The sequence below is a fragment of the Pseudarthrobacter sp. J1738 genome, from assembly GCF_050490315.1.
Classification (GTDB): domain Bacteria; phylum Actinomycetota; class Actinomycetes; order Actinomycetales; family Micrococcaceae; genus JBNPEO01.
Genome location: NZ_JBNPEO010000006.1, coordinates 57672 through 150734, shown reverse-complemented (window position 1 = coordinate 150734; position 93063 = coordinate 57672). Strand labels below are relative to the sequence as shown.

At 58.8% G+C, this 93063-nt stretch carries 91 protein-coding genes and 1 tRNA gene (1 of these 92 cut by a window edge); 44 read left to right on the top strand and 48 right to left on the bottom strand.

What is annotated here, in order from left to right; translation table 11 throughout:
* Positions 1–44: 44 nt before the first annotated feature.
* From ACQR35_RS10075 to lysS, 5 genes are all read right to left on the bottom strand, one after another.
* Entirely contained in the window at positions 45–1334 is a 1290-nt protein-coding gene (locus ACQR35_RS10075) for an ISL3 family transposase (protein ID WP_430268232.1), read from the bottom strand.
* A gap of 254 nt (positions 1335–1588) precedes the next feature.
* The gene (locus tag ACQR35_RS10070; protein WP_430267700.1) at positions 1589–4081 is read right to left on the bottom strand and encodes an ATP-dependent Clp protease ATP-binding subunit; all 2493 of its coding nucleotides are present in this window, start codon (positions 4079–4081) and stop codon (positions 1589–1591) included.
* Between the two features lie 109 nt (positions 4082–4190).
* Positions 4191–4523, bottom strand: coding sequence for a histone-like nucleoid-structuring protein Lsr2 (locus ACQR35_RS10065; protein ID WP_430267699.1), 333 nt, complete (start codon positions 4521–4523; stop codon positions 4191–4193).
* A 112-nt stretch (positions 4524–4635) separates the two neighbouring features.
* Complete coding sequence (locus tag ACQR35_RS10060) at positions 4636–4851, bottom strand: hypothetical protein (RefSeq protein WP_430269948.1); 216 nt, start codon at positions 4849–4851, stop codon at positions 4636–4638.
* A 2-nt stretch (positions 4852–4853) separates the two neighbouring features.
* Complete coding sequence (lysS, locus tag ACQR35_RS10055) at positions 4854–6374, bottom strand: lysine--tRNA ligase (protein WP_430267697.1); 1521 nt, start codon at positions 6372–6374, stop codon at positions 4854–4856.
* A gap of 54 nt (positions 6375–6428) precedes the next feature.
* Between lysS and ACQR35_RS10050 the strand changes: the two genes are divergently transcribed.
* From ACQR35_RS10050 to ACQR35_RS10040, 3 genes are read left to right on the top strand one after another with little or no spacing between them, the layout of a single operon-like run.
* Entirely contained in the window at positions 6429–7298 is an 870-nt protein-coding gene (locus ACQR35_RS10050) for an alpha/beta fold hydrolase (protein ID WP_430269947.1), read from the top strand.
* A gap of 9 nt (positions 7299–7307) precedes the next feature.
* A complete protein-coding gene (locus ACQR35_RS10045; protein WP_430269946.1) occupies positions 7308–8180 on the top strand; it encodes an alpha/beta hydrolase in 873 nt (290 codons plus the stop codon).
* A 47-nt stretch (positions 8181–8227) separates the two neighbouring features.
* The gene (locus ACQR35_RS10040; RefSeq protein WP_430269945.1) at positions 8228–9061 is read left to right on the top strand and encodes an alpha/beta fold hydrolase; all 834 of its coding nucleotides are present in this window, start codon (positions 8228–8230) and stop codon (positions 9059–9061) included.
* Positions 9062–9204: 143 nt separating this feature from the next.
* On the opposite strand, the gene ACQR35_RS10035 is transcribed toward ACQR35_RS10040, so the two are convergent.
* The 11 genes from ACQR35_RS10035 to ftsH form a co-directional block, all read right to left on the bottom strand.
* A complete protein-coding gene (locus ACQR35_RS10035) occupies positions 9205–10689 on the bottom strand; it encodes an MDR family MFS transporter (protein ID WP_430269944.1) in 1485 nt (494 codons plus the stop codon).
* A 165-nt stretch (positions 10690–10854) separates the two neighbouring features.
* The gene (panC, locus tag ACQR35_RS10030) at positions 10855–11736 is read right to left on the bottom strand and encodes a pantoate--beta-alanine ligase (RefSeq protein ID WP_430269943.1); all 882 of its coding nucleotides are present in this window, start codon (positions 11734–11736) and stop codon (positions 10855–10857) included.
* The gene (locus ACQR35_RS10025) at positions 11726–12652 is read right to left on the bottom strand and encodes a Rossmann-like and DUF2520 domain-containing protein (protein WP_430269942.1); all 927 of its coding nucleotides are present in this window, start codon (positions 12650–12652) and stop codon (positions 11726–11728) included. The genes panC and ACQR35_RS10025 overlap by 11 nt, the downstream gene beginning before the upstream one ends.
* Complete coding sequence (locus ACQR35_RS10020) at positions 12645–14252, bottom strand: PH domain-containing protein (RefSeq protein WP_430269941.1); 1608 nt, start codon at positions 14250–14252, stop codon at positions 12645–12647. The genes ACQR35_RS10025 and ACQR35_RS10020 overlap by 8 nt, the downstream gene beginning before the upstream one ends.
* Positions 14249–14761: a PH domain-containing protein gene (locus ACQR35_RS10015; protein WP_430269940.1), complete on the bottom strand. Its 513-nt coding sequence runs from the start codon at positions 14759–14761 to the stop codon at positions 14249–14251. The genes ACQR35_RS10020 and ACQR35_RS10015 overlap by 4 nt, the downstream gene beginning before the upstream one ends.
* Positions 14742–15272 (bottom strand): DUF3180 domain-containing protein, encoded by a 531-nt coding sequence (locus tag ACQR35_RS10010; protein ID WP_430269939.1) that lies wholly within the window; start codon positions 15270–15272, stop codon positions 14742–14744. The genes ACQR35_RS10015 and ACQR35_RS10010 overlap by 20 nt, the downstream gene beginning before the upstream one ends.
* Before the next feature lie 27 nt (positions 15273–15299).
* On the bottom strand, positions 15300–15824 hold the full coding sequence (gene folK / locus ACQR35_RS10005) for a 2-amino-4-hydroxy-6-hydroxymethyldihydropteridine diphosphokinase (protein WP_430269938.1): 525 nt from the start codon (positions 15822–15824) through the stop codon (positions 15300–15302).
* Positions 15821–16225, bottom strand: coding sequence for a dihydroneopterin aldolase (gene folB / locus ACQR35_RS10000; protein WP_430269937.1), 405 nt, complete (start codon positions 16223–16225; stop codon positions 15821–15823). The genes folK and folB overlap by 4 nt, the downstream gene beginning before the upstream one ends.
* Before the next feature lie 105 nt (positions 16226–16330).
* Positions 16331–17236 (bottom strand): dihydropteroate synthase, encoded by a 906-nt coding sequence (gene folP / locus ACQR35_RS09995; RefSeq protein ID WP_430269936.1) that lies wholly within the window; start codon positions 17234–17236, stop codon positions 16331–16333.
* Positions 17237–17244: 8 nt separating this feature from the next.
* Entirely contained in the window at positions 17245–17880 is a 636-nt protein-coding gene (folE, locus tag ACQR35_RS09990) for a GTP cyclohydrolase I FolE (RefSeq protein ID WP_430269935.1), read from the bottom strand.
* Between the two features lie 10 nt (positions 17881–17890).
* On the bottom strand, positions 17891–20005 hold the full coding sequence (ftsH, locus tag ACQR35_RS09985) for an ATP-dependent zinc metalloprotease FtsH (RefSeq protein WP_430267684.1): 2115 nt from the start codon (positions 20003–20005) through the stop codon (positions 17891–17893).
* A 353-nt stretch (positions 20006–20358) separates the two neighbouring features.
* Here ftsH and ACQR35_RS09980 point away from each other — a divergent pair, with 353 nt between their 5' ends.
* Positions 20359–21186 carry a DUF559 domain-containing protein gene (locus tag ACQR35_RS09980; RefSeq protein ID WP_430269934.1) on the top strand — a complete coding sequence of 276 codons (828 nt, stop codon included), beginning with the start codon at positions 20359–20361 and terminating at the stop codon, positions 21184–21186.
* A gap of 164 nt (positions 21187–21350) precedes the next feature.
* Here ACQR35_RS09980 and hpt read toward each other — a convergent pair whose 3' ends face one another.
* The 4 genes from hpt to dacB all read right to left on the bottom strand — a co-directional run bounded on the left by hpt (position 21351) and on the right by dacB (position 25661).
* Positions 21351–21902, bottom strand: a complete 552-nt coding sequence (hpt, locus tag ACQR35_RS09975) for a hypoxanthine phosphoribosyltransferase (protein ID WP_430267682.1) — start codon at positions 21900–21902, stop codon at positions 21351–21353.
* A gap of 48 nt (positions 21903–21950) precedes the next feature.
* On the bottom strand, positions 21951–23030 hold the full coding sequence (gene tilS, locus ACQR35_RS09970; RefSeq protein WP_430269933.1) for a tRNA lysidine(34) synthetase TilS: 1080 nt from the start codon (positions 23028–23030) through the stop codon (positions 21951–21953).
* Between the two features lie 5 nt (positions 23031–23035).
* A complete protein-coding gene (locus tag ACQR35_RS09965) occupies positions 23036–24151 on the bottom strand; it encodes a zinc-dependent metalloprotease (protein ID WP_430269932.1) in 1116 nt (371 codons plus the stop codon).
* 85 nt (positions 24152–24236) lie between these two features.
* Positions 24237–25661, bottom strand: coding sequence for a D-alanyl-D-alanine carboxypeptidase/D-alanyl-D-alanine endopeptidase (dacB, locus tag ACQR35_RS09960; protein ID WP_430269931.1), 1425 nt, complete (start codon positions 25659–25661; stop codon positions 24237–24239).
* 191 nt (positions 25662–25852) lie between these two features.
* Here dacB and ACQR35_RS09955 point away from each other — a divergent pair, with 191 nt between their 5' ends.
* From ACQR35_RS09955 to ACQR35_RS09935, 5 genes are all read left to right on the top strand, one after another.
* Positions 25853–26338, top strand: coding sequence for an inorganic diphosphatase (locus ACQR35_RS09955; RefSeq protein WP_430267678.1), 486 nt, complete (start codon positions 25853–25855; stop codon positions 26336–26338).
* 281 nt (positions 26339–26619) lie between these two features.
* Positions 26620–27450 (top strand): hypothetical protein, encoded by an 831-nt coding sequence (locus tag ACQR35_RS09950; protein ID WP_430269930.1) that lies wholly within the window; start codon positions 26620–26622, stop codon positions 27448–27450.
* On the top strand, positions 27447–28283 hold the full coding sequence (locus ACQR35_RS09945) for a hypothetical protein (RefSeq protein WP_430269929.1): 837 nt from the start codon (positions 27447–27449) through the stop codon (positions 28281–28283). The genes ACQR35_RS09950 and ACQR35_RS09945 overlap by 4 nt, the downstream gene beginning before the upstream one ends.
* Positions 28284–28288: 5 nt before the next feature.
* Positions 28289–28801 (top strand): hypothetical protein, encoded by a 513-nt coding sequence (locus tag ACQR35_RS09940; RefSeq protein WP_430267675.1) that lies wholly within the window; start codon positions 28289–28291, stop codon positions 28799–28801.
* Between the two features lie 62 nt (positions 28802–28863).
* Positions 28864–29463 (top strand): hypothetical protein, encoded by a 600-nt coding sequence (locus tag ACQR35_RS09935; RefSeq protein ID WP_430269928.1) that lies wholly within the window; start codon positions 28864–28866, stop codon positions 29461–29463.
* Positions 29464–29490: 27 nt separating this feature from the next.
* Here ACQR35_RS09935 and ACQR35_RS09930 read toward each other — a convergent pair whose 3' ends face one another.
* Positions 29491–30336 (bottom strand): HAD family hydrolase, encoded by an 846-nt coding sequence (locus ACQR35_RS09930; protein ID WP_430269927.1) that lies wholly within the window; start codon positions 30334–30336, stop codon positions 29491–29493.
* Between the two features lie 207 nt (positions 30337–30543).
* On the opposite strand from ACQR35_RS09930, the gene ACQR35_RS09925 reads away from it, so the two are divergent.
* The gene (locus ACQR35_RS09925; protein WP_430267672.1) at positions 30544–31536 is read left to right on the top strand and encodes a hypothetical protein; all 993 of its coding nucleotides are present in this window, start codon (positions 30544–30546) and stop codon (positions 31534–31536) included.
* A gap of 52 nt (positions 31537–31588) precedes the next feature.
* On the opposite strand, the gene serS is transcribed toward ACQR35_RS09925, so the two are convergent.
* Positions 31589–32869, bottom strand: coding sequence for a serine--tRNA ligase (gene serS, locus ACQR35_RS09920; protein WP_430267671.1), 1281 nt, complete (start codon positions 32867–32869; stop codon positions 31589–31591).
* 98 nt (positions 32870–32967) lie between these two features.
* Here serS and ACQR35_RS09915 point away from each other — a divergent pair, with 98 nt between their 5' ends.
* The gene (locus ACQR35_RS09915) at positions 32968–34041 is read left to right on the top strand and encodes a diacylglycerol/lipid kinase family protein (RefSeq protein WP_430269926.1); all 1074 of its coding nucleotides are present in this window, start codon (positions 32968–32970) and stop codon (positions 34039–34041) included.
* Here the strand turns inward: ACQR35_RS09915 and ACQR35_RS09910 are convergent.
* The 4 genes from ACQR35_RS09910 to ACQR35_RS09895 form a co-directional block, all read right to left on the bottom strand.
* The gene (locus tag ACQR35_RS09910) at positions 34038–34256 is read right to left on the bottom strand and encodes a hypothetical protein (protein WP_430269925.1); all 219 of its coding nucleotides are present in this window, start codon (positions 34254–34256) and stop codon (positions 34038–34040) included. The genes ACQR35_RS09915 and ACQR35_RS09910 overlap by 4 nt on opposite strands.
* A gap of 181 nt (positions 34257–34437) precedes the next feature.
* A complete protein-coding gene (gene pheA / locus ACQR35_RS09905) occupies positions 34438–35430 on the bottom strand; it encodes a prephenate dehydratase (protein ID WP_430267668.1) in 993 nt (330 codons plus the stop codon).
* A gap of 91 nt (positions 35431–35521) precedes the next feature.
* Positions 35522–35848, bottom strand: a complete 327-nt coding sequence (locus tag ACQR35_RS09900; RefSeq protein WP_430267667.1) for a rhodanese-like domain-containing protein — start codon at positions 35846–35848, stop codon at positions 35522–35524.
* A gap of 97 nt (positions 35849–35945) precedes the next feature.
* Entirely contained in the window at positions 35946–36104 is a 159-nt protein-coding gene (locus ACQR35_RS09895) for a hypothetical protein (protein ID WP_430267666.1), read from the bottom strand.
* A 360-nt stretch (positions 36105–36464) separates the two neighbouring features.
* On the opposite strand from ACQR35_RS09895, the gene ACQR35_RS09890 reads away from it, so the two are divergent.
* Positions 36465–37934 carry a peptide MFS transporter gene (locus ACQR35_RS09890; protein WP_430269924.1) on the top strand — a complete coding sequence of 490 codons (1470 nt, stop codon included), beginning with the start codon at positions 36465–36467 and terminating at the stop codon, positions 37932–37934.
* A 122-nt stretch (positions 37935–38056) separates the two neighbouring features.
* On the opposite strand, the gene ACQR35_RS09885 is transcribed toward ACQR35_RS09890, so the two are convergent.
* The gene (locus ACQR35_RS09885; protein ID WP_430269923.1) at positions 38057–38647 is read right to left on the bottom strand and encodes a DUF4190 domain-containing protein; all 591 of its coding nucleotides are present in this window, start codon (positions 38645–38647) and stop codon (positions 38057–38059) included.
* Between the two features lie 147 nt (positions 38648–38794).
* Between ACQR35_RS09885 and pgm the strand changes: the two genes are divergently transcribed.
* Complete coding sequence (gene pgm / locus ACQR35_RS09880) at positions 38795–40462, top strand: phosphoglucomutase (alpha-D-glucose-1,6-bisphosphate-dependent) (protein ID WP_430267663.1); 1668 nt, start codon at positions 38795–38797, stop codon at positions 40460–40462.
* 180 nt (positions 40463–40642) lie between these two features.
* On the opposite strand, the gene ACQR35_RS09875 is transcribed toward pgm, so the two are convergent.
* Positions 40643–41248 (bottom strand): malonic semialdehyde reductase, encoded by a 606-nt coding sequence (locus ACQR35_RS09875; RefSeq protein ID WP_430267662.1) that lies wholly within the window; start codon positions 41246–41248, stop codon positions 40643–40645.
* A gap of 219 nt (positions 41249–41467) precedes the next feature.
* Between ACQR35_RS09875 and ACQR35_RS09870 the strand changes: the two genes are divergently transcribed.
* Together ACQR35_RS09870 and ACQR35_RS09865 are read left to right on the top strand one after the other, a co-directional pair.
* Positions 41468–42832, top strand: coding sequence for a uracil-xanthine permease family protein (locus ACQR35_RS09870; protein ID WP_430267661.1), 1365 nt, complete (start codon positions 41468–41470; stop codon positions 42830–42832).
* A 3-nt stretch (positions 42833–42835) separates the two neighbouring features.
* Positions 42836–43651 (top strand): metallophosphoesterase, encoded by an 816-nt coding sequence (locus tag ACQR35_RS09865; RefSeq protein ID WP_430267660.1) that lies wholly within the window; start codon positions 42836–42838, stop codon positions 43649–43651.
* Between the two features lie 108 nt (positions 43652–43759).
* On the opposite strand, the gene ACQR35_RS09860 is transcribed toward ACQR35_RS09865, so the two are convergent.
* From ACQR35_RS09860 to ACQR35_RS09825, 8 genes are read right to left on the bottom strand one after another with little or no spacing between them, the layout of a single operon-like run.
* Positions 43760–44803 (bottom strand): NAD(P)-dependent alcohol dehydrogenase, encoded by a 1044-nt coding sequence (locus tag ACQR35_RS09860; RefSeq protein ID WP_430267659.1) that lies wholly within the window; start codon positions 44801–44803, stop codon positions 43760–43762.
* Positions 44804–44837: 34 nt separating this feature from the next.
* Complete coding sequence (locus ACQR35_RS09855; RefSeq protein ID WP_430267658.1) at positions 44838–46004, bottom strand: glycerate kinase; 1167 nt, start codon at positions 46002–46004, stop codon at positions 44838–44840.
* Positions 46005–46050: 46 nt separating this feature from the next.
* Positions 46051–46827 (bottom strand): glycerophosphodiester phosphodiesterase, encoded by a 777-nt coding sequence (locus tag ACQR35_RS09850; RefSeq protein ID WP_430267768.1) that lies wholly within the window; start codon positions 46825–46827, stop codon positions 46051–46053.
* Between the two features lies 1 nt (position 46828).
* On the bottom strand, positions 46829–47644 hold the full coding sequence (locus tag ACQR35_RS09845) for an HAD family hydrolase (protein ID WP_430267657.1): 816 nt from the start codon (positions 47642–47644) through the stop codon (positions 46829–46831).
* Positions 47645–47704: 60 nt separating this feature from the next.
* Positions 47705–48238, bottom strand: coding sequence for a YbhB/YbcL family Raf kinase inhibitor-like protein (locus tag ACQR35_RS09840; protein WP_430267656.1), 534 nt, complete (start codon positions 48236–48238; stop codon positions 47705–47707).
* A complete protein-coding gene (locus ACQR35_RS09835; RefSeq protein WP_430267655.1) occupies positions 48235–49191 on the bottom strand; it encodes a carbohydrate kinase family protein in 957 nt (318 codons plus the stop codon). Before ACQR35_RS09835 ends, ACQR35_RS09840 begins: the two co-directional genes overlap by 4 nt.
* A gap of 4 nt (positions 49192–49195) precedes the next feature.
* On the bottom strand, positions 49196–49945 hold the full coding sequence (locus ACQR35_RS09830) for a prolyl oligopeptidase family serine peptidase (protein ID WP_430267654.1): 750 nt from the start codon (positions 49943–49945) through the stop codon (positions 49196–49198).
* A complete protein-coding gene (locus ACQR35_RS09825) occupies positions 49945–51402 on the bottom strand; it encodes a glycoside hydrolase family 1 protein (RefSeq protein ID WP_430267653.1) in 1458 nt (485 codons plus the stop codon). The genes ACQR35_RS09830 and ACQR35_RS09825 overlap by 1 nt, the downstream gene beginning before the upstream one ends.
* 116 nt (positions 51403–51518) lie before the next feature.
* Here ACQR35_RS09825 and ACQR35_RS09820 point away from each other — a divergent pair, with 116 nt between their 5' ends.
* Positions 51519–52655, top strand: a complete 1137-nt coding sequence (locus ACQR35_RS09820) for a GTP pyrophosphokinase (protein WP_430267652.1) — start codon at positions 51519–51521, stop codon at positions 52653–52655.
* Positions 52656–52725: 70 nt separating this feature from the next.
* Positions 52726–53730: a bile acid:sodium symporter family protein gene (locus tag ACQR35_RS09815; RefSeq protein ID WP_430267651.1), complete on the top strand. Its 1005-nt coding sequence runs from the start codon at positions 52726–52728 to the stop codon at positions 53728–53730.
* Between the two features lie 15 nt (positions 53731–53745).
* Here the strand turns inward: ACQR35_RS09815 and ACQR35_RS09810 are convergent, their stop codons facing one another.
* Together ACQR35_RS09810 and ACQR35_RS09805 are read right to left on the bottom strand one after the other, a co-directional pair.
* A complete protein-coding gene (locus ACQR35_RS09810; protein WP_430269922.1) occupies positions 53746–54768 on the bottom strand; it encodes a LacI family DNA-binding transcriptional regulator in 1023 nt (340 codons plus the stop codon).
* 3 nt (positions 54769–54771) lie between these two features.
* Positions 54772–55494 carry a LysR family transcriptional regulator substrate-binding protein gene (locus tag ACQR35_RS09805; RefSeq protein ID WP_430269921.1) on the bottom strand — a complete coding sequence of 241 codons (723 nt, stop codon included), beginning with the start codon at positions 55492–55494 and terminating at the stop codon, positions 54772–54774.
* A 51-nt stretch (positions 55495–55545) separates the two neighbouring features.
* Here ACQR35_RS09805 and ACQR35_RS09800 point away from each other — a divergent pair, with 51 nt between their 5' ends.
* The gene (locus tag ACQR35_RS09800) at positions 55546–55932 is read left to right on the top strand and encodes a DUF5997 family protein (RefSeq protein ID WP_430269920.1); all 387 of its coding nucleotides are present in this window, start codon (positions 55546–55548) and stop codon (positions 55930–55932) included.
* Between the two features lie 165 nt (positions 55933–56097).
* On the opposite strand, the gene ACQR35_RS09795 is transcribed toward ACQR35_RS09800, so the two are convergent.
* Positions 56098–56180: transfer RNA gene (locus ACQR35_RS09795), tRNA-Leu, on the bottom strand.
* 360 nt (positions 56181–56540) lie between these two features.
* On the opposite strand from ACQR35_RS09795, the gene ACQR35_RS09790 reads away from it, so the two are divergent.
* The 7 genes from ACQR35_RS09790 to pknB all read left to right on the top strand — a co-directional run bounded on the left by ACQR35_RS09790 (position 56541) and on the right by pknB (position 66257).
* Positions 56541–57320: an FhaA domain-containing protein gene (locus ACQR35_RS09790; protein WP_430267647.1), complete on the top strand. Its 780-nt coding sequence runs from the start codon at positions 56541–56543 to the stop codon at positions 57318–57320.
* The gene (locus tag ACQR35_RS09785; RefSeq protein WP_430267646.1) at positions 57317–57808 is read left to right on the top strand and encodes an FHA domain-containing protein FhaB/FipA; all 492 of its coding nucleotides are present in this window, start codon (positions 57317–57319) and stop codon (positions 57806–57808) included. Before ACQR35_RS09790 ends, ACQR35_RS09785 begins: the two co-directional genes overlap by 4 nt.
* Before the next feature lie 68 nt (positions 57809–57876).
* Positions 57877–59583 (top strand): PP2C family protein-serine/threonine phosphatase, encoded by a 1707-nt coding sequence (locus tag ACQR35_RS09780; RefSeq protein WP_430269952.1) that lies wholly within the window; start codon positions 57877–57879, stop codon positions 59581–59583.
* Positions 59580–61019 carry an FtsW/RodA/SpoVE family cell cycle protein gene (locus ACQR35_RS09775; protein WP_430269919.1) on the top strand — a complete coding sequence of 480 codons (1440 nt, stop codon included), beginning with the start codon at positions 59580–59582 and terminating at the stop codon, positions 61017–61019. The genes ACQR35_RS09780 and ACQR35_RS09775 overlap by 4 nt, the downstream gene beginning before the upstream one ends.
* Positions 61016–62473 (top strand): peptidoglycan D,D-transpeptidase FtsI family protein, encoded by a 1458-nt coding sequence (locus tag ACQR35_RS09770; RefSeq protein WP_430269918.1) that lies wholly within the window; start codon positions 61016–61018, stop codon positions 62471–62473. Before ACQR35_RS09775 ends, ACQR35_RS09770 begins: the two co-directional genes overlap by 4 nt.
* A complete protein-coding gene (locus ACQR35_RS09765; protein WP_430269917.1) occupies positions 62470–64299 on the top strand; it encodes a protein kinase domain-containing protein in 1830 nt (609 codons plus the stop codon). The genes ACQR35_RS09770 and ACQR35_RS09765 overlap by 4 nt, the downstream gene beginning before the upstream one ends.
* Positions 64300–64352: 53 nt before the next feature.
* Complete coding sequence (gene pknB, locus ACQR35_RS09760) at positions 64353–66257, top strand: Stk1 family PASTA domain-containing Ser/Thr kinase (RefSeq protein WP_430269916.1); 1905 nt, start codon at positions 64353–64355, stop codon at positions 66255–66257.
* A gap of 63 nt (positions 66258–66320) precedes the next feature.
* On the opposite strand, the gene ACQR35_RS09755 is transcribed toward pknB, so the two are convergent.
* Both ACQR35_RS09755 and ACQR35_RS09750 read right to left on the bottom strand, forming a co-directional pair.
* Positions 66321–66962 carry an anthranilate synthase component II gene (locus ACQR35_RS09755; protein ID WP_430269915.1) on the bottom strand — a complete coding sequence of 214 codons (642 nt, stop codon included), beginning with the start codon at positions 66960–66962 and terminating at the stop codon, positions 66321–66323.
* Between the two features lie 170 nt (positions 66963–67132).
* Positions 67133–67879 carry a class E sortase gene (locus ACQR35_RS09750; protein ID WP_430269951.1) on the bottom strand — a complete coding sequence of 249 codons (747 nt, stop codon included), beginning with the start codon at positions 67877–67879 and terminating at the stop codon, positions 67133–67135.
* Positions 67880–68041: 162 nt separating this feature from the next.
* On the opposite strand from ACQR35_RS09750, the gene ACQR35_RS09745 reads away from it, so the two are divergent.
* Entirely contained in the window at positions 68042–68299 is a 258-nt protein-coding gene (locus ACQR35_RS09745; RefSeq protein ID WP_430267640.1) for a cell division protein CrgA, read from the top strand.
* A 420-nt stretch (positions 68300–68719) separates the two neighbouring features.
* Positions 68720–70747, top strand: a complete 2028-nt coding sequence (locus ACQR35_RS09740) for an FAD-dependent oxidoreductase (protein WP_430269914.1) — start codon at positions 68720–68722, stop codon at positions 70745–70747.
* Positions 70748–71457: 710 nt separating this feature from the next.
* Here the strand turns inward: ACQR35_RS09740 and ACQR35_RS09735 are convergent.
* Together ACQR35_RS09735 and ACQR35_RS09730 are read right to left on the bottom strand one after the other, a co-directional pair.
* Complete coding sequence (locus ACQR35_RS09735) at positions 71458–72333, bottom strand: rhomboid family intramembrane serine protease (RefSeq protein WP_430269913.1); 876 nt, start codon at positions 72331–72333, stop codon at positions 71458–71460.
* A gap of 6 nt (positions 72334–72339) precedes the next feature.
* A complete protein-coding gene (locus tag ACQR35_RS09730; RefSeq protein WP_430269912.1) occupies positions 72340–72885 on the bottom strand; it encodes a peptidylprolyl isomerase in 546 nt (181 codons plus the stop codon).
* A 165-nt stretch (positions 72886–73050) separates the two neighbouring features.
* Between ACQR35_RS09730 and ACQR35_RS09725 the strand changes: the two genes are divergently transcribed.
* Both ACQR35_RS09725 and ACQR35_RS09720 read left to right on the top strand, forming a co-directional pair.
* Complete coding sequence (locus ACQR35_RS09725) at positions 73051–74031, top strand: hypothetical protein (protein WP_430267636.1); 981 nt, start codon at positions 73051–73053, stop codon at positions 74029–74031.
* Between the two features lie 79 nt (positions 74032–74110).
* Positions 74111–74986 (top strand): glycosyltransferase, encoded by an 876-nt coding sequence (locus ACQR35_RS09720; RefSeq protein WP_430269911.1) that lies wholly within the window; start codon positions 74111–74113, stop codon positions 74984–74986.
* A 58-nt stretch (positions 74987–75044) separates the two neighbouring features.
* On the opposite strand, the gene ACQR35_RS09715 is transcribed toward ACQR35_RS09720, so the two are convergent.
* From ACQR35_RS09715 to ACQR35_RS09700, 4 genes are all read right to left on the bottom strand, one after another.
* A complete protein-coding gene (locus ACQR35_RS09715; protein ID WP_430269910.1) occupies positions 75045–75947 on the bottom strand; it encodes a DMT family transporter in 903 nt (300 codons plus the stop codon).
* A 393-nt stretch (positions 75948–76340) separates the two neighbouring features.
* On the bottom strand, positions 76341–76838 hold the full coding sequence (locus ACQR35_RS09710) for a hypothetical protein (protein ID WP_430269909.1): 498 nt from the start codon (positions 76836–76838) through the stop codon (positions 76341–76343).
* A 170-nt stretch (positions 76839–77008) separates the two neighbouring features.
* Complete coding sequence (locus ACQR35_RS09705) at positions 77009–78130, bottom strand: tyrosine-type recombinase/integrase (RefSeq protein ID WP_430269908.1); 1122 nt, start codon at positions 78128–78130, stop codon at positions 77009–77011.
* Entirely contained in the window at positions 78127–78642 is a 516-nt protein-coding gene (locus ACQR35_RS09700) for a helix-turn-helix domain-containing protein (protein ID WP_430269907.1), read from the bottom strand. Before ACQR35_RS09700 ends, ACQR35_RS09705 begins: the two co-directional genes overlap by 4 nt.
* Before the next feature lie 204 nt (positions 78643–78846).
* Here ACQR35_RS09700 and ACQR35_RS09695 point away from each other — a divergent pair, with 204 nt between their 5' ends.
* The 7 genes from ACQR35_RS09695 (at position 78847) to ACQR35_RS09665 (ending at position 83972) form a co-directional block, all read left to right on the top strand.
* Entirely contained in the window at positions 78847–79104 is a 258-nt protein-coding gene (locus tag ACQR35_RS09695; protein ID WP_430269906.1) for a helix-turn-helix domain-containing protein, read from the top strand.
* Between the two features lie 523 nt (positions 79105–79627).
* Complete coding sequence (locus ACQR35_RS09690; RefSeq protein WP_430269905.1) at positions 79628–79933, top strand: hypothetical protein; 306 nt, start codon at positions 79628–79630, stop codon at positions 79931–79933.
* Positions 79930–80520: a hypothetical protein gene (locus ACQR35_RS09685; RefSeq protein ID WP_430269904.1), complete on the top strand. Its 591-nt coding sequence runs from the start codon at positions 79930–79932 to the stop codon at positions 80518–80520. The genes ACQR35_RS09690 and ACQR35_RS09685 overlap by 4 nt, the downstream gene beginning before the upstream one ends.
* A complete protein-coding gene (locus ACQR35_RS09680; RefSeq protein WP_430269903.1) occupies positions 80517–81824 on the top strand; it encodes a relaxase/mobilization nuclease domain-containing protein in 1308 nt (435 codons plus the stop codon). Before ACQR35_RS09685 ends, ACQR35_RS09680 begins: the two co-directional genes overlap by 4 nt.
* Positions 81736–82311, top strand: coding sequence for a hypothetical protein (locus ACQR35_RS09675; RefSeq protein WP_430269902.1), 576 nt, complete (start codon positions 81736–81738; stop codon positions 82309–82311). The genes ACQR35_RS09680 and ACQR35_RS09675 overlap by 89 nt, the downstream gene beginning before the upstream one ends.
* Positions 82308–82892: a recombinase family protein gene (locus ACQR35_RS09670; protein ID WP_430269901.1), complete on the top strand. Its 585-nt coding sequence runs from the start codon at positions 82308–82310 to the stop codon at positions 82890–82892. The genes ACQR35_RS09675 and ACQR35_RS09670 overlap by 4 nt, the downstream gene beginning before the upstream one ends.
* 78 nt (positions 82893–82970) lie before the next feature.
* The gene (locus tag ACQR35_RS09665; RefSeq protein ID WP_430269900.1) at positions 82971–83972 is read left to right on the top strand and encodes an Abi family protein; all 1002 of its coding nucleotides are present in this window, start codon (positions 82971–82973) and stop codon (positions 83970–83972) included.
* A 153-nt stretch (positions 83973–84125) separates the two neighbouring features.
* On the opposite strand, the gene ACQR35_RS09660 is transcribed toward ACQR35_RS09665, so the two are convergent.
* A complete protein-coding gene (locus ACQR35_RS09660) occupies positions 84126–84869 on the bottom strand; it encodes a DeoR/GlpR family DNA-binding transcription regulator (RefSeq protein ID WP_430269899.1) in 744 nt (247 codons plus the stop codon).
* 188 nt (positions 84870–85057) lie between these two features.
* Between ACQR35_RS09660 and ACQR35_RS09655 the strand changes: the two genes are divergently transcribed.
* From ACQR35_RS09655 to ACQR35_RS09620, 8 genes are all read left to right on the top strand, one after another.
* A complete protein-coding gene (locus tag ACQR35_RS09655; protein ID WP_430269898.1) occupies positions 85058–86206 on the top strand; it encodes an autoinducer 2 ABC transporter substrate-binding protein in 1149 nt (382 codons plus the stop codon).
* A complete protein-coding gene (locus ACQR35_RS09650; RefSeq protein ID WP_430269897.1) occupies positions 86157–87668 on the top strand; it encodes a sugar ABC transporter ATP-binding protein in 1512 nt (503 codons plus the stop codon). The genes ACQR35_RS09655 and ACQR35_RS09650 overlap by 50 nt, the downstream gene beginning before the upstream one ends.
* Positions 87665–88708: an ABC transporter permease gene (locus ACQR35_RS09645; protein ID WP_430269896.1), complete on the top strand. Its 1044-nt coding sequence runs from the start codon at positions 87665–87667 to the stop codon at positions 88706–88708. Before ACQR35_RS09650 ends, ACQR35_RS09645 begins: the two co-directional genes overlap by 4 nt.
* Positions 88705–89784: an ABC transporter permease gene (locus ACQR35_RS09640; RefSeq protein ID WP_430269895.1), complete on the top strand. Its 1080-nt coding sequence runs from the start codon at positions 88705–88707 to the stop codon at positions 89782–89784. The genes ACQR35_RS09645 and ACQR35_RS09640 overlap by 4 nt, the downstream gene beginning before the upstream one ends.
* Entirely contained in the window at positions 89781–90782 is a 1002-nt protein-coding gene (locus ACQR35_RS09635) for a dihydroxyacetone kinase subunit DhaK (RefSeq protein ID WP_430269894.1), read from the top strand. Before ACQR35_RS09640 ends, ACQR35_RS09635 begins: the two co-directional genes overlap by 4 nt.
* Positions 90783–90786: 4 nt before the next feature.
* Positions 90787–91404: a dihydroxyacetone kinase subunit L gene (locus ACQR35_RS09630; protein ID WP_430269893.1), complete on the top strand. Its 618-nt coding sequence runs from the start codon at positions 90787–90789 to the stop codon at positions 91402–91404.
* Positions 91401–92282: an NAD(P)-dependent oxidoreductase gene (locus ACQR35_RS09625; RefSeq protein ID WP_430269892.1), complete on the top strand. Its 882-nt coding sequence runs from the start codon at positions 91401–91403 to the stop codon at positions 92280–92282. Before ACQR35_RS09630 ends, ACQR35_RS09625 begins: the two co-directional genes overlap by 4 nt.
* A gap of 179 nt (positions 92283–92461) precedes the next feature.
* Positions 92462–93063: the 5' portion of an FGGY-family carbohydrate kinase gene (locus ACQR35_RS09620; RefSeq protein WP_430269891.1), read on the top strand. The gene runs 871 nt beyond the window's last position; only the first 602 of its 1473 coding nucleotides appear in the window; its start codon is at positions 92462–92464; its stop codon lies beyond the right edge, outside the window.

The following is a 93063-nucleotide window of genomic DNA, read 5'->3' as shown; positions in this document are numbered from 1 at the left end:
CGGCTCTTCACGGTTCGTGGTGAATGTTCTGCCGTGGTGAATGTTCATGCCGCTGTTCTGGCGGCACTGCGCAACAGAATACGCGTTTTGTAGTTGCGTGCGTTGGTGAATCCGCGGCCTGTCCTTTTTATGTGCTTGATCGCGGTGTTGTTAGCTTCCACTTTCGCCGTTGTCGCGCCGGTGACAATGAGGACTTCAATCTCTTGCCACCACCGGCAGACCGTGCGCCAGAGCCGGTTCGTTTCCGGCTGAGCGGCGCGTTCGACCAGGGCCTGCAGGCGCTCTTTCGCGGCGGCCGCGTCGGCAAGGGATCCGGTGGCGAGCAGCGTCCGGAGCTGCTCTTTGACCAGCCATGCGGCCTGCAATTTTCCGGTGGCGTCGTCGGTTGCGAACACGGTGCTGAGCCTGTTCCGGGCCCGGTCAGAGAGTGATTCCCCGGCGCGCAGGAGCAGGCGCCGGTTGGCCCAGACCGGGTCGATGGAACGTCCCCGCCGGCCATGGACCTGCTGGGTGAGACGTTGCCGGACCTCGGTGAGCATGTCGTTGCCGAGCTTGACGAGGTGGAACGCATCGACCGAGACCGCGGTGCGAGGGAGCCACATCCGCAGGGCCTTGCGGAACGCGGCGGAAGGGTCGATCGCGACGACCTGCACGCCCAGACGCCACTGAAGCGGGCGGGCGAACAGCCATTCTCCGACGCCCTCACTGTCGCGGCCGTCCACGATCCCGAGCACCTGGCCGGTGTCCAGATCAACAATGGTCGTCATCCAGGGTTCGTAGCGTTTCCAGGCCTTGGTGGAAGGGTCGCGGAAGAACCGCACGGAACGGTAGCGGTGTTCATCGATGCCGAGCATCCGGGGTGCCAGGGCATCAACATCAGGCAGGGTCAGCGCCGCGGAATCCAGAGCCCGCTGGACCAGCCACCATGAGACACCGAACGAGGAGGCCGCTTCCGCGGCGGCCCTTCCGGATCCAATGACGGCGGCCACGAGGGCATCGCGGAGCCGGCGGGTGGACCGAGCGCGGCGCGGGACCTGGGCGGTCTCCTCGGCGAATGTCCGCCGCGGGCAAAGGTACTCATCGCAGAAGAATCTCCGCTTGGCCCAGATCACTTCGACTGGGCCGGCGACAGGGATGTCGCGCAGACGTTGTGGGCGGCGGGAATGCACGCGGGTGCTGATCACACCACAGGATGGGCAGCCGGACTCGGCAGTGGCTTCAACGCTGACCCGTCGCTGCCCGAAAGTGAGGATCTCAGTGTCTGTGACGCGGTAGTCGGGCAGGTTGAAAATGGCGGTGGCAGCATCGGGGCGCGGGGAAGTAGGCTCGATCAAGGCTCGTAGCTCCTGACTCTTGATGAATGCGTAGAGAACATCCATCACAGCAGGGCTACGAGCCCTTCAGCTTTCAAGACACGGAACCCGTTTCACCACGAACCACGGAGAGCCCTGTAAGCACGGCACCTTGTATATGGCTACCCAGAACCTCCCAGATCGCCAGGATTTCGCCATCGGTGAAACGACTGTGCCTCCCACACCAGATGGTGTGGGAGGCACAGTCGTTTGCATCTAATTAGGCGCTATTTCGCCTAAGCGGACGGTGCGATTTCCGGGATCCGCGGCTTGGACATTCCAGCGAAAGTGAACTTTGCATCGTCACCTTCACCCTCGACATCCACCAACACAATGTCACCAGCATTAAGCTCGCCGAAGAGGATCTTCTCAGAGAGCTGATCCTCAACCTCGCGCTGAATGGTCCGGCGCAAGGGGCGGGCGCCCATAGCGGGATCGTAACCCTTGGTAGCCAACAGAACCTTGGCGGCAGGGGTGAGCTCGATGCCCATGTCCTTGTCCTTCAGGCGTGCCTCGAGGCGGCCAACAAACATGTCCACGATCTCGATGATCTCGTCCTGGGTCAGCTGCGGGAAGACCACAACATCGTCAACACGGTTCAAGAACTCGGGCCGGAAGTGCTGCTTGAGCTCCTCCGTCACACGGGCACGCATCCGGTTGTAGCCGGTCTGAGTGTCAGTGCCGGACTGGAACCCGGTCATGACTCCCTTGGAAATGTCGCGGGTACCAAGGTTGGTGGTCATAATGATCACGGTGTTCTTGAAGTCCACAACACGGCCCTGGGAATCGGTCAGGCGACCATCTTCGAGGATCTGCAGGAGCGAGTTAAAGAGATCAGCGTGAGCCTTCTCAACCTCGTCAAAGAGAACCACGGAGAACGGACGACGGCGGACCTTTTCAGTCAGCTGTCCACCTTCCTCGTAGCCAACATATCCGGGAGGTGCACCGAAGAGACGGGAAACGGTGTGCTTCTCCGAGTACTCAGACATGTCCAAGGTGATGAGAGCGTCTTCGTCGCCGAAGAGGAACTCCGCCAAGGCCCTAGCCAGCTCAGTCTTACCAACACCGGTGGGGCCGGCGAAGATGAACGAGCCACCAGGACGCTTGGGATCCTTAAGACCTGCGCGGGTACGGCGGATAGCCTGCGAGATCGACTTAATGGCGTCATCCTGACCCACCACACGCTTGTGCAGTTCGTCTTCCATCTTGAGTAGTCGGGTGGACTCCTCTTCGGTGAGCTTGAAGACGGGAATACCAGTGGAGTTGGCAAGAACTTCAGCGATCAGTTCTTCATCGACCTCGGAAATGTCATCCATGCCACCGGACTTCCAAGCACGCTCTTTTTCAGCGCGCTCGGCAATGAGCTTCTGCTCCTTGTCACGCAAGGAAGCTGCACCCTCAAAGTCCTGAGAATCAATGGCGGATTCCTTGGCCAACTTGAGCTCGGCCACCCGCTCATCCATTTCCTTGAGCTCCGGCGGTGCTGTCATCCGGCGGATACGCAAGCGTGCGCCAGCCTCATCGATCAAGTCGATGGCCTTGTCCGGCAAAAAGCGGTCAGAAATGTAACGCTGAGCCAAAGTAGCTGCAGCTGTCAGTGCACCGTCAGTGATGCTGACGCGGTGGTGTGCCTCGTAGCGGTCACGCAGGCCCTTGAGGATCTCAATGGCGTGTGCGACGTTGGGCTCAGCAACCTGGATGGGCTGGAAACGACGCTCAAGAGCAGCATCTTTTTCAATGTGCTTGCGGTACTCATCCAGAGTGGTTGCACCGATGGTCTGCAGTTCGCCACGAGCCAGCATGGGCTTGAGGATGGACGCCGCATCGATTGCGCCTTCGGCAGCACCGGCACCAACGAGTGTGTGGATCTCATCGATGAACAAGATGATGTCTCCGCGGGTACGGATTTCCTTGAGGACCTTTTTCAGGCGCTCTTCGAAGTCACCGCGGTAGCGTGAGCCGGCCACCAAAGAACCGAGGTCAAGGGTGTAAAGCTGCTTATCCTTGATGGTTTCCGGTACGTCACCACGAACAATCGCCTGAGCCAAACCTTCGACGACGGCAGTCTTACCGACGCCGGGTTCACCAATCAACACAGGGTTGTTTTTGGTGCGTCGCGAGAGGACCTGCATAACGCGTTCCATCTCGTGCTCACGGCCAATAACCGGATCAAGCTTGTTCTCGCGGGCCGCCTGCGTCAGGTTGCGGCCAAACTGGTCCAAAACTGCCGAGCCAGCGGGAGTACCTTCCGGCTGACCGCCACCCACACCAGCAGTGGCAGACTCTTTACCCTGGTAACCGGAGAGGAGCTGGATAACCTGCTGACGAACGCGGTTCAGGTCTGCACCGAGCTTAACCAGCACCTGGGCTGCAACACCTTCACCCTCGCGGATGAGGCCCAACAGGATGTGCTCGGTACCGATGTAGTTGTGGCCCAGCTGCAGTGCTTCTCGCAGCGAGAGCTCAAGAACCTTTTTGGCACGCGGCGTGAACGGGATGTGACCCGAGGGGGCCTGCTGACCCTGTCCAATAATCTCTTGAACCTGTTCGCGCACTGCGTCCAGGGAGATACTCAAGGACTCAAGTGCCTTAGCGGCAACACCTTCACCCTCATGGATCAGACCCAAAAGGATATGTTCGGTGCCAATGTAATTGTGGTTGAGCATGCGTGCCTCTTCTTGGGCAAGCACCACCACACGACGGGCACGGTCCGTAAATCGCTCAAACATTTCGCCACACTCCTAGCTACGACGTACCTCGATGCTACGTGGCTGTGTGGCCGAAATGTGGCGTGTTCGCCAGAGGGGAAATCCACTGTGGCGAACACGCACTAAATACTTAGGAGTTGGCTTGGTGATAAGCCTCTTGGATGTGCGCCTGAATACGGCCACGAGTGCTCACGGTGTACCCGTTAGCTTTGGCCCATTCACGAATCCGGGCGGTCTCCATGTTGCGCTGTGGGCCAGAACCATAGCGAGCACGGGGCGCTTTGCCCGAGGAGTCTTTGCGGGCTACGTCAACGTAGCGTGCCAAAGATTCACGCAATTCTGCTGCGTTGCTCGAGGACAAATCAATCTCGTAATGGGATCCGTCAAGGCTGAATCGGACTGTCTCGTCGGCTGATCCACCGTCGAGATCGTCGATCAAGATGATCTTTACCTTCTGTGCCATTTCTCAGACTCTCTATTGGGGGAATAGTGGCTTGAATCAAAAGCCCAGTAAAGTTTCGCCGGACGATTTAGACAAGTATCTCTGCAATATCCCTAACGAGTCAAAGAATAATCTAGTTCCCGGTTTTTTTAGCTTCCGCAGATAAATCCTCAGATCGCACAGATTCCACCGAAGATGGAGTGGAATTCGAAGCCATCGAATCAGCCTCCTGCTCAGCAGCCGCAAGCGCCTGACGTTCAGCACGATCAACGTTAAACAGAGCCCGCATGGCAAACCAGAAGATCAAGCCCACAACCAGTGAGGGAAGAATAACTGCCACGTACTCCATAATTAGCGCGCCTCAGGCTTGAGCAGTGGGAACAAAATGGTTTCGCGAATACCCGTTCCCGTGAAGAGCATCACCAGACGGTCAATGCCCAAACCGATTCCACCCATAGGCGGCGCACCGTATTCGAGAGCGCGGAGGAAGTCCTCATCCAGCTGCATGGCTTCGTCGTCACCGGCAGCTGCCATTTTCGACTGAGCCGTCAAACGCTCACGCTGAATAGCGGGGTCAATCAGCTCGGAGAATGCAGTACCGCACTCCATACCGGCGATGATCAAATCCCAAGCCTCAATAAGCCGGCCATCTGTGCGGTGCTGGCGGGCCAAAGGCTGCGCCGACGGCGGATAATCGTAAACATAAGTGGGATTAATAAGTGTTGGTTCAACAATTTCACCAAAAAGTTCCACAACAAGTTTTTCAGCATCCCATTTAGGATCAACACTGATCTCGTGAGTTGCTGCAATGGAACGCAAATCTTCGGCACTGGTGTCCGGCGTAATCTCCTGGCCAACAGCTTCTGACAAGCCGGGGTAGACGCTAAGCCACTTCCACTCGCCGTCGAGATTAATCTCGCCTGCCTCGGTCTTAATGACCCGGCCAACACCTGCAGCATCTGCTGCGTCAAGAATGATTTCCTTGAGTCGATCAGCCATCACAAACTGATCCGCCCAAGCTTCATAGCATTCCAAGGTGGTGAACTCGGGGCTGTGAGTTGAGTCCACACCCTCATTGCGGAAAACGCGGCCCAATTCATAAACGCGCTCAATACCACCAACCACAGCACGCTTGAGATAAAGCTCAGTTGCAATGCGCAAAGTCATTTTCTGATCAAAGGCGTTCATGTGCGTCTCGAACGGCCGGGCCGAGGCGCCGCCGTGAACAAGCTGCAAAATCGGCGTTTCAACTTCAACGTAGTCATGACGGTGGAGCGTATCGCGAACGGAACGGGTGACCTTGGCGCGGGTGTAGACCATTTCGCGTGCTTCTTCGCGCACCAAAAGGTCAACATAGCGCTGACGAACCCGAGTTTCCTCGTTCAGATCAGCGTGCAGCACGGGCAAGGGACGCAAGGCTTTAGAAGCCATGGACCAGGAATCGGCCATAACGGACAGTTCGCCACGGCGCGAAGAAATAACCTCACCCTTGATAAACACGTGGTCACCAAGGTCAACTAGCGCCTTCCAATCAGCGAGCGCTGCCTCACCGATGTTGGCCAAGCTCAGCATGGCCTGCAAGCGTGTGCCGTTGCCCTCTTGGAGGGTGGCAAAGCACAACTTACCGGTGTTGCGGATAAAAACTACTCGTCCAGCAACACCAACGGTTTCGCCCGAGGTTTGGTCGGCTTCGAGGTGACCGTATTTTTCCCGCAACTCGCGCAAGGAATGAGTCCGCTCAACACCTACCGGATATGCCTCGTCACCGCGTTCAATCAGCTTGGCGCGCTTCTCGAGGCGGATGCGCATCTGCTCGCTTGCGTCGGCTGGCTCGGCGGCCACGGCTGTGTTGGGGGTGTTTTCTGCAGTCACAGTCCCCAAGTTTACGGCAGTTGCCACCGGCCCTGTTGTGCCTACCATGGCGGGGTGAATGTTGAAGTAATTCAAGGGAACGACGACGCCACTCACCTCGAGCTGCACAGCTTCCTTCCGAGGGTGCCGCTAGAGGTGACTAATACAGCGCCCAGCCAGCAACCCGGCGTCGTACTTATTCACGGCACCGTGGTCACTGACCGGCTGTACTGGCCCTTCGCTAGGCGGCTGGCCCGCACCCTAGACCGCCCGGTGTATAGCTACAACAGGCGTGGACGCGGGGCCAGCTCTGGCCAACTAAAGGATTATTCGATCGCCGATGAAATCGCTGATCTGAAAACCGTGATGAATTACACAGGATCAGCCGACGTTTTGGGGCACAGTTTTGGTGGATTCGTAGCCCTCAGTGCCGCATTAGAACTGCCAATCCGCAGGCTGGTCACTTACGACGCAGCTGTCTCACTGGACGGGAATTTGCAGAGCCGTTGGCGCCCCGAATTGGAGGTGGACACGGCGTCCGGCAGGCTGGACCATGCTTGGGCCCACCTGGTCCAGGGACTGGGAACTGCCGGACCTATCTCAAAACTTCCGCTGAACATGCTTCGAGGAATCTCAATGCTGTCAGCGAAGACACCGCGTGGTTCTGAAATGCGTGCACTACTACCCACGGCGGTAGTGGAGATGCGCGCCCTGCTAAGAGCGGACCGAACAGCGGCAGATTTTGCAAACATCTCGGTCCCCACACTGATGCTCTCCGGCCAATTCAGCCCCGAGTACTTTGGCCAAACGGGGCTCGCTCTAGCCGCCGCCTCGCCTCTGATCACCTTCCGCACCATCCCCTTCCAACAACACGAAGGCCCCATCCGCCCCGGACCGGCATTGATGCGCAATGTGCGGGAATTTTTGGGCCCGGAGCTTACATAGGATGGTTCAGTGAAAGAACGCAAGCTCAACACCGACGACGGCGGCCTGCTCGCGCTCTACAGCTACGGCCAAGAAGACGCCCCCGGCGAGCGCCGTGTTGTTGTGGTGGGCGGGGCATTTCTGACCGCCTTGATCTACCGACCCTTCTCCATGGCCCTAGCTGCCGAACTGGACAAGATCACTGGCGAAGGCCGGGGCTGGGCCGTCGATGTGTACGATCGCCGTGGTCGGGGTGGTTCCAGCGAGCAGCCTGATGACTACTCGATGGAAACAGAAATCAGCGATCTCCGGCTGGTTCTAGAAACCACCGGTGCCCACAACATTTTTGGCCACTCCCTCGGTGGGGCTGTTGCCTTGAACGCCGCGCAGCGATTCGCCGGAACGCCACTTGAACCGGACCGTTTGGCCGTTTACGACGCCGCCGTGAACCTTGACGGGGATATGGACGTTTCGTGGCTGCCCAGTTTTGAAAAGGCAGTCAACGACGGCGACGTGCGGCGCGCCTTGGCCCGGCTCCGCAAAGGTATGCAACCGGCGAGCACACTTTCCCGCGTTCCCGAGCCGATCTTGGTTGGGCTAATGGCCGTGGTTTCACGGACCAAGGTGAACAAAATGTTCGGCCAGTTGATGCCGAGCGGTGTGGGTGAGCTCAAAGCAGCAATCGGTGTCAGCAACGTGGTGGAAGATTTCGCCGTTTTGCCCAAAACCACACGTTTCTTTGTTGGTGCCAAAAGTCCGTCCTATTACAAAGTCACGGCAGAGAAGTTACATCAAAGCGTCCATGGCAGCGGGCTACAGGTTTCGCCCAAGGGTGTCCACGGTTCCATCCCCGCAGCTGTCAAAGTGCTCGTGAGTGACATCGCAAAGTACTTCGCCGCCTAAGCCTCAGCGCATAGCCCTTCCACAGCTAAAACAGCTAGGCTCAAAGCATGACCCGCGAGATGATCACCACCACCGACTCGGCCGCGCTGGAACTGTTCACCACCGGCGCCGAATTTCGCTCCAATGGTCCGGGCGTCGTCGTCGTTATTGGTTCAATGGTGACGGCCGCTGACTACAGCAAGTTTTCGCACAAACTCAGCGCCGCCCTTGAACGTCCCATTCATACGCTCAACCGGCGTGGGCACGGGGCCTCCTCCGCGCAGGCTGCGGATTACACGCTAGAACGCGACATTCAAGACCTTCAAGTGATTCTTGACCACACCGGTGCCACAGACATTTTTGGGCACAGTTTTGGTGGCGGGCTGGCCCTGCACGCCGCCCGCACTGTCCCAGTTGATCGGCTGGCTGTTTACGATCCGGCTGTCTCCGTCAATCACAGTGTTGTGGCCCCATGGATTCCCGAATACGAAAAGGCCACGGCTACCGGAGATCTGGATAAGGCTGCAGCCATTGCGGTGAAGGGCCTGGACGCTGGTGGGGCTGTGTCCCGGATGCCGCTATACATGCTCTCCTTGGCCAGCAAGATCACAGCGAACACACCTCTGGCCAAGCAGATTCGTGAGCAGCTGCCCAACGGTGTGCGAGAAATCAAGGCGCTCATTGCTGCGGATATGCCGGCCGAACCGTTCTTGGAACTACCGCTCGAGACGCTGATTATGGTGGGGGAAAAGAGCCCCGCGTACTTCGGTGTGGCGTGCGGGCAGATTCACGATGTTCTCTCCGGATCCAGCTACTCGGTTTTGGACGGTTACGGGCACGACGGCGTTAATCGCGCGCCGGACAAACTCATCACCGAACTTGCTGAGTTCTTCGCAAGCTAGTTCCGCTCGCCCTCCCGCGCAGCATTTCCCTCCCGCCGTCATCCAGCGCACGCCCTCACCCAGCGCCGAGTGGGCACTTGACGCGGGTGTTTACGCCAAACATGCGCGTTAAGTGCCAACTCGGCGGGAAAAAGAGGCGGGTACTAGTGATGCGCTGCGGCGGCTGCGTTCGCTGGGTCGCCAGTGCGGCGCATCATCACCGAGAGGATCACTGCCACGACGGCGATCAGCGCCGCTGTGAGGAAGGCAGCCTGGGTGCCCACCACCAGATTGCCTGACGCTGCAGAAGCAATGGCGAAGATCGAGACCAGCAACGCCGTCCCAGCAGCACCAGCCACTTGCTGCAAGGTGCTGATAATTGCCGAACCGTGGGAATACAGCGCCGGCGGCAAGGGGTTGAGCCCGTTAGTGAAGGCCGGCGTAAAGATCAGGGCTAAAGCAACATTGAGTACCGTCTGAACAATCGCGATCCACCACAGTTCAGTGTGATCGGTCAGCATCGAGTACTGCCATAGGGACAACACCATAAGAATCGAGCCGGAAATCGTGAGCGGCTTGGGCCCGAACTTGTCATACAAACGCCCAATAAATGGCCCCGTAAGCCCCATGGCCAACCCACCCGGAAGCAGAAGCAAGCCGGTGGTCAGGGTGTCCACGTGCAGCACGCGCTGAAGGTAGATCGGCAGCAAAATGACCGAGCCAAACAGCGCGAGCATGGCCACCACCATCAATAGAACCGAGACTGTAAACATCCGGTAGTTGAAGGCGCGCAGGTCCAAAAGGGGTGCGTCGTGCTTCTGGAGGCGCAACTGACGCACGACAAAAAGGAGCATGCTCACCACTCCGATGGCCAAAGCGGTCACTGCAGCGACGGACACACCTGTTGACCCGGCGTCGTGGTTTCCCAGCTGACTAAGCCCATACACCAGGCCACCGAAGGCCGGAACGGTGAGCAGCACCGAGAGGGTGTCCAGCTTTTGCTGACCGGTCTCCCCCACGTTCGTGAGGAATTTGGCGCCAATAATCATTGCGGCAATGGCGATCGGCAGCACAAAAAGGAAGATAAAACGCCACGAGAAGTTGGCCAAAATGAGCCCTGAAACGGTGGGGCCAAGGGCCGGTGCCACCGAGATAGCGATGGTGATATTTCCCATCACCATCCCGCGTTTGGACATGGGCACCAGCGTCAAAATGGTGGTCATCAGCAGCGGCATCATCACGGCGGTTCCGGCAGCTTGAATCACACGCGCGACCAACAGCATGGCAAAGCCCTGGGACACTACGGCGAGCGCCGTGCCAGCGGTGAAGAGGCCGATTGCGAGCAAAAACGCCTGCCGGGTACTGAGGCGTTCCAGAATGAATCCGGTGGTGGGGATTACCACGGCCATGGTGAGCATAAACCCGGTGGCGAGCCACTGAACGGTGCTCTCATTCACTGACAGATCGCTCATCAGGTGCGGCAGGGCAACGTTGAGGATTGTCTCGTTCAAAATGACCACAAAAGTAGCCACCAGCAAGGTGACAATCACCGTGACGGACTGGCGCGAAAGCTTGTCCGTCTCCGGGGAATCGGCGGCAAGTGCGACGGCGGGTGGCTCGCTTTGCGCTTGCGGGGCGGAGTTAGACATAGGTGACCTCAGATGTGTTGGTGCGAGAGTTGCGCTGGCGGTGACGCTTTTTTGGAGGGGAGACATGCGCCAGCGCGTGCGGGGATATGAGCTTACAACTGCGAAAAAACGTGACTATTCCCGCCACTACCGAGATCCTTTCTGCGCCCGCAAGCGCGGCATTGTTTAGGAGCTCAGCGGCACGTTGTCGATCAGACGTACCGGGCCCACCCGGGCAGCGATGATGGCTAGGCCTTCGCCGCGGAAGGGGGTGTCTTGGCAGTTCTCCGCGAGCGGCTCCAATGTGGCGGGATCCACCACCTCGAAGTAGTCCAAAGCCACCCGAGATTCAGATTTCACTAGAGCTCGCGCTGACTCAAGGTCCAAGGGTTCGTGAGCAAGTGCTCGCGACTCAATCAAACGAAGCGCCCGGGAGAGCACCAGAGCCGCCTCTCGCTCTTCATCGGACAAAAAGCGGTTCCGGCTCGAAAGCGCCAGTCCGTCAGCGGAGCGGACAGTGGGTACCGCCACAATCTCCACGGGGAAGTTCAAGTCAGAGACCATCCGCCGAACAAGACTCAATTGTTGGGCGTCCTTTTGACCAAAATAAGCCCGGTACGTCTGCGCAAAGGAGATCCCGTAGTGCAGCAACTTGGCAACGATGGTCAGGGCACCGTCGAAGTGGCCGGGACGCGAGGCGCCCTCCCACTTTTCCCCGAGTTTGCCTGAGGTGATCCGAATGAGCGGCTCCCCACCGGGGTAGACCTCATCCACGCTTGGCGCGAAGACCAAGTCCACGCCCTCCGCGTCCAAAAGCTCTAGGTCAGCATCCAAGGTGCGGGGGTAGCGGTCCAGATCTACTGCATCACCGAACTGCAAGGGGTTTACAAAAATTGTGGCTACTACAACGTCATTCGCGGCAACAGCGGTGCGGGCCAGAGTGGCGTGGCCTTCGTGAAGAGCACCCATGGTGGGCACCAGTCCCAGCGAGCTACCGCCCTTTTCAGCCAAGAGCTCGCGGCTCGCGGCCCGCAGTTCCGCCGCTGTGGTGACTAACTTAATGGCCATCGAGGGGCCCTTCCTCACTCTCCGGGAGATGCCCGGGTTCTAATGCCTTTTCTAGCTGCGCTAATTGGTCCTGACGCAAGATTCCACGGTCCGCACCACGGCGCGCCGTGGCATCCGCCATCGCGGTGTATGCGGCCAAAATGTCTCCCGAATGGCCGCCATCGTGATCCCGCAGTGCGCTGACGTGAGCCTGGACTGTGCCCACATCTCCACGCGCAACCGGACCGGTCAATGCGCCCTCCCCGGAAGCCAAAGCATTCTCCAACGATGCTCGCAGAAGCGGTCCCAGCATACGCTCTGGGTTCTCTACCCCCACATCACGCAGAAGCTGGGCCGATTGGGCAGCAAGAGTCACCAAGTGGTTGGAACCGTGCGCCAATGCAGCGTGATACAGGGTCCGGTCAGCCTCAGCGATTGCCACCGGCTCGGCTCCCATCTCCACCACCAGTGCTTGGGCAATGGGCAACATGGCCGGATCTGCAGTAACACCAAAAGTGCAGTCCGGGAGCCGGGCCAGATCAAGGCTCAACCCCGTAAACGTCATGGCCGGGTGGATGGCAAGCGGAACAGCCCCTGCGGCACGAATAGGAGCCAAAACACTTACCCCAAAACGCCCAGAAGTGTGCGCCACAAGCTGGCCCGGCTGCCATGCACCAAGCTTCGCGAGGCCCTCCACCAAAGGTGCCAAGGCGTCGTCCGGCACTGCTAAAAGAACCAGCTCGGCGCGCTCCACTATTTCCTGGACCTCAAGAACGGGGACGCCAGGCAAGAGGTTCTCAGCCCGCTCGCGGCTCGCTTCAGAAACCGCTGAAACACCGACGACGGCGTGCTCGGCAGCCCGTAATGCCGCACCAAGGATGGCACCAACTTTGCCTGCGCCAATAATGCCCACGCCGAGGCGTCCTGGCTTAGCCATGGTGATTCTCCTGCTGAGTTTGTGGCGTGAGCCAGTGTTCGTTGTGTTGTCTGCCCCTGGCCTCGCGTGCCCGGCGGGCCTGCTGCTCAAACAACTCTTGCCCTTCACGGAGACTGGCTTGAAGTAAGCGTGGCGTCACCGGTCCGGGGCTTGTGTGCAGGATCAAATCTACAAGCCCAAAGCGACGAGCCAAAGGTCCTTGCACCAGGGCCATGGACTGGGTGCGCTCGTGCGGGACCAGCACTAGGGTTCGCCACAACCGGCCAGAACGAATCAGCAGGGCGGAGTCAATGACAGCGAAACCATTGCGACGGTACGCCAGTGGAGAGAGAAAGCGAGCCTGGCGGGGGGAAGTGCGGAAAGCAGCGGGCTCCGAATTCTGCCTAGTCTTGGGCGTCAAACCCATCAGCCCTGCTCCAAACACTCCAGCTTGGTGAGCGTCCATGCCGGGCACAACTAAGGCGACCATTGCCATTACTTGGCCTTGAGTTCCTACGGGCAAAAGCAGAGTCCGCTGGCCATTTTCGCCCTCCGAAGAAGCCCCATAGCCGGCCACATTAACCTGAATCCGGTACCAGCCAAAGAGTCGCCACAAGGGTGATTGGGAAACTTTGAGGGCTTGAATTCGGCCCGGTGGCACGGTTTGTGTACGAGTGTCCAGAAGCCCATAACGCAAACGAATTCCATCCATGGACCAGCTAGCGACGAAATTGAATCCCTTATTGAACGCGCTCCAATAGGAAGCACCAATACCTAGAGCGGCCGGGATCAAATACAGATAAAAAGCGCCAGATTCGGTGAGTACGCTCAAAACCACGGAGGCTGCGGCACCCAAAAGCACACCAACAGTGGCCTCGGAAATCACAATGGATCCCAAGAGTCGCCCATGGGGAACCGACAGAACATGGCGTTCCGCGAGCTGGGGCGTTGAAGACTGGGGCGTTGAAGACACGGGCGTTGAAGACACGAATTCCGAAGACTCATGCGGAACTGTCGCTTGCGTTAAATCCCCTTGCGCCGGGCCCGAGGCAACGGACTTCGAACCTGCAGCCTTCAAACCTGCAGCCCGGGCCAAAATAGTTGCCCGTAGTTCCTTGGCGTCCTCAAGCTTCAAAAATGACAGTTTCACCGCCGATTGCCCCGCGTCGGCCACCTCAAAACGCAACTCGGCCAACCCAAAAATTCGCGCCAAAAACGGCTGCACAATGTCGATCGCCTGAACGCGGTCTAAACGTGCCTGACGGCTTTGCCTGAACAAAATTCCGCTATTTATCCGCACATGATCGGCCCCCACCTGATACCTAGTGGTCAGCCAGCTGAGCACAAAACCAAGCAGGAAAAGCAGCAGCAAAACCCCGCCGATTACTGCAATCCGCGCCAACCGGCCGGAAGCAATATCCGCCTCATCCCACGCTGGGCGTCCCTGCACTAGCCGTTCAAGAACATCCCGGCCCACAAAGTACAAAACGGCAGCCAAACCAACCCAGCCACGTACAAAAGGTGAAGCCGGGTGCACACGCTTCCACTCGTCGTCGTACGTGTTTGCACCGGGGTCAGGGTCAACGCCCGGCACAGCGTTCACACCTCGGCCGAACTTCACAGTCCGGCCAGGCGCGCTTCGCCGCGAGCCGACAGCTGCTCACGTAGCCGTGCGCCTTCGGAGGCTGGAAGACCTGGGATCTGGGCGTTTGTGGACGCGGACGCGGTGTGAAGTTTCACGGTGCACAGGCCCAAAACCCGGTCAATTGGCCCCACGCTGACGTCCACGTACTGCATCCGCCCGTACGGCACCACCATGGTTCGTTGGAAAAAAATACCTTGCCGGATCAGCAGATCATCATCCCGCTCGGCATAACCAATGGCCCTGACTTGGCGCGGAATCAGCAGTATCCGCCACACACACAGCACCAAGTACACTGCCGGAACCGTCACAGCAACCCACAATGGTGGCCACTGCCACCAGCCCAGCTGCACCAGAAGCAGTGGGGCGCTAAGAATGGCCAGAAAGATTAGGCTCGAAATGGCCAAACCAAGAATGCGCACACGAACGTACTTGGGAGAAACGCGCGTCCATACAATTCCTGGCGGATCAATCGGCTCGGCTGGCATACTCCCCCTCATTTTTGGGTTTGGGAACACGTCCGGAACTTGATGCATCGCCGCCACCGCTGGGCGTGTCATCCTCCGGGGGAACGCGGCAAAATCGCTCCACCACCAAGCCAACCGCCACCATCACTAAACCTCCGCCGGCCATTATCAACCCCGACCAGACGTTCGCCTGGCCACTCGAATATGCCAAAAACCTCAACTGATCCAGCACAATACCGGCGTGCCAACCGAACAAAACAGCGCCAGCATACGCCGCTGCTTGGGCCAGCAGCAAAGTCCGGGCGGCCAAGATCGGATCCAAGCGCGTTTTGGACGGATTGTTCTTCCACCGCAAAATCCGCAGGCCCAGTATGAGGGTCAAAGCAGCGATCACACCCACCGTTATTAGGGCGCTTAGCGGTAGCAGCGGGGTGGAGAAACTGTACTTGGCGGCCATCAAGGAAACCACCCACGCCACAACGGCGAGCGCACCAGCGATCGCCACAAGAACTATAGGACGGATGGACTTCATAACTACATACTCTCCGCTTGTTCCGAGTTAAACAGCCCCGGCAGGCTGGGATTCGTATCCATCAAACATTTCAATGTCAGCAAAATCGGAAGCCTTTATGGCCAGTTCACTCACGCTTTCGCCACCGAGTTCCGCACCCGGGTCCATCAGCGCCCACGGGTACAGAACAAACGCCCTCTGGCTAGCGCGCGGATGCGGGATGGTCAGAACCGGATCATCGCTGACAACGTCGCCGTAGACCACAATGTCCACATCCAAAGTGCGCGGACCCCAGTGAACTTCACGAACCCGCAAATGCTTAGCCTCAACCTTTTGGCAATGTTCCAACAGCTCATACGGGTCGAGGGAAGTCTCAATTCCCATCACCATATTCAAAAAGTTAGGCTGCCCCGCAGGACCACCCACTGCCTTGGTTTGAATGACCGGGGAGACATCCGTCAGACGAACCTCCGGCCGGTCCACAAGGTCAGCCACAGCTGCGGCAAGCGTGTCATTACGCTCACCAAGGTTGCTGCCCAGCGCCAATACAGCACGCGTCAACGGTCGGTTCACTTTGAGTCCTTCACGTTTTTTGCCACAGGTTCAAGCCCAAAATCAGCTCGTGTACGGTTCACGCTCACTGCCACGTCACCAAAGGGCACCTCAATAGGCGCTTTGGGCTTATGCACCGTTACGGACACACCGTCCACCGAATAGTTCTCGAGCAGATCCTTAGCGATCCGGACGGCAAGGGTCTCAATCAGGTTCAACGGCTCACCCGTGACCATGGCCTTGATGCGCTCCGCCACTTCACCGTAATGGGCCGTCAGGGTCAGATCATCGGTTTCCGCCGCGGCCGTGAAGTCGGTGTACAGCTCCACATCAACGAGGAAGGGCTGTCCGCTGCGGCGTTCAAAATCAAAAACGCCGTGATGTCCGACGGCGGCAATGCCGCTGAGCGAAATGGTATCCATGGTCTCCGGCTCCCAGTAGTCGCGGGCTAGTCGGCGGTTTTTGCCCACCGGCCCCGATTCAAATGTCAGTTTCCATGACCCCGCCTAGCGGGACACAAGGCTTGTTTAGCCGCGCAAAAGCGCGGCTACTTTTACAGCGTCAAGGTTTGCGACGACGTCGTGCACGCGAACAGCCCACGCACCGTTGGCCGCGACGACGGCGGTAATGGCCGCGGTCCCGTGATCACGTTCAAGCGGCTGCGCAGCTTTGCCCGAAGTCTTGAGCAGGCTGCCAATAAAACGTTTGCGGGACGCAGCCACCAAAACGGGGTGGCCCAAAGCGTCCAAGGCCGAAACGTTGCGCAGCAGCTCCCAGTTCTGCTCATCATTTTTGGCAAAACCCAGGCCCGGATCAACAATGAGCTGCCCTGGCTGCACACCGGCGGCGTAGAACTTCTCACGCACTTCGGTCAGCTCTTGGACCACCTCTTGGGTGAGGTTCTCATAGTTGGCCAGGGAATCCATGGTGGCGGCGTTCCCGCGGCGGTGAGTGAGGATATATGGAGCCTTGCTCGCTGCCACCAGCTCGATCATTTCCGGCTCAACTGTCAACCCAGAGATGTCATTGATGATTGCAGCACCAGCATCCAAAGCGGCTGCTGCAGTGGACGCATGAGTGGTGTCAATACTGACCAATGCGCCAGCCTTGACCAGCGCCTCAATCACCGGCAAAACACGGGCTTGCTCTTCTTCAGGGCTCACTGGCTCAGCATTGGGCCGTGTGGACTCTCCGCCAACATCCACAATGTCAGCGCCGGCGTAGAACATTCGCAGCCCGTGGGAAATTGCCGAATCTGCGGTGCCGTGCTGTCCGCCGTCGCTAAACGAATCCGGTGTGACGTTCAGGATGCCCATAACAAGTGTCCGGTCCGTGGGTAGGTCTTTAAACTCGGCCCTGGGCCGGGGTTTACGTAGCACGGGAAGGGGGCTAGTTGCCGGACCCGTTCCGGGTGCTGCAGCGAGTGAATCCATGCTTCCTCTTACTTTCCGAGTATCAGGCTCATGGCCTCGGCGCGCGTGGCCGGGTCATGCAACTGGCCGCGAACGGCACTCGTAACGGTCTTGGCGCCGGGCTTACGCACCCCGCGCATGGACATACACATGTGCTCACATTCAACAACAACAATCGCCCCGCGAGGCTTCAGGTACTGGATCAGCGCATCAGCAATCTGCGTGGTGAGCCGTTCCTGTACCTGGGGCCGGCGGGCATAAATGTCCACCAGCCGGGCAAGCTTACTCAGACCCGTGACCTTGCCGTCATGTGAGGGAATGTAGCCAACATGGGCTTTCCCGTGGAAGGGCACCAAGTGGTGCTCACACGTGGAGTAGAACGGGATGTCTTTAACCAAGACCAATTCTTCGTGGTCCATGTCAAAAGTTGTGGACAACACTGTTGCAGGGTCCTGGTGCAAGCCTGAGAATACCTCGGCATAAGCCTTCGCAACACGCTTGGGCGTATCAATCAGCCCGCTCCGTTCAGGGTCCTCGCCCACGGCAATGAGGATTTCCCGAACCGCGGCTTCAATCCGGGGCAGGTCTACCTTCTCTGAGATAAGTTCCCCGGATGCCAAGCGCGTTGCCGGCTGAATGTCGTCGTCGTCATCAAAGTGAGTCACGCTAGAAATCCTAGCCGTGCTGGTTCGGGTCGGTTCCATCCGGCGTTCCACCCAAGGAACCGCCTAGCCTTCCGTCCTGAGGACCGCCCTGCTGACCAGCCTCAAAATTCCCGTGATCCGAGGGCCCTTGAGTGTGCGGTGAGGCAACATCCAAAGGCTCCTCCAAGCGGGCTTCCTTTGCTTCCTCTTGAGCCTTGCGCTCAGCAGCCTCAGCGCGAGACTCTACCGGCGGAATGTTCTGCACCGGGCGGGACGGTTTGGACAGCCAAATCTCGCGGAAGTCACGCTTGCGAATGTCCTTGAACACCTCAGCAATTTCTTGCTGGTTGAGGGTTTCACGCTCAAGCAACTCCACAGCCAGACGGTCAAGAACGTCTCGGTTCTCGGTGAGGATAGCGTAAGCCTCGTCATGAGCCTGCTCGATGAGACGGCGCACTTCCTCATCAACCACGTAAGCGATCTGATCGGAGTAGTTACGTTCGTGGCCAGCGTCGCGGCCCAAGAAAGGCTCGCCACCGCCGGAGCCCAAACGCACTGCACCAACACGCTCGCTCATACCGTATTCGGTCACCATCTTCCGGGCAGTTGACGTTGCCTTTTCGATGTCATTGGAAGCGCCAGTAGAAGGATCATGGAACACAATCTCTTCAGCCACACGGCCACCCATGGCGTACGCCATCTGGTCCAAAAGCTCGTTGCGGGTCACGGAGTACTTGTCATTGTCCGGAACCACCATGGTGTATCCGAGCGCACGGCCACGCGGCAGAATGGTGATCTTGGTGACCGGTGCTGAGTTGCGCAACGCAGCGGCAACCAAGGCGTGACCACCTTCATGGTACGCAGTGATTTTGCGTTCGAATTCCTTCATCACGCGGCTGCGCTTCTGCGGGCCAGCCATAACGCGGTCAATGGCCTCGTCCAGGGCGCGATCATCGATCAGGTTGGCGTTTGAACGGGCGGTCAAGAGGGCTGCCTCATTCAAAACGTTGGCCAAATCAGCACCCGTGTAACCGGGGGTCTTCTTAGCAACGCCACGTAAATCGACACCATGAGCCATTGGCTTACCCTTGGCGTGAACGCGCAGGATCTGTTCGCGGCCAATCATGTCCGGTGCGTCAACACCGATCTGGCGGTCAAAACGGCCCGGGCGCAAAAGTGCCGGGTCAAGAACGTCGGGGCGGTTAGTTGCAGCGATCAGGATGACGTTGGTCTTAACGTCAAAGCCGTCCATCTCCACGAGCAACTGGTTAAGAGTCTGCTCGCGCTCGTCATTGCCGCCGCCGATTCCGGCACCACGGTGACGGCCAACGGCGTCGATCTCGTCAACAAAGATGATGGCCGGCGCGTTGGCCTTGGCCTGCTCAAAGAGGTCGCGGACACGGGACGCACCCACACCCACAAACATTTCAACAAAGTCAGAACCTGAAATGGAGAAGAACGGAACCCCTGCCTCACCAGCAACGGCGCGGGCCAGAAGAGTTTTACCGGTACCTGGGGGGCCGTACAGAAGAACACCCTTGGGGATTTTAGCTCCGAGCGCTTGGAACTTGGCCGGCTCTTGGAGGAATTCCTTGATCTCCTCAAGTTCCTCCACCGCTTCATCGGCCCCAGCAACATCCGCGAACGTCACTTGCGGCATGTCCTTGGTGATCATCTTGGCCTTGGACTTGCCGAATTGCATCACCTTGGAGCCGCCACCCTGCATTCGGGAAAGCAAGAACCAAAACACAACACCGAGCAGCAGAACCGGGATAAGGAGCGAAAGGATGCCGGAGTACCAGTTGCTCTCTACCGGCTGATCCGTGAAGCCCTTAGAGGGGTTGGCGGAGGTAACGGCGTCAACTACGTCCTTGCTGCGTGCATCAACGTACTTGAAGTAGACGTTTTTGCCCTTGTCTTGGCCATCAAGGTTGTAGTTGTCCTTCAGCACCAAGTCGACGCGATTTTCGCTGTCGATGATTTTGGCCTGCTCAACTTTGCTGCTGTCCTTCAAAAGTTCTAGACCTTTGTTGGTATCCAGCTGCGATGCGCCACCGGGGGCGAAAGTTGCGAAGGCCAGCAGGAGCATGGCAACAACCACCACGATCCAAATGCCTGGACCCTTAAAAAAGCTCTTTACGTTCATCTACTCGGGGGCGCGCCCCGTCCCTCCTGCTTGTCCTGCTCAAGGTTTTCTAGCAACTAGCTATACACCGTCCGCAGATGTTCACGCACGGCGAGATGTAAAAGTTCCCTCTGGGCGTAGCGAGTGTTGTTCTGAGGCAACTATTTCTCACGCCAGCATCTGGCCTCTGTGCAGCCCAGCTCAACTTTAGGGCGAGTCGTGTGAAGCCAACCCCGTAAAGTCAGTGTTCGGTAAGCCCAGCAGTGGCTGAAACTGAGCTGCCGTGCACAGGAGGACCAAGAAATTCCGGCAATTTATCCACATACGCACCCGGCACCGAACACTCTGGACCGAAAATTCGGCACGCTGACTGGGTGGACATTGCGGATTACACAGCACGCCTGGGCGGGATTGCCCACAGCCGGCAGTATCAAAAGCTTGGATTTTCTCGGCGAGCTATAGCAGAGGCGACCGCCCAAGGCCTCGTGCAGCGCGTGAGTGCAGGGACGTATTCAGTGCTGCCTGCCAGTAGTCCGCTCCACCTTGCCGCCAGCCATGCCTCGGCATTGACGTGTTTGTCCGCTGCTAAGCACTACGGCTTGTGGCACTTGTTCTCACCTCAGGTCCCCCACCTCGCTGTCACCGGACACCTGAATGACGTTCCTTGCGTCCAGCACAGAACGGCTGGGAGTCTCCGCGGCCTAACCCCTCCAGTGCTGGCCCTCAAGGACGTTTTGTTGGATGCCTTGTTGTGCCTGTCTGAGCTTGAGGCCTTGGTGATGGTCGAATCCGCGTGCGCCCGCGGTGACTCAAGCCCCGGATTCTTGATGCGGCATTTGCGAGGACCCCGGACAGGTAAGGCTCGCGGCATCTTGGACCTTGTTGAGGGTGGAGCTGATTCGCTCATTGAAACAGTAGCTCGCGTGCTCTTTCGCAGACATGGCTTCCATACTGAAACTCAGGTCTACATTGACGGTATTGGCTACGTGGACTTTTTGATCAATGGATGTCTCATCGTGGAACTTGATGGGTTGGCGTTCCACTTCAATGAGCGCCAGTTCAAAAAGGATCAAGACCGGAATAACCGGGCGGCGGAACTTGGGTTCAGAGTTCTTCGGTTCAGGTACCAACACGTGGTTTACAGCCCGGAATTTATGCTCGAGCAGATCAAATCCACGCTCGCCACACCCGCCAAACACTAAAAACGAACCACTTGCTGTGCGCGCCAGCTCAGTTTTGGAGGGGACACAAAACGGGAAGCGCCTAGATCTAGGGGCTTCCCGTTTTCGGCAGCTGCTAAAACTGAGCTGCGCTGCACCAACTAGCGGCGAACCAACGAGGGCTGCACCTGCCAGCGGCGAACCAATTATTCGTAAATGTGCGGCGCCAAGGTGCCAATGAAGTCCAAGTTGCGGTACTTCTCGGCGAAGTCCAGTCCGTAACCGACGACAAACTCGTTGGGGATTTCCATACCCACGTACTTCACGTCGATCTCAACCTTGGCTGCCTCAGGCTTGCGCAAGAGGGCGCAGATTTCCACCGAGGCCGGGCCGCGGGATTCAAGGTTGGCTTTGAGCCATGAGAGCGTCAGGCCGGAGTCAATGATGTCCTCAACAATAAGTACGTGCTTACCCATCAGGTCCGTTTCGAGGTCCTTGAGGATCCGCACCACACCGGAAGACTGTGTGCCGGATCCGTAGGAGGACACCGCCATCCAGTCCATGGTGACGTGGCTGTGAATGGCGCGAGCGAGGTCAGCCATTACCATCACGGCACCCTTGAGGACACCGACCAGCAGAATGTCGCGGCCTTTGTAGTCCTCGTCGATTGCTGCTGCGAGCTCGGCGATCTTGGCCTGGATTTGTTCTTTGGTGTAGAGAACGTGCTTGAGGTCCGCCTGGACGTCGTTTGAATCCACCAATGACTCCTGAATGTTGAGTGTTCAACCGGCTGTAATTCGTTGGGGTTAGCCGGTCCGTTTGATTACAAGCTTCCCATACCTTGGGTCCTTCGCGGAGGCGTTCTTGGGCCGAGGCTGCCGGTAGGCGCTTACGCCTCCGGGAAGTTGCACTGGCCCGGCGGAACCTTGACGCTCCAGCAACGCCTCAGCGGCGTGCAGTCTTCCGTAACTAGCCGCGCCGCCTAGGGCCTCGACGGCGAGCGCCAGGACACGGATGCGCAGCGCTGCCGGCAGTTCACGAAGCGCTGTTTCCGAGAGGAATATCTCACCTTCAGGGCCATCCTGGCGCAGTGCTGCAAAGCTAGATTGTGCTTGTTCAGCAAGGTATTGGGCGTCTTGGGAGAGAATGCTGGCCGAGCGGTAGAGAGACTCTGCGACGCCGGGTCCCAGCTGATGTTCGAGCATCGGCATCACCGTGGTGCGGACCCGTGACCGGGCAAACGCCGCGTCAGCATTGGTGGGGTCGTGCCACGGGTCTAGACCCTCGGCGTCGCAGATTTCCATAATTTCTGCACGCCGAAGCGGCAAAAAGGGCCGCAAATAGAAACCACGGTTGGGGTCTTCGCCGAAGTCGCGCCGTGCGGGCATACCTGCCAGCGAGCGCGTTCCGGAGCCCCGGGCCAAGCCCAAAAGTACTTGTTCGGCTTGGTCGTCGAGCGTGTGTCCCAGCAATACAGCTTGGGCCCCATGTTCGACGGCGGCACTTTCCAAAGCTGCCAGTCGCGCCTCGCGCGCGGCTGCTTCGGGTCCGTTGCCCTGGGAATTCACTGTCACGGGGATCACCACAACTGGGTCTAACCCCAAGTCGCGAAGGGTTGCAGCAGTTCGTGCAGCAACTTCATCGGAACCGGCTTGAAGTTGGTGATCCACAATGACGGCGCCGATGCGGAGGGTGGAGCCAGCACGCCGTGCAAAGAATGCAGCAACGGATGCCAAAGCCAGCGAGTCCGGTCCGCCACTACAGGCCACGAGGACGCTCCGGGGTGATCCGGCTGCGGCGAGGGCGTCGCGGAATATTTTGCGCGCTTTGCCAACGGTTGGGTTCAAACGTCCCGGTCGCCGTCGGCCTTGTTTAGCCTCACTCACCAGTTTTAGAGACCCATCCGTTGAACCCAGAGCTGGGGGTCATGAATTTCCGTCTCGGTGGGCAGGTGTTCGGCGGACTCCCAAACCCGGTTGAACCCCTCCATCCCGGCGACTGCCACCACGGCACGGACAAACTTGGACCCGTCGCTGTATTGGCGCATTTTGGCGTCTAGCCCCAAGAGGTTGCGGATGAATTTTTCGAGTGCTCCACGGTCTTTGCCACGTGAATTGAACCGTTGGCGAATGGTTTTTACGCTGGGCACAATCGAGGCGTCCACGGCATCCATCACCACGTTTGCGTGGCCTTCCAAGAGGCTCATCACAGCTGTGATGTGGGAGACTGCGGCTTTTTCTTCGGGGCTATCTAGGATGTCCAAGATGGCGCCCTTGCTGGGAAGTTGCTCGGGCAACTGTCCGGAGCCGGTGCGGTCTTTGAGGGACTTGGCTGCGGCGCTGGCACGGTCCATAAGTGTGTCCATGTTCCCCAGGAGTTGCCCGCTGAGGCCCTCAATCTGGGCCATCATGTGGTGGCGTAACCACGGTGCTGCTGCGAACTGGACTCGGTGGGTTTGTTCGTGAAGGGCCACCCACATGCGGAAGTCGGCGGGTTCAACGTTGAGTTCTTTTTCAACGGTCAAAATGTTTGGCGCTACGAGGAGCAGCCGGCCGCCGGAGGGTGCGTTGGATCCTGGCGCTAGGGCGGAGAAGGGATCATATTGGCCCAGGATTTTGCTTGAGAGGAAGGCCAGTATGGCACCGAGCTGGGTACCGGTGATGGCGCCGGATGCTTTGGCGGCAGTTTTGCCCACGGTGGCGCCCCGAGCTTCCATCAGTGAGTCAATGGCCGGACCGAGCATTACTTCGAAGCTGCGAGTGTTGGCTTTAGCCCATGAGGCACGGTCCACCACCAGCACTTGAGAATCACGTAGGTCCCGCGCAGCTTCCAAGCCCGTAATTTGGTGAACGTGAGGCACTGCAGCGTCGGCCATGTGGCGCAGGTTTTCCACGGCAGCGGAAATTTCTTTTGCGCTCAAGGCGGGCCCGGCTGGGACTAACTTGGCGGCGGTTGAGGCGGCCAAGTCCCAGTTGATCAGCTTGCGCGGATTGTCCTGATTCTCCATATGCCCATCAGATCACAAACACCTGTGTCCTGCTGTCAGGGTGCACAACACTCAAGCACCAGACCTGCCAGCCAAAGCGAACAACTTACCGGCAACCACAGCCAGCCAACACTGCGGCGGAAGCATCCAGTGCTGCTTTATTACCTTTACTCCCGGGCGTGAGCCCGTTGCCAATAAAGGAAAACACCAGCAGACGCCCGTCTGAATCCACCACGTATCCGGAGAGTGCCAGGGCCGTGTTAAGGGTGCCGGTCTTTGCACGAACCAGCCCAGCGGCAGCATGTGAGGAACTTTCGCCGTAACGGTTGTTTAGCGTTCCAGTGAGTCCGGCAATCGGGAATCCGTCTAGTGCAGCACGCAATGAGGCGTTGGGACCGGAGGTTATGGCAGCAACAATCTGCCCGAATTGCTGCGTGGACACGCGGTTGCGTAAAGACAGGCCGCTGAGATCTGCAATAACCATGCCAGCCGTGGAGATCCCGGCGGCTTTCACCCCGGCCTCTACGGCTTTGAGTGCTGCAGTGTAGGAACCTGCTTGCCCGGCCTTGATTGCGACCATCCGGCCCAGCACATCAGCAAGGTAGTTGTCTGAAACTTGCAGCATTGACTCGACTTGCTGCCCCACGGTGGCGGAGTCTGCACTGGCCAAAACTTTAGAAGCATTTCCGGTCCCGCGCACCACCACGGCGTCCGCGCTAATCCCCGATGCTGTACCTGCGGCCGTGAGCGCAGCTGCGAATTGTTGCCCGGTATCTAGCGCGGAGTCTTGGGGACGTGGCCCGGTTTCAACACCCGCCTTGTAACGCGCCGAGTTCATGGCCAAGGAGTAAACGGGAGCGGTTTCTCCCGCCACAACATCACCTTTGTCTACGGCCGGGTTGATTGTGGGCCCGCTGAACAGTGAATCGTCCACGGAGACCTTCACAACACCCTTGATGCCAGCAGCGATCAGGGACTTTACCGTTGCTTCGGCGAGGGTTTTGAGCCCGGCATAGCCCACCGTGGTGGAAGGATCGGAATCGTGAGCACTCAACAAAACGTCTCCGCCGCCTCTCAGAACAACACTGGAGGCAGTAGAGCCGGCTAGGACTTGGGTATGGAATCGCGTTTGGGGTCCAAGTGTTGAAAGCGCAGCAATCGCAGTGAGGAGTTTCATGTTCGACGCCGGGATAACACCTTGCGTTGAACCCCGTTCAAAGAGGACTTTGCCACTAGCGGCGTCGGTGACGTAAGCACTAAACCTTCCCCCGCCGTCGGGCTTTAAGGTTTTAGCAAGCGCCGCAGCGAGCTTGTCCGCCGACGGCACGGGGGCCGCGGCGGTCAGCGGGTTGCTCGCGTCACCACTTACCGAACCGGGCGGCAATTGCCATGCGGGAATGGTGGGAGTGGGTTTGGCGGGGGTCGCGGCCCGAAGCAAGGTGGTGGAAAGCCCCACAGCCGAGGGGACGGCCAAAACTCCCAGCGCCACAGCCACCAGGCAGCCAGCGATCAGCGCCAACACACGCTTCATACCTCGCTGGCCCCCATCCCTGTGTTGTTAATTGCTCATTTGGTGCCGCTGCCGGTTCCAAAATCCGCAGCATTTCGCTATATCCTCAATAGTAGTCCGCGGTCAGGAGCCAGCTTTTCGAGCCACTGCCGCCCCGCCTACCAAACTGCCGCCAGCGCGTAACCGTGCAGTGCAACATCAAGGAGACTCCCATGAAGCATGACGTCACCATCGAGATCCCCAAGGGATCCCGCGTTAAGTACGAGGTGGACCACGAAACCGGCCGCGTACGCCTGGACCGTGTCCTCTTTACGTCCATGCAGTACCCCACGCACTACGGTTTCTTCGAGAACACTCTGGGGGAAGACGGCGATCCTTTGGACGCTTTGGTGCTCCTGCAGGACTTTGATCTGCACCCCGGTGTGATTGTTGAATCCCGCCCCATCGGCGTTTTCAACATGACCGACGACGGCGGCGGAGACGCCAAGGTCCTATGCGTTCCGGTTGACGCCCGTTTTGACCACATCCAGGAAATTTCCGACGTCAGCGACTTCTTGATCAAGGAAATCGAGCACTTCTTCACCCGTTACAAGGACCTTGAGCCGGGTAAGTGGGTTAAGGCTGAAGGTTGGGGCGATCGCGCCGCTGCCGAGGCTGAGCTCGAAGCGTCAATCAAGCGTTTCGGCGAAGGTCACTAAAGAGTTTTAGAACGAGTTCGACGACGGCGGGTGCGGTTTCGCGTGAAACCTCACCCGCCGCCGTCGTACTTTTTTGCCCTCTAATGGGTACTGATCCCCATCGACGCACCAGCTACTTAGCTTTACGCTGATGCAAATAGCTTTTCTACATCGTTTTGCGGGGGTCACTGGTTATGGCGGGTTTTTATGGGGCGGACGTCGCTCAGTTGCGGTCGCTCGCAAAGGATTTTCAACGGGCCTCAACCGCCTTGCAGACACAATCGAGATCGCTGACTCAGCTGGTGTCTTCCAACACAGCATGGACCGGCACGGATGCCAGCCGGTTTAAGTCCGAATGGAACTCGGATCACCGCAAAACGCTGATGGCGGCCTCTCGAATGCTCGAAGAAGGCGCCAAAAATCTGCGAAACAACGCCGATGAACAGGACAAATCCAGCGCTAGCGCAACCGGATCAACAGGCCCGGCAGGGACTGTTGGCAAGTCAGCACCGGATGCCAAGAGCCCTGGCCAAACTCTCATCGACTGGGCCAAAGCCATCGCCGGTGTTGGTTTCAAAATCAAGGACATGGTGGGGTTGCTCAAGAACCCGGCCAACCTGCTTTCCAGCAAAAAAATCCTCGATGTTATTGGCGGGCTAAAAAACTTCAAGGGCTTCGCCATCGCTGAGGATTTCACTAAAGCAACCGGCCTGATTGGCAAGTTTGGGCGCTTTGCGGGCCCTGCTCTTGCGCCGTTTGCAATCCTGGGCGGTATCCACGACATGTTTAATCCCGAACACAGTGGCTGGCGTGGTGGAGGGGACCGTATTGCAGGTGGCCTGAGTGTTCTTGGTGGTGTCGGCTCCATTGCCATTGCAGCCGGTCTTCTGACCAACCCCGTAGGAATCGGTATTGTGGTGGGTGCTGGGCTGATTGCAGGTGGCTGGGCCTTAGGCAACATGATCGCTGATAGTGCTTGGGGGAAGGCCGCCGGGAAGTGGATTGGCAACACCGCCTCGAAAGCTTGGAATGGTGCCACGAACGCGGTCAGTAATGCTGTGAGCAATACCGTTGACGGCGCCAAGAAGTTCTTGCACAACCCTGTCGCAAGCCTGGGAGGGCTCCTATCATGACCACTGAAACGCAGACCCCAGGAATCAATTTCACTCGTGATGAGGGCGAGGCTGGCCTAGCTGTCCTGGCCTCCTTGGGTGATGCCAACTACCAACTGCCCACCCTCACGGATGAGGAAATCGTTGCCTTAGACGGCATCGCCAATGAACAAGCTGTGACCTTGCCGTGGCTGGACCAGTACCCGGAGCAACGGGAACTGCTATGCAATGTTGCGCTACGAACCCTGCTGACCAAGGGCCTCGCTTTCCCGGTAATTCCGGAGGGCGAGTCACAAGCCACCAAACTGGGCGCCATTGAGCCGATCACCGGCGTGATGTTCCTGCGGCGTATGAGCCAGCGAATTGTGATCACTGAACTGACCAAGGGTGAGGGGGAGAAAGTCTGGCTCTACTCTTACGTCCACGGAGACGTGGTCCTGCAGGAGCTTGTGGACTCGGTGGGTAGCCACAGCTTCAGTGTGGTCTCCCTCCAGGACACCGCCACGGTGATTATGGAACTTGCAAACGCCGCGGGAATCGAATCCAGCGACGGCCCGGTAGACGTTTTGACTCCCGAGGAATTTGAGGTGAAAGCAGCCCAAAGCCTCTCCGACGTTTTGGGCGTCACCATCATCACAGCCATCGGTGCAGGGGATGAACAAAGCTCGCACTACACGCTCTACACCTCAGCGAACACCCTCAATGGGCTTGAAGCTGAGGAGGTGGACGGTTCGGTAAAACTTCACGTTGCCCAAGTGTCCGCACAGAGCGCGCGCGCCAAGGTGGCCGCAGTTGTTCAAGGCGGCGGTGTGGCAGAGAATTCAGCCCAGGATAGTTCAGGAGAAGGAAACTAATGCCCATGAGCGATTCAGCTCCGTACGCCCAGCCAGCATCAGGGAATTCATCTCCTAAAAACCTAGCTCACCTTGAAAACGGTCAGCCGGTAATTCTTGCCGGTTATGGCAAAGTTATTGGTTCTTTTGTGGTGGACGCAGTGCTGATCGTGGCAGTGGTGCTTGGCGCATATTTTTATGGAGCGCGCTCTGCCACCTCCGAATGGACCCCCTATCTTATGGCCATCGCCGCGTGGTTAGTGGCGTCCGCCGTTTACGGCCTCTTTTGCCCTACTGGCCGCACCCTAGGCTGTTTGATCGCCGGGAGCGCCTTTGTTCGGAACTCCGACGGCGGCCGGCCAGGATCCTTCCGTATGGCCTGGGTGACGTTCCTGCACTACGTCCTAGTGGTCGGTTTGATTGTGGGGATGCTCTTCTCCGGAGGTGCGGGCACCAGCACCGGCAATGAGGGCAAACGCAAGTACCACCGTCACATTGACCTCGAGGCCACCAAGGCACTTACCGGCCGGTTCAACTAGGTCATCTCCGTGATCGTGAATTGGACTGGCACCGCTGGCCACCGAGTAGCATGTGATCCACCATGTTCACTTTGACTATCAATCAGCGCGACAGGAAACGGGACGGTGACCTAGTCCCTCAACTGCTCAAAGACCTCCGCCATATTCCTGCGCGCCTCGACTTTGATCGTTCAGTTGAAGATGAAGTTCAAGGCATTCTGGACTGCCCGCACCAGACAGTAGACGCAGCACTGATCGCGTTGCGCAGCGGGCGTTGGAACGTCGGAATTGGTGTGGGGCCGGTCAACGAGCCGCTGCCCAATCAGATCAAAGACGCTTCCGGGCATGGGCTCATTTACGCACGCCGCGCTGTGGACCGGGTCCGCAACAGCAAGGAACGCATCCGGGTTTCGGTGGATGGACCCACCCCAGAAATAGTGAACGACGCCGAAGCGATCCTGCGCTTGTTAGGGAACCTTGTGGAGAAACGCACGGTAGCCGAATGGCGCGTTTTAGAGCTGCTCACCCCGGGGGTTCGGGGTCAGCAGAAAGCCGTTGCGGCCGAACTTGGCATCACAGCCCAGGCCGTGAGCAAAGCGATCACACGCTCCCAATGGAATGAGGAGCACGCGGCCCGCCCCGCAGCGGCCAGGCTACTGAACATGATTCTGGAAGTCCGCTAAACCGCGTTCTGCTTAGACGTGTTCCGCTCAGGCGAGGCCGCGCAACACTAGTGCTGCGCCGTCGTCGAACACTGAAGCTGTAACTTCATCCGCGGCGGCGAGGACCTCATCTGGGGCCTGCCCCATGGCCACACCTCGGCCAGCCCACGTCAGCATTTCAATGTCGTTGCGGCCGTCACCGATGGCGATCGTGTGCCGCGGGTGGATGTCCAAGTGGCGGCGCAACTGCTCAAGGGCACTGGCCTTGGTGACACCGGCCGCAGCAATATCCAGCCAAGCCGTCCAGCCCACCGAATAAGTTACCCCGGAGAGGCCAATTTCAGCGATCGCTTCATTGAATTCCTCTGAGGTGTTCTCTGAGCTAAAAACCACCACCCGGACGGCTGTTGCTTGAAGCATGGTGTGAAAGTCCACGGCCTGAGCCTCCACGCCAAAGCTGGCGTCTTGGAAGCGCTCGGTGGAGAGGAAGTTACCGTCGGCATCCTCAAGCGCGTACTTGGCCACAGGGAGCCGCTCACGCAGGGCGCGCAGGGCCGGCGCCGGGTCAAAGGTGGCTTTGTGAATGATCTCGTAGCCAAGGTCCAAATCCGGATCTAGACGGAGGCTCACACCACCGTTACAGCACACTGCGTAGCCGCGATCGAGGCCAATTTTTTCAATGATGGGCAAGGTGGCGTTGAGTGAGCGGCCGGTGGCAATAAGCACCTGATGGCCTGCATCCACCACGGCCCTAGCCGCATCACGGACCCCCTCGCTCATGTGCCCGTTGTGGTCCACAAGGGTGCCGTCAACGTCCAGTGCGATCAATTTGGTTTGTTCAATAATTCGCTGGTCTTCGATGCCAGCCACTGTTGATTCAGTAGTAGTAGTCATACGCCCATTGTTTCATTGCACGGCTTGGAATCAGTAGGACCAGGGCCACACGCGCGGGTGAATCTCTTGTGAACCTTTCACCCGTAAACGGACGCAACACCCCCAAATGACGGGGTGAATTGTCTACCAGCGGGTGAATTTCCTGCTCTTTTCCACATAAACAAACTTTTCCGCCCGATCATGAGACCAACGCCGAAGAGTAGTGGCATGGAGATTTCGAAGGAATTCATACGCGCGTCCAAGGCACGGCTGGAATTCGGTGATTCCCGCTCCCTCAGCCGACGCTTTGCCCGGGGTGAGCTAGTACGTGTCCGGCACGGGGTTTACCTTGAGAAAAGCACGTGGCTGGAACTTACACCATGGGCGAGGTATCTCAACACCGCTCAGGCCATTGCACTTGAACAACCTAACGCCACGTTCTGCTTCGAAACCGCGGGACGCATCTGGCAAATGTGTCTGGTGGGAATCCCCCAAGAAGTTCACATTGCGAATGCGAGCAAAGGCCACGCGGGGCGGAGCCAGTCCACCACCAGCTCAGTAGACATCGCTGGGTCTCGCCGGACCGTTGAGCGGACGCCGGGGTTCGGGGTTTACCGCCACTTCTACGCGGCCCCATTCGTTATGCAGAACGGTTTCAGAGTGACCCCTTTGGCACAAACGGCCGTGGACTTGCTGGGGAAGCTGCCCTTCGCGCAGGCCGTCACTGCTGCCGATCACGTCATCAGCAGCGATAGGTTCGGGGCCCATGCGCTCAGCAGGGAAACCCTCACGCTTGCGGCCACAGGGCTAAAGTCAGCCACTAAATGCTCTCGGATTACCGAAATTCTGGATTTCGCTGACGCTGATTCAGGATCCGCGGGAGAGTCTATAAGCCGCGCGAACATGCACCTTCTGGGCTTCCCACCGCCGGAACTCCAAACGAACTTCACAGACTCGCAAGGATTTGCGGGACGTTCAGACTTCTTTTGGCGGGCACAGCGTCTTATCGGCGAATTCGACGGCGCCGCGAAATATCTCAACGATGAATACTTGAGCGGTCGAACGGCCCGAGAAACAGTTTTGCTGGAGAAAAAGCGCGAGGACCGGCTCCGGGCTATGGGCTACCGCGTTGTCCGGTGGGACTGGAGCACAGCAATCGACCCCAACAAACTGATGCGGACACTCTTGGCCGCCGGGCTGAAACCACAGAATTCACCGTGAAACGGACTTTTCACCCCGTCGTTTTGGGGTGAAAAGTCCGTTTGCGGGTGAACTACAGAACGGGGAGAACTTCCAAGCCGCCAATGTACGGTCGCAGAGCCTCGGGCACATTCACAGAACCGTCCGGGTTCTGGTGGTGCTCCAGAATTGCCACAATCCACCGGGTAGTGGCCAAGGTGCCGTTGAGGGTAGCTACGGGGCGTGTGCCCTTCGGGGAGCCGTCGGCACCAATAACGCGTTCGCGAATATTCAATCGGCGCGCTTGGTAGCTGGTGCAGTTTGAGGTGGAGGTGAGCTCGCGATACGCGCCCTGCGTGGGGACCCACGCTTCGCAGTCAAACTTGCGGGCAGCCGAGTTACCCAAGTCCCCTGCAGCAGTGTCAATCACGCGGTAAGGCAGCTCGCACTTGGCCAGCATTTCCTCTTCCCAAGCCAGCAAACGCTGGTGTTCAGCCTCGGCCTTTTCAACAGTGGTGTAGACGAACATCTCCACCTTGTTGAACTGGTGCACACGGATGATCCCGCGGGTGTCCTTACCGTGGGATCCAGCTTCACGGCGGTAACAAGAGCTCTGACCCGCGTAGCGAATAGGGCCATCGGACAGGTCCAAAATCTCGTCCGAGTGGTACCCGGCCAACGGCACCTCTGAGGTGCCCACCAGGTAAAGGTCGTCTTCAGCGAGACGGTAGATCTCGGCGTCGTGCTTTACATCGAAGCCCGTGCCCTGCATGGTCTCGGGACGGACCAACGTTGGGGTAATCATTGGCACAAAACCGGCTTCGATCGCCTGATCCATGGCCATGTGCAGGAGTGCCATTTCCAGACGGGCACCAACACCACGCAAGAAGTAAAAACGTGAACCTGAAACCTTGGCGCCGCGTTCCATGTCGATCGCGCCAATCAGCTCACCAATTTCCAGGTGGTCTTTCGGCTCAAAATCGTTGAATTGGCGAGGTGTACCAACCGTCTTGACCACAACGTAGTCGTCTTCGCCGCCCTCGGGCGTGCCCTCAATCACCAAGTTGGGAACGGCACGCAACAGCTCATCATGCTCGGCCTGGGCAGCGTCAGCCTCAGCCGACGCAGCCTTGACCTCTCCAGCCAATACCTTGACCTCAGCCAATAGCGCTTGCTTCTCTTCACCCTTGGCTTGAGCCACACGCTTGCCGAAGGCGTTCTGCTCGGCGCGGAGGTTCTCGTAGCGAATCAGCGCCGCCCTGCGCGTAGAGTCTGCAGCAATGATCCGGTCCACCACGGAGGCGTCTGCGCCACGGGCTTGTTGGCTGGCACGGAACTTGTCCGGATTCTCGCTGAGGTCTTTTACGTCAATCACCCTCCAAGAGTATCGAAAATCTTCGCTTCCCTTGGTGCTCGCACTCCAGATGGGTCGCCGCAATTTCAACGCCGTTGTGCCGATATGGTTAGAGGACTATGACTGACTGGCTGCCTTACCTCATCATCGCCGCGATTATTGTGTTCGTAATCGTCAGCGCTTGGGGTGTTCGGCGTCTTCAAGCACGGCATGTTCGTAGCGCAGTTGCCGGTGAATCGCAGGCGGTTTCAAGCGGCCATCAACGTGTGGCTGTGGTGATTAATCCGTCCAAACTGCGCGCCGAAGAGGCGCTGTCCACCATCATTCGTTCGGCCACTCTAGCGGGTTGGGAGACACCGCTGTTCTTCGAAACCACCGTGGAGGATCCGGGGTATTCGCAAACGCGCCGGGCGCTGGAAGCCGGGGTCGACGTCGTTATTGCCGGCGGTGGGGACGGCACGGTTCGCGCCGTGGCCGAGGTACTCTCCGGCACCGATGTGGCCATGGGCCTGCTGCCCTTGGGCACTGGAAACCTTTTGGGGCGCAACCTAGACATTGACGTGGGCGACTTGTACGCGGCAGTTCAAACCGCCCTCTTTGGTAGCCAACGATTTATTGACACTGCGCGCATTAAGATCGCCAACTCGGTGACTAAGGAGTCATCCCAGCACACCTTTTTGGTGATCGCCGGCATCGGTTTGGACGCCGAAGTTGTGGGCGACACCAAGGACGACCTCAAAAAAGCTGTGGGCTGGCTCGCCTACACGGAGGCCGGTGTGCGGCACTTGCCGGGTCGGCGCAAAACGGTCACCATCTCGCTCGACGATGAACCCGAGCAGAAACGGAAAATCCGCAGCGTACTGTTCGCCAATTGCGGCCTGATCCCCGGCGGCATCGACTTTATCCCGGGCGCGATGATCGACGACGGCCAGCTCGACGTTGTGGTGATGAGCCCGCGCAGTGCCATCGGTTGGCTAGCAATGTACGGAAAAATTGTGTTCAAACACAAACACGATCTGCCCATGATGAACTTCTACAGCGCCCGGAAGATCACTATTCGTAGCGCCGAGCCGATGGAAACACAGCTCGACGGCGACCCCTCGGGCGCTGCAACAGAAGTCACCGTTGAGGTGGACCCACGATCACTCTTGGTTCGGGTCAAAAACAACAGTGTGGATACAAGCGAGAACTAACGCTTTTGGGCGTCCTTGAGGCTGACCTGCTCTTGTTTTTCTTGCTCTTCCAGGACCTTCGCAGCAGCACGCGCTTCTGACTGCTCGCGGATCAACGCCTGCTCCTCTTCAAAGCGCAGTCGATCAGCCCGGTCAGCCTCGTCGCCGTCCCAGTCCTGGTTGTCTTTGCTTGGCTTGGGATTAACAATCATTCCCTGGCCATCGTTGTCCGACATGCGCTCCTCCTTGGAGATCAGTTGAGGACCTTGCCCCTTTTGGTTTGGCAAGCATACGCATCAATTGGCTGAAGACACAGGAAGCTAGGCAAGCATTTTGCTATTAGCGCCAGCTGGGACAGTTTGGGGCGAAGTTTCTGCTGCTCCTAACCGCCGTTGGAGCAACGCTCATGATGGGCGTTTATGCCCGGCGGCGACCAGCCTTACGCGCACTGCCCGCACTCTCAGAATCGGTCATCGCTGGCGGGGTCAACAAAGCGTCCACCCAGGCGTGGGAATCACGGAACGCTTGGTCCGAGTAGTGCTGTTGGATCTTAGTAGCGCGCTGATCGGCCCGGCCGTAGGAGCCGAGGAAGCGGAGATCCGGGCTGATTCGGTGCAGCCCGGCAAGAGCATCAGCAACTCGCGCATCGGCGGCATGGCCATCAACGTCAATGCTGAAAAAGTAGTGACCCAGATATTGACCCGTAGGACGCGATTCAATCCGGCTCAAGTTGACCCCGCGAGTAGCGAACTGATCCAAGATTTCCATCAGCGCACCAGGCCGGTCCTTGGGCAAGGGTACAACCACCGTGGTTTTGTCCGCACCCGTTGGCTCGGGAAGGGCTCCGGGCTGGCTGACCAGCACAAAACGGGTCACGGCACCTGGGTTGTCTCCAATGTCCTCGGCAAGAACGTTGAGACCGGCTTGCTCTTGTGCCACGATCGGGGCACAAATCGCTGCGTCATAACCAGCATCGTCTTCCAGCAGCCCCATGGCTGAAGCTGCAGTGGACGATCCTGGAACATATTCACAGTCAGGAATATTCTTTTCTACCCAAAGACGGCACTGGGCCCACGCATGCCCGTGGGTTGAAATTCGCTTGATGTCCGTCAGTGCTATGCCCGGCCGCGCCACGAGGAAAAAGCTGACCGGCACCAGGACTTCACGGACAATCTGCAGCTGAACACCGGTAGCGATGGCATCTAGGGTTGCCGTCACGCCGCCTTCAACGGAATTCTCGATGGGCACCATCGCCGCATCAACACTGCCTTCGCGGACTTTATCCAGTGCGGTGTTGACGTTGGAGGACGGTATACGCAAAGCGTCGCGAGCTCCGGAAACCTGCAGCAGGGCCGCTTCGGTGAAGGTGCCCTCCGGTCCCAGAAAGGTGTAGGACTTTTGCTCAGCCATCAAATATTCCTTAGGGGGTATATGTAGGTGAGCCGAAGCTCGAGGGACTGTAAGGTAAGCGGCGAGGACGCTAGCTAAAGAACAGAGCTAGCTAAAGAACAGTAGGTTCCTGGCCGCCGTCGGCCTTCATTTCTTTGCCAGCCTCAAACCATGCGCCCATACCGCCGGCAACGTTAATGGCTGAATAGCCTTGGCCCACCAGCCACTGCGTGGCGCGGACCGAGCGGCCACCGGTACGGCAAATGACATACAGGTCCACATCGGGGTCCAGATCGTCAATGCGCTCCGGCAACTGATCCAAGGGGATGTGGAGGGCGCCATCTACGTGGCCTGCGGCCCATTCGTAGTCTTCACGAACGTCAAGAATGGTCCCGCCAGCGGGAATCTGCTCAACGCTGACAGTCTCTAACTCACTCATCTGTTCCAGTTCCTCTCTCACGGTGTTCCAGTAAAGGTGCAGGTCCCCCCAACAGCCAAAAACCAAAGTGGCGGGACCGGGAAAATCTCTCCCCAGACTATCGCTCCCGCCCGAAGTCGCCCAGCTGTGACGCTTCCACTAGAGCAAGATCAACAACAAGTTCCACGCTCGGGGCAGAATGCAATCTGTGGAGCCACTGAACGTAGCCTTCGGATTCTTTGACGTCGTTGTCAGAGTCGTAGCGCTGGGCATTCATGTTCGCGGTATTGGCTTGCTGATGGTGCTGGAAATTATGATCCCCACCGGAACTGCCGGCAATCCGCTCTTTTGGTTCAAAGGGTGGAAGGAACGCCGGGACCACCTAAGCCGATCCGGGCTCTTGGCTCACTCAAAACGTCCACCCCTACACCTTCCTTGGCTACACACTTTTGTTCGCAGGATTCGTTGTGGACATGCGCGCTGTCACCCTGATCTTTGGCACAGAAGCCAAGGGTGATCCGCACGAACATTGAGTAGCTAAACCCGTTAGCAGAGGCCATTTGTCATGACCTGAAACAGACTTGTCAGCCATGCGCAAATGTGACAGCCTCCCACCCTTGCGGGGAGAATAGAGAAAATGAGCTCAACGCAAACGATCCACTCCACCAAATCTGGCAGTGGCGACACCTCATTTTTTGGCCACCCAAAGATGTTGGCCAACCTCTTCTCCGTAGAAATGTGGGAACGTTTCTCGTTCTACGGAATGCAGGGAATCCTCGCTTTCTACATGTACTACAGCCTTGCCGAAGGCGGCCTGGGTATAGACCGGGGGCTCTCGCTGAGCCTTGTGGGCGCCTACGGTGGAGGCGTTTACCTCTCCACCATTCTTGGGGCATGGCTCTCTGACCGCTTGTTCGGTTCCGAGAAGGTACTGTTTTTCTCCGCGATCATCATCATGGCCGGCCACGTCTCGCTGGCCGTAATCCCGGGCGTCACGGGACTGGTTATTGGTCTAGTCCTCATTGCGTTGGGTTCCGGGGGCCTGAAGGCCAATGCCACGGCCTTGGTTGGCTCGCTTTACAACAAGACGGATGAACGCCGCGACGCCGGCTTCTCCATCTTCTACATGGGCATCAACCTCGGTGGGCTCGTGGGGCCGCTGATCACCGGTTGGCTCCAAACGTCTTTCGGTTTCCACTGGGGCTTCGGTGCCGCGGCGGTGGGAATGGCAATTGGTCTAGCTATTTACGCAAGCGGGCGTAAAGCACTCCCGGAGGAAGCGCACCGCGTTGCCAACCCTTTGGCCAAGTCAGAACGTGGCCGTTACGCGCTCATCTTCGCTGCCGTCGTCGTTATTCTTGCCCTTGTTTTGGGTACCGGACTGGTCAACGCAGACAACCTGGCCAACACCATGGCGATTGTGGCCATTGCCGCCACGATCGTCTACTTGGTGATCATCCTGAGCAGCCAAAAAATCACCAGCACTGACCGCAAACGGGTTTATGCATTTATCCCGCTTTACATTGCTTCGGCAGCGTTCTGGGCCTTGTTCCAGCAGCAGTTCACCTTCTTGGCCGTTTACTCTGATCAGAAGCTGGACCGCAATCTCTTCGGTTGGGAGATGCCGGCTGCGTGGGTTCAGTCCATCAACCCGGTATTTATCATCATTTTTGCCGGTGTTCTCGCGGCTGTGTGGACCAAACTGGGCGACCGCCAGCCGTCCTCGCCATTGAAGTTCGCCATTGGGTTGGCCGTGATGGGCCTGGCGTTCCTGGCCTTTGTTCCCCTGGCTGGCAACGCAAAAACCCCGCTTTTGGCGCTGGTTGGAATCCTGTTCCTCTTTACCCTCGCCGAGTTGTTCCTGTCCCCGATCGGACTTTCGGTGACCACCAAGCTGGCCCCCGAAGCGTTCCAGACCCAGATGGTGGCACTGTTTTTCCTCTCGGTTTCGCTAGGCACCACCGTGGCAGGGATTCTGGCCGGTCTCTACAACCCGGAGAATGAACTGCCGTACTTTATGGGTGTGGGTGGCGTTGCCATTGTGGTGGCCGTTGCACTGGCAGCTGCGACCCCTGGAATCAAGAAGTTGATGTCCGGCGTTCGCTGAGTTTCCCCAGCTTTAGAGCCCAAAGGCGGCGTGCCTCCAAGGACACGCCGCCTTTTTGCTGCCTTATTGGCAAAAGAAGGGGAATCTCAGCCAGAGCCAGTTAGCCCGTCAGATAGAGCTGCCTAGTTAGACAAACCTGGACCGGCCGCAGCCCCCAGGACCAGGAAGATTGCCAGAATAACCACCCACCCGGCAACAACCACGTAGCCACAGATGAGACCCGTCAACGCCATTCCTTTGCCAGCGGGCTCTTTCTTCAAGGCAATGTGGCCCAAAATGATGGCGGCAATTTCAGGCAAGATGAGCCAACCCGCAGTGAAAACTGACACAATTCCGAGCACCATCGCAGCAATACTCAGGCCCTTGGGTTCCGCTGGCATGCCGAAGTATGCGGGCTGGCCATAGGGGTTGGGGTTCTGGAAACCCTGATTCTGGAAGCCCGGGTTGTGGTAAACGTTCGGTTGGCCCTGGTTTTGGTAACCGGGGTTCTGAAAACCTTGGTTCTGATAGCCATTATTCTGGGGCGCGCTTGGGTATCCGTCGTTTTGGTAACCAGTGTTTTGGTATCCTCCCGGTTGCTGACCGTACGACGGCGGCACTGGAGTCCCGGCGGCAGGTGGCACTGGCGGGGTGGCGGCCGTGTACGGGGGAACCGGAGGCACTGGAGGAACCGGTTTGTTAGCTTCGTTGCCGCCGCTGTACATGTCGCTCATATTTCCCCTTGAATTAGGCGCTTTGCAGGCTCGCGAAACGCTTGAAACGTCGTTACCCCAGCCTACCGCCAACGTCATAATAGCCCCGTTGAGTCCACATGGCTGACGGGCATTTCCCCATTCAATACACTCTGGCATGCTGTACACATGGCTAACCGAGCGGGCACTGTAGCCCTACCTTCAGACCTTGTGGATCTGACCGCTTTGCTTGACGCGTATTTTGACGTCATTCCGGATCCCAGCGATCCCTCTCAACGAGTGGCGTTTGGTACTTCCGGTCACCGCGGGTCCAGTTTAAAGTCCTCTTTTAATGAGCAGCACATTGCCGCGATCACACAGGCAATTGTTGAATACCGCGCAGCTCAGGGAATCATCGGCCCACTGTATTTGGCCAAGGACACTCACGCGTTGAGCGAACCGGCACAGAACACTGCCCTTGAAGTTCTTGCAGCCAACGGGGTTCACGTCCTGATTGATGCTCGCCATGGTTACACCCCCACACCGGCCTTGAGTCACGCGATTTTGAAATACAACAACGCCGGTCACTTGGACCAGGCTGACGGCATTGTTGTTACTCCCAGCCACAACCCGCCCGGTGATGGCGGCTTCAAATACAACCCGCCTCACGGTGGTCCGGCAGATACTGACGCCACCGCCTGGATTGCTAACCGAGCCAATGAGCTGCTTGAAAATGGGCTTCGCGGGGTCCAACGCATTCCCATTGCTGAGGCCCTGAATTCGGAGAACGTTGGCAAGTTCGATTTCCTCTCAAGCTACGTAGATGACCTGCCCTCAGTTTTGGACCTGGACGCCATCCGGAACGCTGGTTTGCGGATTGGTGCTGACCCCTTGGGCGGCGCGTCGGTGGATTATTGGGGCGAAATCGGCGAGCGCCACCACTTGGATCTGACAGTGGTGAACCCCACGGTGGACCCGCAGTGGGCCTTTATGACTTTGGACTGGGATGAGAAGATCCGCATGGATTGCTCCTCACCCAACGCCATGGCGTCATTGATTGCTCGGATGAAAGCGGACGACGCCGGGAAGTCGCCTTTTGATATTGCCACCGGGAACGACGCCGATGCGGACCGCCACGGGATCGTCACCCCGGTGATTAACGGCAAGGGTGGGCTCATGAACCCGAACCATTACCTCGCCGTCGCGATTGATTATTTGTACCGGAACCGTCAGGGCTGGAACCCCGCCTCAGTGGTCGGCAAAACCTTGGTTTCCTCCTCGATCATTGACCGGGTGGCAGAAGGTTTGGGCCGCAAGCTGGTTGAAGTGCCGGTGGGCTTTAAGTGGTTTGTTCCGGGGTTGTTGTCCGGTGAGGGCGCTTTTGGTGGCGAAGAGTCAGCTGGCGCGTCCTTCAACAAAATGGACGGCTCGGTGTGGACCACGGATAAGGACGGCATTTTGCTGGCCCTGCTGGCTTCGGAGATTACGGCCGTGACGGGCAAGTCGCCGTCGGAGTTGTACACCGGGCTCACGGATCAGTTTGGCGATCCGGTGTATGCGCGTATTGATGCTGCGGCTAACCGGGAGCAAAAAGCGGCTTTGGGGAAGCTCTCCGCTTCAGATGTCACTGCAACCGAGTTGGCTGGCGAGCAGATCACCGCGAAACTCACCGAGGCTCCCGGCAATGGCGCGGCCATTGGCGGGCTCAAGGTTGTGACCGAGAACGCGTGGTTCGCGGCTCGTCCCTCGGGTACTGAGGACGTTTACAAGATCTATGCCGAGTCATTTAAGGGCGCTGAGCATTTGGCTTTGGTTCAGGCCGAGGCGAAGGCTCTTGTGGATGGGGTCATCGGCTAGGCTAATTTGTGGTTCCGGGCGTAGCCGAGTTCTTGCCAGCTAAATTGCGTCCGCGTGATGCCTCCAGCGTGTCCCCCATCGTGCTGGAGGCATTTTGCGTCCCCCGCACCCAGTCCGCTCGCAAGTGTGGCTCCACTCAAGGGCGAGTGGAGCCACACTTGCGAGCCAATGGGGGGAAATTTAGACGGTGCGTACAGCATCCTTGTAGTCAAACTTCGGCTTGGCGTCGCCCCATGCATCTTCACCAGGCTGGCCAATGTTGATCACCATAAATGACTTCTGGTCTCCCTCGGGGAAGAGCTGAGCGTCAATGCCGGCGAAGTTGGCGCCGGTCATGGGGCCAGCGGCTAAGCCCAGTGCGCGCACGGCCATGATGAAGTAGCCGGCCTGCAGGTGGGCGTTGTTGTTACCCGTGGCTGCGGTGACGGCCTGGTCGGCGTCGAACATGGCTTTCGGGGCGTTGAAACCTGGCATAAAAGCATCCCAGCGTTCGTGCCACGCGGTGTCAAAGCTGAGCACTGCAACTAAGGGGGCTGAAGCGGTTTTGGCTTGGTTGCCACGAGCCATGTTGTCCACGAGGGCAGCGCGGGCTTCGGCAGAACGCACGTAGGTGACTCGCAGTGGCTGGGAGTTGAACGCCGTGGGGCCAAACTTTGTCAGTTCGTAAATGGCCTGAGCTTGTTCCTCGGTGACTTCACCGGTGAAGGAGTTCGCGGTGCGTGCCTCGGCAAACAGGGTGTTGATGGCGGTTGCGTCGAGGACGGCTTCTTCGTGGGCGATGCTCATGGGACTCCTTGGGAAAGACCTGGGATGGCTGGATCAGAAGAGTGATCCGAATGGTGCGGCGCCAATATTCGCGTCGTTTCCTTGGCGTCAACACCGTGGTCTCGTTTGTGCTTCCCATTTATGGACGTGATATTCAGCACAGCGTGCTGCACAGTAAAGTTGCATCCGAACCCCTGACGGATTGTCAGCCTAATTTCTTGATAGCGAAAGGCGCTCCTTTTGAGCCTGCTCGGAACCAAATGGACCCTTCACGGCGACGGCAAGTCCGTGCGCCCCGGCGAGGTGGTGGCTCCGCAAGAGCGCCTCGCCTGGCCGTTGACCATCGGCATTGGTATGCAGCACGTGGTGGCCATGTTCGGTGCCACGTTCTTGGTGCCCATCCTGACCCACATGCCCCCGGCCACCACCCTGTTTTTCTCGGGTGTGGGCACCATCCTCTTCCTGATCATCACCGCCGGCAAGGTACCCAGCTACTTGGGTTCCAGCTTTGCCTTTATTGCCCCCATCGCGGCCTCACAAGAGCAATTCGGTGTTGCTGGCGCCTTGGGCGGTGTGGTGATGGCTGGCGCCGTCCTGGCTTTGATTGGTGTGGTGGTCCAAAAGTTTGGCGCCGCATGGATCAACCGGTTGATGCCCCCGATCGTCACCGGAACCATTGTGGCGCTGATTGGACTGAACCTGGCCTCAGCCGCGAAAAACAACTTTGACGCTGCACCAATCACCGCTCTGCTGACTCTGGTGACCATCATTTTGGTGACAGTACTGTTCCGCGGAATCATTGGCCGCTTGAACATCCTGGTGGGTGTGGTGGTGGGCTACATTGTGGCCAACATCCGCGGTGAAGTGGACTACACCACCGTCAATGCAGCCGATTGGATTGGCCTGCCACACTTCCAAACGCCCGAATTCCACGTTGGTGTAGTGGGCCTGTTTGTGCCAGTGGTGTTGGTGCTCGTGGCTGAGAACATCGGGCACGTAAAGTCGGTGGCTGCCATGACTGGTCAAAACCTCGACGGCGTCTCCGGCCGCGCACTGATGGCTGACGGTGCCGCTACGGTGCTGGCCGGTTTGGGCGGCGGTTCTGGCACCACCACCTACGCCGAAAACATTGGTGTGATGGCTGCGACCAAGGTGTACTCCACTGCTGCTTACTGGGTTGCTGGTTTGTTCGCGATTCTGCTGAGCTTCTCGCCCAAGTTCGGTGCGCTCATTGCCACGGTTCCGGCCGGTGTTTTGGGCGGCGCGGCCACCATGTTGTACGGCATGATCGGTGTGCTGGGTGTGAAGATTTGGGTCCAGAACCGGGTGAACTTCTCTAACTCTGTGAACCTGACCACCGCCGCCGTGGCACTCATTATTGGTATTGCGGATTACACCTGGACCATTGGCTCGCTCAAGTTCACCGGTATTGCGTTGGGCTCAGCCGCTGCCTTGCTGATCTACCACGGTATGAAGGCCATCGCGAAGGCTCGGGGTACAGTCTCTGACCCCGAGACTGAGGGCCCGGTCTCCCATAAGGGTGAGCCAATCGCCGAGCGGATGGCAGCGCGAGCCGCTAAAGCTGCCACCAAGAAGAAGCGCTAGCGCATGATCGAACCCGCCGAATCAGCCCGCTACTTTGCCGTAGGTGATATCCACGGCGCCCTAAAACCTCTCCTAGAGGAGCTCTCGTGGCAAGGGCTGGTTGATTCGGTGGGCCGCTGGCAAGGTGGCAACTCGCACGTGTACTTCCTCGGGGACTACCTAGACCGGGGTCCCCACGGGCTGGGTGTCATTGACGTGTTGATGCAGCTGGAGGTCTCCGCCCGCGAAGCTGGCGGTGGTGTTCACGCACTTCTGGGCAATCATGAGGTGCTGGCGTTGGGCACCAAGTTGTTTGGGACCCAGGCGTTGGAAACGGCCACGGGTCCACGGAATTTTCACGCATCATGGGTGCGCAATGGCGGCCAAAATTCTGACCAGGAGGGGCTGTCCCCCCGTCATGTCCAGTGGCTTATGGACCGGCCAGCGGTGGCCTTAGCCGGGACTGAATTGTTGCTGCATTCGGACACCACGGCGTACTTGGAATTTGGTTCAACGGTGAGTGAAGTCAACACCACTATTGGGGCGGCACTGCGCAGCGAGAACCTTGAACAGCTGTGGAATGTGTGGGCTCGGATGACCACGCGTGGGGCATTCCGTGGAGTTCAGGGCCACACAAATTCGGTGAGTATGCTCAATTCTTTGGGCGGCGAGCGGATCATCCACGGGCACAGCATCATTTCCGAGGTGCACGGGTACCTAGCATTCGAGACTGCCGGGCCGGAGGAGTACGCAGGCGGTCTCGCCGTGGATATTGACGCCGGGCTGTACGACGGCGGACCCTGCCTTGTTTTCGAGCTAATTCCACCCAAGGCACACTGAACCCACCCACTGGGGTGAGTGCCGACGTCGTACTCTCGATGCCGCTACAAAAATGGACATCCGCACCCGGGATTCGGGTGCGGATGTCCTATTTTGTAGCGGTTCCTGTTAGTTCAGCGTTGCCGTGTCGATGACAAAGCGGTAGCGAACGTCAGACTTCAAAACGCGCTCGTAGGCCTCATTGATCTGGTCAGCCGAGATGACTTCGATTTTGGCACCAATACCGTGCTCGGCGCAGAAGTTGAGCATCTCCTGGGTTTCGCGGATGCCACCAATAGCTGATCCGGCGAAGGATCGGCGTGCACCGATCAGCGAGAATGCCTGAACCGGCAGGGGCTCCGGCGGGGCACCAACGCTGACCAAGGTCCCATCGAGTGCCAACAGCTGCAAGTAAGCGCTGATATCCAACTTGGCGGAAACCGTGTTGATGATCAGATCCAAGGAGCCAGCCAGCTGTTTGAACGTCTCCGGATCGCTCGTGGCGTAGTAGTGGTCTGCGCCCAAGCTCAGGCCATCTTCCTTCTTGTTGAGCGTCTGCGACAGCACAGTCACCTCGGCACCCATGGCGTGCGCAATCTGCACGGCCATGTGGCCAAGTCCACCCAAACCAATCACACCAACCTTTTTGCCGGGGCCGGCGTTCCAGTGGTTCAGAGGGGAGAAGGTGGTGATGCCGGCGCACAAAAGCGGAGCAGCAACGTCTAGTTCAAGGCCGTCCGGGATGGAGACCACAAAGTTTTCGGTCACCACTACGGCGGTGGTGTAGCCGCCCTGGGTGATGGTGCCATCACGGTCAACTGAGCCGTAGGTGCCCACGTTGCCCTTGAGGCAGTACTGCTCTTCGCCCTTTTCACAATTCACACACTCGCCGCAGGAGTTGACCATACAGCCAACACCAACGCGATCGCCCACCTTGTGGCGAGTTACTTCGGAGCCAACTGCAGCAACGATTCCGGCGATTTCGTGGCCCGGTGCCAGCGGGTACTGCTGGGGGCCCCAGTCACCGCGAACGGTGTGGATGTCCGAGTGGCAAATGCCGGCGAACTTGATGTCAATCAGGACGTCATGGGGTCCCACTTCTCGGCGCTCAATGGTGGTTGCTTCTAGTGGTGCACCAGCGGATGGTGCCACGTAGGCGTTGACGGTAGTCATAGTTCTCCTATTGTTCCTGTCCCTACACTCAGAACTAGGCTCCTTCCAGCACTTGCTGGGTGGCCAGGGTGAGATATTTTGCGGCTTCGGACTGCGCCGCGGCGGGACTTGGCGCTAAGTCCAACAACTGAACGGCGGCGTCTATTCCGTGTTCGGCCAGTTCCTCGGGCGTTACCAGAATTCGCCCAGCTACTGCCAGCACAGGAATCCCCCGCCCACTGGCCGCATCAGCCAAGGCAATAGGGGCTTTGCCTTCGAGGGACTGCGCATCCAGAGAGCCTTCCCCGGTGATCACCAGGTCAGCTTCGGCCAAAACGGGTGCCAAGCCGGTCAGGGATGCCACTAGGCCAAAGCCTTCTTCCAGAGTGGCGTTGGAGAAACCGAGGAATGCTGCTGGGAATCCGCCAGCAGCACCGGCACCGGGCACGTTAACGTCCCGGCCGGTGGCTTGGCGGATCACCGAGGCCCAGTTGCGCAGTCCAGCGTCGAGGAGTTCCACACCGTCCTCATCGGCACCTTTTTGCGGCCCGAATACGTGTGCGGCGCCTTCGCTTCCGGTCCGGCCCCCACCAAAGATCGGGTGCTGAACGTCCACAGCGAGGCGGATTTTCACGGCACTCAGGCGCGGATCAAGGGCGGACGTGTCCACTGACACCACATCGATCAGGGATCCGCCGCCCAACGGCACCACGTTCCCGGAAGCGTCAAGTGGTTTGAGTCCCAAGGCACGCAAAGCGCCGGATCCGCCGTCGGACATGGCAGAACCTCCCAAACCCAACACAATCTCAGTGGCCCCGGCGTCCAGCGCGGAAGCAATCAGCTGGCCGCAACCGTAACTGTGCGCGCGCAGTGCGGCCTCTGGGGTTGGCTTGCCGCTCGCGTCCAGCATGCCCTCATCCACCAACGCGAGGCCGGACGCTTGGGAGGTTTCCACAATCGCGGTGGAGGTGCCAAACGCGTCAGTCCGCAGCGCCCATGCAGCGCCGGTGGGCTTGAGGATCGGCCCGACGACGGCACTGAGTTTCTCCTCGTAGCCTGCCGCAATTGCGGCCTCCAGAGTTCCTTCGCCGCCGTCGGCAACGGGGAACTGGGTGACGATTGCATCGGGATAAACCCGCAGGACACCTTCTGCAATGGCCGAGGCTGCCTCGGCCGCGCTCAGGGAGCCTTTGAACTTGTCTGGTGCGATGAGAATGCGCATCACACCATCTTGCCAGTTACACCGACTCAGTAAGTAGACGAATGTTCTAGAGCCAGTCTCCGCGAGCCTCGAGAACTTCCCGCAGAATGTCAGCTCGGTCGCTCACAATTCCGTCCACGCCAAGGTCTAAGAGTTTGTGCATGGTCGGGGCGTCGTTGATTGTCCAGACGTGAATCTGCACGTCAAGACGGTGCGCGCGAGCCACCCGCGCAGCGGTGACCACCTTGAGCCGGCCGTAGTTTCGGGGCACTTGGAACACATCCACATCGCGCAAAATGCGTCTTAACATTCGGTCCGGAAGCAGACCGCCAAACAAGACAAAAACGGCGGTGGTGAGCATACCCCCAGATGAGGCTGTCCTGCGGCTCAGGCGTTTGAGCACTGCCCGGCGGCGCTTGTCTGAAAACGACGCCACCAAGACTCGGTGATGCAATCCATGCTCTTCAATGAGCGCAGCCAAGGTCTCCACCGATCCGGAGTCCTTAACGTCCAAGTTCAGTTTGGCGTTGGGAACAGCTTCCAGCAACTCAACCAGCGTGGGTACAGGTTCAATGCCGCCGATCCGTGCCTGTGACACCTCTGCTGCGGTCAGCTCAGAAATTTTGCCTGTACTGTCAGTGACCCGGTCCAGCGTCTGATCATGAAACACCAGCAGCACCCCGTCGGCAGTGGTGTGAACATCCGTTTCGAGGTGCACAAACCCCAGCTCAGCTGCGGCCCGGAACGCTGCCAGAGAGTTTTCCAGACCGTCCAGCGAGAAGCCTCGATGTGCCAGCGCTAAGGGTTTGCCAGGGCGCTCATCGTGCTGGAAGTACTCCAGCATCTCAGCGGCCAGCGAGTAATTCGGCGAGCTTTTGCTCCAGAATCTGGGCCACGCCGTCGTCGTCAAAGTGCGGTGCTTGCTGCCCTGCCGCGGCGATCGCCTCGGGGTGACCGCTCGCCATCGCATAACCCTGCCCCGCCCACGCGAGCATCTGGACATCGTTGGGCATGTCCCCAAACGCCACCACATCCGCTGCATCAATCCCCAACTGCGCGGCGTACTCGGCCAACGTGACCGCCTTGTTCAGGCCTGGCAGAGAGATTTCCAGTAGTGCGGTTCCGGGCGCTGAGTGGGTTACCGTTGCCAAATGTTCGACCGCGGGACTAACCTCAGCCAAGAATGCGTCGGCAGTGCCGTTGGCGCTGATCGCCATAAACTTGACCACCGTCTCCTCCGGGCTGAGGGTCTCCTCAAGGGGCGCAGGAACAATGTGGTCCAGTGCGCGAACGGTGCCGGGCTCAATAAAGTCCGGCTCCAAGTGAAATCCGCCCAGCGTCTCGGCAGCAAAACGGGCCTCGGGGCGGACCTCGCTCACAATACGGCGCAGCTCAAGGACTGTGGCAAGATCCAAGCCCTTGGCGTCAATGACTTTGTCCGATTCAAGATCCCACACCACAGCCCCGTTGGAACAAATGACAGTCCCAGTGTGGCCGAGCTGCTCTTGCAGCGGAGTCAGCCAGCGTGGTGGACGGCCTGTCACAAACACCACTTCCACCCCGGCGTCCCGGCACGCATGGAATGCCTTAACAGTCCGCTCGCTAATGTGGCCATCATGGCTGAGGATGGTTCCGTCAATATCACTTGCTACTAACCGCATCATGTGAGCCTATCTGCCCAAACGGACAACTGCGCCACCGCGCCAATTCCGCCGAAGGAGCTAGTGCTGTTCGTAAATGCCAGTAATCCGGGCGCGGCCAATACTGTGGCTGAACAAGTTGAACCCCATCAACGCAGGAGGCGAGTCCGGGGCGATCTCTAGTTCTTCAACGTCCACTGCATGAACTACCACCATGTACCGGTGCGGGCCGTGCCCGGCCGGTGGTGCGGCACCCACAAAACCGTGGAAACCGGCGTCGTTCCTTAATTGGATGGCACCGTGCGGCAGGGCAATTCCGTCCTGTGCCCCGGCTCCATTGGGCAGCGAGGTGGTGTCTGCTGGAATGTTGGCTACCAGCCAGTGCCAAAAACCGCAGCCGGTAGGTGCGTCCGGGTCCAAGATAGTCACTGCGAAGCTGCGAGTGCCTTGGGGAGCGCCACTCCAGCTCAGCTGGGGCGAGATGTCTTGGCCGCCAGCACCAAAAACGCCACTGACTTGGGCGTTGCCAAAAACCTCGCCGTCGTTGAAATCGTCGCTCGTGACCTCAAATTCGGCCACGGCCGGTAGTGCGGCGTACGGATCGTAGTCAGTCATTCTGGCCTTTCATCGGAGGAAACGGATTGGTTTATTTCTGCCCGGGTGGGCGGGTTGGCGCCCGGCCGGGAAACCGTAATGGCGGCCGCGTGGGCCGCGTAACTGAGAATCTCGGTGAGCCGTTGTGCGGTGAGAGCGTGCAGTTCCGGGCGGCGCTGGCCACCATCCAAGCCAGCATCCACTAGGGCCGAAAGTAGCGCTGCCATAAAGGAGTCCCCTGCGCCAACGGTGTCTGCCACGTCAACGCTTCTGGCCGGAACGGTGATCTCGCCAGCATCCACAATGCCCCACGGACCATCAGCTCCACGGGTGACAATCACCAGTGCTGGGCCGGTGTTATTAGTGCCCATTGCCTTCCAGCGCCGGGCAGATTCCAGCGGATCAACACCGGGGTAGAGCCATTGCAAATCCTCATCCGAGGCTTTCACTACGTCTGCGAGCGCTACGAACTTTTCCACCAATTCCCGTACGGAGTCAGGATCTCCCACAATGCTGGGACGGCAGTTAGGGTCAAAGCTAATGGTTGCCGCCGGATGAGCATGCTCAACAGCGTCGAGGACTTGGCTAGCACCGGGAGCTAGCACAGTGGCGATGGATCCGGTGTGCAACAAGGTGGTGGCTTGCAGCATCACGGGGAGCCGCTCTTTGAGGGAGGGCAGCTCCCACAAGAGGTCAAAGGTGTAGCTCGCGGCTCCTGTGGCATCAATGTTGGCTGTGGCCACACTCGTGGGGAAGGCGTCCGCCACCACCGGGACCATCACTGAGCTTTCGCGCAAATGCTCGGTGATCATGTGCCCGTAGGCATCGTTCCCGTAGCGGCCAATAAACTGCACGGGATGGTCTAACCTAGCCATGCCCACGGCCACGTTCAGTGGGCTCCCGCCCGCGTGAGCTTGCCGTTCTTCACCGCGTTGAACTACGTCAACGAGGGCCTCGCCAATGACCGTAAGCATTTCTTTACGCTAGCAGTTTCAGCACTAGCTGGCTGCATGTCGCGAAAGATTCCGCCTCGGGATTAATGAGCTCAAAGTGACCACCCGGGACGGTGATTAGCTGCGCATACTCACTGTCCGCTCCTGCCTTTGCGGCTGCGGCAATGTAGCTCTCAGATTGGCTGAAGGGGACATCTAGATCAGCTTTCCCGTGAACCGCGTACACAGGGACACCTAGGGGTACAGCGGACATGGGGTCCGTTGCCCGGTAAATCTCGGGAATCTCCGCGGAACTGCCGCCAAGCAGGTCCACCACGGCGTGTTTGCTCAGGCCTAGTTCTTCGGCTTGGGCAAGATTGAGAACACCTGCCTGACTAACGACGCCGGTAAGGGTCACCCCGGTGCCCGCCGCCCACACCGCCAGATGCCCGCCCGCGGAGTGACCTAGGGCCACCACCTTGGACAGGTTTAGGCTGTGCTCGCCCTGCAGGGTTTCCAGGAACTGGATGCCACTGCTGATGTCCTCAAAGGTGGCCGGCCAGCCGCCACCATTGCCCACCCTCCGGTATTCCAGATTCCAGGCCGGGATGCCTAAGTGTGCAAAGTGAGCTGCGAGTGGCTCACCCAGCTCGGCACCGTATTTCGCCCGCCAATAACCCCCGTGTATCACCACCACCACACCGGAAATGTCTTGAGGTCCGGATGCGCCCGACGGCAAAAACAACTCCCCCCACTGTGATTCGTGGGCTCCGTAGTGGTAGCGGTGTTGGGTCACTAGAGGCTTATGGGCTGTGAAGCCGAGGGCAGGCTGTTGCTGGCTGCGACTTCTGCAAACCACAGGGCCGAGGCTTTGGGCGTTCGTACCTGCGTTTGGTAGTCCACCCGCACTAAACCGAACCGTTTGTGATAGCCGTAGGACCATTCAAAATTGTCCATAAAGGACCAGGCGAGGTAGCCGCGAACGTCCACACCGTCGTCGAGCGCGTCCTTGAGCGCCCGCAAGTGAGCGTCAATAAACGCCAGGCGGTCCTGATCGTCCACAAATCCGTTGCTATCAGCCTGATCGGCATAGGCTGCACCGTTCTCCGTGATGTACAGCGGAATCCCAGCTGGGCCGGTGTATTCCGCGTGCAAGCGGTTCAAAAGGCGCCGCAAACCATCGGGCTGAACTTCCCAATCCATGTCCGTTACGGGCAATCCGCGGGAGACGGACGTGACGCCTTCGGCAGCAACATAGGGGGAAGGTGTTTCACTGCCTGGCGGGGCGTGACTCTCTAGAACAGTTGCCTCGCCGTTGCTGTTGTTGGCCACTGATTCCAGCGTGGTGACGGCCTCACCGTGGTAATAATTCACACCCAGAAAGTCTGTTGGCGCGCTAATGATGGCCAAGTCACCGTCCTGGATGAACTGAGTGAAGCCAAGGTGAGCAGTGTCTTCAAGAACGTCGGCGGGGTACTCGCCGCTGAAAATGGGGTGGACAAAAATGCGGTTGAATTGTCCGTCGATCCGCCGCGCAGCGTCTACATCCGAGGGGCTGGTAGGGTCCAGCGGGTCCGCCACGGTGAAGTTGAGGGTAATCCCCACTTGCAATTCGCTACTACGACGGCGCAACTCGGCTACCGCTAATCCATGTGCCAAGAGGAGGTGGTGGGCTGCCGCTAGGGCTGTGGTTGGGTCTTGGCGGCCGGGCGCATGAACTCCCGCGGCGTAGCCCAAAAATGCTGCGCACCATGGCTCGTTGAGGGTGGTCCAGAAGTCCACCCGATCGCCCAAGGCCTGGTGCATTACTGCTGCATATTTGGCAAAAAGGTAGGCGGTTTCGCGGTTAGCCCAGCCGCCTTTGTCCTCGAGGGTTTGCGGCAGGTCCCAGTGATAGAGGGTGATCATGGGTTTGATCCCGGCGGCGAGTAGTTCGTCTACTAGCTCGGAGTAGAAGCGGATGCCCTCAGGGTTCGGTGTGACGCCGTCGGGCATACAACGCGCCCAAGAGATAGAAAACCGGTAGGCGCCCAAATTGAGTGACTTCATCAGTGCCACGTCCTGGGGCATGCGGTGGTAGTGATCGCACGCAACGTCTCCGTTGTGCCCGTCCGCTACGGCGCCCGGGGTGTGGCTAAAAGTGTCCCAAATGGAGGGTCCGCGGCCGCCTTCTGCCGCTGCCCCTTCTATTTGGTACGCCGCCGTGGCGCTGCCAAATATAAAACCTTCGGGGAACGTGATTTCAGTGCTCATGTGGGTGCCCATCCTCTTTAATGCCAGGGTGGCTCCGCGCCCCCAAGTAAACACCCAGAATAGTGCACGCGTGGGCTACTTCCCATCTTGTCAGTGCTCCCACGTATGCTGGCAGCATGGGCAGCAATTGGGAACGCTTGGATGCAGATCAGCAAGCAGCCGTTCAGGCGAACGTTGAACTTTATGAGCGGGTACGCCCTGCGCTAAAACTGGTAACTCGTGACGTCCTACTGACCATGCGTCGGATGCTAGAGGGTGAGGAAGTTACCCCATTGTTTATCACTGGGCGGACTAAAACCGTGGAGTCTTTCCGCGAGAAAATCTCCCGGCTTGAGGATTCCCTTGAGCCCGGTGGAGCGCCAGTGCTGAAATTCCCGGATCCTTTCCGGACGCTGAATGACATGGTGGGTGTCCGGGTGATCACCAAGCTTCCGGCAGACAACGCCACGGTGGCCAACATCATTAAGCGTCAGCGCCAGCTCTTTGATTGCCGCGGTGACCGCGAGAAGGACATCGGTTCTATCGAGTCCGGGACCTACGGTTATTCGAGCCGGCACCTGATTCTGCGCACCCTGCACAATGACACAGTGCGCAGTTACCAGCAGGAATTTAACCCAGATATTCCGCCGAACGGCAGCTACTTTTTTGAGTGCCAGATCCGCACGGTGTTTGCCCACGCGTGGAGTGAGATTGAGCATGATATCCGGTTCAAGGCTGAGGATCGTCGCGCCTGGACGCCGCACTTTGACCGCCAGTTCACTGCAACGGCAGCCATGTTGGAAACCGTGGAGAGCGCCTTCTCAGACCTCAACGAACGCTACGAAGAAGTCCGTGGTTATTGGGATCCACAGGTGGGTGGCGCCCTTCCGTTGACCCCCAACCGGGTTCGGGACGTGTGGCGCACCCTCCTTCCGCACGTGGACCGCAAGGTCGACGACGACTGGGGCTGGGCGTCCGAGCTTCTGGCCGCTCACGGCTTGCGTGAAACAGCCCAGCTTGCCGAATTGCTGAGTGCGGCACGAATCAAACAAGTCCGGCAGGCGCTAGATCACCGGTACTCACCGGGGCCGGACCGGCTGCTAGATGACCTTCTGTTGTGGGAGTTCGGCACCGAGCATGTGAACTTGACCGCGGAGGGCCCTGATGTCACGCCTCACCCTCGCCGGGATAGCCTGCAGCGGCGATTGCGGCAGATCGAGCGGTACCGGCTGAATGAAAACCGTTTCAATGAAAACAAGGGGCACGGAGCCTAAATCTGACATATTTGTCCACGGAATGGTCATGGATTCGCCACACTGTGGACGTTGGTGTAAATATTTTTGAATGCTTGAGGCAACTAAAAACACTGAATCAACCCCCTTGAACCCCGCTTTGGCAGCAGAGGCGAAAGTCGCCAAACTCGCTGTCACCATTTTCCCGTTACTGGTGATTGTGGCAGGTCTTCTGGGCTTCCTGATTCCGGGCGTCTTTAAGCCACTTGCCCCCACGGTGCCGTACCTTCTGGGCGTCATTATGTTTTGTATGGGTCTGACGCTGACCCCGCCGGACTTCGCCTCCGTAGCTCGCCGCCCTTGGGCCGTGCTGCTGGGTATCTTGGCACACTACGTGATTATGCCGGGTGCTGGCTGGGTGATCGCTAAGGCCTTGAACCTGCCTCCCGAACTTGCTGTAGGTGTCATTCTGGTCGGTTGCGCCCCGTCCGGAACCGCCTCGAACGTGATGGCATTTTTGGCCAAGGGTGATGTTGCGCTTTCCGTTGCCGTGGCCTCTGTGTCCACCCTCATCGCACCACTTGTTACACCGGCCCTGACGCTTTTCCTTGCCGGGTCCTTCCTGCATGTTGATGCAGGTGCCATGGTTTGGGACATCACCAAAACGGTTCTTTTACCGGTTATCGCTGGCCTCTTGGCGCGCTTGTTCCTCAAGAACCTCGTCGCAAAGCTGCTGCCCGCACTTCCTTGGGCATCCGCCGTCGTAATTTCTTTGATCGTGGCGATTGTTGTTGCAGGAAGCGCCAGCAAGCTGGTAGCCGCTGGCGGCATTGTGTTCCTCGCCGTGGTCCTCCATAACGGTTTCGGACTGGCGCTGGGCTACCTCGCTGGCAAGGTGGGCCGGTTGGATCAGCGGGCACGCCGCGCACTCGCCTTCGAAGTGGGTATGCAGAACTCGGGCTTGGCTGCCACGCTCGCCGCGGCTCACTTTAGCCCCTTGGCCGCACTGCCCTCCGCTGTGTTCTCACTCTGGCACAACGTCTCCGGCGCGATTGTTGCTGCATGGTTGGCGCGCCGCCCCATTACCGATCAGTCAGCCCAGGCCGCAACCAACTAGCCCAACTACGGCCAACTAGTTCCGCGTGGTTTCACGCAACTGCAGGCTCCACGTCGCCGGCACCCGGATACCCTCCGGGGCCGTGCGCCCAGCCAATCGATCCACCAGCATGGTGACGACTTGTTCAAAGATCGGTTCAGGGCCAATTGTGGTCAGGGCAGGATCAGAATCTGGGCTTTCGGTTGAATTTCCAACCCCAATGATCTGAATGTCCTCCGGAACTTTGAGCCCCAAACGGTGAGCGGCCCGCACTGCTTGCAGTGCTTCCATGTCATCCGTAGCCAAAATCGCGGTGGGCCGCTCTTGCAGGCTCAAGAGTTCTAGCGCGGCGGTATAGGCCTGGTCCTTGGCGTGATTTGAGGTCCTCACCAGTTCCATATCGAGTTCAATTCCGGCACGCTCCAAGCCAGCCACGTAACTAGAGAACCGTGAACTCTGCCCTGGCATCGGCTGGTCCAGCCGGCGGATGCAGCCAATTCTGCGGTGACTGGCGGTCAAAAAGTCCATTCCTTCAGCAATGCCGTCCTGTGGTTGCGGAGCCAGGACATCAAAACCCTTGGGCTCCATCACCTCGGAAACCACTACTTGCGCTACGCCACGGCGAGCCAGCTCCGTCATGGTTGGATCCTCACTCAATCCAGCCGGAATATAGCCGAGGATCACCCCATCAGCCCCGCCGGAGAGCATAAAGTTCCGCCAGGCGTCGCCGAGCAGAATCACTGGCTGATAACCGTATTCCGGCAAAATTCGAGCCGCCGCGGTGGCCAGACTTCTGTCCCATGGCCATTCGAGGTCACCAATAGCTACGGCCACCAAATCAGTCCTGCCGCGCCGCATGCCCCGAGCGGCCTGGTTGGGAACGTAGCCCAGCTGAGCAACAGCATCGTGGACGCGTCGCTGCGTAGCCTCACTGATCCGCGCCGTTCCGCCACTGCGTCCAGAGAGCACATAGGAGACCGTGGTGAGTGAGACCTCTGCCCGTTCCGCCACGGTACGGATAGTGGGTTTGTTGCCCTGCTTCACCTTGGACTCCTTCACCGTCTACTTCTTCCCGCGCTTACGTGATCCCTTGCCTCGGCCCTTGTCTGGGTTGGGAGCATACCGCTGAGCAACGGAGGGCTTCTTAGGTCCGCGAGGTGTGCGCGCTTTAGGGGCTTTCTTCGGTTCTTCTTTTTGCGAGGACGGCTGACGGGAGCTTTGTGCGGTCCTCCCCCGGACAATACCCACGAATTCTTGAATAAATTCGTTGTCCCGGTCTTGCAGCCACACCACGGCAATCTCCGTTTCAGGAGCACCAGTGAGCCTGCGGTGGACAGTTTCTTTTGCGTTGAAATGGCGGGCCACGGACATCGGGAGGACCAGCAGCCCGGCTCCCGAGGCCACCACCTGGAGGGCCATTTCCACGCCACCCAGCGCTGCCAAACCTTCCGGAGATGAATCCAGCATCGTTTCACTGACCAGGTCGGAGACGTCTACTTCTTCGAAGGCCGTGATCTCGTGGCCCTTCGCGGCTACCACCACTGGCTGCTCGGCGTAAAGGGGAATAACATTCAGGCCATCGCGCTCAATGGGGAGGCGAACAAAGCTAAGGTCGGCGGAACCGTCACGTAGCACCGCAAGTTCAGTGCCGGCGTCGGACATAAACGAGCTCAGCGGGACATCCCGCATCCGCTCCTCCCAACGCCGAATCCACTTGCCCGGGGTGACTCCGGGGGCATAGGCGAATCGCACAGACGGCGCGGTTTCTTCTGTTGGTTCAGACACATACTCACAGTACCGCCTGACCTCTCCGCGCCCGGCGGATACCCTTGGAACATGACCTCAGCTAATTCCCAGTCCATGAAACCGGCCACCGTTGCCAAAAAATTGGGCCTTTACCTGCCTGCAACCCCACAGGAGTTTCAGGATTCGGTGATTACCCGCGAGGAATTCGCGCAATTGCAGTCCGATCCTCCCGAATGGCTTGCCGAACTGCGCCGCACCGGCCCGCACCCGCGCCCCGTAGTGGCCCAGAAACTCAACATTTCTATCAGCGGCCTAGCTCGCGGCGGTGTTGAAGAGGCGCTCACCACGGCGCAAATCAGCGAACTGCTGCAGTCCCCGCCGCAATGGCTGGTGACCGAGCGGGCAACTCACGCCACTGTTCGTGCCGAAGCTCAGCGTGTAAAAGAAGTAGCAGCCAAAAAGACCGCCAAGAAGTAGGCTCACTTCCCCTGCCCCGCCCAACTGACTGGCATTTGCGGCTCTTCTCAGCCTTGAGAATAACCACAATTGCTAGCTGTTGGGGTAAGGGACGGCGGGGAAGCCAGTGTGGTGCCCCAACGAAAAAATGACCCCGATCCGAAGATCGAGGTCATTTTTAATGCGTGCGCGAGGGGGGATTCGAACCCCCACGCCCTTTCGGACACTGGCACCTGAAGCCAGCGCGTCTACCGTTCCGCCACTCGCGCGCAACCGCCCTCTATTGTTCCTCAAGCGGGTTTCCCACACTCAATACTCCGCAAAAGCAGCGAGATCAAGCATAACGGACGCAGGAGCCAAACCGGAAATCATGACAAACCCTTGGGCTGCATGCAAAAGCGGTTTGCTGCGAAGACCCGTTGGCGTGGAGCCAAGTTCCCACGAACACCGAACCCGCAAAATTGTGGCGCACGCTACGGCACGGGAATTGCACTGATTAGGGCCATTACCAGAGTGGCCAAGTACTATCGGATGTACGAGCGCCCTCCCGGGTGTTCGCACCGGTGCCTGAAAAGGTGCCGCTAGAGGATTCGCCCCCGCCATGGGACGCCACAGGAAGGAGTGTGAGTATGGGCCTACTTGACCGCGTTGAACGTGGAATTGAAAAAGCCGTACGTGGAGTCTTCTCCACCGGTTCCCGTACCCAGGTTCAACCTGTGGAAATTGCGAGCCGCTTGCGCCGCGAATTGGATCACAATGCCTTAACGGTTTCGGCCGGCAGGACCCTTGCACCGAACGTTTTTGACGTGCTGTTTAGCAGTGAAGACTTTGAACGCGCTCAACAGTGGGGTACGGCCTTAGCCGAAGAGCTCTGCGATGTTGTTATCAAGCATGTTCGCAGTCAGGGCTACACACTGCAGGGCCCGGTACGCGTTTCATTTTTGCTGGATGAGAACTTCAAGCCTGGCGACTTTGAAGTTGAATCCTCCTCAGAGAAGAACGACGCCGGCCCTCAGCCAAGTGCCCCCAGCGCCACACCGCGCAACCCGGCGGCGCCGCGGATGCCGGCCGCACCAACGCGCGCGCCGTCACGGTTGCAGCCAGTTTTGGACATCAACGGCCAGCGTTACTCACTCAACGCGCCCAGCATTACTTTGGGCCGCTCCTCCGAGGCTGACATTTTGGTTGATGACACGGGAGTGTCGCGCAAACACTTAGAAATTAGGACCGATGCTGGCACTAGCTTGGCAGTGGATCTAGGTTCTACTAACGGCAGCTACGTCAACGGTCAGAAACTTCACGGCAGCACCGAACTTACGGATGGTTCCGTGATCACCATGGGCCGCACCCGGATTATTTTCCGTTTGTTGACGGTGAACGGCGCCCCGAATCAGGGAGGTGGCCAGTGAGCGAACTTAGTGATTTGACCGTTGCGGCGCTGCGTTTTGGTTTCCTGCTTTTGCTGTGGGTCCTTATTTTCAGCATTGTTTCTGCCATGCGCCGCGATTTGATGATCGGCGGCAAGGCACGAACTGGCGCTCCAACGGCCCGCGAAATCCGTAAGAACCCGGACCTCGCTCCCGCCCCGGCGCCTCCGGTCCGCCAGCAAGCACGTCAATTGGTGGTCACCGAAGGCCCACTGACAGGCACTAGCTTGGATTTGGCTGCGAGCCCCATTTTGTTGGGCCGCGCTCAAGAGGCAACGCTCGTTTTGGAAGATGACTACGCTTCCGGCAGGCACGCCCGCTTGTTCCCGCAAGGCAGCCGCTGGTTCATCGAGGATCTGGGCTCCACCAATGGCACCTTCTTGGCGGATCAGCCACTCACCCGCGCATTGCCCGTAGAGCTGGGCGTACCCGTGAGAATCGGCAAGACGGTCATTGAATTGAGGCCATAACCGTGGCTAAAGATCAGCAGCCCGGCGCGCAAGATGGAGCGAATCGCCCCGAAGAGCCTCGCCTCATCATGCGCTATTCGGCCATCTCTCACGTAGGTTTAGTCCGCGCGAAAAACGACGATTCAGCCTATGTTGGTCGCCATTTGGCAGTGGTTGCTGATGGTATGGGTGGGCATGCTGGTGGAAATGTTGCCTCGGCATCCACCGTTTTGGACCTGATTCACCTCGATCACGATGAGTATCAGGGTGGCGCTGGCACCGTTCTGGCCGACGAGATCCAGACCGCCAATTCTTTGCTTTCTGAGCTTGTCCACGTGGATCCTCGCTTGGCTGGTATGGGTACCACCGTCACGGCACTGCTCTTGGCTGACGGGAAACTTGAGTACGCCCACATTGGTGATTCGCGCGCCTACCGTTTGCGTGAAGGCAAGTACGAACAGGTCAGCGTTGACCATACCTTTGTTCAGCGGCTTATAGACGAGGGCCGCTTGCGCCCCGAGGAAGCCGAAACGCACCCGCACAAAAACGTGTTGATGCGCGTTCTCGGCGATGTTGATGCAAGCCCGGAATTGGATCTAGCCACCATTGAAGTTCGCGCCGGTGAGCGTTGGCTTTTGTGCTCGGACGGTTTGAACTACGTTTCCGGCGACGTTGTGGAGCGGGTGGTACGTAATACCCCTGATCTGCAGGAATGCGCCGAGAAACTTATTGACCTGACTCTCGCGGTGGGCTCCCCGGACAATGTCACGGTGGTGGTTCTGGAGATTGTTGAGGCCGGGCCCGACGACGTCACTACTTCCCGCGTGGATGTGGTGCCGCCCGCTACACTCACCCCACTCCCTGCCGCCCCTTCGGAGCCTGTCGCCACCGGTTCCACCTTCGGTGGTGGACGCACTGATTCGGATGAATCGAAGACTGGCGAGCCGGGGCTTGATTTTGCCAACGACCGCACGGTGACTCAACACAGCACCGAAGCTGAGCCGCATACTGACCCGAATCTTGGCGCGCACTTGGTGGCCGAGGTTTTGCGGATGGAATTGGCTACTCGGCCACACGAGTTGGTGGGTGCTGCTGCCACTGCGGCTGAGACTGGTTCCATGCCTACAGTGGTGGGCCGTTCGGCTGCGCGCCGGGCAGCGACAATCCTGACGCATAAGTCAGCTCCTACTCTTTCGCAGACGGACTCTTCTCACGATGAGGGTCTGGAGACAGTCACCGTTTCTCGTGATCGCAAGTGGTTGTCTTTGGTGGTTGCAGCTTCCTTGGCGATTTTGGTGGCTGCTGGGCTGTGGCTTGGGTATGCCTGGACGCAGACTCGCTACTACGTGGGCGAGTTCCAAGGAAACGTTGCCATTTACAACGGAGTTTCCCAGCAATTGGGCCCTATCCAGTTGTCACGCGTTCATGAGGTCACCGAAGTAAAGATGTCTAGGTTGCCGGAGTTTTCGCAGCAGCGTGTGCGCCAGACGGTCCCGGCCCAAGACCTCACAGATGCTGAGGAAATTGTGGACAACCTCAAGCCGGAGAATCCCGCGCCGTGTGTGACTCCTAAACCTACGGCGAGCCCCAGCGCCACTCCCGGCAAGAGCTCCAGCAGCAAGCCGACAGGTACTCCTACGAGCACGGCCAAGTCCGCTTCGCCGACTTCAAGCCCGAGTGCCACAGCTTCGCCAACGGGCAGCACGCCGTCAGCTGCTAGCGCTAGTCCCACGGCCGGTGCCAGCAGTTCCGCTTCCCCGGGCAGTGCCCCTACTACTTGTGGAGGTGCCCAGTGAGTATTCCGGCAACCGCCGTGCCTAAACCGCGTCGAAATATTGAACTCGTCCTGCTGATCCTGGCCTTGGGTGTTGGCATCGGTGCCAGTGCCATGACCGGGTTGAATGATCCGAAAGCTTTTAATACTGACTTCTGGTTCCAGTCCAGCCTGCTGGCAGTTGCATCCCTCGGACTGCATATAGTGCTGCGCTTCCGCGCAAAATATGCCGATCCGGTAATACTTCCCATGGTGGTAGCCCTCAACGGTTTGGGCTTGGCCATGATTCACCGCCTGGACACTCCCGGTAGCGAGACCGGCAACAACCAGCTTCGCTGGACCTTGATCGCCATGGCGTGTGCCGCCGTCGTTATCTGGTTTCTTAAAGACCACCGGATTCTGCGCCGCTTTACCTACATTTCCCTAATTGTCAGCGCTGTTCTGCTGGTCCTGCCGCTGGTACCCGGGATTTCCGCCGGTGACATCAACGGCGCGAGTGTTTGGATCCGTCTTGGGCCCATGACTTTCCAGCCCGGTGAAATCGCCAAGATCACTTTGGCCATCTTCTTCGCCGGGTATCTCTCCTCCAATCGGGATCTGATTCTTTTGGCAGGGCGGAAGATCGGACCGCTGCAATTGCCCAGGTTCAAAGACATGGGCCCCATGATCACCGCTTGGCTGGTCAGCATCGGAGTGCTCGTCTTCCAGCACGATCTAGGCTCTTCAGTGCTGTTCTTTGGCCTGTTCATTGTGATGATCTACGTAGCCACAAGTCGCCTTAGCTGGGTGCTGATTGGCTTGGTTCTGATCGTTGCCGGCGGCTATGCTGCCAGCCAAGTTTTCTCGCACGTGAAATACCGTATGGAGAGCTGGCTTGAAGCCTTCACCCCGGACGTTTACTTGCGTCCTTTGGGCGGTAGTTTCCAGATTGTTCAGGGTCTCTTTGGTATGGCCAACGGTGGCTTGGTGGGAACTGGGCTTGGCCAGGGGCGTCCTGATCTAGTTCCTTTTGCTAATAGCGACATGATCATTGCCGCTTTCGGTGAAGAGCTGGGCATGGTGGGTCTTGTGGCCATTGTGCTTTTGTACTTGTTGCTGGTTACCCGCGGCTTCCGGGCCGCCCTTGGTACCCGTGATTCCTTCGGCAAATTGCTTGCATGTGGACTGGCGTTCGCTATTGCATTGCAGTGCTTTGTGGTGATCGGTGGCGTAACCCGCCTGATCCCGTTGACTGGATTGACCACACCGTTCTTAGCCGCCGGCGGTTCCTCATTGCTGGCTAACTGGATCATTGTGGCGTTGCTTTTACTGATCTCGCACGCGGCCCGTGGCCCCGTGGTGACTACACCGTTGCCGCAAGGCACTGGAACTGGTACTGGCAATGAGCCCAGCTCCGCGAAGAGCAAAGAATCCACTAAAACGCAGGAAGCTCCAACCGAGGCGGTGACGCAACAGTGAACCAGGCAATCCGTAATTCGTGGGTCGCAGCCATAGCCATGTTTGCCCTGCTTTTTGGCGCCATCAGCTACGTCCAAGTGATTGGCGCTCAGGATTTGAGCACTAACGCCTTGAACAACCGTGCTTTATTGCAAGATATTTGCAACGATCGCGGCTCCATCATTGTGGGTGGTCAGGCCATCGCAGAGTCCGTTCCGGGGGACGAGAGCTGCAAATTCCGCCGCAGCTACCCTGGTGGCGCCCTATATGCTGGCATCACTGGGTATTACTCCACTAATGACGCCGGCTCTAGCGGACTTGAGCGTGAGCTCAACAGCGAGCTCACGGGCAATTCTGACCAGCAGTTCTTGGACCGTATGGGCCAGCTGTTTTTGGGACAGCAACCTAAAGGCGCCTCGGTGGAACTCACCATTGATCCCGCGCTCCAGAAGCTCGCTTATGATCTGATCCCGGATGGTCAACGCGGCTCCATTGTGGTCCAGAATCCCAAGACTGGCGCCATTTTGGCCATGGTTTCTAAGCCGTCTTATGACCCGAATACCATCGCCACTTCAAATTCCAAGGCTGCAGCAGCGGCCATGGAGAAGCTGAACAGTACCCCTGGAATCAACCTGAATCAGAACGTCAGCGGACCCACCGGTGCACTGCTGGCCCCGGGTTCGGTGTTTAAGTTGATTGATACGGCTGCTGCTTTGAATTCGGGTAAGTACAACAAGGATTCAGTGTTGCCCAACCCGGCTGAGATGTCCTTCAGTGGAACTAGCTACAAGTTGCCCAACTACCGTGGTGGCCTTTGCTACACGCAGGAAAAGGCAACGTTCGCTTTTGCTTTGGAGAACTCGTGCAACACTCCGTTCGCCAGCATCGCCGAGGATTTGGGTCAAAAGGCAATCTCTGAGCAGGCCGAGAAGTTCGGCTTTGGTCAAGACTTTGGTGATCAGTTGCACTTGCTTTCGGCCAAGAGCCAGTTCCCGGATAATCTCGGCGAAACTGAGCTGGCCCAGTCCGCCATTGGTCAGTTGAACGTCAAGGCGACCCCTCTGCAGATTTCAACCATGACCTCAGCAATCGCTAATGGTGGAGTGCAGATGAAGCCGCAACTGATCAAAACCATGCGCTCCCCGGATTTGCGCGTTCTCAACGAACCCAAGCCCGAGGTTTTGCGGACCTCAACCACCCCGGATATTGCACGCCAAATCACGGAGTGGATGACCGGCGTCGTTGATGAGGGTATTGGCCAAGCGGCAGCTGTTCCGGGCGTTCAGGTGGCCGGCAAAACGGGTACTGCCGAGCTTGGTGACGGTACAAACAATTCATGGTTCACCGGCTTTGCCCCGGCGAACGATCCGCAAGTGGAGGTCACAATTGTGATGCAAGGTGTTGACGTCGCCACTGGCGCCCAGCTAACTAGTCCAAGCGCGAAAAAGATCTTTGAGGCGGTGTTGAACAAGTGAGGCCTTCATCGGGAATCACACTCGGCGGCAGGTTCCAATTGACAACCCGGATCGCCATCGGCGGAATGGGCGAAGTCTGGCGGGCCCAAGACCAGGTGCTCGGCCGCACAGTGGCCATCAAGATCCTCAAAGAGGAATACACCGGTGACCCGGGCTTCCTCCAACGCTTCCGCGCTGAGGCACGCCACACCGCGCTCCTGAATCACGTGGGCATCGCCAATGTTTTTGACTACGGCGAAGAGGACGGTTCTGCATACCTTGTGATGGAGCTGGTCCCTGGCCAGCCTTTGAGCTCGATTATTGAAACGGAGAAGATCCTGTCCCCGGACCGGACCTTGTCCATGATTGCTCAAACAGCGCGTGCGTTGTCAGTGGCTCACAGCAAGGGCTTGGTTCACCGGGACATTAAGCCCGGAAACTTGCTGATTACTCCTGACGGCCGTGTGAAGGTCACCGACTTTGGTATTGCTCGCTTGGCAGATCAGGTGCCGTTGACGCAGACCGGACAGGTCATGGGTACCGCCCAGTACTTGGCTCCGGAGCAGGCAACCGGTCAGGTGGCCACTGGTGCTAGCGATATCTACTCGCTGGGTATCATCGGCTACGAGTGCTTGACCGGGCACCGGCCGTTCTCTGGTGAATCTCAGATTGCTATTGCCTTGGCGCAGGTCAACGACGCGCCGCCGCCGCTCCCGGAGAGCTTGGCCACCCCGGTGCGTGCCCTGTTGATGTCAATGCTTTCCAAGGACCCCAAGAACCGTCCGGCCAACGCCATCAAATTGGCTGAAGCTGCCGAGGCTATCCGCAACGGAGACATCAAGGCAGCTCATGCCGCAGTTCCGGGAATGCTTTTGTTTGAGGCCACCACAGGCCCCATCACGGCACCAGTGGATGTGCAGCAGACGGCGGCCACCACTGTGGTGGGTTCCGTTGACGGGCGTGGAACAAGCGCCTCGACCTCGGCTTTGCCTGTGGTTGGCGCCGCCGGGGTGGGAACCGCTGCCGGAGTTGGCGCAGGCGCTGCTGTTGCAGCTAGCGCTGCCGGCACCGCATCCTCGCGCGCTGAAGCTCTGGCTGCCGAACGCAGCTGGGTTGATGAAGACGATGAGTTCGAGGAGGTTCGGGAGCAGCCTCGGCGCAAGGATCAGAGTCCGTGGACGTGGCCGCTGGTTGCCCTAATTTTGTTGTTGGTCTTCGCCCTGGTGGGCTTCTGGCTCAACAGCACGGGCATTTTGACACCGAATAATTCTTCGTCATCTTCGGCTCCGCCCAGCACCTCCAGCAGCTCTGCATCAACCTCAGCTTCCTCCACTCCTTCAAGCAGTTCCGCCTCGCCCACTGAGTCCTCCTCCACACCGACCCCGAGTGAGACCACCTCTGCCCCCGCCAAGGTGGACATCATCCCGGCCGCGTATTTGGGCAAGCAATTCAACACGGTCCGCGACCAACTGCTTGCTTTGGAGATGCAGGTTTCGGGCAAGGAAGTCACCAACGATGCCGCGCCGGGCACCGTCACGGACATTAACCCCACCGGACCCACCGAGAAGGGTTCAACTATTACAGTGACCTATTCCAAGGGCCCTGAAATGGTGACAGTCCCATCCATCACCGGCGATGTCACGGCACAAGAGGTCAAGAGTAAGCTCCAAGCCGCGGGCCTCGAGGGTCAAGCCAGCAGCGGTTCGGCAACCAGCGGGACAGTTGAACTCAACCCGCCCGCGGGCACATCTCTGGCGAAGGGCAGTGTGGTGACGTTTACCATCACGGCGCCCACGCCCACCCCGACTCAGCAGTCAACAACTTCTAGCGCACCGCCAGCAGGATAATCGTTTTGCCCGATCAGATTTCTACCGCGTCCCACAGAAAGGACAGCGAAGCAGTGTCAAGCCAGCGTGTCCTGAGTGGACGTTATGAAGTCGGCGATTTGATTGGCCGCGGCGGGATGGCGGACGTCCACCGTGGTGTGGATACGCGCCTCGGACGTACGGTTGCCATCAAGTTATTGCGTGCCGATTTCGCGCGAGATCCTCAGTTTTTGGCGCGGTTTCGGCGTGAAGCTCAATCGGTTGCAGCACTGAATCACAGCTCTATTGTGGCCATTTATGATTCCGGTGAACAGCTACTTGGCGAGGCGGGGCCGGACGCTTTGCGGGCTCCGTACATTGTGATGGAGTACGTTGCTGGCCGGACGTTGCGAGATCTGATCAAGTCTGAAGAAGTCACGGTTGATCAAGCGATTGGCTACACATTGGGTGTTTTATCCGCCCTAGAGTACAGCCACGATTCAGGCATCATCCATCGCGACATCAAACCCGCCAACGTGATGGTCTCAGAGAACACCAATGCGGTGAAGGTGATGGATTTTGGCATAGCCCGTGCCATCGCCGATTCTTCAGCCACCATGACTCAAACCCAAGCCGTGGTGGGAACTGCGCAGTACCTCTCACCCGAGCAGGCGCTGGGCGAGACCGTTGATTCGCGCAGCGACTTATATTCCGCTGCGTGCATGTTGTACGAGCTCCTAACCTTCCGCCCACCGTTTGTGGGTGACAGTCCGGTTTCGGTGGCCTACCAGCATGTGCGGCAGACCGCGGAACCAGCCAGCAGCATTAACCCACAGGTTCCAGAGGCCGTGGACAGTGTTCTTGCCATAGCGATGAGGAAAAATCGCAAGGACCGTTTCCAAACGGCCGGGGAATTTAGGCGTGCCTTGCGTGCTGCTCGTAGCGGCGTTTTTCTGCACCCAGGCGATGGTGTTGAGGTTCGCACGGACCCCAATGATGTCATTCCGGACAGCGAGCGGACCGAGGGACTCCTTGCGGTAGGCGATGCAGAGACTCAGGCGCATAACTTTGCCATGGTAGAGGCCGACGACGCCCCGTCACCGTTGACGGATACCGCTCAGGAAATTGACGGCCTCCCCTTAGTTTTGCCCCCCGAACGCGACCGAACCCGCCAACAGAAGTCCCGCCGTCGTGGTTGGATTGCCACCTTTATTGTTTTTGCGCTGCTGGTCCTGGTTGGCGGTGGGCTCTGGTTGTACATGCAGTTGACCCAGAAGCCTGCGCCTCCGGTCAAGGTTCAAGTGCCGGCGGTTTCTAAGCTGCTTGAATCGGATGCTCTCAATAAGTTGTATGGCGCTCAGTTGAAGCCGGTTACGCATGAAGTGGCCGATGCCACGGTGCCGAAGGGACAGGCCATTGGCACCGTCCCGGCGGCTGGAACTTCCATGGATCCCAATTCTGAAGTCACGCTGAACATTTCCACCGGTCCCAGCAGCGCCGTCATTCCCAAAACTATTGCCGGGATGACGGAGGCTGCAGCCCGTGACATCCTGCGTCAACTCGGACTAGTGGGTGCACCCACCACCACTTTTGCCAATAGTGTGACGGTTCCCGGGAACAGGGTCATTTCCACAAACCCAGCTGCCGGCGCCACCGTGCCCATTGGCAGCACGGTACAAATTGTGGTGTCCACCGGCAAAGTTGCCGTCCCTGAGATGCGTGGCAAAACTGTTGCTGAAGCCGAGGCCCTACTCAAACCACTGGGCCTGACGCTATCTGTGACCGAGGTGGAGAACCCCAACACTGACGTCACCGGCAAGATTACCGATCAGGTGGATGCCGCTAATTCGAGTGTGGATCAAGGTTCGGCCTTGGCCGTTTCGGTGGCAAAGGCCGCGCCCACACCAACGCCGACTCCAACACCTACGTCCACAGCTACGAACACCGGCGCTGGATCAGGCTCCGGACCCAACCCGCCCAAGGGTAAAAGCAAAAATTAGCTAGGACTTGTTACCGGTGAGAACTTGGGTCGAGGAAAAGCGGTCCCATGCCTTGTCGGCGTTCTAGTGCTTGATCAAGGGGCTGAGCGTGGACGAACGCTCAGCTGCTCCTTCTAGGCCAGTCTGCTCGAGCCAGTTACCAAGCATCCGGTATCCACCCTCGGTCAATACCGATTCCGGGTGGAACTGCACACCAGAGAGCGGTGCCGTTTTGTGCTGGAGACCCATAATCACACCGTCGGCCGTTTGTGCAGTGATTTCCAGGACCTCAGGGATGCTTTCGCGCACTGCCGCAAGTGAGTGGTAGCGAGTGGCCCGCAAAGGCGAGGGAAGCCCCGCAAAAACGCTGCCGCCGCCGTGCTCCACCAACGAGGTTTTGCCGTGCATCAGTTCAGCCGCGTGGGTGACTACGCCACCGTAAGCCTCGGCTAGCGCCTGATGTCCCAAGCACACACCAAACATGGGTTTGTTGTTTTCACCGCACCATTTGATGAGATCAATGCAGACTCCCGCTTCTGCCGGATTGCCGGGCCCGGGAGAAATCAGCACACCGTCACGCGCCTCAGCAAGATCAATCGCCTCGGCAAGGGTGACATCGTCATTGCGCACCACAGTGGTCTCGGCACCAATTTCCTGCAGGTAGCCCACCAGTGTGTAAACAAAGCTGTCGTAGTTATCTACAACCAAAATTCGAGTTTTAGTCATCGCGGGGTTGCTGTACCAATCGTTGAGTCGGTGAATCGTGTGAGTTCTGAGAGCCACGGGAATACGAAGGTGACCACCAGTAGTAAGGCTAGAGCCAAAAGGCACACGCTGAGAAAAATGCGGAACCATTTCGGGCCGGGGAGGTGACGGAAGATCCAGGCATACATGTTTTATGCCGCCGTCTTGAGTGCCGCGACCTGCTTGGAGATCTCTACGGGAGGCCCTGCCGATGCGGGCCGCCAGCTCTCCATGACCGAGTACGCGATGATGCGTTCCTGGGAGCCAAAGCGTGGGTTGCAGCTGGTTATGGTCAAGACTCGTTCTGTGGGTGCTACTCCCGCTTCTGTGGGGGTGGGCAACAGGACGTCGCTGCGGTTGGGCAAGACAACTTCGGTATTGCGGTACACATAGGTGTAATACCCGTCTTTGGTTTGAACGTAGATCCGGTCGCCGGGCACTAGGGTGTGGATATTGTCCAGCACCGCACCGTGGGTTTGGCGGTGACCGGCAAAGGCGAAGTTGCCCAGGGCCCCGGGCATTGAGGTACTTGGGTAGTGGCCAAGCCCCAACGTGTCCAGAACGTCAGCACTGGTTCCTTCAATCAGGGGCCGGGTGTAGTTGGCACCAAAGCGCGGAATGTAGATCACGCCGATGGTTTGTCCGTGTTGTGGAGCTGTACCCACCTTTGGAGCACCAAAATCCTTTGTCTGAGTGCTCGGGTTGGGCTGCGTGGTCTGCGCTGGCAGCTCTTGGGCGAACTGCTTGAGGATTTGTCCTTGGCGGCTATCCGCCTCGACATTGGTCCACCACATCTCCCACACCACAAAGAGCACCAGGATGATTCCGGCGGTGATTAGTAGCTCGCCAACTACTTGGACGGCTTTACGCACTGCGCCGCCCCTTTCCGCGATCAGCATCCGGGACGTGCGGTTCACGCCGGATGTGCTGTGAATAACAGCTAGAATTGGCTGCTGAAGCATTACACGCCGCTGGCGTGCCGCGTCCCTCGGCTTTCCTTCTAGCAGGATACCAACTTGGGTGCGGCCGTTGGCCCTATGTTGATCGTCCCAGGAGGACCCGTGCCTGAGTCCAAACCCCGCAAGCGTTCAAGCCGTCGCGCTCCGGAAACTACCACCGCTGCCACTGCTTACAAGCCGAACCCGGTGTGGTTCAAACCGGTGATGTTCGGCCTGATGATTTTGGGTCTGCTGTGGATCATCACGTATTACATCTCTGAAGGCACTTTGCCCATTGCCGCCGCAGAAGCGTGGAATATCGGTATTGGCTTTGGCATTGCGATCATCGGCTTTTTGATGACCACACGCTGGCGCTCCTAGGTAGCCAGCAACACCACTTAACGTCCGACGGCGGGAACTCACCAAAGGTGGGTTCCCGCCGTTTTGTATTGGTGCTGAATATTTGCCACGAGACTCTTGCCACGAGCAGAGCAGGGGATCTGCCGTATTGGTGAGAGTGGCTGCGGCTTTGAGCCAGCTGTCCACAAGAGTGGACAACAGTTATCCACAGGCAGTGCAAATGTGGACAACTTTCGCGCTGCCTGTTGATTTCCCGGCAGCACGGGAGAAATCGACGCGTGAAGTTACAGCTGTGTAAGTTACCCACATTGTGGATTACTTGTGGAAAACTCGGGATGCACCGGAAATCTGCTGTTACTGGGTGACTCAAGAGATTGTGGACCCATAACGCTAGCGGGCTAAGTTACTCTCCAGTAACATGTTCCTATGGAAGGCTCCCACATGAACGCATACCCTCACCTCCTAGCTCCGCTCCAGGTGGGCAGTGTGACGCTCAAGAACCGCATCATTATGGGTTCCATGCACACCGGGCTCGAAGATCACACCAAGGACATTCCACGCTTGGCTGCGTACTTCGCCGAGCGTGCCCGCGGGGGTGTGGCGCTGATGGTCACTGGCGGTTACGCACCCAACCGGCGTGGCTGGCTAGCACCGAGGGGTGCACGCATGGCCAGCCAAAAGCATGCAGATGCTCACCGTGAAATCACTGATGCTGTTCATGCTGAGGGTTCAAAAATCGCCTTGCAGATTCTGCACGCTGGCCGCTACTCCTACCATCCACTGAGTGTGTCCGCCTCGGCGTTGAAGTCTCCCATCAACCCCTTCACCCCTCGCGCGCTTAGCAGTCTTGGCGTGGAGCGGCACATCAAGGACTTTGTACACAGCGCCAAGCTAGCTCAAAGCGCCGGTTATGACGGCGTGGAGATTATGGGCGGCGAGGGTTACCTGATTAACCAATTCTTGGCTGCACGGACTAACAAGCGCACGGACCGCTGGGGTGGCTCTCCGGAGAATCGCAGGCGCTTTGCTGTTGAAATCGCCCGGACCATGAGGGCCGAGTGTGGTCCTGACTTCCTCATCATCTTCCGGCTTTCCATGGCCGATCTAGTCACCGACGGGCAAACCTTCGCGGAAATCGAGGCACTTGCCCTCGAATTGCAGGATGCTGGCGTCTCCATTCTGAACACTGACATCGGCTGGCACGAGTCTCGAGTTCCCACCATTGTGACTTCCGTTCCGCGGGCGGCCTTTGTTGAGTTCACCGAGCGGGTTGCCCAAGCAGTTGATATTCCTGTGGCTGCAGCGAACCGGATTAATATGCCAGAGACCGCCGAAGCCATCTTGAGCTCAGGGAAAATCGAGCTGATCTCCATGGCCCGTCCGCTTTTGGCCGATCCTGACTGGGTCAATAAGGTTCAGGCTGGCCAAACTGAACTCATCAATACGTGTATTGCCTGCAACCAGGCGTGTCTGGATCACGCTTTTTCCAACAAACCCGTCTCATGCCTAGTGAACCCACGGGCGGGGTACGAAACTGTTTTGCAGTTGATGCCTACCCGGCGTGCTAAGTCCATTGCCGTCGTCGGAGGTGGTCCTGCTGGTCTTTCTGCGGCGGTAAGTTTGGCCCGCCGCGGTCACAAGGTGGTTCTCTTTGAGGCGCGCGAGAGCATTGGCGGTCAGTTCGGTATTGCCCAGCGCATCCCTGGCAAAGAGGAGTTCGCTGAGACTATTCGCTATTACACCAAGCAACTCGAGGTGCTGGGTGTGGACGTCCGCCTGAATACGGCAGTCACCGCTGCGCAACTTGTGGAGGAAAGGTTCGACGACGTTGTTCTCGCCACCGGGGTGACCCCCCGTATGCCCTCCATTCCCGGCATCGATCACCCCTCGGTGCTCAGCTACGCTGAATTGGTCCGTGACGGAAAACCTGCTGGTGATCGAGTGGCAGTGATCGGCGCCGGTGGCATTGGTGTGGATGTCAGCGAATTCCTCACCACCGAGCATTCAGCATCCTTGGACCTTGAGGAGTGGAAGCGAGAATGGGGCGTTAGTTCGAATCCGACCGCCGTTGGTTCGCTCACCAAGCCAGTAGCAAGCGCCGCTGCCCGCACCGTGTATTTGCTCCAGCGCAAGGAAGGCCGCATTGGGGCTGGCTTGGCCAAAACCACCGGCTGGGTGCACCGTGCTGCGCTTAAAGCAAAGAATGTCCAAGAACTTACCGGTGTGAATTATGAGCGGATCGACGACTCCGGTCTGCACATCAGCTTTGGTGAAGACCACAGCCGGCCGGAGATTCTGGACGTTGACACAGTGGTGATTTGTGCTGGTCAAGAGTCCGTCCGCACGCTCGAACCTGAACTGGTGGCTGCCGGGATCCAACCACACATCATCGGCGGTGCTGACGTGGCTTCTGAGTTAGATGCCAAACGCGCTATCCGCCAAGGAACCGAGCTGGCCGCTTCGCTGTAGATTTTCACAGTGAACAGCTCGGCTCCGAATCATTGTACGAAACCCGTCACTAGATCCGAGTTATCCACTTAGCCACAAGTGGATACCCACAAGTTATCCACAGGTGGGGAAAACTTTGGGGTGAGCTGAGGAAAAGTTACCGCGCATAGTGCGATCAGGGCTTAAATCCAGCTGTGAACTACACGCTTGTAAGTTATTAACACTGTGAATAACCCTGTTGAGAAGTCGGGTGCTGTTCACGGTCTGTTTGGATTGAACACCTTGTGTGCATCAAGTGGCCATATCCCCAGGGTGGTCAAGCAGCTTTGTGGGCCGGTGCCCTCGCGTCCAACTGTGCCCTACTGATCCGGGAACCCTGGTCTCCATGGCAACTTCAGTGGTTACCGAGAACTCACCGCCACTCAAGGAGTTGCTGGTGTGGACGGCGGATCGCTTCGCCGGTGCTGGTCCGCAGAGTTCCTGCGGCAAACTGCCCATGTAAGGCCCGTCCACTATAGGGACCTTCTCCCTTGGGAGAACTGTCCACATTTCCACACAGCACTACCCACAAGTTATCCACAAGTGGGGATAACCAATGTGGATCCGATTCTGGACATACAGGATGCAGGTGATTTAGGCCCAAAACGTCAGTGAATTACACGCTTGTAAGTTATTAACACTGTGGACAAACCCTGTGGATAAGACGGGTTCAGAAAGCCCCAAAACGGAACCTAGACCGTTGCGGTTTGTACGCGGATCCACACAGCCACAACCACCACGGCAAGGACCAACAGCAGACCCAGAACCTGCAGGAGGTTCCGCTTGGGTCCCTTGGGTGCGTAGGCGATCACGGCAGCCCCGAGGAGGCCAGTAATCAAGCCGCCTAGGTGGGCCTGCCATGCGATTCCGCTGACCATAAATCCCAGGACGGCGTTGATACCGATCAGCACTAGAAGCTGGCGGATGTCACCGCCGCGGTGCCGTTGGATAACCACCATGGCACCAAAGAGACCAAAGATGGCGCCTGATGCTCCCACCACGCCAATAACGGGAACCATGGGGGTCAAGAGCAAGAACCCTGCGGACCCGCCGATGGCGCAGAGCAGATAAAGCGCTAAGAATCGGGCGCGGCCAATCAGGGGTTCCAGGGCTTGGCCAAAGATCCACAGCGAGTACATGTTGAGCGCAATGTGGAGAATGAACCCTTGCGAGTGGAGGAACGCCGAGCTCAGCATGCGCCACGGTTCGAACACACCGGACTCGGGGCTCGCATAAATGTTCGCGAAGGCGAAATTTTGGAACACTGCGTCATTGGGGACGATCCATTGCAGGATGTACACCACAGCGCAGAGCGTAATAATGCCCAGAGTGACCATGGGCCGGCCAGCACGGACCGTGCCGCCATAAATAGTTTTGTTGCCCGCTACTGAACGCTGGGCTTCGTTGACACAGTCAACGCATTGGAATCCGACGGCGGCCGCCCGCTGGCACTCCGGACATGCCGGCCGCCCACAGCGCTGACAGCGCACATACGAGGGGCGGTCCGGGTGTCGCGGACAGACAGGGGTATCAGCGGACGGCTGTGCCGCCGGAATTCCATAGCTCATAGAGGCTTAAAGCTGCTCTACATCAATGCTGTTAATGACTACGTCTTCTACCGGACGGTCACCCATGCCAGTGCGAACGCTTTCAATCGCGTCAACAACCTTGCGAGATTCCTCGTCAGCAACCTCGCCAAAGATGCTGTGCTTGCCCTGAAGCCAGTCAGTGTTCACGGTAGTGATGAAGAACTGTGAGCCGTTGGTGCCGCGGCCGCCCTGGATACCGGCGTTGGCCATGGCCAGCTTGTACGGGGAGTTGAAGTTCAATTCCGGGTGGATTTCATCGTCGAACTTGTAGCCCGGGCCACCAACGCCGCGGCCCAAGGGGTCGCCGGCCTGAACCATAAAGTCCTTGATGATGCGGTGGAAGATGGTGCCGTTGTACAACGGGGTACCAGTCTTGTCTTCACCGGTTTCGGGGTGGGTCCATGCCTGCTCGCCAGTGGCGAGACCGATGAAGTTCTTAACGGTTTTAGGAGCGTGGTTACCGAAGAGGTTAACGACGATGTCGCCCAGGCTCGTGTGGAGGGTTGCTTTGGCAGTTGCGATAGCAGTCATAACTTCATTCTTTCACGGGTCTTGGTGCGTTGGTTGGATGGTGAATGAGTTCAGCGTTCGGTGAAATCCCAATACATTCTGCGCGCGAGAATAGCCGGGATAGCCCAAGGCACGTAGGCTAACAGCGAACCCCTTTATAAGGATCGTTCTGACCGGGAGGTAGTTGTGAAAAAGACAGATCGTATTGCCCGCGACCTTGAACAGAGTGTGGTCTCCGGTGTTGAAACCGCCAAAGACTGGGCCACACCGCGAGTAGAGGCCGCAGTGAACTGGGCTGTTCCACGTATTCAGCAAGGGCTGGATACCGCTTCGCCCAAGATTCAAGAAGGCCTCAAGTCAGCCGCTCACAATTTGGCCGACGGCGTTGCAGTAGTTACGCCGAAGCTTCAGGATTCCTTGGCCCAGCTTGGCCCGCGGATTCACGACGCCGTGGAAGACGCCACGCCAAAGCTTCAGGGCGCTTTTGATAAAGCTGCCCCGGCGTTGGGTCAGGCCCGCGACAAAGTAGTTGGCGAGTACTTGCCTTTGCTCTCCGAACAGATTGGTCACGCCTCTGACGCCGTGCACCGCAGCCTGGAAAACGCTCCAGCTCAGGTGGACGCCGTTGCACAGCGTCTGGCAGATGCTGGCGTAGTAAACCAGTTGCAGGATCAGGGCAAGAAGGCAGCTAGGCAGGCCAAGAACGTTCAGAAGTTCGCACAGGATGCTGCGAAGAAGATCGGCTCTGAAGTTGCCCCGGCGCCCAAGCCCAAAAACCGTGGATTCTTGATCTTCAGCATCATCGCCGCAGCCGTGGCTGCAGGTGTTGCAGCTTGGAAGGCCACGCGCCCCGTCGAAGACCCGTGGAAGACTCCTGCCGCACCGGCACCGTCCACCACGGTTCGTGACGTAGCTGCAGACGCCAAGGCTGAAGCCGCTGCAGCAGCTCAGGCTGTTGGGGACGATGTCTCCGCCGCTGCCGAAGAAGCTAAGGACGCTGTTGCTGAAAAGGCAAAGCACGTTGCTGAAACTACTGAGGAGGCAGTCGAGGAGCCCGCAGCAGGAAATGCCGAGGCCACCCCTAAAGTAGCCACGGATGCTAAGACGGCTGTGAAGAACATCGCCTCAAGCATGCAGAACCAGGCTGACAAGGCTAGCGAGAACTAAGCGCAGCTAAAGCTAAGAACGGACCCCGCCACCGGCAGGGTCCGTTCTGTTTTCTGAGCTAATGCTAAGTTTGTGTTCGATGTCTCCTCATAGACCCAACCCAACCGCGCAGGCTGATGCCTCCGCGGCTTTGAGCGTCTCTATTGTGATCCCGGCATATAACGAGGAATCGGTCATCCGGCAGTGCCTGATCGCTGCCATCTACCAGTCCGTGCCGGCCGGGGAAATCATTGTGGTGGATAACAAGTCTACGGATCGCACCGTGCAGATTGTGCGTCAAATGCAGACTGAGTACCCGGACACACCTATCAAACTGCTTAGTCAGCACACCGAGCAAGGATTGATCCCCACCCGAAATTATGGCCTCAACCATGCCAACGGTCAGATCTTGGGGCGTATTGACGCGGACTCGGTGATGGAACCGGATTGGGTTGAACAGGTTCAAAAGGCTTTCGCGGATGACAATGTGCAGGCTGCTACCGGCCCAGTGGTTTATTACGACATGCCCATGCGGCGCTTTGGGCTCAAAGCTGATGACCGGATGCGCCAACTTATGCTCCGCCTCGCCAAACACCAGTACCACTTCCTGTTTGGCTCCAATATGGCGCTTCGCAAAAGTGCGTGGGAACAAATTTGCGACGAAGCCTGCCGCGATGAGAAAGACGAAATGCATGAGGACATTGACCTGTCCCTGCATTTGGCCGAGCATCAACTCAAAGTTCAATACTGGCCCCAGATGGTCTCGGGGATGTCGGCTCGCCGGCTCGAGGATTCACCCAAGGACTACCGTTATTACGTGCACCGCTTTGACCGCACCTACAAGGCCCACAATGTGACCAAAATGGCTCTCAAAGCCCCTATGGTGGTGTTTTTCTCCGTCTACTTCCCAGCGAAGCTTTTGCGGGCCATTCATACGGCTAACACCGGCCAACCCACCCGCCGCGGGGGAATCTAACCCAATGAATGTGAGCCGAGGTTTTTAGACAGCGGATCCTAGAACTCAGTATCTGTAGCTAGTCGGCGCCTAGCTCGGCAATCGGTGGGATCTTTTTGCCCCGACGTTGCCCAGCAACCACTACGGCCAATCCACCAAGGATGAGGATCAGAGCCAGATAAATGCCAGCCGGGAGTACTTCGCCCAGAAAAATAGCGGCAAGAATGGCTGCCCCTGGGATCTCCAACAAAATAATCATCGAGACCACCAATGGGCTCATGGTGGCGAGCAAATAATTGAAAGCCGTGTGCCCTAACAGTTGCGCCGCAAGGGTGATGGCAAAAATCCCAGCCCAGCCTGCGGCGTCGAACCCTACGAGCCGCTGACCGGTCAGCAGCGCTAGGACGGCCACCACTGCCGCGCAGAGGCCGTAACAGAGGGTGGTGTAGGTTCCGGTGGTCATCGTTTGGCGTGCGCGGCCCCCAGCTAAGGTGTACATCCCTGCCAGGGCGCCGCCAGCGACCGCTAGAAGGTCTCCAAGCATTGCTTCGTGGGAAGAGCCCATATCGACTCCTGTGATGGCTAGAACGCCGCAGAAAGCGATTCCAAGGCCTACCAAGACCGGCCAGCGGTGTTTGGTGCCCCGGAGCAGCTGGAAGACAGCTATCCACGCCGATTGGAGGCAAACCAGTGCCGTGGCAGCGGCCACGGAGGTTAGCTGCAGAGCGGTGATAAAACACGCGAAGTGGAAAGCCAGTGCGACGGCGGCAATCGCGCACCAGCGCAGCTCACTTCGGGTGACGCGACGAAAAGAACCAGGATTTTTGATTAGTACGGGTGCAGCCATCAGGGCTGAGGCGATGGCGTTGCGCCAAAACGCGATAGCAAGGGCTGTCACCGCTGTGCCACCCAAGGTGGCAGCAATGAGAGGTCCCGAGGACGCCACACCCAATACGCCGATCGCGGCGATCAAAAAAGTCACCGTTCAAGCTTATGGGTGTGCAAGAGCGTTAGGTAACGAAACGAAAAAATCCCGGGCAACGTTTCCATTGTCCGGGACTTTCCTTATGGTGGAGGCACGGGGACTCGAACCCCGAACCCCCTGCTTGCAAAGCATGGAACCAGATGAAATTTACCCTGGTAAATGAAGAGTTTGGAAGAGTTGGGGCGCACTTGGGGCGCACCAATGCTAGAAGCGTCTCCGGAACGCCCATTTTGCGCAGCTCTGCAAGACTTCATTGCCTTTACCGCATACCTTGAGGGAACAGAATAATCTTCTGCACTGCGGAGGCGCTTCCTCTGCGAGAACTGGACTCTTTCAGGCGACGCTGGAATGGTCTCACCACTCAAATGGATAACAGCTCTAATCTCTAAACTACAGCGTGAAGCCCATGTCTGCCGCCACCACGATCCAGTCTCGTAACTTACGCGGCGGTTCGGCAGGCGGCCTAGTCGCGAAGTGAGCTGCGTAGCTCGCCTTTTGGGCTGACAACCGACTAGATGCTCGCGGGCGGGCAAGTGCGACGATGCGATCCAGGGGCAACCACGCCGGTGCCCCAAACAACACTGGGAACGTCATTGGGAACGTCAGGCCGCCCTGAATCGACTGGACAAGCACGGCGCCATGGGTAATTGCGTTCCTCGCCAAGCGTGCGCCGTTGACACACGCGCCATGCGAGTCAATGTCCCGAGCAAGCTCATAGCGCGTCCCGTGTGCTTTATACAGCAGCTCATCGAGGGTGATTCCCCAGTAGAGCGATTCCCCTATAGCAATTTGATCCGACCTCATGCTTGCACCCGTAATGCGCTCGATAGCCTGATCGAGGCCTTCGAATACGGTGGATGCCGGGGCTGTGTAACGATCGATGCTCATGCTAGAACATACCAAATGGGTTATGAAGGCAGTGCCTAGTAGGCCTGGTGAGCGGCATGGATGTTCGTAGTGCACGAAGCAGTTCTCAGCTCATTTTGAGAGCGGCTCCTCCAGCAACACAGCCTTCAGCGTCAAATATCCTCCCGTGGCCGACCCGGAGGAGACCGTCGTCACTCGAGCGTTCCCCTTCCCGCGACAAGGCCGTCAATCTTTGCCATAAGCGGCTCAAGTCCAGCAGGGGCCAGATGGCCGTACTCGTTGAGGGTGGTCGAAGGCTTGGAGTGGCCCAGTGCCCGACTGACAGACAAGATGTCCCCGCCGGCCTCGGAGAGGGCGATGGCGGCGAACGTGTGCCGCAGCCCGTGGACGTTGATACGGGCGATCCTTTCGGTTCGGCCCGCGTTCGCCCGGGTGACGCCGCGGGTCACTACGTCAGACACATACCGTTTTCCGACCGGATGGCCGGGCTTGCGCGGGCTTTCGAACAGGTGAGCCGACTCGGGGCGTCCGTAGGAAAGTTCAAGCAGCCAAGGCAGCATGGCCTCAGGCACCGGAAGGCGGCGGCGGCTGGCACGGGTCTTGGTCGTGTCTGTGCCGGATCCCGAATTTCTGACCCAGAGTCTGCCGTCGATCAGGTGGCCGACAAGGAGCGACCGGGCCTCGCCGGAGCGCACGCCCATCAGACCGAGGACCCCCAAGAGCGCCTTGTCAGCAACCTTTGGCGTAGCCGCAATGACGGCCATGAGCTCTTCGGACGACCAATAGGGGCGTTCCACATGGCCGAGGGAAACGACGATACCGTCCGTGAGGTCGGCGTCAACGAGCCTGTCGTGAACGCCGCGCTTGAAGGCTGCCCGGAGGATCTCGACCTGCTTCTTCCGCGACGAAGGGGCCAAACCCTCTCGCCGCGCCCAAATCTCAATCTCCGTAGTGTCCAGGGTCGAGACGACACGGTCGCCGAATGCCTCACGGACGACACCTGCGTGGTGCAAATCCGCACTCACGGTGTTGGGCGAACTCGTCGGGTCTGCCTTGGCAGCCAGATGGCGATCCAGGAGGGTGCCCACTGTCACGGAGGCTGTGCGTACGGCCCGAGCCTTGGGAAGGCCCATCTGGTTGGCATCGTCTTGGTACGCCTGAGCTTTCTGATGCTCTTTGTAAGACTGCTTGCGTTGAGGCACGCCCCTTCCAACGCCGTCTCGCCATCTTCTCTGCCAGCGCGGTGCGTTGCGTGCACGCTTCTGGGCGACTTCAGCCTTGGACAGCCCGGTCCAGAGATCATGCACGGTCATAGTGGCCACCGGTCCGTCATCAGAGTTTCGGAGATGTCTTTCTCGGCCTCGCGTTTCAAGAGCTCGTGCTCCACCTGGTCCCGGCGCTCAAGCTCCTCTCGGAGCTCGTCAGCGGAAAACAGACCAAGGATTTGCCGCACGAGGACGGACCTCCCGGCCACAGCCGCTTTGGCTTCACGCTCAGATGCGAAGGAAACCTCCTGTGGTGGTTGGACGCGGCTGGCTTCAATTAGCAAATCTGCAGCACGGGAGCGATCGTGGACGCGGAGAACGTCCGGATGAATGGCAAGCGCGGAGGCCAACTTAACTAGTGTGCGGTCTGGCGGAATCGCGACATTCGCCTTGCCTGCACGATATCGGAAACCGTTCAAGGCGATATGTATTGTTCCCGCACTCAGTCCGGTTGCAACCGCGAGGTCACCAATGGTCAAGCCGGAACTACGGTAGGCCGCCTTGAGCATCTCACTCTCGGATGGCACGTCAATCTCAGCATGGTTGTTGGCTTCGTTCATACAACACACACTAGTACAAATCGCTACCATTTTGGTACACTGGAGTTGCCAGGCTCCACGGAGCCGAACCGTCAAAGCGCAGCCAACCTAGCTGCTTGCGTCTCGAATGAGGCGAACGAAACCGGCCACGAGGCCGTACGGGGCCGATGTACGCCAGATGCGTACGGCATCGGATCTTCAACCCGAAGTCCGAGAGGCATTCCTATGCAATGCACTATCCACACAACTCTGACAAGCATTCTCGACAGCATCAGCCGGGACTATGCACTACTCGAGGTAAAAGACGCAGCGATGGTGATAGGGGTGACCCCTTGGTGGATCCGCCAACTCATCGCCAAAGGAGACCTCCGTGCGATCAACGTCGGAGGATATGAAAAGTCCGCCCGTTGGCGGATCGACCCTCAAGACCTGACCGCATGGATGCGCGATCGTGAGAACAGACCGCGCGACTTGGTGCGGTGACTTGTTAGTTAGCACCGGACTGCTCCTGGTCAGCCCGCAATGCGAATGCAGCGGAGTCGGCATCTTCCCGAGCCGCGCCCGCCTTCAACACACTCAAAACAATGCGACAGACGGAATCCCTCAGTCCTGCTGCGCGCAGCCAACAAGACACCAGAAAACAGGATCGCGAATCACGGGCACATTTCTTTTAGCATGCTGCTTCTGTCTGAGACCTCAACCATATGAACCAAGCCCTCCGTGGAAGCGAGGGTACTTCGAGAACTACATGCCGATCAGATCACCAGCGCATGGCCGATATCTCCGCAGGACCTACCAAGGCCGGACGTCCTTGCGGGTGGCAATTGAACGCGCATCATGGCGGCCGCGCCTCTGCTTCGCCATGACGGTGGCACACCCCGGACCCATTGCAACACTGATCTGTTGTCGTACTAACGCTAAGAAAATATCCCGGACCACCACAGAGTGGTCGCCGCCATCGCGGGTCGGCTCCGCACGTAACTCTCTTAAAAGAAAGGTCGTCACCATGACGAACATGATCTCCACTTACCTCGACGCCGAAATTGCCAAGGCCAGGAAACAGGCCTCGGATCGCATCGCCAAGCTCAAGCGGGATGCGGCAGCCGAACAGACGAAGATTGATGCGAAGGTCATCGAACTTCTGCGCGAGCAGGACACCACCGTGTATGAACGACTTTCGGGTGAGGCCGTGGAGATTCTCGCGGCCGCCAAGTCCAAGGGCTCAAGGACTGTTCGTCCGTCAGCTGATACAGGTTCGTCGGCGCCGACGAACCTCGGCGAGCCAGGTGGAACGTTGGGTGCGGGCGCATGATGGACGACGAGTCCAACGCTTCGTCCGTCTCGGGGATCGAAGGGGGCTCAGCCCCCTCGCAAGCAGCCCAGGAAGACACGAGCGCCAGCGAAGTGTCTGACGGGGCTACTGCTTGCCGCTCTGACGTACAGATGGATCAGCACCCCGACACCCCAAGCAACGCCGGTCGGGATGCTATGACAGCTGTGCGTCCGAGCAACGGCGCGAAGCGTCGTTCCAGTCGGGCGAAGCTCGACGTGGACTTCGGCCACACAACACTTCCAGCTGTGCGCGCCCGCGCGCACCGCCTCGGGCTTCAGCCCGGAGTGTGGGTGAAGTCCGTCGTCCGGGATGCTCTGCATGCATCGCGGACGGATGAGCTCGATGCTGTTGTTGCAGCTGCACTTATCGGTGGCGAACAGCGAGCTCAAGTGTCGGTGGATGTCCGAGCATTGGCTGCACAAATTCGACCGCTGGCCATCAACGTCAATGATCTCGACCGCCGTGCCCGCGCAGGTGAACCCGTCTCGCTCAGCATCGACACAGCTGAGCTGATGAAACTTCTACGCGAAGTGCGTGATCTTTTTGGCGATCGCAGGGCCGGATGAGCACCACCCATTACAGTCCCAGCAATAGCGCTGCCGAAACTGAAAGATACGTCCGTGGCTTGAACGATGAACGGGGTGTGGCTATTACGTGCGATGTCCCGGGGCCACCTGGCGCGTTCGCAACCCGGGCACGGGCATCGACACAGAACACGCGGCGTGAGGTCGAAGTCCTGCACTACCGGCAGTCGTTCAGCGACGAGGAGTTCAATCCGAAGAACTCAAACCACGTGCAGTGGGCTAATGATCTCGGGTATCTCCTTGCCAAGAAGATGCACCCGAACTCGGACGCCCTCGTTGTCACGCACATCGACGGCCGTGGTGGGAAAGTGCACAACCACGTCATTGTGATTAACCACAACAACGTGACCGGCAAAGCGCTCTCCCAGTACAGAACGTTCCACGACCGGAAGTCTGGTGACCAGCGTGGTGTGCAATCGGCGAACGACGAGCTGATGCTTGAGCACGGTCTATCAGTAGTCAAGCGAGTGGACCACCAGCCGAAGGACTGGGAGCTTCGTCGGGAAGACTTTGCTGAGGGGTCTATGGACCGGCAGATGGGCGATCGCATGATGGCCGCTCTCGGAGACCCTCGCTCGACGAACAAGGCGGCTCTCGTTGGCGTGCTCGACGAACAGAATCAGCTGTCCTTGGATGACGGCGGGGTTCCGCCCCGGATGCGGCTCCACACGTCGGTCGTCAAGAAGGGCAAGCGCGAAGGTCTTGAGACCTGGACGCTCTACATCGAGGACCGACGCGGTGAAACCGGTCGGGCCGAGCGGCGAAAGCGTACCTCGGTTCTCTCAACGGACTTCACACCGGAGGGCGCACAAGCATTCTTCGACTACCACCAACAGAACCAGATTCAGAAGGAACAAGACAATGAGCGCAGCACTAGAACGGCTGAAGCAGCAAGACGCGCAGTCGACATTGCCCGTGGAGCAATCCGAAAGGATGATGGAGGTGTTGACCTCGATCCTTACCGCCGTCGAGGCGCAGAACAGCCGTCTGGCAGGGTTGGCGGAGCGACAGCAGAAGCTCGCCTCATACGTGAAGATCATGGACCAGGAAACGAGCAAGAAGATCGAGGCCCTGGAGCACAAGCTCCGGCAATCGATCACGCAAGCATCCGTGCCCGCACCCAGCGACTCCTTGACGAGCGAGAACGTGAGGAACGAGCTGCGCGAGATCGGGCAGACGCTAAGCTCGCTCGCCAGCGTGATCGACGGAAAGCAGATCGAATCCGCAGTTTCGTCGCTGATCGCATCGACGAGTCAGATAAAGACCACGACGGCTTGGAACTCTGACCATGCCAACCGATTCGACCAGAAGTACCAGCAGGCACTCAACGCCGCCGGAAGGGCAATCATCGCGACCAAGGACAAGGCGGTAACGACTATCAACGAGACAGCAACGGCAGTGGCCGACGGGGCCACTCAACGAGTCGACGCAGCCATTGGAAGCCTCAATGCGGCCAGTCAGGGCGCAGAACGACTTGTGGAAGTAGCCGAGCACCTCCAAAAACCGTTGGGATGGGCAACAGCTGCTCGCATGAGCCTCACTCTGATCCCCGTGGCCACGGTATTGCTCATGGGCGTGATGACCATCTGGACTCTTGTCGTCGGTGTCCGGTGGGCGATGGACCAAGAGTGGGCCCTGTGGCTGAAGATCGCCGCCGGGATCGGGCTCGTCGGCCTCATCGCCGGTGCCGGGTTCGGGTTGTGGCGATTGAGCGTGTGGGTAAAGGCTGCTCTGGACGAAGCAGCGCTGCTTCCGGGCAGGAGGGGTCGATGAAGTATGGCTACACCCGCACGTCAACAAAGGACAAACAGGATGACGATCTGCAACGCCGGGCACTCATCAATGCAGGCGTCAAGGACAGTGCCATCTTCTCCGATCAGGTCTCCGGTTCCAAGGAAGCCAGGTCGCGCGCTGGATGGGCAAACCTCGACGATCGACTCCATAGTGGCGACGAGCTGGTGGTGTGGCGCATCGACCGCATCGGGCGTTCCATGATCGACGTCATCACCACAGTGGAAGACCTCCACAACCGGGGAATCGCGGTGAGATCGCTGTCAGATGGCATCGACCCGTCCAACCGTGAGGGTCGGTTGATGCTGCATTTGATGGCGACCTTCGCGGAGTATGAACGCGAGCTCATCCAGGAACGGGTTCAGGCCGGCGTGGACTCTGCGCGTGCTCGCGGCATGCAGTTCGGACGTCCACCAGTCGATCCGGCGAAGGTGGCACGGAACCTGCGCACTGTCGCCCACCTAGTGGAGAACGAGGGGTTGGGTGTCATCGAAGCAGCCAAGACTGTCGGCTGGTCCAAGGCGACCTACTACCGGCACCGGGCGACGCAGGCGGCCTCTTAGACGCCTGTCACCCACCCGTGCTACGCTCACATACATCACGATCAGCCCGTTGCCGCAAGGCGCGGGCTGATTTTCTTTATGCAGGAGAAGCGCACCGTGGAGTACACGAAGAAGTGGCTGCCCCTCGAGGAGCAGGTTGAGCGGCTCGCGCAGCGTGGGCTTGAAGTCGACGACCCGGCGCGTGCGGTCGGGCTGCTGCAGTCGATTGGCTACTACCGCGTGACAGGCTACTTGTATTCATTCCTCGAGTCCGAGGAGTACGTGGACGACGAGGACAATACGAAGATCCGTGTGTTGAACAAGTACCGGCCAGGCACCGCGGTGCACCACGCCGAGTCGATCATCGAATTCGATCGGCGACTGCGCTTGCTGGTCATGGAAGGCGTGGAGCGCATCGAGGTGGCGGTGCGCATGCGGACCGGCTATGTGCTCGGAAGAGCTTCGGCATTCGCGCATGAAGACCCCGATTGCTTCGACGACTCGTTCACCCGCGGGAACACTGACAGCCGTGATCCACGGGCCAGCAAGCAGGTCGAATGGCTGGAGCGGGTCAGGCAGCGCCGGGACAGCTCCGACGAGCAGTTCGTCGTCCACTTCCGCGAGAAGTACGACGATCACATGCCAGTGTGGGCGCTGACCGAACTGCTGGAACTGGGCCACCTCTCTAATCTCTACCGGGGCATGCTCCAGAAAGATGCTGAGGAAGTTGCTCTCGCGTTCGGCGTCCCGAAGAAGAAGATGATGATCAGCTGGCTCGCCAGCTTGAACTACGTGCGCAATGCCGCGGCCCACCACGCTCGCCTCTTCAACCGCAAGCTCCAGAACGCGCCCTCCCGGCCACCGATCGGAAGCGTGCCACTCCTCGACCATCTCCGCGCGCCGGATGCACCCAAGAAGGACCTCGGTACCTACAACGCCTTGGCGATCATCGCCTACATGCTGCGGTCAGTCGAAGCTGAGCGATCCTGGGCGCTGCGTCTGGCCGAGCTCTTCCGCGCCTTCCCTGCGTCGCACGCGTTGACGATCCAATCGATAGGTGTCCCTGACGACTGGGAGTCACTCGACCTCTGGCGCGTGTGACGCCCGAGCAGGTGGCAGGTCTCGGAAACCCCCGTTCTGAGACCCGACCTGCGAGACATAGTTGTTGAGACTCATATCTCCGCATGATGCTGCAGATCAGCTTCAGTCGCGATAAGGAGATGTTCGTGACGCAACGACCTCGACGGCAGCAGTCTAGCCTTTCGCCGACACTCGGATGAGCGGAACGGGACACGCAGCCGCGCGGATGGGATCGAGAGCATCGTCGGTGATGCCGGCGGTAAAGTCCTCGAATCCAAACACTTTGAACAAAGCATCACGACCAAACTTTGTGCTGTCGGCAACGAAAAATGCCTGCCCCGCGATGGCGCGCATTTTACGTTTGAGTTCGACCTGGTAGCTCGACATTGCGTAAATGCCGTCGTCGGTGACGCCTTCGGCCCCGAAGACCGCCACATTCACGCGAAGGTTTTCTATTTGCTGCAGCGAGGTTGGTCCCCACATGGAAGTCGTCGTTGGGAGCAGTTCCCCTCCTACAAAGACGAGGTTTACGTCGGGGTTGCCCGCCAGCTCAATGCCGACCCTAAGGTCGTGCGTGACGACGGTCAGTCGCATTCTGCGCAGGTGCCGGGCAACCTCAATGCACGTTGTGCCGCCATCGAGCAGAACTGTCTGGTTCTCGTGGAGGCGCTGGGCCATGGCAGCACCGATTGATCGTTTCTCCGCCAAATGTGAGCCGCTTGCGTTCCCGGGCTCCCGCTGGCCCTCCCCAAACGGGGCCGCACCTCCGTGCGTACGCACTACCAGGCCTTTGGCTGCGAGGCGCTCAAGGTCGCGGCGGATGGTTGAAGCATCTACGTCAAACATCCCTGCCAAGCCCGCCACGCTTTGGAAGCCATGTTTATCGACGAGCTCGACGATTCGCTCGTCACGCGCCATTACGTCCCCTTCTATTGGTTGAACCTCAGATTAGCACGAGCAAATGCACGATAACACGCATATACGTGCACGAATTCTGCGCGATTATTTGAAACATGCTCGACATCAGGTGTTCATCTGTGCTTAGATGTGCATCGGATCACACGAACGTGCATCCCACCGATTTCTTCGATCACAAGGAAGTGGCCATGAATCTCAAGCGGACCTCGGCAGCGCTGGCGGCATGTATGTCGATAGTGCTCCTCTCAGCATGCGGCTCTGTCAACGGCGGCAGTTCGGCCAGCTCAGGAACAGGATCGAAGGACCTCAAACCTTCAGACATGACCATGGTTACGGTCGTCAAGCTAAAGGGCATCGCTTGGTTTGACCGGATGGAGGTGGGCGTCAAGGACTACGCTAAGCGAACCGGTATTGATGCACGCGAAGAGGGCGCTAACGATGTAAGCCCCGAAAAGCAGATTCAGATCATCCAGGACCTGATCGCGCAAAAGCCCACTGCCATCACGGTGGTACCGAACTCCCCGGAAGCCCTCTCTAACGTCCTCGCCCAAGCCAAAGCGAAAGGCATCATCACCATTTCCCACGAGGCCACCGGCATCAAGAACGTGGACGCGGACATCGAAGCGTTCGATAACGCTGACTATGGCCAAAAGATCATGAAGAGCCTTGGGACGTGCATGAAGGGCCAGGGTGATTACGTTCAGTTCGTCGGTGGCCTCACCGCAAAGACCCACATGGAATGGGTGGGAGCAGCGTATGACTACCAGACGGCGAACTTCCCCGGAATGAAGCGCGTCGAGGATCCCATTGAAAGCACCGACAATGAAGCCGCCGCCTATCAGAAGGCCAAGGAAGTCCTCGCCAAGCACCCCAACATCAAGGGTTTCGAGGGCTCGGCCGGTAACGACGTGCCAGGAATCGCCCGCGCCGTCGAAGAAGCCGGCCTGACCGGCAAGGTCTGCGTCATGGGCACCTCCATCCCGTCTGCCGCAGCCAAGTACCTGGCCAACGGCAGCATTCAGAAGATCTTCTTCTGGGACCCGGCCCTCGCAGGACAGGCCCAGCTTGAAGCCGCCCGAATTATCGCCACCGGCGGAAAAATTCAGGAGGGCACGGACCTCGGCATCGAGGGGTACCACCACCTGACCAAACTCAAGGGATACGACAACGTCTACCTCGGCGACGCCTCGATAAAAGCGGATGCCAAGGGCACAAAAAAACACACCTTTCACCCCCCCCGGTGTGGGCGACCCACCCCCCCACACCCCATGGAAAGGATCGAGTGCCTTGACCACAGCACAACCAGATCAGCCCACCCCCCTCTTGGCGGTGCGTGAGATCGTGAAGACCTTCGGCGGAGTGAAGGCTCTGGACAGCGTGTCGCTCGAGGTTTATCCGGGCGAGGTCCTCTGCCTGGCGGGCGAAAATGGATGCGGCAAATCCACGCTCATCAAAATCATCTCCGGCGCAGAACGGCCTGATTCGGGCACCATTGTCATCGATGGTGTGACCCACACTGTCATGGACACGACCAACGCCATCAAGCAAGGTATCCAGGTTATCTACCAGGACTTCTCCCTGTTCCCTAGCCTGAGTGTTGCCGAGAACATCGCGATCACTTCTTCGGTCGCCAACCGAAGGCGGACGTTCAGCCCCCGAGAGGCGCGCGAGGCAGCCCTGGCGGTCACCGAAGACCTCGGCTTGAACATTGATTTGGACGCAACGGTCGAGGAACTCTCGGTCGCCGACAAACAACTAACGGCGATATGCCGCGCGCTGAACAGCAACGCCCGCCTCCTCATCATGGATGAACCCACCACGGCCCTCACGCACAGTGAGGTCAACAGGCTCCTTGCCGTCGTAGAAAGGTTGAAGGCGCGCCAGGTGGGTCTGATCTTCGTCTCGCACAAACTCGATGAAGTGCTGCAAGTCTCCCAACGCGTTACCATCCTGCGCTCAGGCAAGCTCGTGATTACAGCCCGGGCCGATGGTCTGACGTCCAGCGTCATCGCTGAACACATGACCGGACGCAAGCTGGACGAAACCCGAAACGTCATCGATCTCGTCCCCACCGCGGAAGCGGTTCTAGAGGTCGAGGGGCTCGAACTCGCGGGCGCCTATACGTCCGTTTCCTTCTCGCTTCGGCGGGGAGAAATCCTGGGGTTGACGGGGCTGCTCGGGTCCGGGCGAACCGAAATTGCCGAATCCCTGTTTGGCGCACTCCCGCCGGACGCCGGTACGGTCAAGGTTGCAGGCAAAACCGTTCGTCTCCGTCATATCCGTGACGCGATCACCGCAGGCATCGGATACGTTCCCGAAGACCGGCTCTCGCAGGGCCTCTTCCTCGATAAGCCCATAGCCGACAACATCATCGCCAGTTCCCTCGATCAGCATGTTAACCGCGGGCGTCTACTGAACCGCCATGCGGTAAAGACGACCATCGACCGATTATTCACCCAGCTGCGGGTCAAGGCCCCCAACGTTCAAGCGCCTGTAAGGACGCTCTCAGGCGGCAACGCCCAGCGCGTTGTCCTGGCCAAATGGCTCGCCAGGAATCCCCAAGTGCTCATCCTCAACGGACCAACGGTCGGTGTCGATGTGGGCTCGAAAGCCGAGATTCTCAATATCCTGCGGGCCGAGGCAGCCTCCGGTATGGGAATCATGCTCATCTCCGACGATGCGCCCGAGTTGGTTGCCAGCTGCCACCGCGTACTAGTCGTCCGGCATGGCCGGATCACCGATGTTCTTGAAGGTGACGCCGTCACCATCGAATCGATCAGGGAGAAGGTGGCAGCATGAATCACACCCCCAGCTTCCTACGTCGGCTCCGAGGAGCCAACAACGAAGGCATCCTCGCCCTCGTCCTGATCGTACTCGTTATCGGCATGTCCCTCGCAAACGGAACCTTCTTCACCCTGCCTACCGCTTTCTCCATCTTGCGCGGGTCCATAGTTCCGTTGATCTTTGCACTCGGCGTTCTGGTGGTCATCATCTCAGGCGGCATCGATGTATCTTTCGCAGCCGTTGCCATTTTCGCCGCCTATAGCACGACGAGGATCCTCGACAACGGGTTGGACACGGTGGGTGTCCTCTCAGCCTTCGTCGTGGCACTGCTGATCGGCGCTGCACTTGGAGCGGTGAACGGAGCGGTCATATCTCGGTTCCGCCTCCCGACCTTGATCGTGACCCTGGGCACCCAAGGGATCTTCAAAGGAGCGCTTCTGACGTTTGTCGGTTCACAGTACATAGCGGACCTGCCCTCATCGATGGCCGCTCTTTCGACCACGAACGTCGCAGAGGTCAGCACGCAGAACGGCCAGGCTTACCTGCACTTGTTCATTGTTCCGGCGCTTGCAATGGCGTTCCTGCTCTCGTGGGTGCTGCGTCGGACGATGTTTGGCCGAGCAGTCTTCGCCGTTGGTGACGACGGCGAAGCGGCGCACCGCGCCGGATTCCGCGTGGCACGCACTCAGATGATCGTCTATGTCCTCGTTGGTGCAATGGCGGCCATTGGTGGAATGTTCTACGTGATCATGGGACGCAGCGCCAGCCCGCAGCTCCTTGTCGGCAGTGAACTGGACACCATCGCAGCGGTCATCCTGGGAGGGGCGTCCATCTTCGGTGGAAAGGGATCTGTACTGGGTACGGTGCTGGGCGTTCTCCTGGTTCAGGTCATTAACAACAGCCTCATCCTCGCAGGTGTCCCCAGCGCTTGGCAGCGGACAGCCGTGGGCGTGCTCCTAGTACTCGGCGTGGGTGTTCAAGCGGTGACAGCGCGCCGCCGCCGGAACCGTCGCCCCCTCAGCGCACAACCGGTTCCTTCGGAGGCAATCGCATGATCACCAATGACACCCGCTCTCCACTGCAAGAAGCCAACGCAACCGTCGACTCACGATGGAGCCAACTCCTGCAACGCACACGCGTCGAATCAAGCGTGGGCCGTATGCTCGTCCTACTGGTCCTCTCATTCGCGATCTTCACAGCATTGAAGCCGGCTGTGTTCCCCAGCGGAACAAACCTGCAAAACCTCGCGCTGGCATCCCCCGAAGTCGGCGTGATCGCCATCGCAATGACGCTCGCGATGCTCACCGGCGGAATTGACCTGTCACTCGTCTCGGTCGCCAACCTCACGGCGATCACCATTTCCACCGCCTACACCGCATTAGGTGAGCAGGGGGAGTCCGCGCTTCCCTTGCTGGTGCTGCTCGGCCTTCTGGTCGGGGCGGCCGGCGGAGCGATCAACGGTTTTCTGGTCTCCAAAGTAGGAATTACCCCAATTCTCGCCACCCTCGGAACCATGCAGATCTACAACGGCCTCGCAGTCGCCTGGACGGGCGGAAAGACCCTATACGGGTCACCGTCCGGCCTTACCGCCTTAGGCGCCGCCACCGTAAGCGGCGTCCCGGTGTTGTTTGTGGCGTTCCTTGCCATGGCAGTCGTCATGGGCGTCCTGCTTACCCGCACTCCGCTGGGCCTTCGCATCCAGCTCCTCGGTGCCAACCCGGTTGCCGCAAAATACTCGGGCATACGACCCTCCCATGTGCTGATGAGAACATACCTCATCACCGGCACGCTCGGGGGGATCGCGGGACTGCTCTTCATTGCCCGTAACCCCACAGCATCGGCCGACTACGGCGCCTCCTACGTCCTGCTCGTGATCGTGATCGCCGTGCTGGGCGGTACCAACCCGAACGGCGGCTTCGCTACCGTCTGGGGCGTGGTTCTCGCTACGTTGACCCTTCAAGTCGTAGCAAGCGGTTTCACCGCCGTTCGCCTTTCGTCATACGCATATGCGATCGCCCAGGGCGTGATTCTTATCTCCGTGATGGTCGTCGGAAACAGCAAACTCAACTTGGGTCGGCACTTTCGCCGCCGCGCCCGTATCCTACCCGCTCAGAAGGAGCCGATGAAGTGAAGAAGATCATCAATCAGCCAGGGAACTTCGTTAACGAAATGATCGAAGGGATCCTGCTTGCGCACCCCGATAAAGTGCGCACCCCCGGTGAGGACCCCCGAATCCTGATACGGGCAGATGCCCCGGTCAGGGGCAAAGTCGGCATTGTTACCGGTGGAGGCTCCGGACACCTGCCGCTCTTCAAGGGATACGTCGGACGGGGTCTCTGTTCCGCTGTGGCAATTGGGAACGTGTTCAGCTCGCCCAGTTCCCAGCAATGCTTTGAGGCCACCAAAGCCGTGGACGGCGGAGCAGGAGTTCTCTATCTCTACGGCAATTACGGCGGCGATGTCTTCAACTTCGATCTCGCCTCCGACCTCGCCGAACTCGAAGACATCGAAACCCGCACCGTGCTCGGCCGCGACGACGTTGCAAGCCAACCCAGAGAACGTAAAGAAGACCGCCGCGGAGTTGCCGGCATCGTTTTCGCATATAAGGCAGCGGGCGCTGCAGCCGAGCGCGGCGACACCCTCGAAAAAGTCGCACGTGTCGCTGAGGATGTCGTGGAAAACACGGCCACCATGGGAATCGGGCTCTCCCCTACCATCCTGCCGACCACAGGAGAAGCCAGCTTCACCCTCGATGACGGCGAGATGGAAATCGGGATCGGCATTCACGGCGAACCCGGCGTTCACCGCGGACCTTTGGAAACAGCCGATCAAATCACCGACCGAATCGTCGACGCCCTGATCAAGGACCTCGACCTGACCGCCGGCGACCGACTAGCCGTACTCATCAACGGCATGGGCGCCACCCCCCTGGAAGAGCTCTACGTCATATACCGGCGCGTACACCAGATCCTCAGCGGACGATCCATCCACATCGCCAAGAACTACATCGGCGAATATGCCACGAGCCTTGAGATGGCCGGAGCATCGATTTCGCTGTTGAAGCTGAACGACGAACGGCTCAGCCTGCTCAACGCCCCCGCTTCCTCCCCCTTCTTCCTGGAGCCGTGATCACATGCACTCAGAACTCATCAGCACCATCCAGAACTCATTGGCCGAATTGACCACCTATGCGGACGAACTACGAGACCTGGACCAGGCACTAGGCGACGGCGACCTCGGCATCACCATCACTCTCGGCGCGAATGCAGTCATCGAAGCCCTCGATGACTTGCCGGAAGGAACGTCCCCAGCAGACATCGCCCGAACTTGCGCCAAAGCATTCGCCAACGCCAACCCCTCCACGATGGCCGCCCTCGTCGCCGGAGGCCTGCTGGCAGGCTCCAAGGCTTGGGCAACCGTAGATACGGTAGACGTCCACGCCGCCGCAACTTTCCTGAAGGCAGCCGGCGCGAACATCGCCCAGCGCGGCAAAACCGAGGTCGGTGACAAAACGATCCTCGACGCGATCGCACCCGCAGCGGAAGCCCTCGCCAACTCCGACGATGCCCGAAACGGACTTAATGCCGCCATCGAAGCTGCGGAAAAGGCAGTCGTCGACACGCGCGCACTGCAGTCCAGACGAGGGCGTGCGGCCTGGTTACAGGAACGCAGCATCGGCCTGCAGGACCCTGGCGCAACGGCCTTCTGGCGCTTCCTGCAGTCCTGGGCCAAAGCGAGCGTGACCGCATGACCCGGGTCGCCATCCTAGGAACCGGCACCATGGGCGCCGGAATGGCAGCCAACATCACCGCTGCCGGCCATAATCTCACCGTCTGGAACCGCACCCCCCGCCCGGAAGCGATCCCCTCCGGCGCGACAACCGCCCCCTCCATCGCCGACGCAATCAAAGGCAGCGACGTCGTCCTGTACTGCCTCAGCGACGATGCCGCCGTCGAACAGGTCGCGCTCGGACCCGGTGGTGTGCTCGAAAACGTTAGCAAAGAATCCATCGTTGTTGACCTGTCAACGATCTCGGTGGAACTTTCGAGCAGGGAAAGTCATGCGTACGAAGAAAAAGGAATTCGTTTCCTCGACGCCCCCGTCTTCGGGTCAAAAGCGGAGGCGGCAAACGGCGGACTATGGACAGTCGTCGGCGGCGATCAGGCAGCGTTAGAGGAGGTCCGGCCGGTCCTCGAGGCCATCAGCGAAAGTGTGCATTACATGGGCCCGGGCGGATCCGGTGTCAGGATGAAGCTCGTCGGAAACCTCCTCGTTGCGGCCCAGTTGCTCTCCCTTGGCGAAGCCATGAGCCTGGCCGCTGCAAGCGGGCTGGATCTGGACAAGATGCTCGATGTCGTTGCCGTTACCGATTTCCGCACGCCCATATACAGCGGGGTGGGAGCTGCCATCCGGCAGGACGACTTCACACCGTCCTTCGCGCTTAAGTTAATGCACAAAGACGCCGGCCTGATCCGGCAGCTCTCTGCCGAGGTCGGCGCCTCAATCCCGGGCACCGAGGCCGCGGCCGGAATTCTCGCTGAAGCACTCGAGCAGGGTTTGGGCGACCTGAACGCATCCGCACTGGCCCGCGTTCTTGCCCAGCGAGCTGGTGTCAACCTCCACTCCTAACCGTGGGAACAAAACATCGGCGGTAGCGTCAGCCTCACGGGCTACCGCTACCGCCCATTATTTACGCCATCAAGTCCTCCGCTACCCGGCGAACCAGCGACGACCGGTGCCGAGTCCTTCCCCCGTCGTCCGTGCCTCGCGGCTTTGAAAGCAACGACCAGTCCGAACCAGGAGAACAATTGGGAAACCCTGTGTACTTAGGCTTCGACGTGGGAACCTCCAGCAGCAAAGGAGTACTCGTCACCCCCGGCGGAACGGTGGTACGTTCTGTAATCCGCGAGCACCAGGTGTCCCGCCCCCGTCCGGGCCATGTGGAGATGTCAGGCGAAATCTGGTGGGAAGAATTCACCCAAGTCGCTGCAGAACTGACCTCTGGTCACGACGAGACGGTGGTCGCGGTCGGGGTCAGCGGTATGGGCCCCTGCGTACTACTCACCGACGCCCACGGTTCGCCGTTACGCCCAGCTATCCTCTACGGCGTAGACACCCGCTCCACGAAGCAGATTGAAGAAATCACAGCTGAGCTCGGAGCCGATGCCATCCTGAGTCGCGGCGGATCACACCTATCTACTCAGGCTGTGGGACCGAAGCTTGCATGGGTGCGCGAACAGGAACCCGACATCTTCGCGCGCGCAAGGCGCCTGTTTATGCCTGCTTCGTTTCTGGCTTACCGGCTCACCGGGCAGTACGCTCTGGACTTTCATTCGGCCAGCCAATGCTCACCCCTGTTTGACGCACGAAGCCTGTCCTGGTATCGGCCGTGGACGGAACGCATCTGCCC

What these genes read in the sequence shown, in the direction of transcription:
- panC (WP_430269943.1), bottom strand. Translation starts at nt 11,736, where the DNA reads ATGGCCATTAAGTTAGTCACCACAGCGGCGGAACTGCGGGCCGCGAGC.
- folB (WP_430269937.1), bottom strand. Translation starts at nt 16,225, where the DNA reads ATGGATACCATTTCGCTCAGCGGCATTGCCGCCGTCGGACATCACGGC.
- ACQR35_RS09730 (WP_430269912.1), bottom strand. Translation starts at nt 72,885, where the DNA reads ATGACTGCTATCGCAACTGCCAAAGCAACCCTCCACACGAGCCTGGGC.
- ACQR35_RS09895 (WP_430267666.1), bottom strand. Translation starts at nt 36,104, where the DNA reads ATGAATGCCCAGCGCTACGACTCTGACAACGACGTCAAAGAATCCGAA.
- ACQR35_RS09695 (WP_430269906.1), top strand. Translation starts at nt 78,847, where the DNA reads ATGCAATGCACTATCCACACAACTCTGACAAGCATTCTCGACAGCATC.
- ACQR35_RS09645 (WP_430269896.1), top strand. Translation starts at nt 87,665, where the DNA reads ATGAATCACACCCCCAGCTTCCTACGTCGGCTCCGAGGAGCCAACAAC.
- ACQR35_RS09945 (WP_430269929.1), top strand. Translation starts at nt 27,447, where the DNA reads ATGACCACTGAAACGCAGACCCCAGGAATCAATTTCACTCGTGATGAG.
- ACQR35_RS09910 (WP_430269925.1), bottom strand. Translation starts at nt 34,256, where the DNA reads ATGTCGGACAACGATGGCCAGGGAATGATTGTTAATCCCAAGCCAAGC.
- ACQR35_RS09885 (WP_430269923.1), bottom strand. Translation starts at nt 38,647, where the DNA reads ATGAGCGACATGTACAGCGGCGGCAACGAAGCTAACAAACCGGTTCCT.
- ACQR35_RS10015 (WP_430269940.1), bottom strand. Translation starts at nt 14,761, where the DNA reads ATGCCAGCCGAGCCGATTGATCCGCCAGGAATTGTATGGACGCGCGTT.
- ACQR35_RS09680 (WP_430269903.1), top strand. Translation starts at nt 80,517, where the DNA reads ATGAGCACCACCCATTACAGTCCCAGCAATAGCGCTGCCGAAACTGAA.
- ACQR35_RS09735 (WP_430269913.1), bottom strand. Translation starts at nt 72,333, where the DNA reads ATGAGCTATGGAATTCCGGCGGCACAGCCGTCCGCTGATACCCCTGTC.
- ACQR35_RS09875 (WP_430267662.1), bottom strand. Translation starts at nt 41,248, where the DNA reads ATGAGCATCGCCCACGAAGAAGCCGTCCTCGACGCAACCGCCATCAAC.
- ACQR35_RS09670 (WP_430269901.1), top strand. Translation starts at nt 82,308, where the DNA reads ATGAAGTATGGCTACACCCGCACGTCAACAAAGGACAAACAGGATGAC.
- ACQR35_RS09915 (WP_430269926.1), top strand. Translation starts at nt 32,968, where the DNA reads ATGACTGACTGGCTGCCTTACCTCATCATCGCCGCGATTATTGTGTTC.
- ACQR35_RS09740 (WP_430269914.1), top strand. Translation starts at nt 68,720, where the DNA reads ATGAACGCATACCCTCACCTCCTAGCTCCGCTCCAGGTGGGCAGTGTG.
- folP (WP_430269936.1), bottom strand. Translation starts at nt 17,236, where the DNA reads ATGGATTCACTCGCTGCAGCACCCGGAACGGGTCCGGCAACTAGCCCC.
- ACQR35_RS09690 (WP_430269905.1), top strand. Translation starts at nt 79,628, where the DNA reads ATGACGAACATGATCTCCACTTACCTCGACGCCGAAATTGCCAAGGCC.
- ACQR35_RS09640 (WP_430269895.1), top strand. Translation starts at nt 88,705, where the DNA reads ATGATCACCAATGACACCCGCTCTCCACTGCAAGAAGCCAACGCAACC.
- ACQR35_RS09660 (WP_430269899.1), bottom strand. Translation starts at nt 84,869, where the DNA reads ATGGCGCGTGACGAGCGAATCGTCGAGCTCGTCGATAAACATGGCTTC.
- ACQR35_RS10035 (WP_430269944.1), bottom strand. Translation starts at nt 10,689, where the DNA reads ATGTCTAACTCCGCCCCGCAAGCGCAAAGCGAGCCACCCGCCGTCGCA.
- pheA (WP_430267668.1), bottom strand. Translation starts at nt 35,430, where the DNA reads ATGGCTGAGCAAAAGTCCTACACCTTTCTGGGACCGGAGGGCACCTTC.
- ACQR35_RS10070 (WP_430267700.1), bottom strand. Translation starts at nt 4,081, where the DNA reads ATGTTTGAGCGATTTACGGACCGTGCCCGTCGTGTGGTGGTGCTTGCC.
- ACQR35_RS09750 (WP_430269951.1), bottom strand. Translation starts at nt 67,879, where the DNA reads ATGCTGATCGCGGAAAGGGGCGGCGCAGTGCGTAAAGCCGTCCAAGTA.
- ftsH (WP_430267684.1), bottom strand. Translation starts at nt 20,005, where the DNA reads ATGAACGTAAAGAGCTTTTTTAAGGGTCCAGGCATTTGGATCGTGGTG.
- ACQR35_RS10040 (WP_430269945.1), top strand. Translation starts at nt 8,228, where the DNA reads ATGACCCGCGAGATGATCACCACCACCGACTCGGCCGCGCTGGAACTG.
- ACQR35_RS09790 (WP_430267647.1), top strand. Translation starts at nt 56,541, where the DNA reads ATGGGCCTACTTGACCGCGTTGAACGTGGAATTGAAAAAGCCGTACGT.
- ACQR35_RS09930 (WP_430269927.1), bottom strand. Translation starts at nt 30,336, where the DNA reads ATGACTACTACTACTGAATCAACAGTGGCTGGCATCGAAGACCAGCGA.
- ACQR35_RS09665 (WP_430269900.1), top strand. Translation starts at nt 82,971, where the DNA reads ATGCAGGAGAAGCGCACCGTGGAGTACACGAAGAAGTGGCTGCCCCTC.
- ACQR35_RS10025 (WP_430269942.1), bottom strand. Translation starts at nt 12,652, where the DNA reads ATGGCTAAGCCAGGACGCCTCGGCGTGGGCATTATTGGCGCAGGCAAA.
- pgm (WP_430267663.1), top strand. Translation starts at nt 38,795, where the DNA reads ATGGCTAACCGAGCGGGCACTGTAGCCCTACCTTCAGACCTTGTGGAT.
- ACQR35_RS09955 (WP_430267678.1), top strand. Translation starts at nt 25,853, where the DNA reads ATGAAGCATGACGTCACCATCGAGATCCCCAAGGGATCCCGCGTTAAG.
- ACQR35_RS09815 (WP_430267651.1), top strand. Translation starts at nt 52,726, where the DNA reads ATGCTTGAGGCAACTAAAAACACTGAATCAACCCCCTTGAACCCCGCT.
- ACQR35_RS09940 (WP_430267675.1), top strand. Translation starts at nt 28,289, where the DNA reads ATGAGCGATTCAGCTCCGTACGCCCAGCCAGCATCAGGGAATTCATCT.
- ACQR35_RS10060 (WP_430269948.1), bottom strand. Translation starts at nt 4,851, where the DNA reads ATGGAGTACGTGGCAGTTATTCTTCCCTCACTGGTTGTGGGCTTGATC.
- ACQR35_RS09705 (WP_430269908.1), bottom strand. Translation starts at nt 78,130, where the DNA reads ATGACCGTGCATGATCTCTGGACCGGGCTGTCCAAGGCTGAAGTCGCC.
- ACQR35_RS09825 (WP_430267653.1), bottom strand. Translation starts at nt 51,402, where the DNA reads ATGAGCACTGAAATCACGTTCCCCGAAGGTTTTATATTTGGCAGCGCC.
- ACQR35_RS09840 (WP_430267656.1), bottom strand. Translation starts at nt 48,238, where the DNA reads ATGACTGACTACGATCCGTACGCCGCACTACCGGCCGTGGCCGAATTT.
- ACQR35_RS09860 (WP_430267659.1), bottom strand. Translation starts at nt 44,803, where the DNA reads ATGACTACCGTCAACGCCTACGTGGCACCATCCGCTGGTGCACCACTA.
- ACQR35_RS09900 (WP_430267667.1), bottom strand. Translation starts at nt 35,848, where the DNA reads ATGAGTGAGTTAGAGACTGTCAGCGTTGAGCAGATTCCCGCTGGCGGG.
- ACQR35_RS09835 (WP_430267655.1), bottom strand. Translation starts at nt 49,191, where the DNA reads ATGCTTACGGTCATTGGCGAGGCCCTCGTTGACGTAGTTCAACGCGGT.
- ACQR35_RS09925 (WP_430267672.1), top strand. Translation starts at nt 30,544, where the DNA reads ATGGAGATTTCGAAGGAATTCATACGCGCGTCCAAGGCACGGCTGGAA.
- ACQR35_RS10065 (WP_430267699.1), bottom strand. Translation starts at nt 4,523, where the DNA reads ATGGCACAGAAGGTAAAGATCATCTTGATCGACGATCTCGACGGTGGA.
- ACQR35_RS09710 (WP_430269909.1), bottom strand. Translation starts at nt 76,838, where the DNA reads ATGAGCATCGATCGTTACACAGCCCCGGCATCCACCGTATTCGAAGGC.
- ACQR35_RS09865 (WP_430267660.1), top strand. Translation starts at nt 42,836, where the DNA reads ATGATCGAACCCGCCGAATCAGCCCGCTACTTTGCCGTAGGTGATATC.
- ACQR35_RS09630 (WP_430269893.1), top strand. Translation starts at nt 90,787, where the DNA reads ATGCACTCAGAACTCATCAGCACCATCCAGAACTCATTGGCCGAATTG.
- ACQR35_RS09965 (WP_430269932.1), bottom strand. Translation starts at nt 24,151, where the DNA reads ATGGAGAATCAGGACAATCCGCGCAAGCTGATCAACTGGGACTTGGCC.
- ACQR35_RS09935 (WP_430269928.1), top strand. Translation starts at nt 28,864, where the DNA reads ATGTTCACTTTGACTATCAATCAGCGCGACAGGAAACGGGACGGTGAC.
- ACQR35_RS09855 (WP_430267658.1), bottom strand. Translation starts at nt 46,004, where the DNA reads ATGCGCATTCTCATCGCACCAGACAAGTTCAAAGGCTCCCTGAGCGCG.
- ACQR35_RS09700 (WP_430269907.1), bottom strand. Translation starts at nt 78,642, where the DNA reads ATGAACGAAGCCAACAACCATGCTGAGATTGACGTGCCATCCGAGAGT.
- ACQR35_RS09625 (WP_430269892.1), top strand. Translation starts at nt 91,401, where the DNA reads ATGACCCGGGTCGCCATCCTAGGAACCGGCACCATGGGCGCCGGAATG.
- ACQR35_RS09845 (WP_430267657.1), bottom strand. Translation starts at nt 47,644, where the DNA reads ATGCGGTTAGTAGCAAGTGATATTGACGGAACCATCCTCAGCCATGAT.
- ACQR35_RS09720 (WP_430269911.1), top strand. Translation starts at nt 74,111, where the DNA reads ATGTCTCCTCATAGACCCAACCCAACCGCGCAGGCTGATGCCTCCGCG.
- ACQR35_RS09755 (WP_430269915.1), bottom strand. Translation starts at nt 66,962, where the DNA reads ATGACTAAAACTCGAATTTTGGTTGTAGATAACTACGACAGCTTTGTT.
- ACQR35_RS09800 (WP_430269920.1), top strand. Translation starts at nt 55,546, where the DNA reads ATGACCTCAGCTAATTCCCAGTCCATGAAACCGGCCACCGTTGCCAAA.
- ACQR35_RS09820 (WP_430267652.1), top strand. Translation starts at nt 51,519, where the DNA reads ATGGGCAGCAATTGGGAACGCTTGGATGCAGATCAGCAAGCAGCCGTT.
- ACQR35_RS09655 (WP_430269898.1), top strand. Translation starts at nt 85,058, where the DNA reads ATGAATCTCAAGCGGACCTCGGCAGCGCTGGCGGCATGTATGTCGATA.
- ACQR35_RS09850 (WP_430267768.1), bottom strand. Translation starts at nt 46,827, where the DNA reads ATGCTGGAGTACTTCCAGCACGATGAGCGCCCTGGCAAACCCTTAGCG.
- ACQR35_RS10010 (WP_430269939.1), bottom strand. Translation starts at nt 15,272, where the DNA reads ATGAAGTCCATCCGTCCTATAGTTCTTGTGGCGATCGCTGGTGCGCTC.
- ACQR35_RS09685 (WP_430269904.1), top strand. Translation starts at nt 79,930, where the DNA reads ATGATGGACGACGAGTCCAACGCTTCGTCCGTCTCGGGGATCGAAGGG.
- ACQR35_RS09780 (WP_430269952.1), top strand. Translation starts at nt 57,877, where the DNA reads ATGCGCTATTCGGCCATCTCTCACGTAGGTTTAGTCCGCGCGAAAAAC.
- dacB (WP_430269931.1), bottom strand. Translation starts at nt 25,661, where the DNA reads ATGAAGCGTGTGTTGGCGCTGATCGCTGGCTGCCTGGTGGCTGTGGCG.
- ACQR35_RS09890 (WP_430269924.1), top strand. Translation starts at nt 36,465, where the DNA reads ATGAGCTCAACGCAAACGATCCACTCCACCAAATCTGGCAGTGGCGAC.